This window comes from Streptomyces sp. NPDC050528, assembly GCF_044457795.1.
In the GTDB taxonomy this organism is placed as follows: Bacteria; Actinomycetota; Actinomycetes; order Streptomycetales; family Streptomycetaceae; genus Streptomyces.
Map to the genome: position 1 here is coordinate 1 of NZ_JBITHH010000020.1, position 111,802 is coordinate 111,802.

Consider the following 111,802-nt stretch of genomic DNA (forward strand, 5'->3'; position numbering starts at 1 on the left):
CGCATCAACGTCCTGTTCGCGATGCTCCGCGACGGCACCTTCTACGAACCCAGAACCCCACGCCTCGCTTGACGAAAGACATAGAGGCACCCCCCGCACCGACACCACACCCACCCACTCACCCACCCACCCTTACAAACGAAGGACCCGTCATGCCCGAGAACACCCCCACCCCCACCCCCACCGCGAACCTGACCCCCGCCGAGAAGCTCACCCTCCAGACCGCCGCCCACGGTGTCGTCGCCCTGATGGCGGTCGCGGACCCCGGCCCGATCTCCTCCACCCGTTCCGGAATGGCCGGCGGCAAGGCGCTGTCCACGGCGACCGGGCTGGTCGGTCACGTCCTCGCCGAGAAGGTCAAGGGCCTTGAGCTGGGCGGCAGTTCGACCGCCGACCTGGCCGACCACACCTTCGCCGCGCTGACCGCCTCGGTGACCCTCCTCAAGGCGAAGGCACCCGGCGAGGCCGAGAACTTCCGCGCGACCATCGCCACGATCGCGGACGCCGCCTCCCGCGCCCACAAGGGCGCCGCTGGCCCCGCCGAAACGGCCATGATCCAGAAGATCAACGCGGCCCTCGACGCCGCCTGATCACCCACTCGACGCTCGCCTCGAAGCCGTAGAAACGGTCCCGAACGTCGCACGACCACACCGCGAGCCCAACTCCCGCGCCGAGTACGGCTGTTATGCCGCCGGAGGTTCCAGGGCCTCCGGCAGACCGGTGTCAGGTCGTGAGGTCACGTCGTCGTAGACCCGTCAGGCCTACGGCGATCAGGGCGGCGGCGATCGCGGTGAGGGCGATCACCGGGCCCCAGGCCATGTCGCCGCCCGGGAGCTTCGGCAGGTGGCCGAAGGGGGAGATGTCGAGGACCGCTTGGGGGAGGTTCAGGGCGGGGCCGATCCAGCCGAGCGCGAGGGCGAGGCCGGCCGCTGCCCAGGATGCCGGGGACAGGCGCGGGGAGAGGCCGTGGAGGAGGACCGCGAGCGCGCCGAGCGTCCAGATCGCCGGGAGTTGGACCAGGGTGGCGGCGAGGATGGGGCCCAGGTCGGCGCCGTAGCCCAGCGCCAGGCCGAGGCCGCTGAGCAGCATGATCAGGGCCGCGCCGGCGAACGCGACGACCAGGTGGCCGGCCGCCCAGCGCAGCCGGCCCACCGCGTTCGCCAGGATCGGTTCGGCGCGGCCGCCGGTCTCCTCGCTGTGCAGGCGGAGGACCGACGAGACCGCGTACAGCGCGGCCAGCATGCCGAACATGCCGACCATCGTGGCCAGGAACGCGTTCTCGATGCCGGACTGGCCGCCCATCCGCTCGATGAGCTCGCGGGTCTTGGCGTTGTCCCCGACCAGGTCCGCCGCGCCCTTCGTGATCCCGCCGAAGGCGACCCCGGCCGCGAAGAACCCGAGACTCCAGCCCAGCACAGTGCCCCGCTGGAGCCGCCAGGCCAGCGCGCCCGCCGTACCGAGGCGACCGCGGGCCGGTCCGGGGCGGGCGGGGAAGAAGCTCATGCCGACGTCCCGGCGCCCCGCCAACTCATAGGCGACCAGGCCCTGTACGACGGTCGCGGCGGCGAACAGGGCCAGTACCCACCACCGTTCGGAGGCGAAGGGGCGCAGGTTCTCCAGCCAGCCGATCGGGGAGATCCAAGTCACGGGCGAGGAACCGTCGTTGGTGGTCGAGTCTCCGACGGCACGGAGGACGAAGGCCGCGCCGACGAGTCCCCCCGTCAGGCCCTTCGCCAGTCGGCCGCTGTCCGTGAACTGCGCGACGATCGCCGCGAGGGTCGCGAACACCATGCCGACTCCGCCGATGCCGAGCCCGAGGGCCAGAGCTCCCGCCGATCCCTGACCGGCCATACCGGCCGTAATCAGCAGCGCCAGCGCGGAGTTGGCGACCAGCGCCGTCAACAGGGCTGCCGTCAGCGGTGCCCGACGGCCCACCATCGCCGAGGAGATGAGTTCCTGGCGGCCGCTCTCCTCCTCGTCGCGGGTGTGCCGTACGACGACGATCAGGCTCATGATCCCGGCGAGGATCGCCGCGTAGCCGCCGATGCGCCAGGCGGTGAGACCGCCGAGCGAGTCGCTGAACACCGGGCCGTAGGTGGCGCGCAGCGAGCTGTTGGTGAGCATCTGGCGGGCGATGTCGGCGCGTTCGGCGGGGGTGGAGTAGACGCTCTTGAGGGACCCGGGGAGCGAGAGGACCAGCAGGCCCGTCACCGCGACCCAGGCCGGGACCACCACGCGGTCGCGGCGCAGGTTGAACCTCAACAGGGCGCCGGTGCCCGCGAGTTGGCGCGATCCGCTGATGCCGGTGCGTGCGGGGAACGCTGCGGCCGTCATGCCGACTCCTGGTAGTGACGGAGGAACAGCTCCTCCAGCGTCGGCGGCTTCGAGGTCAGCGAGCGCACGCCGGACTCGCTCAAGGACCGCAATACGGCGTTGAGTTGGTCGGCTTCTACCTGGAGGTGGACGCGATGACCTTGTACGTCGAGGTCATGGACCCCTGGCAGGGACGCCAACCCGTTGGGAGCGCCGGTGAGTTCGGCGGTGACGCTGGTGCGGGTGAGGTGGCGCAGGTCGGCCAGTGAACCGCTCTCCACCGTGCGGCCCTTGCGGATGATGCTCACCCGGTCGCACAACTCCTCGACCTCGCTGAGGATGTGGGAGGAGAGGAGGATCGTGCGGCCCCGGTCGCGTTCCTCCTCGACGCAGCGCTGGAAGACCTCCTCCATCAACGGGTCGAGGCCGGACGTCGGTTCGTCCAGGATCAGCAGGTCGACGTCCGAGGCGAACGCGGCGACGAGGGCGACCTTCTGGCGGTTGCCCTTGGAGTACGTGCGGCCCTTTTTGGTGGGGTCGAGTTCGAAGCGGTCGATCAGGTCGGCGCGGCGGGACGTGTCGAGGCCGCCGCGCAACTTGCCGTAGAGATCGATGACTTCGCCTCCGGAGAGGTTGCGCCACAGCGTGACGTCACCGGGGACGTAGGCGACCCGGCGGTGCAGTTCGACGGCGTCGGTCCAGGGGTCGCGGCCCAGGAGTTGGGCCGCGCCGGAGTCCGCGTGGAGGAGGCCGAGCAGGACGCGGATCGTCGTGGACTTGCCGGAGCCGTTGGGGCCGAGGAAGCCGTGCACTTCGCCGGCCGCGACGTCCAGGTCGAGACCGGCGAGGGCCTGTGTCTTGCCGAACGCCTTGTGCAGTCCGGAGACGGTGATTGCCTTCGTCATGGAGCTGAACGTACGCTTCTTTCAGAAATTTGTGAAGTTAAGGAAGTCTGTGAAGTGGGGGTTAGGGTGGGTCCATGAGTGAATCAACGGAGGCGGGGCGGGACGCGGAGTCCGTGTCGAAGTTCGTCGAGTCCTTCGCGGCGCAGCTCGTCGAGGCGGGGATGCAGCGGATGCCGGCGCGGATCTTCGCTGCGCTGCTGTCCTCCGACGAGGGGGCGATGACCTCCGTCGAGCTGGGGGAGCAGCTGCGGATCAGTCCGGCGGCGGTGTCGGGTGGGGTTCGTTATCTGGCGCAGCAGCACATGGTGTCGCGGGAGCGGGAGCCGGGTTCGCGGCGCGAGCGGTATCGAGTGCAGGGCAACCAGTGGTACGAGGCGCTGACGAATCGCGAGGCTGCGTTGAAGCGGTGGGAGGCGGCTCTGAGCGAGGGGGTTGCGAGTCTCGGTGCGGATACGCCTGCGGGGCGCCGCATGGCCGAGACCTTGGCGTTCTTTGAGTTCGTCGACGGGGAGATCGCGGCGATGATGGAGCGGTGGCGGGTCCACAGGGAGACCCGGTTCGGTGGAGCCACCTAAGGGGCGCGGGGAACTGCGCGATCAGCCACAACGCTCCCGCAGATTCGTACTCGTCTGCGGCCCGGTGGTGGGCTGGTCGCGCAGTTCCCCGCGCCCCTAAAAAGATCCTCAGCGCTCCTTGGTTTCTTCGAGGACCGTGCGGCCCAGCAGCGCATAACGCTCAGGTGCCCGGCGCTTCAGATACTGGGCGTAGCCCACGCCCGTCGCCGCGACCAGGAGTACCAGCCACGGGGTTGCCTTCAGCACTGGGGAGTTGGACTCCGAGCCCGCCGCGACGCTCATGTTGGAGACCAGGAGCAGTACCACCGCCAGCATCGCGATCCCCCCGACCAGCGGAGCGGTGAACGTCTTGAACCAGTGCCGGCTCTCGGGGTGGTTCTTGCGGAAGTACGCCAGCACCGCGAACGAGCACACGGCCTGCACGACCAGGATCGCCATCGTGCCGAGGATGGCCAGCAGGACGTACAGCGCGTTGGCCGGGTCCTTGCTCGTGGCCCAGAAGCCGAGGATCAGCACCGCGCTGACCACCGTCTGCACCAGGCCGGCGATGTGCGGGGAACCGTGCTTGGCGTGGGTGCGGCCGATGGTGTTCTTCAGCGAGGGGAGGACACCCTCGCGGCCCAGGGCGTACATGTAGCGGGACGCGCAGTTGTGGAAGGCCATGCCGCAGGCGAGTGAGCCGGTGATCATCAGCCACTGCATGAGGTCGACCGCCCAGTGGCCGACGTAGTGCTCGGTGGGGTTGAAGAAGAGGGCGAGCGGGTTCGCGGAGGACGCGGCCTTCACGGCCTCTGTCTCGCCGTTGCCGATGATGGCCATCCAGGAGACGAAGACGTAGAAGACGCCGACGCCCAGGACGGAGATCATCGTGGCCTTGGGGATGATCTTCTTCGGGTCGCGGGACTCCTCGCCGTACATCGCCGTCGACTCGAAGCCGACCCACGACCAGAAGGCGAAGAAGAGACCGAGCCCGGCGGACGTCCCCTTGAACGCGTTGACCGGGTTGACCGGGCCGAAGGTGAAGCCGTGCGGGCCGCCGCCGTGCAGGGCGACCGAGATCGCCATCGCCGCGAGGACGGTCACCTCCGTGCCGAGCAGGACGACCAGGAGCTTCTCCGCGACCGAGACGCCGAACCACGTGCCCGTCGCGTTGACGGCGAGCATCACCAGCGCGAAGACCCACCACGGGATGTCAAGTCCCGTCTGGTCCTTGAAGGTTCCGGTGGCGAAGGTCGAGAAGATGCCGATGAGGGCCGGTTCGAACACCGCGTAGGCGAAGGTGGCGAGCAGGCCCGACGCCAGGCCCGCCGTGCGGCCGAGGCCGTAGGAGATGAAGCCGTAGAAGGCGCCCGTCGACGTGATGTGCTTCGCCATCGAGGTGAAGCCGACGGAAAAGATTGCCAGGACGACCATTGCGACGAGGTAGCTCGCCGGGGCGCCGATGCCGTTGCCGGACGAGACCATGAAGGGCACGTTGCCGGTCATCGCGGTGATCGGGGCGGCCGTCGCGACGGCCATGAAGACCACGCCCAGCAGGCCGATGGCGTTGGGCTTGAGCCGGTGAACGGCGCCGTCCTCGCTTGTGTTCGCCGCGGGGGCGACTCCTTCGTCCACTGCCATCGGATGGCCCCTCTCCTGCTGCTCTCGCTGCCGCTCGACCGGTGTCCCGGCTGGTGTGTCGAACCGGAACTCTGTAGGCCGAATGAGTCCGGCAAGGGTTGCGGCGCGTTAAATGTTTGTCAACCAGACCTTTAGAAATCTGAGGAAATCTGGGGGCAACACGCGCCTCGTACGGTCGCCGACATGAGTACGTACACCTCCACGCTCGGCGGCCACAGCTACCGCTTCGGCTCCCTCGCGCGCCTGCTCGCCGCCGCGAGCCCCGAGCGCTCCGGCGACCGGCTGGCGGGGCTGGCGGCAGCGTCCGCGCAGGAGCGGGTCGCGGCGCGCTGGGCCCTGGCGGACGTACCGCTGACCGCGTTCCTCGCCGAACCGGTCATCCCCTACGACACCGATGACGTGACCCGGCTGATCCTCGACACGCATGACACGGGGGCGTTCGCGGCGGTGTCCGGACTGTCGGTGGGCGGGTTCCGGGAGTGGCTGCTGGCGGCGGATGCGGTCGAACTGGCCGCCGTGGCGCCCGGGTTGACGCCGGAGATGGTCGCGGCGGTGTCGAAGTTGATGGGCAACGCGGACCTCGTCGCGGTCGCGCGGAAGGTACGGGTGGTGACCGCCTTCCGCTCGACGATCGGCCTCCCGGGCCGCCTGGCCACCCGCCTCCAGCCGAACCACCCGACCGACGACCCGGCGGGCGTAGCTGCGGCCCTCTTGGACGGCCTCCTCCTCGGCTCGGGCGACGCGGTGATCGGCATCAACCCGGCGACGGACAGCCCGAAGGCGGTACGGGACCTGCTGGAACTGCTGGACGGAGTGATCCAGCGGTACGCGATCCCCACCCAGTCCTGTGTCCTCTCCCATGTCACGACGAGCATGGATCTGATGGAACGTGGGGCGCCGGTGGACCTGGTCTTCCAGTCCATCGCGGGTACGGAGGCGGCGAACGCGTCCTTCGGCGTGACGCTGGGGCTGCTGGACGAGGCGTACGAGGCGGCGAAGGGACTGGGCCGCGGCACGGTCGGTTCGAACGTCATGTACTTCGAGACGGGCCAGGGCAGCGCACTGTCGGCGGACGCGCACCACGGCGTGGACCAGCAGACGGTGGAGGCACGGGCGTACGCGGTGGCCCGCCGCTACGACCCCCTCCTCGTGAACACGGTGGTGGGCTTCATCGGCCCGGAGTACCTGTACGACGGCCGCCAGATCCTCCGCGCGGCCCTGGAGGACCACTTCTGCGGCAAGGTGCTGGGCCTCCCGATGGGCCTGGACATCTGCTACACCAACCACGCCGACGCGGACGACGACGACATCGCCACGATGCTCACCATGCTCGGCGTGGCCGGCGCGTCCTTCGTGATCTGCACGCCGGGCGGCGACGACATCATGCTGAATTACCAATCCGCCTCGTACCACGACGCGTTGTACCTCCGCGAAGTCCTCGGGCTGCGCCCGGCACCGGAGTTCGAGGCGTGGCTCGCTTCGATCGGGCTGTTGGGCGAGAGCGGCGAGATCAGGGACGTGTCCGGTACGGCCCACCCGTTGACGGCGATCGGAAGGGAACTGGTGGCATGACGATCAGTCAAGTAGCCGCTGTGGAACGTGACTTGTGGTTGCCGCTGCGCCAACACACGCAAGCTCGGATCGGCCTGGGCCGGGCGGGCTCGGGCCTACCGACCCACCACCGGCTGGAGTTGCAGGCGGCGCACGCGGCAGCGCGGGACGCGGTCCACTCCCCGTTCGAGCCGGAGGTGGTGGCGGAGGCGCTGAGGGGGGAACCGACGATACGCGTCCGCAGCGCGGCCCCCGACCGCCTCACCTACCTCCAACGCCCGGACCTGGGCCGCCGGTTGGACCCCGCGGACCGCGCACACCTCCCGGTGGGGGAGTGGGACGTGGTGTTCGTGGTCGCGGACGGCCTGTCCAGCCGGGCGGTGCATGAACACGGCGCGGCGATGGTGCGGGCGACGACGGCGTTGTTGCCGACGGCCTGGCAGGTGGCCCCGGTGGTGCTGGCCGAACAGGCGCGAGTGGCCCTCGGCGACGACGTCGCCTCGGCGATGGGCGCGGCGATGGTCGTCGTCTTCGTCGGCGAGCGGCCCGGGATGTCGGCGGCGGATTCCCTGGGCGCGTACCTCACATACCGCCCCAAGCCGGGCGTCACGACCGACGCCGACCGCAACTGCCTCTCCAACATCCGCCCGCCGCTTGGGCTGACCTATGAGACGGCGGCGGGGAAACTGGCCGGGTTGATGGGCAGGGCAAGGGAGTTGGGGGCGACGGGGGTGGCGTTGAAGGACGACTCGGACGCGCAGATGCTGGCATCGGACCCGGCCTGACAGTCCAACTCGTCCGGCAAATCCGGCTCCCCCGCCAATCCAACGCCTCCGGTAAATCCAGCCCCTCCGGCGTTTGAGGAGCGGGGGTTCGGGGGCTGGCCCCCGTGGCGGGGTCGAAGGGGCGGAGCCCCTGGAGGATGGGACGGGTAGGGGCGGCGGGGGCGAAAGAAACCCCACGTCACCCACTCCCGCACGCTTCACCCCACCACCGGCAACGTAAGCCCCCAAGCCCCCTCCCGCACCACCCACGTCCGCGTCCGCACCGGCCCCGCCACCACCGCATCCGCCCGGTACCGAAAATCCGCCCCGGACACGGTGACCGACCGCCCCCGCGCGCACAGCGGAGAAGCCTCCGCCCCCACCGACACCGGCCGTACGACCACCTCGGCCAGCCCCGACGCCCCCGGCGTCACGGACACCCCCTCCACCGGCTGATCCAGGTCGATCAGCGTCACCCCGTCCACCTCGACCCGAAGCCGCGCGGGCCCGAGCCGGTTCACACGGGCAAGCGGCTCACGGGACGGCCGCACCGGCACCAGCGTCCGTACCAACGACTGACACGTCCGCAACCACGACGCATGCGCGGAACCGGAACCGGAACCGAAACCGGACGAGGTCGAGGTCGAGGACGTGGTCGAGGTCGACCCGGTCACCGCCTCCTCCTGATCCACCGGCGGAGCCTCCCGCATCGGCGGAAGCGAAGGAATCCGCAAAGCCCCCAGCACCACCCCGTCGCTGTCGTCCACCAGCAGATCCATCCGCCGTACGACCCCGTCGAGCACCGCGCGCGCGGCCGCCACCGCCCCCGTGGGGACGCCCAGCGCCCCCGCCAGGGACAGCCCACCCCCCACCGGCACCATCGACAGCGCACATCCGGCCAGCTCCCGCTGCCGGTGCAACAGGGACACCGCCCGCATCAGCGCCCGGTCGTCGCCCACCAGGACCGGCCGGCGGGAGCCCCGCCGCGCCAGGACCCGGGCGAATTCCTCGGGCCCTTCCGGCAGGCACACCTTCGTCGCCGCACCCGCGCTGAGCACGTCTTTCGCGATACGGACGGACTCCGCGTCGGTGCGCCGGGCGGCCGGATCGATGACGATCAGCAGCTGATCGGAAGTCGCGAAAGTCGCCACCTCGGCCATGCCTCGCTTCCTCGGGTAGCATCTTTGTGCAAGAGCCCCTTGCGCTATTGCGCCAGGGGCTTCGTCTATTCCGGGGCATCCGGTCCGACGGGTTGCGGCCGACGAGGGTCGCGGGCGTACGAGGCACACGCTGTGCCGCGTACGTCTCTGACCTTGGACATGCCCCGCCCGGAAGGGGTGTACGCGCGTGCCCGCACTTGTGCTGCTCGGTGCTCAGTGGGGTGACGAAGGCAAGGGAAAGGCGACGGACCTGCTAGGTGGGTCCGTCGACTATGTGGTGCGCTACCAGGGCGGCAACAACGCCGGCCACACGGTAGTCGTGGGCGATCAGAAGTACGCCCTTCACCTGCTCCCTTCCGGGATCCTCACACCGGAGTGCACTCCGGTCATCGGCAACGGTGTCGTCGTCGACCCGTCGGTCCTGTTCTCCGAGCTGAACGGGCTGAACGAGCGCGGCGTCGACACGTCCAAGCTCCTGATCAGCGGTAACGCTCACATCATCACGCCCTACAACGTGACGGTGGACAAGGTGACCGAGCGCTTCCTCGGGAAGCGGAAGATCGGGACGACCGGCCGAGGCATCGGCCCGACCTACGCGGACAAGATCAACCGCGTCGGCATCCGGGTCCAGGACCTGTACGACGAGTCGATCCTGACGCAGAAGGTCGAGGCGTCCCTCGACATCAAGAACCAGATGCTCACCAAGCTCTACAACCGGCGCGCGATCGCCATCGAGCAGGTCGTCGAGGAGCTGCTGTCCTACGCGGACCGCCTCAAGCCGTACGTCGCCGATACGGTGCTGGTCCTCAACAAGGCGCTGGAGGACGACAAGGTGGTCCTCTTCGAGGGCGGCCAGGGCACCCTCCTGGACATCGACCACGGCACGTATCCCTTCGTGACGTCGTCGAACCCGACCGCCGGTGGCGCGTGCACCGGCGCCGGTGTCGGCCCGACGAAGATCAGCCGGGTCATCGGCATCCTGAAGGCGTACACGACCCGGGTCGGCTCGGGCCCGTTCCCGACCGAACTCTTCGACGCGGACGGCGACGCGCTGCGCCGTATCGGCGGCGAGCGGGGTGTCACCACCGGCCGTGACCGGCGCTGCGGCTGGTTCGACGCGGTCATCGCCCGCTACGCGACCCGCGTGAACGGCCTGACCGACTTCTTCCTCACCAAGCTGGACGTCCTGACCGGCTGGGAGGAGATCCCGGTCTGCGTGGCGTACGAGATCGACGGCAAGCGCGTCGAGGAACTCCCGTACTCGCAGAGCGACTTCCACCACGCGAAGCCGATCTACGAGACCCTGCCCGGCTGGAGCGAGGACATCACGAAGGCCAAGACCTTCGCGGACCTCCCCAAGAACGCGCAGGCGTACGTCAAGGCACTGGAGGAGATGTCCGGCGCCCCGATCTCCGCGATCGGCGTCGGCCCGGGCCGTACGGAGACGATCGAGATCAACTCGTTCATCTAGAGCGGCGGTTGGAGCTGAGTCGAAGCGGCTGTCGTAGCTGCGGTTGACGGTGGTCCTTGGGCCGGTCTTGGGAAACCTTGACCGGCCCTTGGGCTGTCCGTGGTTACGCCGGTAACAGGCGGAGGCCAGCATCTACGCGGGTAGCCCGCCGCGCCCCGTACGCAACACCCGCTCTCTCCGCCCTTCCAGGAGTCCTGAATGCCCGTCAATCCCATGAATCGCCGTGAGTTCGTGCAGAAGTCAGCCGTCACCGGCGCGGTCGTGGCCGTCGCGGGAACGGCGGCGGTGACCCCGGCCGAGGCCGCCGACCGGCACCCGAAGCCCACGCCCAAGCCGAAGACCTGGTCGTTCTCCATCCTGGGCACGACCGACCTGCACAGCCACGTCTTCAACTGGGACTACTACACCAACGCGGCCCCGGTGGACTCCAAGGGCAACACGTACGGCATCGCCCGCATCGCCACCCTCGTCAAGAACATCCGCGCGGAGAAGGGCGAGGGCCGGGTGCTCCTCGTCGACGCGGGCGACATCATCCAGGGCACGTCCCTCGCGTCGTACTACGCGAGCGTCGACCCGATCACCGGCAAGAACGGCAAGCGCGGCCCCAAGCACCCCATGGCCATCGCCATGAACGAGATGCGCTACGACGCCGCCGCCCTCGGCAACCACGAGTTCAACTACGGCATCGAGGTCGTCCGCACCTTCGAGAAGCAGTGCCACTTCCCGCTGCTGGGCGCCAACGCCCTGGACGCGAAGACCCTGAAGCCGGCCTTCGAGCCGTACACGGTCAAGCACATCAAGGTCCCCGGGGCGCCCGACATCAAGGTCGGCATCCTCGGCCTCACCAACCCGGGCATCGCCCTGTGGGACAAGGACAACGTCTCCGGGAAGATGACCTTCACCGGCCTCGTCGAGCAGGCGAAGAAGTACGTGCCCCGGCTGCGCGCGCTGGGCTGTGACGTCGTCTTCCTCACCGACCACTCGGGCCTGGACGGTTCGACCTCGTGGGGCGACGAACTCCCGTACGTGGAGAACGCGTCGAACCTGGTCGCCCAGCAGGTCCCCGGCATCGACGCGATCCTGGTCGGCCACACGCACGTCGACGTCCCCACCTACACGGTGACGAACGAGGAGACCGGCGAGGACGTCGTCCTCTCCGAGCCGTACTGCTACGGCTACCGCCTCTCCGTCTTCGACTTCGAACTGGAACTGGAGCGCGGCTGCTGGAAGATCACCAGCAAGACGGCGACCACGCTCAACAGCAACACGGTCGCGGAGGACAAGCGGATCACCGAACTCCTCACCGCCGACCACGAGTTGGTCGTCAAGTACGTCAACACCGCGATCGGCACCTGTACGGCGGCCATGTCGACGGCGGAGGCCTGCTGGAAGGACGTCCCCGCCATCGACTTCATCCACCAGGTCCAGATGGACGCGGTGAAGTCGGGCCTGTCCACGGCGGACGCCGCGCTCCCGCTGATCTCGGTGGCCGCGTGCTTCAGCCGCACGGCGACCATCCCGGCGGGCGACGTGACGATCCGCGACGTGGCCGGTCTCTACATCTACGAGAACACCCTGTACGGCAAGAAGCTCACCGGCGCCCAGCTCAAGGACTACCTGGAGTTCGCGGCGAAGTACTACCACCAGGTGCCGGCCGGCACGAAGGTCGACACCGCGACCCTCACCAACGCCAACAGCTTCTGGGACTACATGTACGACACGGCGGCCGGCGTCGACTACGAGATCGACATCGCGGCGGCCGAGGGCTCCCGCATCAAGAACCTGACCTACAACGGCACCGCGGTCGCCGACGACCAGGTCTTCGTCGTCGCGGTCAACAACTACCGCGCCAACGGCGGCAGCGGCTACCCGCACATCGCCGCCGCGGAGACCGCGTACAGCTCCACCAACCAGGTCCGCGACCTGATGATCGCTTACGCCACGGCGAAGGGCACGATCGACCCGACGACGTTCGCGGCAACCAACTGGAAGCTGACGCAGGCCGGGACGGCGGTCTTCTAGACTCCGGACACCTTTGCACCGCTGCCCGGAGCCTCCTGGCTCCGGGCAGCGGTATATCCATACGAGTGGGGGAGCCCGGATGACGACGACACAAGCCGCGCTGGAACCGGGCGAGGCCCGCACGGCCCTGGTGCTGGAGTCCGTGCTCACCACGGCGGCCGCGGTGTGGTGGGCGTACCTGCTGTGGCCCTGGCGGAACGACCCCTACGCCCGGCCGGAGTCGGTGGTGTTCCTCGTGGTCGCGGCGACCCTGGTCGTCACGTGGACGTGGTTGCTCCGGGGCCGGCGCCCGGTCACCACCGCGAGGCTGGCACTGATCGCCGTGCGCGGGGTCGCCGTGCTGACGGCGTCGCTGTGGCTCCTTCAGGAGCTCTAGTCCGCCGCCCGTATCGAACATCAATCGCATATCAGGCATATCCTGACGTTGTCCACCCCGCGCACGCCGACCAGGAGAAGGTGACTGCGATGCGCATGATGCTGAAGGCGTCCATGGACACCGAAAAGGGGAACGAGGCCATCCGTAACGGGACTCTCGGGAAGCTCATGGAGGAGTCCCTGGAGCAGATCAAGCCGGAGGCGGCCTACTTCACCGCGGACGGCGGCAAGCGGACCGCCTACCTGTTCTTCGATCTGGCGGACCCCTCCGACATTCCGTCGATCAGTGAGCCGTTCTTCCTGAACCTGGGTGCCGAGCTGACCTACACCCCGGTGATGAACGCCGAGGACGTCGCGACCGGCCTCGCCAAGATCCGCTAGGCGCTCATTCCTGCGGTGTCCCCTGGATCTTGGCGAGGGTCAGGACGCCGCCGCCGATGCCCCAGCCCGCGTCGGCGACCTCTTCGACCAGGACGAGGGTGGTGGCGCGGGCGCCGTCGCCGAAGATCTCGGCGTACAGGTCCGTGGTGCGCGTGATGATCTGCTCCTTCTGCTCGGCGGTGAGGGCGCCGGCGGGGACCTTGAAGTTCGCGAAAGGCATGGTGTTCTCATTCCTCGTGGTGCTGTGTGGGTATGGGGCAACCATCCGTCCCCGGCGGCCGCCCGGCCAGGGCTGAGCCCACCCAGGGGTTGACAGCCCCTGGCTCGGACGCCTTCGAAAGGCGACGATGAGACGGTGAACCTTTCCGAGCTCGCGGCGTTCCTCAAGTCCCGGCGTGACCGGGTCCGGCCGGCCGATGTCGGGCTGCCCGTCGGGCCCCGGCGCCGGGTGCCCGGGCTGCGGCGCGAGGAGGTCGCGCAGCTGGCGGGGCTGTCCGCCGACTACTACACCGAGCTGGAGCGCGGGCGCGGCGCCCAGCCCTCCGCCCAGACCCTGTCCGCCCTCGCCCGCGCGCTGCGCCTCGGCGGTGACCAGCGCGACCACCTGTTCCACCTCGCCGACCGGCCGCTGCCCGAGTCGGCGCACGGCGTGGGCGCCCGGCACGTCCAGCCCGCCCTGCTCGGGCTGCTGGACCGGCTGGCCACCACCCCGGCCCAGGTCATCACCGACCTGCACGAGACCCTCGTACAGAACGAGCTGGCTGCGGCCCTGCTGGGGCGGGCGCCGGAAGCGCGGGGACCGGCGACCGGGTTCGCGTACCGGTGGTTCACCGATCCGGCGTCCCGCGCGGTGTATCCGGCCGAGGACCACGCGCACCACTCACGGGTCTTCGTCGCCGACCTCCAGGCCGTGGCCGCCCGGCGGAGCCGGGACAGCGAGGTCGCCGGGATGACGGCCGCGCTGCGGCGGCGCAGTGAGGAGTTCGCGGCGCTGTGGGACACCCATGACGTGGGGCTGCGCCGCACCGATCACAAGCGGATCGTGCACCCCACGCTGGGCGTCATCGAGCTGGACTGCCACAGCCTGTTCAGCGAGGACGGCCGGCAGCGCCTGCTCTGGTTCACCGCCCCGCCCGGCACCGAGGGCGCCGCGCAGCTCGAACTGCTCGGCGTCATCGGCACACAGGACATGGCGGCGAGCGAGGACTCCTCCCGGATCGCCGACCGGAACCGTTAGCTGAACACGATCATCGAACCCTGCGCCAGGCTGCGCGTCGCCGCCGCGTGCAGGCCCAGCCAGACGTGCCGCTCGCGGGCGAACGGGCTGGGGTCGTACGGCGCGGGGACGGCCGGTTCCTCCAACTCCGTGGGCGCGGCGGGGGGTTCGGGTGTCGCGGGCGGGTTCGCCGGGTCGATGCCGATCGTCGGGGCCACGAACTCCAGCTCGCGGAGCAGGGTTTGGGACGAGCCCAACGGGCCGCCGCCGGCGAGGAGTTCGTCGTTCGAGAGCGGGTGCGGGAAGTCGACGGGGACGTAGGCGCCCGCGTGGTCGTAGTGCCAGACCAGGTGGGACTGCTGGGCCGTCGTCTCGAACATCTCCAGGAGCTGTTCGTAGTCGCCGCCCAAGTCGTCGACCGGCGTCACCGGGAGACCGCAGACCTGGAGGAGGTAGGCCCGGCGCAGGAAGTGCAGCGCGTCGTAGTCGAAGCCCGCGACCGGGGCGACCTCGCCGGACAGGCCCGGCATGTACTGGTACACCGGCACCGGGGGGAGCCCGGCCTCGGCCAACAGGGAGTTGTAGAGCGCGAGTTCGTCGGCGAACGGATTGTCGGGGGTGTGGCACAACACGTCGACGAGCGGGACCAGCCACAGGTCACAGGCCAAAAGGGGGCTCCTCGGTTACTCGCTGCGCATCGTGGATCTCGCATGGTGGTCAGGCAAGAGTAGGGGGAAGAGTAGTCGGTGCGGCCCGGGTCAGCTCCCCTCGTGCAGGTCCCATACCCACACGCCGTCCACCCACTTACCGGGCCGCCCCACCAGCTTCTCCACCGCCGTGCGGAGCTTGTCGTCGTTGGGCTGCGGCGCGACCACCAGCGCCCCCGCGTGCCAGAACGCGAAGTCGGCCTTGGCCTGCGCCTGCCAGTTCTTGCCGATGGTGGGGATGACGCCGGTGTAGCGGACGTCACGCAGCATGTTGGAGGTGTAGCGGGGCGAGGCGCCGTAGATGCCGATGCGGTCGTCGCCGTAGGGACCGTTGAAGTAGCCGCCCGGCATCTTGAAGCCGAGGCCGGCGGCCGTCTGCCAGTGCAGGGGTTCCGCCGCGCCGGGGTCGGCGAGCGGGACCGGGACGATGGATTCGCCGGCGCGGACGTACGACTTGTAGGTGCCGTCCGTGAAGAAGGCGGGTACCGCCGCCCTGTCTACGGCCTTCAGCGGCGCCGGGATGATCGGGATCAGGGCCATGCACACGGCGAGCAGGCCGATGTACTGCGTGCCGATCTGGCGCGTCGCCGCCAGCTTCTCGACCGCGATCGCCAGCAGCATGCCCAGTGCCGGTGCGCAGATCATCGCGACCCGGCCCTCGATCACCGACTCGAAGAGCGGCTTGTGGGCGAGCAGGGCCCAGGGGCCCGGGTAGATCGTGTCCGTGAGCGGGATGCGGATCTTGGGGCCCATCGACAGGATCGCCGCCGCGACCGCCGTGAACGCCAGCGCCTTGACGAGCGCGTGCTCCCACAGCCGTACGACGATGGCGAAGGCGAGGGCGACGAGCGGCCAGCCGTAGAAGGCGTTCTGCTCGGTGGGGTTGAGGGAGAGGGAGTTCGCGCGGACCTCGTTGCCCGCGATCAGGGAGCGTTCGGCGAAGGAGAGCAGGGCGAGCGGGCTGTTGCCGGCGTTGTCGCCGTGCAGGACGCTCTTGTAGCTCTGGGGACCGACGAACTGATACCAGAGCGGGATCAGGATGATCGGCGCGCAGACCCCGGCCGCGATGCCCAGGCCCTTCAGCAGGGGGCGCCAGGAGGCCCGGACGACCTCCCTGTTGAGGACGCCGTAGGACGCGGCGAACAGAACCATGCCGATCGACGCGAGGAGGAGCGGTTCCTCGCCGAGGAAGATCTGGTAGGCCGCCATCACGCCGAGCACGACGCCGTCGCGGACGACCCGGGTGCCCGCGCACAGGCGCAGGGCGCGGTCGATGATCAGCGGGATCATGAAGAGGATGACGAAGTTCGGGTGCGCGTTGGCGTGGCTGACCATCGGCGGCGCGAAGGCCGCGAGCGAGGCGCCGACGAAGGCCGCGGCCCGTTGCCGTACGACGCGCTTCACGATCAGCCAGTACCAGGCGGCGGCCGTGGCCGCGAGGCCGAGGGCCATGCAGACGCTGAGCGAGACCGCGGGCCCTGCCAGCAGGGTGAGGGGCGTGAAGGGGACCGACAGGCCCAGCATGACCGTGTTGGCCATGAGGTTCACGCCGTCGGGGAAGCCCTGGAGGTTCGAGAAGAACGGGTTGTGGAGGTGGGCCACGTTGTCGGCCGTGACCGCGAAGAACCACTCCCACTGGTTCTGGTCCTGGAGCGAGTCCTCCAGGTAGCGGTGGTTGGGGTCGAAGAGGCGGCCCGAGTAGAGGGCGACCGACATGAGGAGGAAGAGGACGACGACCAGGATGTCGACCGGGCGCAGGGAGCGGGCGCGGAGGCGGCCGAGTTCGGCGAGGACCTTGGCGTAGTCGAGGGGCCGTACCTTCGAGCCGGACTGGTGGGCCCAGCGCACCGGGACCTCGGCGACCTCCCAGTCGGCGCGGCGGAAGTGCTGGAGGACTTCTACGTCGATGCCCCAGCCGTTGATCCGGGAGGCGGCGAAGGCCTCGCGGGCGCGGTCGCCCTCGAAGAGCTTGAAGCCGCACTGGGTGTCGCGTATGCCGGGCACCGCGGCCTGGCGTATGAGGAAGTTGCCCGCACGGCCCAGGAGTTCGCGTATCGGATGCTGGTGGCTCTCTATCGTCGCGCCCGGTGCGGCCCGGGAGCCGATCGCGGCCGCGCGGCCCTCGCTCAGCTCCTTGTCGAGCTTCTCCAACTCCTCGATGGGAGCGGCCAGATCGGCGTCGGTGACCAGCACGCGGTGGCCGCGCGAGGCGGCGACGCCGAGGCGCAGGGCGTGGCCCTTGCCGCGGTTGCGGGGGCTGGTGACCACCTGCACGCGAGGATCGGCGCGGGAGGTGACGACCTCGCGGGTGCCGTCGGTGGAGCCGTCGTCGGCGACGATGATCTCCCAGTCACCGAAGCGGCCCTCGTTGTCGCCGAGATACGTGGTGATCGCGTCGAGCGTGGGCCCGAGCCGTTGTTCCTCGTTGTAGGCGGGCACGACGACACTGAGGTCCACGACGACGGCACTGGGGTCCACGGAGGAACTGGTGGGGTCCACGGGGGCACTGTCCACGGCCGGAGCGGCCCTTTCCGGTCCGGTCACCGGGCGGCCAGCCGCTCGATGAGGTCGAGGGAGTGCGTGTTGTACGCCAGGACGATCGAGCGCGCGGCCGGGGTGTCCCGGCGCGCCAGGGCATCGACCAGTTCGGTGTGCTCGGACCACAGCCGGCCGCGCAGATCGCTCACCCGGCGCAGGTGCTGCACCGTGCACACCCAGGACTGGACACGCAGCCGGTGCAGGAAGTCGCCGAGGTAGGGGTTGCCGAACATGGCGCTCAACTCGCGCCAGTAGCGCAGGTCGTAGCCGATCAGCACGGTGAGGTCACCCGCGTCGGCGGCGCGCTGCGCCTCCTCGCCGCGGCGGCGGACCCCGGCGAGCGCGGCGACCGTACGGGGGTCCTCGGTGCGGTCGAAGACGGGGTGGCCGCCGGCCAGGGCCAGGAACATGCCCTCGGTGACCAGGGCGCGGGCCTCGATCATCCCGCGGTGGTCGGCCACCGAGTACTCGTGGACGCGGAAGCCGCGGTGCTGGTCGGCTTCCAGGAGTCCCTGCGCGGAGAGATCGACGAGCGCTTCCCGGACCGGAGTCGCGGAGACGCCGTACTGCTCGGCGATCTCCTTCACCGTGAACTCCTGACCGGGCTGGAGCCGGCCCGCCAGGACCTCGTCGCGCAACGCGTCGGCGATCTGCTGCCGCAGGGTGCTGCGGGTCACGGCGCCGCTGCCGCTGCTTCCTCCGGGCATCGTCGGGGCGTCTCCCTCGTCGCGTTCGATGGCGTACTCGTATATGTCTACGAGCACGCCACCTTACGCGTTCGGGTTCCCGTCCTGCCCGGATGCGGGCACCGGTTGAACGGACCCGCCCATTCCGGGTGCTAAGAGGTGTATTCGGCGCGGTATTGCACGCGGTTGTACAAGGTTCGGTGAGGTTCTACGCGGTGAACTCGTCCGCGACGGAGAGCGCCGCGTCGAGAGCCGCGAGCCCTTCCTTCAGCTCGGCCTCGCTCACATTGAGCGGCGGGACGACATGCGTCCGGTTCATGTTGATGAACGGCCACAGCCCCTGCTGCTTGGCGGCGGCACCGAAGGCGGCCATCGCCGCGTTCGCCTCACCGGCCGCGTTGTACGGCACCAGCGGCTCGCGCGTCTCGCGGTCCTTCACCAGCTCCAGCGCCCAGAACATCCCGACGCCACGCACCTCGCCGATGCTCGGGTGCCGCTCGGCCAGCGCACGGAGGGCGGGCTCGACGACACTCGTACCAAGGGCCTTGGCGTTCTCTACGACGCCCTCCTCGGCCATGACGTTGATCGTCGCGACGGCCGCGGCACAGGCCAACGGGTGCCCGGAGTACGTCAGTCCGCCCGGGTAGGGCCGCTTGCCGAAGGTGTCCGCGATCGCGCCGGAGATGGCGACACCGCCGAGCGGCACGTACCCGGAGTTCACGCCCTTCGCGAAGGTCATCAGGTCCGGTACGACGTCGAACAGATCCGCCGCGAACCACTCACCGGTGCGCCCGAACCCGGCCATCACCTCGTCCAGGATGAAGACGATCCCGTACTTGTCGCAGATCTCACGGACCCCGGCGAGATAACCGGGCGGCGGCACCATGATCCCGGCGGTGCCCGGAACGGTCTCCAGGACGATCGCGGCGATGGTCGCCGGGCCCTCGAAGGCGATCGTCGTCTCCAGGTGCTCCAGCGCGCGCTCGCACTCCTGCGCCTCGGTCTCGGCGTAGAAACGGGACCGGTACAGGAAGGGCGCCCAGAAGTGCACGACCCCGGCGGCGGCACTGTCGCTGGCCCAACGGCGGGGATCGCCGGTGAGGTTGATCGCCTGCTGGGTACCGCCGTGGTACGAGCGGTAGGCGGACATCACCTTCGGCCGCCCGGTGTGCAGCCGGGCCATGCGGGTCGCGTGCTCTACGGCATCGGCGCCACCGTTGGTGAAGAAGATCTTGTCCAGGTCGCCGGGGGTCCGCTCGGCGATGAGCCGGGCGGCCTCGGAGCGGGCCTCGATCGCGAACGCGGGCGCGAAGGTGGTGAGGGTCGCGGCCTGCTCCTGGATCGCGGCGACGACCTTCGGGTGCTGGTACCCGATGTTCGTGTAGACGAGCCCGCTGGTGAAGTCCAGGTAGCGCTTGCCGTCGTAGTCCCAGAAGTACGACCCCTCCGCGCCGGCCACGGCGAGCGGGTCGATGAGCTCCTGCGCGGACCAGGAGTGGAACACGTGCGCACGGTCCGCGGCCTTCACGGCGGCGCCGGCCTGGGGGTTGGGCTGAGGGGTCATGCGGGTGAGCGTAAATGTCCGCGATGCGGAAACGGAATCGGCGTCCTGTCTGTGGTCGGGGGGTTTCCGCGACAGGTTGTCCATCGAGTTGCCGTCGGATTGCCCGCCGGATTGTTTGTGAGGTGATTCGACAGTATGCTGTCAATAACGCAGTATCCTGTCATAGTGGCTGGAGGAGTCATGAGCAGCAGCGACACCCGCAAGCCCGTGCATCTCGCCGTGTACGACACCCTCGCCGACTGGGAGACGGGCCATACGACCGCGCACCTGGCCCGCGCCGGGTACGGGATCCGGACGGTCGGGCCGACCCGTGGGCCGGTGGTGAGCATCGGCGGTCTGCGCATCGCGCCGGACCTGGCGCTGGCGGACGTACGGCCGGAGGACAGCTCGCTGCTGATCCTCCCGGGCGCGGATCTGTGGGACACGGGGGACGATCTCGCTCCCTTCGCCCGTACGGCACGGGAGTTCCTCGACGCCGGTGTTCCCGTCGCCGCGATCTGCGGGGCGACCGCCGGGCTCGCGCGCGAGGGGCTGCTGGACGACCGGGACCACACCGGCGCGGTCTCCTTCTATCTGGCGGCGACCGGGTACGGCGGCGGCGAACGGTACGTCGACGCGGACGCGGTGACCGACGGGAATCTGGTCACCGCCGGTCCCACCGAGCCGGTCGCCTTCGCGCGGGAGGTGCTCCGGCTGCTCGGGGTGTACGAGGGTGAGGTGCTCGACGCGTGGTACCGCCTGTTCCACGACTCGGACGCGGAGGCGTACGGCGTCCTCCAGAAGGCCGGCGCGCTGTGAGCCGTGAACGCCGTGAACGCCAGGAACTGCTCAGCCGCAGCGCCCTCGGGGTCTTCCGGCTGAACGGCCAATTCCTCGCGGTGGCCGAGGAGTTGGCGCGCCCCGCCGGTCTCACGGCCGCCTGGTGGCAGGTACTGGGCGCGGTCCTCACCGAGCCGCTCCCGGTCTCCGGGATCGCCCGCGCGATGGGCATCACCCGTCAGAGCGTCCAGCGCATCGCCGACCTGCTGGTGGAACGGGGGCTGGCCGAGTACCGGGCGAACCCCGCCCACCGACGGGCGAAGCTGCTGGCGCCTACGGGGGAGGGGCGGGCGGCGATCGAGCGGGTGAGCCCGGGACACGCGATGTACGCGGACCGGTTGGTGGAGGCGTTCGGTGAGGCGCGGCTCGCGGAGGCGGTGGGGGTGCTGGAGGAGTTGTCGGCGGTACTGGACGAACTCGGTCCGCCCGGTGACCAGGACGGCTTGGCCGTTACGGAACCGTAGACACCTCACCATCCGTCCCGTCGATTCCCCGCACTATTCTCGGGCTGTTCCCGGTCTGTCGCGGAGCACCAGCGCGCGACTGGGGTGTGACCGGGGAATTCAGGGGAGGCGGCGCGGTCGTGGAGAAACTGGGGGCGGGCGATCCGCAGCGGATCGGGGCGTACCGGCTGTTGGCCCGGCTGGGTGCCGGTGGCATGGGGCATGTGTATCTGGCCCGGTCGGACCGGGGTCGTACCGTCGCCGTGAAACTCGTGCGCGAAGATCTCGCCGCGCAGGAGGAGTTCCGGGCCCGGTTCCGGCAGGAGGTGCGGGCCGCGCGTCGGGTCGGCGGGCACTGGACGGCACCCGTGCTGGACGCGGACACCGAGGCCGAGGTGCCGTGGGTGGCCACCGGGTACGTCGCCGGGCCCAGCCTGCAACAGGTCGTCGGGCGCGATCACGGCGCACTGCCCGAGCGCTCGGTACGGATCCTCGCGGCCGGGCTCGCGCACGCGCTCCAGGACATCCACGCCGCCGGCATCGTCCACCGCGACCTCAAGCCGTCCAACGTGCTGGTGACCATCGACGGCCCCCGCGTCATCGACTTCGGCATAGCGCGGGCCCTGGAGACCCAGGCCGGCGACGGACTCACCCGCACCGGTTCGCTGGTCGGCTCGCCCGGTTTCATGGCACCGGAACAGGTGCGGGGCGACCGCATCACCCCGGCCTGCGACGTCTTCTGCCTCGGTTCCGTCCTCGCCTACGCCGCGACCGGCACCCTCCCCTTCGGCACCGCCAACAGCGGCGTCCACGCCCTGATGTTCCGCATCGCCCAGGAGGAACCCGACCTGTCGGGCGTCCCCGAGGGCATCGCCGACCTCGTCCGCGACTGCCTCCGCAAGGACCCGGCCACCCGCCCCACCCTGAACCGCATCCTCGACCGCACGGGCGCCGAGGACACGGTCTCGGGGGGCCGGTCCCGGGACCCGTGGCTGCCGGGCGCGCTGGTCGCCCAACTCGGCCGCCACGCCGTGCAGTTGCTGGACACGGAGGACCCGGAGACGACGGATCTGGAACGGGTGGATCTGGAACGGGTGGATCTGGAGAAGGCCACGCTGGAGCAAGGTGGGCCGGAGACGAAGGGCCCTGACCCGGAACGAGGGGACCCGGAGGCGGGCGCCTCGGCGACGGAGGGTTCGACGGAGGGTTCCATTGAGGGCTTGGCATCCCAGGGCCGCCCGGACACGGTGACCCCGGAGACAGCTCAGGGGGCCGCGCCCGCTCCGGCCGCCAGTCCTACGCCCGCTGCTGCTCCCGGTTCTGCTGCCGACGCCGCCGCTCCCACCCCTCCCGCCGCCCCTCCCGTAGCCGTAGGAGAGCCGGACCTCTTGCGTAAGACTCCCGCCGCCTCCGAGGCCTCGCCCGAGCATGCCCCCGCCTCCGACGACTCCTCGCCGACACCACCCGCAGCGGCGCCCGGCGCGGCGCAGGGCGAGCACTCCCCGACCGTGGTCGCCGACCCGGCCGGGGCCACCCGGACACCGCCGCCCCCACAGCCCCCGCACCCGGCCTACGGCTACCCGCAGCAGCACCCCCAGCCCTCCGCCGCGTACGCCGACCCGCAGCAGCCCGCTCAGCATGCCCAGCCCGCCGACCCCTACGGGTACCCCCAGCCCCCGTCCCGCCAACTCCTCGGCTGGGGCGGCCAGGTGCCGTACAACCCGTACCCCCACAACGGCGGCCTCGGCGCGACCCCGCCCTACGGTCCGGGGCCGGTCGGGGCCGTTCCGATGTACGGGGAGCCCCAGCCGCCGCGCAGGAACGGCAGGTCGACCGCGCTGCTCGTCCTGGTCGCGCTGGTCGTCGCGCTGGGGGCGGGCGGCTCGGTGTACGCGTTGATGAAGGACGGGAGCAACAGCGGCCGTACGAAGGCGGGTTCGGGAGGTCAGGCCACCAGCGCCGCGCCCACGACCCCGGGGCCGACCGCGACCACAGGGAAACCGTCGCCGTCCGCCACACCGACCAGCGACGGTTCCGTACCCAGCGGATACCTCGGCACCTGGAACGCGTCCATCGACAACGCCACGGGCCACAACACCCGCCAACTCACCATCCGGCAGGGGAAGGTGGGGTCGCCCGTGCTGACCCTCGTAGCGAACGGCCCTGGCTACCACTGCGAGTTCACCGCCGACCTCGCCCAAGAGCCGGGTGGTGAGAGCCCGTTGGCGATCGGCGCGTCCACCGTCACCTCCGGGAAGCCGCTGTCGTCCTGCAACCCGGGTTCCGCCACCGAGATCACCCTGCTGTCGGACACCACGCTGGAGCGCGTGAACACCAGCAACGGGGAGAAGCTGACGTACACGAAGGCAGGCTGAACCCGCTTCCCGGTTCCCTCGCCAACTCCCCTCACGTCAAGGCCAGTTGAACGTCACCCGAACTTCGGCCAGGACCCCCTGCGTGTTTTCCGGTGCCGCTCGTACCGTGACCCCACGATCCGGCTGGGGAGCGGGGGCCCGCAGTGGAGTGGCTACAGCGAACTCACCCTCGCCTCCGGCCCCACCTTGGACCGGCTCACCTGGGCTCCGGTGGCCGCTGTCTCGGCATGTTCGGCCGGCTGCCGCCGCCACCAGGCCCGCCCGGTCCGCCCGGTCCCGGCGGCTGCGGGAACCTGCCCTGCACGACGGTTCCCTCCTGCCGGCTGCCGGGGACCACCGCGGACTGGATGCCCAGCGGCCCCGCCCCGGTCCGGAACTCCACCATCCAGTCGGCGGTCTCCACCCGGACCAGTTCCGTCACGTCCTCGGAGAAGCGCCGCAGCACCCCCAGACACCGGTCCGCGGCCTCGCTCGCGGTGCCCTCCGCGGGTCCCAGGAACTCCCGGACGCCCTCGGACGCCCAGTCGAACTGGAGTGCCTGGAGACGCCGCTGCACGGCCTGCGCCGTAGCGACGTCCCTCATCCAGCCGGAGGTCATCCCGAAGAACCGGTCCCCGGCCACGCACGCGGCCCCCAGCAACAGCGCCAGATAGCCCCAGGCGACCAGCCCGTCCGCCACCCCGGTGAGGTCCAGCAGGGGCAGCGCGGCGCCCGCCAGCGCGCCCAGCGCGGCGCCCGCGCGCAGCATCCGCGCCCCGCGCCGCTTCCACACCCGGCCGGTGAGATAGCCGTCCGCCGTCTCCAGCGCCTCGCGCTCGACCCACCGGTACAGCTCGTCCAGCCGGGCCGTCGGCTCGCCCCAGTCCCCGAGCGGAAACGTCCGCCCGGCCAGATCGCCACCTTCGGGCTGAATCTCGGGCTGACCCACCCGGCACTCCCTTACGTCGTGTGACACCTGATGCTGATGTGCCGGACCCTTCCTACCGCCCAATGGGTGGCGAAGGATCTGGTTTCACCTCTTTTCCGCCCGGAAGTGGGTCTTGATCAGGTATAGGACACGGTGAAGACTCACTCGAAAGAGTGCTGAAGCGATGACTGCCCGGACCACGTAGGCTCGTGCCGAGCGGGCGGAACCGCGCCCATACAGCCGTATCCAAGACCGACAGCCGTACGAAACCAGGAGCTGATCGTGATTCCCGGTGGTGGCCAGCCCAATATGCAGCAGCTGCTGCAGCAGGCCCAGAAGATGCAGCAGGACCTGGCGGCCGCGCAGGAGGAGCTGGCGCGGACCGAGGTCGACGGACAGGCGGGCGGCGGGCTGGTCAAGGCCACCGTCACCGGCGCCGGCGAGCTGCGCGCGCTGAAGATCGACCCGAAGGCCGTCGACCCCGAGGACACCGAGACCCTCGCGGACCTGATCGTCGCGGCGGTCCAGGCGGCCAACGAGAACGCGCAGACCCTCCAGCAGCAGAAGCTCGGCCCGCTCGCGCAAGGACTGGGCGGCGGCAGCGGTATCCCGGGTCTGCCTTTCTAAGACAGGCCGCGGCCAACTACGGTACGTACGTGTCACGCGTACCGCATGACTCCACGGAAGGGCAGGCAGTCCGTTGTACGAAGGCGTGGTCCAGGACCTCATCGACGAATTGGGGCGACTCCCCGGCGTCGGTCCCAAGAGCGCGCAGCGGATCGCCTTCCACATCCTCCAGGCGGAGCCGACGGACGTACGGCGGCTCGCGCAGTGCCTGATGGAGGTCAAGGCGAAGGTCCGCTTCTGCGCGACCTGCGGAAACGTCGCGCAGGAAGAACTGTGCGGCATCTGCCGCGACCCGCGCCGCGACCTCTCGGTGATCTGCGTTGTGGAGGAGCCGAAGGACGTAGTGGCGGTGGAACGCACCCGCGAGTTCCGGGGCAAGTACCACGTCCTCGGCGGAGCGATCAGCCCGATCGAAGGTGTCGGACCCGACGACCTGCGTATACGAGAACTTCTCGCGCGGTTGGCCGACGGTACGGTCACGGAACTGATCCTTGCCACGGACCCCAATCTGGAAGGCGAGGCCACGGCCACGTACCTCGCCCGCATGATCAAGCCCATGGGCCTCAAGGTCACCCGCCTGGCCAGCGGCCTCCCGGTGGGCGGCGACCTGGAATACGCGGACGAGGTGACCCTCGGCCGCGCCTTCGAGGGGAGACGACTCCTAGATGTCTGACGCCACGCTGCATGCCACTGCGCAGGACCCGGACGACTTCGCGGTCCAGATCGCGGACCAGGTCGAGAGCTTCCTGGTGGCCGTGTCGGAGGTAGCGAAGGGTGAGGACCCCGACTCGGCGGTCCCCTTCCTCCTCCTGGAGGTGTCCCAACTCCTCCTGGCGGGCGGCCGGTTGGGCGCGCACGAGGACATCGTCCCCGACGAGCGCTACGAGCCCGACCTGGGCCCGGAGCCGGACGTGGACGAGATCCGCGAGCGCCTCGCGGCGATGCTGGAGCCGATCGACGTGTACTCGGAGGTCTTCGACCCCTACGAGCCGCGCAAGGCCCCGGTACCGGCCCGCATCTCCGACGACCTCGCCGACGTCATCACCGACCTCCGCCACGGCATGGCCCACTACCGCGCCGGCCGCACCACGGAAGCCCTGTGGTGGTGGCAGTTCTCCTACTTCTCCAACTGGGGCTCCACCGCCTCGGCCTCCCTCCGCGCCCTCCAGTCCCTGGTCGCCCACGTCCGCCTCAACCAGCCCCTCCCGGAACTGGACGGCCTGGACACGGACGTGAGCATGGGCGACGAGACGCTGGAGTTCGAGGCGGGCGCGGTGATGGCGGAGGAGATCGCGGGTCCGCTGGGGATCAGGCCGGTGAAGTAGCCAATTACCGGTGAAGTAGTCAATTAGCGGTCTTTTCAAGCAGGTTGTGGGGCGCGGCGAGTACGCTGCGCCCCACATGCGTGCACGGGGATGTGCGGGTACGGGGACGAGGGGGACGCCCGATGGCCGATGAGGTGTGGATGGGGTTGGCCGAGGCGATCGGGGCGATCCGCGCGGAGCTTCAGCAGGCGGCGCGGGACGGAGCGGGGCAGGAGATCCAGTTCCGGACGGGGCCGGTGGAGGTCGAGTTCGCCGTGGACATGAAGATGGACGGGGAGGCCCGGGCGAAGGTCTTGGTGCTCCCGTTCAGCGCGGAGGCGAAGGCCTCACGGTCGAAGGGCACGACGAGCCGCGTGAAGCTCACGCTCCAGCCGGTCGATGCCGAGGGCGAGGACCGGCGTATCGCGGACGACTCCGGGGAACGCCCCAAGTAACGGGGAGCGCGGGGGTGTTGGCCTGTGGCTGTGGACGTGCGGCGGGTCGTGGAGATCTGGAATCCGGTCGGGAAGTGTTCGGGGACCGGGTATCTGGTCGGGGATCAGCTTGTTCTTACGGCGCTTCACAATGTGCTGGGCTGTGGGGACTTGGAGGTCAGGGATCTCGGCGACGACTCCAAATGGCTTGCGGCGGAAGTGTTGTGGCCGCAGGCGGAGCCACCCGATCTGGAGCGGGAGCCTCAGGCGGACGGGGCGTTGGTCAGGATCACGGATCCGGGGTGGGTGCGGCCGGCCGGTGTTGAACCTGTCCGCTGGGGGCGGATCGACGGCGGCCCGGTCGTAGCGGACGAGGGGCGGCTTGAGTGCGTCGCAGTGGGCTTCCCCCGGTCCGAGGTGCGGGACGGTATCCGGGACACGAAGGAGATCCGCGGCCACATCGAAAGGCTTACGGGGCTCAAGTCGGGTGGGCTGATCACGGCGTACGTCGACGGGGTCGCCGTTCCTGGCAAGAGGGACGAGAAGTCGGCGTGGGCGGGGGCTTCCGGGGCGGCGCTCTTCGTTAAGGGGCGGCTCGTCGGGGTTGTGACGACCGATCGGCGGCGGGATTACGACGGGGATCAGCTGACGGCGGTGTCGGTGGTGGGGTTGGCGGCGCGGCCCGGATTTGTGGCGGCGGTGGGGGAGTTGGTTCCGGAGGACGTTGCGGCTGCGGACCGGGAGGGGCCGTCGCGTAGGGCAACGGTGTACGACGTCGAAGTCCCGCCGGGATTGAACAACCTGCCGGAACTGCCGTCGCCGATTTTCGTCGGCAGGGTGGAGGCGATGGCCGAGCTGGAGCGGGCGCTTTCGGGGGAGTCGCAGACGATTACGCAGACGGTGCACGGGCTTGGGGGCGTCGGGAAGACGACTCTTGCTCTGCACTACGCGCATGATCATGCGGGGGCGTATCGGCTGGTGTGGTGGATCCGCTCGGACACCCCTGAGCTGATCGAGGCGGGTTTCGCGGCGCTGACCGTGCGGCTGCGGGGCGAGGAGGCGTCCGATCTCACCACTACGCAGGCCGCCGAGTGGGCTGTCGGGTGGTTGCAGACGCATCCCGGGTGGCTGCTGGTCTTCGACAACGCGGAGAAGCCGGGTGATGTGCATGCCTGGACGGGCCAACTACGGGCTTCCGGGCGTCATTTGATCACGAGCCGGTACAAGCGGGGGTGGGTGTGCGAGCCGATCTCGTTGCGTGTGCTGGATCAGGACGCTTCGCTGGCCCTGCTGTCAGGCCTCGTCGGGGGCGGTGAGGAAGACGAGGCCCGTGCGCTGGCGGAGGAACTTGGTCATCTGCCGCTCGCTCTGGAACAGGCCGGCGCCTTCATCGCGCAGAGGGAGGTCTCGATCGCGGCGTACCGGGCCATGCTGGAGCAGTATCCGGCGCGTGCGGCGGCTGCGGCACCGGGCGGCTTTGACCCTGCACGGACGGTCGCCCGGATCTGGCGCATCACGCTGGACGCGCTTGAGGAGCAGGATCCCAGGGCGGTGGAGATCTTGCGGATCGCGGCGTGGTACGCCCCGACCGGCATTCCGCGATCTCTGTTCCAGTCGCTCGCCGAGGATCCGATCGACCTCGCACAGCTCCTGGGTCTGTTGGCCGACTACAACATGATCACGCTCGACCGGGCAGGGGTCGGCATCCACCGCCTGGTCCGGATGGTGGCCCGCACACCGTCGGCGGACGATCTGCATCGTGATCAGGCGCGCATCCTGGCTGCGCGTGAACGGGCCACGGAGCTGATGCTTGACGAGCTTCCGCGCGACCCCCGTGCAAACGTTGCGGGCTGGCCGACGTGGAGAGCCCTGCTTCCCCATACCGAGGCCATCCTCGATGCAAGCGATCCGGGTGAGGACACGGCTGAGATTGCTGTGATCGTCATTCTGACGGGACAGTTCCTCCAGGAGCAAGGGCAGTTGAGCCAGGCAACCGACTGCTTTGTTCGCTCTCTGGCAGCGGCTACTCGGCTCTTCGGTGAGGATGATCCGAGCACGCTGGTTTCGCGGAACAACCTGGCTGGCGCATATGAGGCGTCGGGGGATGTGGTGCGGGCGGTTCCGTTGTATGAGCGGACGTTGAAGGATTGTGTGCGAGTGTTTGGTGAGGATCACCCGGACACGTTGGCTTCGCGGAACAACCTGGCTGGCGCATATGAGGCGTCGGGGGATGTGGTGCGGGCGGTTCCGTTGTTTGAGCGGACGTTGAAGGATTGTGTGCGGGTGTTTGGTGAGGATCACCCGGACACGTTGCTTTCGCGGAACAACCTGGCTTGCGCGTATCGGGCGCCGGGGGATGTGGCGCGGGCGGTTCCGTTGTTTGAGCGGACGTTGGAGGATCGTGTGCGGGTGTTGGGTGAGGATCACCCGGACACGTTGCTTTCGCGGAACAACCTGGCTGGCGCGTATCGGGTGTCGGGGGATCTGGTGCGGGCGGTTCCGTTGTTTGAGCGGACGTTGGAGGATTCTGTGCGGGTGTTGGGTGAGGATCACCCGAACACGCTGACGTCGCGGAACAACCTGGCTTACGCCTATCAGGTGTTGGGGGATATGGCGCGGGCGATCCCGCTCTACGAACAGGCACTTGCCGGCTGTCTTCGTGTACTGGGCGAGGACCACCCGACAACAAAGACCGTCCGCGCGAATCTCTCCACAGCGCGCGCCCAACAGCCCCGACCTACGCCCCCACCAGCTCCAGCACCGCCCCCAACCGCCCCGCCTCCACAAACGGCGCCGTAACCGTAGGCTCGCTGTACCACCGCAACGGCCACGTGTTCCCGTAGAGCGCCGGAATCCCGATGTACGTGACGGTACGAGCGCCCCGGCCGCCGAACTGCTGCACACCCAAAGGCCAGTTGTGCCGGCGCACTTCCCCCGGCGCCAGAAGGAAGTACATCCACCGGAACCCGGCGGCCTCGCAGACTACGGGCCCCGCATCCCCGTCGGCGGACTCGATGAGACGCGTGGCGACCCGTTCTCCCCGTACGCCTTCGATGCGTACGGCGTCGAAGTGGACGCCGGTGAGGCGGAGTTGGTGGCCGGACGCGGGGATCCAGTCCGGTAGGTGAATTGATTCGGTCATGGTCACACGGTGGCGTTTGCGAAGCTACGCTCGGTAGTGACTGAGGTGATACACGCCGGGGTGTATCGGTCGGAGGTGGGTGCTGTGTCGGGCCAGTCCAACGCCAACTCCCTGCCGCCGCCTGCGGCCTGGCGGTACAGCGGCAACCAGCTGAAGCGGTGGCGCACGAAGGCCAATGTGAGCCGGGAGCAGCTGGCCGCCGCCTCCAACTACTCTCCGGACACCATCAAGTCCATGGAGCAGGGCGTACGGATGCCGACGCCGCGCGTGCTCGATGTCGCCGACGGGATGTGCGGGGCCGACGGGATGCTCAGCGCGGCGACGGGCTACTTGCAGCGGGAGAAGTTTCCGGCGCGGTTGCAGGAGTACGTGGAGCGGGAGAAGGAAGCGATCAGTCGCTGGTCGTATGACGCCACGTACATCCCAGGGCTGTTGCAGACGAAGGAGTACACGCGGGCGCTGATCGAGAACAGATATCCACCTCTGGATGAGGAGACGGTCGAGGAGCGGATCACGGGCCGGATGGAGCGGCAGGCAATCCTCACCGAACGGAAGCCGCCGGTGGCTCTGAGCTTCACCATTTACGAGGCCGCGCTACGTAGTCCACTGGTGGACTCGGCTCAACTGCACCACCTGTTGCAGGTGTCCCGCCTGCGAAACGTCGTGATCCAGGTGCTCCCTTTCGGACAGGCCATCCCTGCGGCATTGTTGGGGCCCATGGTGCTGCTGGAGACCCACGACCACGAGCGATTCGCCTATGCGGAGGGCCAGTTGGGGAGTCAGTTGACGGCTGATCCGGACATTGTCAGCCGTACGACTGAGCGGCTTAGCATGATCAGGGCAGAGGCTCTCAGCCCCGCAGAGTCGGCCCGTTTCATCGAGCGGATGGTGGATCAGTAGTGAACGACCAGCTGATGTGGTTCAAGTCGAGCTACAGCGATGACGAAGGCGGCGAGTGCGTCGAAGTAGCGTTCGCCACAACGATCCAAGTTCGTGACTCCAAGGTCCCCTCGGGTCCCGAACTCGCCCTCCCCGCCCCCGCCTGGACGGCGTTCCTCTCCGGAGTCTCCGCAGCTCACCCCGGAGCTTGAGCCCCGGGATCCGAGCTCTTTTCTTGGGTTCTGGGCTGGGTAAAAACAACCCAACCAACCAGGCCCGTACGCGAGTTGAGGGGGGTTTAACCCGAACGGGTGACGTTCGGTGATCAGCTTGCGCTGCAACGTAAAGCCACTCTAGGTTCACGGCAAACAAGCAAATAGATCGGCCCCGGTAGGTGTTGGTAGCACCAGATCCGGGGCCTAGACCTACGAATCGAAGAGAGTCGATCGTGGCTTACGCCCAGCCTAGCCCTGCCCTGCCGTCCCCGTCGCACCCCATGGCCAATACGGGCTACGGAAAACACGCCACGGGTGACGAAGAACCGTACGCCGACCCGGACTTCGCACATCTGCTCCCGCGAGACGCCGAGATCGCCGTCTTCATCGACCACCTCGACAACGGCCACGCCATGGGCCACAAGGTGATCGCGGCCGAGCACCCCCGTTACGGCCAGCAGGCCTGCCGTACGTCTCTCAAGAGTCTCACCGAGGCCGGCCACCTGCGCTGGATCAAGGAACACATCACCGTCGAGGACAACTCGATGCGGTGGGTCACGCGGACGTACTGGTCGCGTACGCCCAGGTCGGCGCAGTGGTGGGCGGAGTTCGCGCGCGAGCGCCACGGCAGGGACGTAACGCGTGACTACCAGCCGGGCCTGGCACGGACGGAAGACCCGACCCCGACCTCGACCCCTGCGCCGGAGAGCCAGAGCGAGACCGAGACCGAGACCAAGACCGACGGGACACCGGCAACGGACCCGACCCCCGAGCCCAGCGCCGCGTACCGCGCACTCGCCCAACTCCGCGCCACAGCCCCCCGCATGTCCCTCTCCGAAGCCGAGTGCCGAGCCCTCGAACCCCTCGCCGCCGAGTGGCTGACGCGAGGCGCCACCCCGGCCGGCATGGCCCGCGCGCTGACCGACGGACTGCCACCCACCGTCACGAACCCGGGCGGACTCGCCCGCACCCGATTGGAGACGAAGATGCCCCCGAAGAAGAACGACGCCGCCGAGACCCGCCCCCTCCGCGCCCGTGTGACCCGCGTGCTCATGGCCTGCGCCACCTGCGACGCCGACGAGCGAACGGCGAAGATCATCAACGGCATCTGCGAGGAATGCCGCGCGGAGCCGGACCTGAGCGAGGAGGAGGTCAAGAAGGGCTTCGAGGAGATCGCCTACCTGGGAACCACGACGGCCCGCCTCCTGAAGCAGAAGCTGGAACGCCGTACGGGCGGACCCGTACCCGACACGTTCCGCCCCGTGCCGATCGAGGACCGCGTCCACTACCACTACCGCGACAACCGCGACCGCATCGCGAACGGCCTCCCGCCGAGGCGGTGGAACCCGTGACGGCCGAGAAGCGGCACGGAGGAGAGGGCGGCGTTGTATGAGCGTGCAGGACGTGCCGGTCGGGGCACTATGGAGTCGAGGAGGCGACGCCATGACCCCCAGGACCGAGCAGCAGCCCCAGATGTCCGTCGAGGAATTCGAGCAGCTGGAACGCCATGCCCCCGAGACCGTGCGGCTGGAGTTCATCAAGGGGAAGGTCCAGGTCAAGCCCGTGCCGGACGGCAACCACACGGAGATCTACATGTGGCTACTGGAGCGGTGCATGCAACTGCGTCCCGACCTCCGGCTCTATCCGGAGCGAGGCCTCAAGACCGAGGCCTACCGCAAGGGACGCGCTCGCGCGGACGCGATCCTGATGCCCAAGGGCGGCCTCAAGGGGCATGGGGAGTGGTCCGAGGCCGGGGGAGTGCTGATGGCCGTGGAGGTCACGTCGTACGACTCCGACACGAATCAGCGCGACCGGGTCGAGAAGCCCGACGGGTACGCGGCCGCAGGCATCCCCGTCTACCTCCTCATCGACCGTGACGACTGCTCGGTCGTCGTGTTCAACCAGCCGGAGGACGGCCGTTACCGACACGAGGAGAAGCTCCCCTTCGGCGCGACGATCAAGATCCCGGACCCCGTGAACATCACCCTGGACACCGAGCCCCTCAAGGAGTTCGCCGACTGATCACAACCCCCAAACCCCCTTCCCCACCGCCGTAACCCCACCCGCCAACGCCAACGACAACACCAGCACCCGCGCCCGGGGTTCAGCTATCCGCCCCGCCAACCCCCGCCCGATCACCCCGCCCACCACCATCGCGGCGACAACGGCGACCCACTGCGGTGTACGCAAGCTCGGCACTCCGTTCGCCGCGACCGAGAACGCGTTGACGACAACCCCGTAGAACTGCGCGTTGGGGACGAACTCCCGTACCGTCCACCCCGCGTTGACCGCATACAGGGAGATCGGCGGCCCGCCCACCCCCGCCGCCGCGTTCATGAAACCGCCCGCCGCGCCCGCCGCCACCGCCCCCTTCGTGCCGCGTAGCGCCGCGACCCGGGCGCCGCGCATCACCAGCAGCACGGCGACCGTCACCAAGCCGCCCATCACCAACAGGAGGACAGGCGGGGGGAGTTGGCGGGTCATCCAGGCGCCCGCCGGTACCGTGCACACCGCCGCCGCGCACAGCGGGACCATCGCGCGGGCCCGTACCTGGCGCCAGCCGCCCGCGAGGCCTACGACGCTGATCGCGCCGGCGGCGCAGTTGGCGAGGACGACGCCCTGGGCGGGGCCGAGGAGCAGGACCAGGGCCGGGACGGCGACCAGGGCGAAGCCCATGCCGGTGAGCCACTGCACGGAGGAGCCGAGCAGAACGATCGCGGCCAGCAGTATGTCCCCCGTCATGGAGCAACATCATTCCTGCCGAGGGTGTAGCCCGCTACACCCCCACTTCGGGACCGCACTCCCTCGTCCCGGACCTGCGGAAACGGGATCGTTGAACACGTCAGCCGGTGAACGAGCCATCGGCCCCGAGATCCCAAGGATGCCCGTCATGAAGAACCTCCTCTCCTCCAAGCCCGTCCTCTGGTTCCTCTTCCTCTTCAACCTCGCCGTCGCCGCCATCGCACCCTTCGTGGTCGACGGAACGCAGGGCGTGATGACCGCCGTCGGCATGGGCGTCGTATCGCTGGGCGCCGGGGTCAGCCTCGTCCGGGACCGTGGTCAGGCGGCCACAGCCCGTTAATTGGGCCAGCCCTTCCTCACCCCTGTACGTCCGCTGCACGGGCGCTAACCGGCCGAACGCGAGGCTGGAGTCATCCCAAAAGGCACCAGTACCAATGGAGTTGAGATGACCCGCAGATCCATCAGCACGCGTGCAGCAGTCGTCACCGTCACCACGGTCCTGGCCCTCGGCACCCTCGGTACCGTCGCCGCGACCGCCGGACCCCAGCACGAGACCAAGCCCACCAAGCACACCAACTCCACCAAGCCCAGCAAGAAGCAGATAGCCGCGCTCTTCGACGGCTGGAACGCCGCCCTGCAGACCGGCGACCCGAAGAAGGTCGCGGACCGGTACGCGCCGGACGCCGTGCTCCTGCCCACCGTCTCCAACGAGATCCGCACCGACCGCGCCGAGATCGTCGACTACTTCGAGCACTTCCTGCCGAACAAGCCGGTCGCGAAGAAGGTCGAGACGTACATCAACGTCCTCGACAGCAACTCGGCCATCGACGCCGGCGCCTACGACATCACGCTCACCGACCCCAAGACCGGCAACAAGCGTGTGGTGGAAGCCCGTTACACCTACGAGTACGAGAAGCGCGGCGGCAAGTGGCTGATCGTCAACCACCACTCCTCGGTGATGCCCGAAGGGTGATGGCGACCAGCAGCCCTCCTCCCGGTGCGTCCCTGAGAGCCACCGTTCCGCCGTCGTCCGTCACCAACTGGCGTACGACGGCCAGGCCCAGGCCCGAACCCGTCCGCCCGGTGAGGCCCTGACCGCGCCAAAAACGGTCGAAGGCGCGGGACTTGTCCGCGTCGGACATGCCGGGGCCCTCGTCCGTCACCGTCAACTCGACCTCGTCGCCCCGGAGTTCCGACCGCACGGTGATCGTCGCGCCGTCCGGTGACACCTCCAGGGCGTTGGAGAGGACGTTGTCCAGGACCTGTTCCAGATGACCGGGACTGGCCAGCACGAGCGGCCGGCCGTCGACGACACTCCCCCCTAGCGCGATCTCGACTCCGCGCTCGTCGGCGGCCGGTCTCCACACCGAGAGGCGTTCGGCCACGATCTCCCGCAGGGGGAGGGGTTCCGCCGCCGTCACCTTCGCCTCCGCCCGCGCCAGTACCAGCAGGCCGTTGACCAGGCGGCTCATCCGGACCACCTCCGCCGTCGCCTGCTCCACGTCCTCCTGGACGAACTCGTCGTCCACGCCGTCCGCGATGTTGTCCAGCGACAGCCTCAACGCGGTGAGCGGGGTGCGGAGTTGGTGGGAGGCGTCGGCCACGAAGATGCGCTGCGAGGCGATGAGGGTGTCGAGGCGTTCGGCGCCCTGGTTGAGGGTGCGGGCCAGGGTTTGCGTCTCGTGCGGGCCCGTCACGGGGGAGCGGGCCGTCAGGTCGCCGTCGCTGAACTTGCTTGCCATGTCGTTGAGTTGGCGGAGGGGGCGGGTCAGGCGGCGGGCCACCAGCGCGCCCAGGCCCGCCGCCACCGCCAGGACCGCGAGGGCGAGGATCGCGCGGAAACCCCAGATCTGAATCAGGCGGTGGGTCAGGTCGGAGGTGGGGTACGAGATGCGCACGGCGCCCACCGTCCGGCCGTCGCGCTTCGCCGGTTCGGTCACCTCCAGCGCCCCGTCGCCCCAGTGCGTCGCGGTCTTCGCGCGCGAGGCCGGCAGTACCTCCGCCGTGCCGGGGGTCTCCTGCGCGTACGCCACGATCATGCGGTCCAGCGCGGCGCGCGAGTCGGCGTCGCCGCTCAGCAGGAGGGCCATCGTCTTCGCCTCGCGCTCCACCGACTGCTCGGTGTCACCGCGGAGTTGGGCGGTCAGCGTGAAGGCGACGGGCACGGTGAACGCCGTCAGCGCCACGGCCACCAACAGGACGTAGCTGACGATCAGTTGCCGGATCATGACGTCGGCGATCCGTCGCCGGAGGAGATGATCTCCAGGCGGAAGCCCACGCCCCGTACCGCCTCGATCGTGATCGCGCCCGCCAACTTCCGCCGTAGCGCCGCCACATGGACGTCGAGCGTCTTCGTCGGGCCGAACCAGTTCGCGTCCCAGACCGCTTCCATGATCTGCTCGCGCGACATCAGGGCGCCGGGCTCCTCGGTGAGGAACGACAGCAGGTCGTACTCCTTGGGGGCGAGCGGGATCTCCTCGCCGTCCAGGCGTACCCGCGCGGCCTTGCGGTCGATGGTGAGGCGGGTGCCGTAGGCGTCGGGGCCCGCGGCACCGGCGGCGCGGGGCTGGGCTCGGCGCATCACCGCCCTTATGCGCGCGATGACCTCCCGTACCCCGAACGGTTTCGAGACGTAGTCGTCCGCGCCCAGCTCCAGGCCGACCACCCGGTCCGTCTCGTCGCTGCGCGCGCTGATCACGATGATCGGGATGTCGCCGCGGACGCGCAGCGCCTTGCATACGTCGAGGCCGTCGGTGTCGGGCAGGCCGAGGTCGAGGAGGACGACGTCGTAGGGGGCGGAGTGGGCCAGGGCGGCGGCGCCCGTGGTGACCCAGTCGACCTCGAAGCCGTAGCGGATCAGTCCGCGTCGCAGGGACTCGGCGACCGGCTCATCGTCTTCCACCAGAAGTACGCGCACACGGCGCACCTTAATGCTTGAAACTTAATTCACAGGTGTGTCCTGTGACCCTTGGCACTTTTCCGGCACCTCGTAAGTGGGCATGCGCTGACCTGGGCGTCCGAATCTCACCATGCGATACCTGGGAAGGGAATTTCGGGCGCTCGTTAAACTGAGCCGACACACCAGGACTGAGCGAGGAGCGCACGTGGGCCTTGTCGTGCAGAAGTACGGAGGCTCCTCCGTAGCCGATGCCGAGGGCATCAAGCGCGTCGCCAAGCGAATCGTCGAAGCGAAGAAGAACGGCCACCAAGTGGTCGTCGTCGTTTCCGCGATGGGCGACACGACGGACGAGCTGATCGATCTCGCCGAGCAGGTATCTCCGATGCCCGCCGGGCGTGAGTTCGACATGCTGCTGACCGCCGGAGAGCGGATCTCCATGGCACTGCTGGCCATGGCGATCAAAAACCTGGGCCACGAGGCCCAGTCGTTCACCGGCAGCCAGGCAGGCGTCATCACCGACTCGGTCCACAACAAAGCCCGGATCATCGATGTCACGCCGGGGCGCATCCGGACCGCGCTGGACGAGGGCAACATCGCCATCGTCGCCGGGTTCCAGGGTGTGAGCCAGGACAAGAAGGACATCACCACGCTGGGGCGGGGTGGCAGTGACACCACCGCCGTCGCGCTGGCCGCCGCTCTCGACGCCGAGGTGTGCGAGATCTACACGGACGTCGACGGTGTGTTCACCGCCGACCCGCGGGTGGTGCCGAAGGCGAAGAAGATCGACTGGATCTCCTTCGAGGACATGCTGGAGCTCGCCGCCTCCGGCTCCAAGGTGCTGCTCCACCGCTGTGTGGAGTACGCCCGCCGATACAACATCCCGATCCATGTGCGGTCCAGCTTCAGCGGACTTCAGGGCACGTGGGTCAGCAGTGAGCCGATTGGGGACCAGAAGGTGGAGCAGGCCATCATCTCCGGTGTCGCGCACGACACCTCCGAGGCCAAGATCACGGTCGTCGGCGTGCCCGACAAGCCGGGCGAGGCCGCGGTGATCTTCCGGACGATCTCCGACGCGCAGGTCAACATCGACATGATCGTGCAGAACGTGTCGGCCGCCTCGACGGGTCTGACCGACATCTCCTTCACCCTTCCCAAGGCCGAGGGCCGCAAGGCCATCGACGCCCTGGAGAAGAACAAGGGCGGCATCGGCTTCGAGTCGCTGCGCTACGACGACCAGATCGGGAAGATCTCGCTGGTGGGCGCCGGGATGAAGACGAACCCGGGCGTCACCGCCGACTTCTTCACCGCGCTGTCCGACGCGGGCGTCAACATCGAGCTGATCTCGACCTCCGAGATCCGTATCTCGGTGGTCACCCGCGCCGACGACGTCAACGAGGCCGTCCGCGCCGTGCACACGGCGTTCGGCCTGGACTCCGACAGCGACGAGGCCGTCGTCTACGGAGGCACCGGCCGCTGATGGCCAGCACCGGAGCGACCGTGCGTCCGACGCTCGCCGTGGTCGGAGCGACCGGGGCCGTCGGCACGGTCATGCTCCAGATCCTGTCCCAGCACGCGGACATCTGGGGCGAGATCCGCCTGATCGCCTCTCCGCGCTCGGCCGGCCGCAAGCTGGCCGTGCGCGGGGAGCAGGTCGAGGTGGTGGCCCTGACGGAGGAGGCCTTCGACGGGGTCGACGTCGCGATGTTCGACGTCCCCGACGAGGTCTCCGCCCAGTGGGCGCCGATCGCCGCCGCCAAGGGCGTGGTCGTCGTCGACAACTCGGGCGCCTTCCGGATGGACCCGGAGGTGCCCCTCGTGGTCCCCGAGGTCAACCCGCACAAGGTGCGCTGGCGTCCCCGCGGGATCATCGCCAACCCGAACTGCACGACCCTGTCGATGATCGTCGCCGTGGGCGCGCTGCACGCCGAGTTCGGGCTGCGCGAGCTGGTGGTGTCGTCGTACCAGGCGGTGAGCGGGGCCGGGCGGGCCGGCGTGGACACCCTGCGCCAGCAACTCGCCCTCGTCGCGGGCACCGACCTGGGCACCAAGCCCGGTGACGTGCGGCGGGCCGTGGGGGACAACACCGGGCCGTTCCCGGAGCCGGTCGCGCTGAACGTCGTACCGTGGGCCGGGTCGTTGCGTGAGGACGGCTGGTCCTCGGAGGAGATGAAGGTGCGGGACGAGTCCCGCAAGATCCTCGGACTGCCCGCGCTGCCGGTCGCCGTGACGTGTGTGCGTGTCCCTGTGGTCACCACGCATTCGCTCACGGTCCACGCGCGGTTCCAGGGCGAGGTCACCGTCGACGGGGCGCGCGAGATTCTCGCTACGGCCCCGGGGGTCGTCCTCTTCGACAATCCGGCCGCCGGGGAGTTCCCGACGCCCGCCGACGTGGTGGGCACCGACCCGACCTGGGTGGGGCGGCTGCGGCGGGCGCTGGACGATCCGACGGCGCTCGAACTGTTCGTCTGCGGCGACAACCTGCGCAAGGGAGCCGCCCTCAATACCGCGCAGATCGCCGAGCTGGTGGCGCGCGAACTGGCGTGAGTGCAGGCCCCACCTACCCTGCCCGGCCGTAAATTCCCTGGCCAGTGGCGCCCCGGTTTGTAGGATCGGGTGCGCGGTGTGGCCGGATTAATGGTTGGGACCACTTGAATCCGGCCACCTCCGCATCCGAAGATTTCACTCCCCGCTTCCCGCAACCGCGCGGCGAGCGGGGAGCGTCTTTGCGAACGCCCTTCAGGTGGGCGCGTGGTGATGCGGTAAGGGACGTGGGGACGTCCCGGACTTTTCGTGACACAGGGGAAGAGCGGGTAGGCATGAGGGTGTTCGACGCACTGCCGGTTGTGCTGCCTGACACCAGACGGGTGGGTGATCACGCGAGACAGGTGGGCGGTCACGTCAGACAGGTGGGTGGACTGTCTGTTTCGTCTGACGTAAATGTGACGGCCGACGCGTACAACCCCCAAGGGGGGAAGTGTGTCCAACTTGCGTGGCTCAGGTACTCGACTTCACTGCGGCACGCGGCACGGCCCTACGGCCTCCGCGTGGATCCCGTGCGCCCGGCGGCATGCCGGTGATCGCGCCGATGCCCGCAGCGCGGCCCGCCCGCATCCCGAACCAGCGCGACGGTGTCGACGACGCCGTCGCGGCCGGAACGACGGTCGACCATCTCACCGAGACCTACCGGGCGCACTACCGCTCGCTGCTCGGCCTGGCCGCACTCCTCCTCGACGACACCGCCTCCTGCGAGGACGTCGTCCAGGAGGCGTTCATCCGGGTCCACTCGGCGCGCAAACGTGTCCGTGACCCCGAGAAGACCCTGGCCTATCTGCGCCAGACGGTCGTCAACCTCTCCCGCTCGGCCCTGCGCCGCCGCATCCTCGGCCTCAAGCTCCTCTCGAAGCCGATGCCGGACATGGCCAGCGCGGAAGAGGGTGCCTACGACCTCCTGGAGCGCGACTCCCTCATCAAGGCCATGAAGGGACTCCAGCGCCGCCAGCGCGAGGTCCTGGTCCTGCGCTACTTCGCGGACATGACCGAGGCGCAGGTCGCCGAGTCGCTCGGCATATCGCTGGGCTCGGTGAAGGCGTACGGCTCGCGCGGGATCGCCGCCCTCCGGACAGCCATGGAGGCCACGGCATGAGCGACAGGCCCGAGGGAAACGGCGCGCGTGAACGGCGTGAGCCGGACGCCCGGCGCGGCCCGACCTGGGCGCGCAAGGAAGACCCGAACGAAACACATGCTGGGAACGGAACTGTGAACCACGGCCCCGACGAACAGAGCCCCACCGGGCCGAGCCTCGACGGGAACCTTGAGACCCCTGAGACCCCCGAGAACCCTGAGAACTCCGCGGACTCCGAGGACATCGAGGAACGGCACCCCGTAGGACCCGTAGACCCCCTGGGTGCCCTGGGAGCCCTGGGACTTGGAGCGCAGGGCACCGGCGACCACGCCCCCGACCTCCACGGCCCCGAAGGCTTCGACGCGGACGAGCTGGCGCTACGGCGGCTGCTGCACCGGGCGGTCCAGGAGGTGGAGCCGCGTGACGGCACGCTGGACCACCTGCGCAAGGCGGTACCGGCCCGCCGGGCCCGCAAGCGCCAGGCCCTCGTCGGCATCGCCGCCACCGTGCTCTTCTTCGGCACCGCGGTCCCGGCCCTCGTGCACGTCTCGAACTCCACGGGCTCGAACGCCGACCCGTCCATCGCGGGCAACAGCTCCCAGGCGCAGGGCGGGACCAGCCAGGGCAAGGACCCGGACGGCGGTTCCAGCACGGCCGGCGGTGCCTCGGGCCGGGCCTCGCAGAACCCCGGCGGCCCCAAGAACGACGGCACGGGCAAGACCCCGGGCCGCGGCACCGTGAGCGCGAACCCCACGGCCAGCACCGGGACGTCCGCGTCCGTCTGCACGGCCGAGCAGCTCGGGTCGTCCAACTCGACGGTGGACGCGGCCGATTCGGCGGGCATCGTCTACGGCACGTTCACCGTCACCAACACCTCCGGCACGAGCTGTACCGTCAGCGGCCCCGGCACGGTCGGCACCTACGCGATCGGCGCGGCCGACAGCACCAAGATCAACGTGGCGCAGCACAGCTCCGGGGACGTCGCGACCGGTCTGCCCGACCCGTCGACGGAGGTCTCCCAGCCGGTGCTCCAGGCGGGCTCCTCCTACGTGGTCAAGTTCGCCTGGGTGCCCTCCGAGACCTGCCCCACCACCGGAAGCAGCTCCGGCGGCACCAGCACCGGCGGCCCGACGACCAGCCCGTCGCCCACCGAGGACGCCAGCACCAGCAGCGGCTCCACGACCGGTGACACGGGCACGTCGACCCAGATGGTCCGCACGGACGGCACGCTCGACGGCAGCGTCCAGGTCTCCCACACGGCGGCGGCGGGCTCCCCGACGGTCACGGCCACGGTGCCGAACGCGTGCGCGGGCACGGTCTACCGGACGGGTCTGCTGGCGGGGTCGTAGACCGCACCGCAGGTGTCCGTGAGCAGTCGGGCGGTCAGCCGGGTCGGGGGACCCGGCTGTGCCTGTGTCAGGCCACGTCAGACGGTCGCGTGGGCCGCTTCCTTGTTCTCGTCCTCATCGTCCTCAGGGATGAGGCCCAGCTCCGCGTCGCGCGCGAACTCCACCTCGCGGCGCAGCAGCCGGAACCACATGAAGACGACGAAGCCCGCGAAGACGAACCACTCGCCGGTGTAGCCGAGGTTCTGGAACGCCTTCAGGTCGAGGCCGGTGTTCGCGGGCGCGGTCGCCGGTACGGCCTTCATCCCCGAGTCGCCCTTGTCGAGCGTGATCCACGCGTCGTACAGGTGGTAGGGCACGAGGTTCACGAGCGAGGCCGCGCTGATCGCCGCGGTCTGGCCGGACGGCAGGCCGCCCTGGGCACTCACCCCGTTGTCGCCGGGAGTCTCGGACGCCTGGAGTGAGCCGGTGACGGTGACTTCGCCGGTCGGCGCGGCCGGGGCCTTCGCGGCATCGGGCTTGCCGGGGATCCAGCCGCGGACGACGGGGAGGGCCTTGCCGTCGTCGGTGCGCAGCAGGGTCAGGACGTAGAAGCCGTTCTTCCCGTCCAACTGGCGGTCGGGGACGAGGAGTTGCTTGCCGTACCGGCCGCTCGCGGTGGTCTGCCGGCCCGAGGTGCTCTGGTCGACGGGGAGCAGTGAGGCGAGGGGGCGGGCGGCCTCCGTGCGGTCCGTCTCGACCTGCTTGGTGGCCTGATGGCTGCTGTCCACGCGCGCCTGGAACCGGCTCAGCTGCCACGACCCCATGAAGATGCAGAAGGGGATGGCGAGCAGTACGAAGACGTTGATGCCCCACCAGCGCGATGTCAGCAGAAACCGGTACACGCCTTCCACGGTACGGGGCTGTCGTGGGGCCCTTGGCCCGGGGGTCGGCCCGAAGGTTCACCGGGCGTCGGCAATGCTCCGGCCGGGACTTGGTCGAAGTTATCCACAGGCTGAGGATCCAGTCAGTGCAATGTCTGTGTGGGCGGGCAGTATGGGGCCATGACTGAGAGCAACGGGTCCGAGAACACACCGGACTGGGAGAAGCGCTTCCGGGCGCCCCGCGTGTCCCTGCCCGACTGGGCGGAGGACGCACCCGACCGTTCCCTGTTCGTGTCGAACGCGACAGGGACGTATGAGCTGTACGCCTGGGACCGGGCGACGGGCGAGCAACGCCAGGTCACGGACCGGCCGAACGGCACGACGGACGGTGTGCTCTCCCCGGACGGGGAGTGGATCTGGTGGTTCGACGACAAGGACGGCGACGAGTTCGGCGTCTGGCGCCGCCAGCCCTTCAAGGGAGGCCCGGACGAACCGGCGGTACCGGGACTGGAACCGTCCTATCCGGCGGGGCTCGCCCTCGCCCGCGACGGCCGGACGGCGGTGGTCGGCCGCTCCACGGACGAGGACGGTACGACGATCCACCTCGCCCGCACCGGTGACGAGACCACGCTGATCTACCGCCACCGAGAGTCGGCGGGCGTCGGCGACCTCTCGCACGACGGTTCGCTGATCGCGATCGAGCACACGGAGCACGGCGACGCGATGCACTCCGCGCTGCGCGTCCTGCGCCCCGACGGCACGGCGGTCGCCGACCTGGACGACACGAAGGGCGGCACCGAGGAGCTGGGTCTGGAGGTCCTCGGTTTCGCCCCGGTCGACGGCGACACGCGTCTCCTCATCGGTCATCAACGGCGGGGCCGTTGGGAGCCGTTGGTGTGGGACGTGGTGAAGGGCGGCGAGACGGACCTGTCCCTGGACCTGCCCGGCGACGTGAGCGCCGAGTGGTACCCGGACGGCTCGTCCCTCCTCATCGCGCACAGCTTCGAGGCCCGCAGCGAGGTCTTCCGCTACGACCTCGCGTCGGGCGAACTGGAGAAGGTGCCGACCCCGCCGGGCACGGTCTCGGGCGCGACGGCGAGGCCGGACGGCAGCGTCGAGTACCTGTGGTCGTCGGCGGCGGAACCCTCCGCCGTGCGCTCGACGACGGGCGAGGTCGTCCTGGACCCGCCCGGCCTGAAGTCACCGGGCTCGGTCCCGGTGGAGGACGTGTGGGTGGACGGTCCCGGCGGCCGCATCCACGCCCTGGTCCAGAAGCCGGCCGGCGCCACGGGCCCCCTCCCCACGGTCTTCGACATCCACGGCGGCCCGACCTGGCACGACTCCGACTCCTTCGCGGCGGGCCCGGCGGCCTGGGTCGACCACGGGTACGCGGTCGTCCGGGTCAACTACCGCGGCTCGACCGGCTACGGCCGCGCCTGGACCGACGCCCTGAAGTACCGGGTCGGCCTGATCGAGCTGGAGGACATCGCGGCGGTCCGGGAGTGGGCGATCACCTCCGGCCTCGCCGACCCCGCCCGCTTGGTCCTCACCGGCGGCTCCTGGGGCGGCTACCTCACCCTCCTCGGCATCGGCACCCAGCCCGACGCGTGGACCCTGGGCATCGCGGCGGTCCCGGTCGCCGACTACGTCACGGCGTACCACGACGAGATGGAAGCGCTGAAGGCCATGGACCGCACGCTGCTCGGCGGCACCCCGGAGGAGGTACCGGCCCGCTTCGAGGCGTCCTCACCGTTGACGTACGTCGACGCGGTCACGGCTCCGGTGTACATCTCGGCCGGGGTCAACGATCCGCGCTGTCCGATTCGGCAGATCGACAACTATGTGAAGCGGCTTGAGTCCCGGGGGGCCGTGCACGAGGTGTACCGGTATGACGCGGGGCACGGGTCGTTGGTGGTGGACGAGCGGATCAAGCAGGTGAAGTTGGAACTGGACTTCGCGGAGCGGCACTTGAGCCGTTGAGGGGGGCAACCTTCAGCCCGTCCGGCGTTTGAGGACGAGGCCCCTTCAGGGCCGAAGCGGGGGTCTGGGGGCGCAGCCCCCAGCAACGCCCGCTTCGGCACAGGGCACTTGTTCAAGCACCGTTCCAGCTCAGGGCACCGTCACGCACTCGCACGATCCCGAGGCCGCCGCCCCAGCAACTCCGCCAGCCCCCGCCGGGTCGCCGCCAGCACAACCCGGTCCGAGCCGGCCAGGACATACGAGTCGGGCAGGTCCCACACCAACCCCGACCGCCGTACGTCCTCGGAGGCGTCCCGCGTGGCCGTGTCCAACGCCAACACCCGCCAGGACCCCGCCCGAAACGCCTCGGCGACAGTCTTGCCCTCCAACTGCGGATGCCCACCCACAGTCATCGCCGCGAACAGCAACACCCGCCGCTCAACAGGAATCGCCCCCAGAATCTGCCGCCCCATCATCGCCCCGGCAAACGCGGGCGCGGCCAGATGAGACACACTCCGACTCCGGGTCAAGGCACCGGGGTGCGCGGCTCGCAGGGTCCGGTACACGGCGGTCGCGAAGTCGTCGTCGTACAGCCGCAGCACAACCCGTAGATCAGGCCGCACGGAACGGGCGTACAGCACCGCTTCGAGGTTCGTCGTGTCGGAGCTGGTGACCGCGAGGAGGGCGTGGGCGCGGTGGACCTTGGCGGATTCCAGGACGCCCTCCTGGGTGACGTCACCGAGGATCACCGGCACCCGCAACCGACGCGCGACCGCGAGCCCACGCGCCTCGGGATCGGCCTCGACGCACACCACGGGGATGTTGAGTTCGCGCAGCCGGGTCAGCACCCGGGTACCGATCTTGCCGAGCCCGAGCAGCACGACATGCCCGCCGAGCCCCCGCGGCGGCTTGCGCAACGCGGACGCCGTACGGAACGTACCCAGCGCTTCGAGGACCGCGGCCAGCAGCACCGGAAGCATCAGCAACCCGACGAGACCGGAGAGGAGTTGAAGGATTTGCCGGCCCAGGGACTCCCCGATCGCGGGGTTGTCGATCGCGAAGAGATCGAGCAGCGTCAAGTAGAACGCGGTCAGCGGATGAATCTTGGTGACCAGCCACAGCGAGATGGCGAGCGCGATCACACACACCACCATCCCCGCCAACGACCACCGCAGCCGCCGCGAGAAGAGGGAGGAGAACGCCGGGACACCGCTCCCGCGCCCACCCGGCAACTGCGGCCCGGCGTACGACACATGCTCCAGGACGACGGTCCCGCGTCCCGTGGCCGAGGCGACGGCGGCCGCGTCGGGCAGCAGGCGCGGGCCCTGTTCGCCCATGCCCTCGGAGCCGTCCGCGCCGGCCGGGTCGCTGCTGGTCGCCGAGAGCAGGGCGAGTGTGGCAAGCCCCGGATCGGCGACCTGCCCGGGTCCCGGCGGCGGCCGTTCCACCGCGCGCAGCAGCAGCCCGTCGGTCTGGACGACCTTGCTGGTCCCGGCGAGCGCGGTCGCGGCCAGCGCGGGTGCGGCCGTATCGGCGTCGGAGAGGACGGTCGTCGAGGCGTCGAATCCGACACCGGGCCCGCCCCCTGCCCCGCCGCCCGACCCGTCACCCGCACCGTCCCCGGTCGCCAACGCGGCCGCCTGGTCGAGGAGTTCCTCGATGTGCTGGCCGAGCCGCCGGTTGTAGAGACGCAGGACCAGGCGGATACGGGGGTTGAGGCGGCGGGCGGTGAGAGCCGCGCGGATGTTGGTCTCGTCGTCGTCATAGACGAGGGCCAGCGCGGCGGCCCGCTCCACACCCGCCTCGGCGAACACGGCCTCGGTCAGCTCGGCGACCTCCAACACCCGCTCCCCGCGCGGGGGTTCGGGGGCGACGGGGCCACCGTTGCCGCCGCCGTTGGCACCCGCCCGGCCCACCGCCGCGTTGACCCGGTCGAGCAGCGCGGCGGAGGCGGCACGCGCGCGGCCGACGACGGGTGGGCGGACGCTGGCATCGGAGAGCGGGACGACGAGGGTGATCTGTTCGCCGTAGACACTGCGGAGTTCGACGGCGAGCCGGTGCGCGAGTCCGTCGTCGCCGCACACCACCATGTGCGCTCGGGCACCGCCCGGCGGGGTCTGATTCGGAACGCTGCTCGCCACGAGGGGAAAGACTGCCCCAAGGAGGCGGGTGGTTCCAGTATTCCGCTGAACACCCGTGCCCCGGCTGCCGTATGCAGAGACAGGGAGCAAAACTCGCGAAATCAGGCGTCTGCCGGAGGTATCTCACCCGTGGCCATCACCACCGAACCAGCCGCGCCGACCACGGAGACGCCGCCGGAACCGCACGCGAAACGTGAGGCGCCCGCCAAGGAGTCACCGGCCGCGCCCGCCAAAGAGGCGAAAGAGCCGAAGGACGGCTGGCAGCTCAACTCGCCCCTCGTGCTGACCATGGTCCTGCTCCTGGTCGTGCTCGCACAGGGCCCGATCCGCCAGGCGCTCTCCGCCCCCGTGATGCAGAGCTGGATGACGGTCTTCGTGGCCGTGGTCGTGCAGGCGCTGCCCTTCCTGGTGCTGGGCGTGCTGCTGTCGGCCGGGATAGCGGTGTTCGTACCGGCGACCTTCTTCGCCCGCGCGCTCCCCAACAACCCCGTGCTGGCCGTGCCGATCGCCGGCATGGCGGGCGCGATCCTGCCCGGCTGCGAATGCGCGTCGGTGCCGGTGGCCGGGGCGCTGGTGCGGCGGGGCGTCACCCCGGCGGCGGCGATCGCGTTCCTGCTCTCCGCCCCGGCGATCAACCCGATCGTGTTGACGGCGACGGCAGTTGCCTTCCCGCGCAACCCCGAGATGGTGCTCGCCCGGTTCGCGGGCAGTCTGCTCGTGGCCTGCGTGATGGGCTGGCTGTGGACGCGGCTCGGCCGCACCGACTGGCTGCGCCTGCCCGCTCACGAGCCGCACGAGGGGGAGACCAAGGGGGCCGCGTTCTGGGGCTCGGTCCGGCACGACGTGATGCAGGCCGGTGGATTCCTGGTCCTGGGCGCGATGTCGGCGGCGACGCTCAAGGCGGTGGCACCGGCGAGCTGGCTGCGCACGGCGGCCGACAACCCGGTGGTGGCGATCCTCGCCCTCTCGATCCTCGCCGTACTCCTCTCGATCTGCTCGGAGGCGGACGCGTTCGTGGCCGCGTCACTCACCCAGTTCTCGCTCACGGCCAAGCTCGCGTTCCTGGTGGTGGGCCCGATGATCGACCTGAAACTGTTCGCCATGCAGGCGGGCACCTTCGGCCGCGGCTTCGCGCTGCGCTTCGCACCGGCCACCTTCGTCCTCGCCATCGCGGGCGCGGTCGTCACCGGGGCGGTGCTCCTGTGAACCGGCAGGCACAGGCGGCGGTCCTGTTCCTCATCGGCGCGGCCCTCCTGCACGCGGGCTTCACCAACCTCTACCTGCGCTACGTCAAGGCAGGCCTCCAACCGCTCCTCCTGCTCTCCGGCGCGGTCCTCATCGTGACGGCACTGGCGACGGCCTGGTACGAGTGGCGCCGGACGCGGGCGGAGAAGGCCCGAGCGGAAGCCCCCGCAGAAGCGCACCCGGAGGCCCACACCGAGGACGACGCTCACGAGGGCCACGCACCCGGGGGCCACGTCCACCGCGAACCCCGTATCTCCTGGTTCCTGATCCTCCCCCTCTTCGCCCTGATCCTGGTCGCCCCACCCGCCCTCGGCTCCTACAGCGCGGTCCGCACCGGCACAGCCATCCAGCAGCCGTACGGTCTCCTCAAGCTCCCCGACAGCAACCCGCTCACCATCGGCCTGGTCGACTACGCGAGCCGCGCGGTCTACGACCACGGACGGTCCCTGGGCACACGGCAGTTGAAGGTCACCGGGTTCGTCGCGCTGGACAAGTCGGGGTCGCCGTTCCTCGTCCGCATGGCCCTCAACTGCTGTGCGGCGGACGCCCAGCCGGTGAAGATCGCCCTGACGGGCAAGATTCCGCCGGTACTTCAGCCCGACACGTGGTTGGAGATCACCGGCACCTACAGCCCCAAGCAGACCAAGGACCCCATCAACAACCGCCCGATCCCCTACTTCCAGGTCACCCAGGCCAAACCGGTCCCGACGCCGAAGGACCCGTACGACGAGAGCTGGAACCAGTAACGGCCGGAAGCAGTAAGTGGCCCGGTTTCAGGCGAGGTTGGCGACCGCGGCGGCCATGATCGGCTCGGCCGCCGCCTCCGTCAGTTCCGGCGGGACGACCAGCAGGTCCCAGCGCCCGCGCCCCGGCGCCAGCAGCACGACGGTGTTCGGGGCGTGCACGGCGGTGGTCCGGTGCAGCCGTACGACCTGGTTGGCGACCAGCATCCGGCCCGGGGCGGCCGACCAGACCCGCCCGTTCACCATCACGCTGACGATGTGCCCCCAGGTCCGGGGCAGCCCGGTCAGGAGGCGCGGAACCTCGGTGAGCACGTCGTAGGAGTGCGGCCACCAGGCCCCGTCGAGGAGTCGCGGTACGGCGGTGTGGGCGGCGAGGCGCAGCCGGAGGGGCGGGGCGGTCGGCTCCGCGCCGGTCGGGGTGTGGGTGTCCGAGGCGGGCGAACCGTGGGTGTCCGTGGGCGCGTTCATGTCGCGGTCCCTGTCCCCGGCCGTCCGTCGTGCGGCGGTCCGGTGCCGTGGTGCACTGGGAACGACGCCGGCGCCAGAGCCGAGGTACGGAGAACTCCCGGTACCGCTCACCGTACCCCCGCCCCGCGCGGGCCGGTCGGGGCGCGCGGCACTCCGACGCCCTCCGCGGTCCGCGGGCGTACCGTGAAGAGACCGGGAATTTCTCGTGTACCGGATCGCACCGGTGCCGTTCCCGGCGAACCACGACGCCGGGGCGGACGAATCCGCACCCCGGGGCAGGGCTCAGCCCATGACCGTGAATGTGCCCGGTCGGCCGGTGACCACGGACGCGCCCGCGGCCCCCGCCGGACACGGCGGTGCCGGTACGGAACGCCGGCAGCGGACCTGGCCCGCGTCCGGCGGTGAGCCCGACGCGTCCCCGTCCGAAGCGGGCCATGAGCCCGACGCGTCCCCGTCCGGATCCGGCCATGAGCCCAACGTGTCCAACCGCGAGCGCGGCCCGTCCCCCTGGGAGGGCGACCGCGTCCGCCCGCTCAGCCGCCGCCAGATCGAGGACCGCTTCCAGGACCTGGGCGAGCTGTACGAGGCGACCTCCGGCGGCAGCCGCACGAACGGCAACGGCAATCGCGACGCCTTCCTCCACCGCCTGGCCGGCGAGGTCCGGCGCCCCGGCTTCGCCCTGCTGATCGCCGAGAACACGACCCTCACGGCCTGCGCCTACGGCTTCCCCGTCCGCGCCGCCGACCCCTGGTGGCAGGGCCACGACACCCTGCTGCCCCGGCTGCTGCACGGCCTCGCGGTCACCGGCGGACTCTTCGCGGTCTCCGGGATCGTCGTCCCGCCCCGCGTGCGCACCCACTACCAGGACCGGGACTGGAACCTCGCCCGCCGCCTCCAGCGCCGGCTGCTCGCCGATCATGCGCCGGCCCTCGGCGTCACCCTGGTGCCCCGCACCGACACCGAGACCCTGACGGCCTACCGCGCCTGGGGCTGGCAGGACGTCGTGGCGGACCCGGACGGCCTTGATCCACGGCTTCCGGGCTCCTGCCGGGTGCTGGTTCTGCGCCCCTGACCCCGTCAACCGGCGTCAGGACATCTGTGCTCGCCGCGACAGAGATTCCCCGGGTGCGACTAGAGTTCCCGTACGGGGGAACCAGCTCCCCCGGCGGCACGCCGTCCCTCCCCGGTGGCCGCAGGAAAGGTGTACATGCCCGCAGAAAGCCAGCAGCCCGCGGCCGACCGGCTCGACGACGACGACTACCCCGCCTACACCATGGGCCGGGCCGCCGAGCTGATCGCCTCCACCCCCGGTTTCCTCCGGTCACTGGGCGAGGCAGGGCTGATCACCCCGAAGCGGTCGGACGGCGGTCACCGCCGCTACTCGCGCCGTCAGCTCCGTACGGCCTCCCGCGCCCGCGAGCTGGTCGACCAGGGGACGCCCATCGAGGCCGCGTGCCGCATCATCAGCCTGGAGGACCGGCTGGACGAGGCGCTGCGCGTCAACGAGGAGTTGCGTTCCCACGAGGTGCGGCGCGTGCACGAGGCTCGGCGCGGCTCCTCCCATGGTGAGAAAATCTGATGTCCCCGAAACAGAAATTCACCGTTTCGGGCGGCCCTTTTCCGGCCCAATTCCCCCGCCCCGTAAATGGGTTCCGTGCTAGGCTGACTTCAGTTGCAGTTGTGGTTGCCAATTTTGAACCGGACATCCGGTGCAGGTGATCATCACGGCGATGGAGGAGATTCGTAAAGTGCGGATCTCGTGCACTGCCTAGGAGTTAAGACATGGCCACCGGTACCGTGAAGTGGTTCAACGCGGAAAAGGGCTTCGGCTTCATCGAGCAGGACGGCGGCGGCGCTGACGTCTTCGCCCACTACTCGAACATCGCCACCCAGGGCTTCCGCGAGCTGCAGGAAGGTCAGAAGGTGACCTTCGACATCACGCAGGGCCAGAAGGGCCCGCAGGCGGAGAACATCGTTCCCGCCTAAGCACGCGAGACTGCGAAACAGGGGCCCGCACCTTGGGTGCGGGCCCCTTTTCGTATCTGCTCATTTAGCCGCCGTTCTTCGGTCACCCACCGTTCTTCGGCCGTTCTTCCGCATTCCCCGCGGAGAAATCCTCCCCTCTCCGCCCGCTCGAACCCCTAGGTGAGGCACCATGCGCTGCGTGATCGCCCGTTACCCCTTCGATCTGACGAAGAGCGAGGTGGAGGAGATGCTCAAGGGCATCCGCCCGGAGCAGCCCGTCACCGGCCCCTGCGCCGTCATCAGTCGCAAGCTGTACCCGGTCAAGCAGGTCGGCGAGGTCATCACCAAGCAGGACCGCCGTGACTTCACCGCCTTCGAGGTGACCAGGGCCCTCACCCGGCTCGGCTTCACCTGCCACGAGACGCCGCCCGCGGCCGCCACCCCCGCGCCCGCCCCGGCCCCCGCCGCGGAGAACCCCACGGACTCCGGCCCGGAATCGACGTCGTACATCGGCACCACCCTGGGCTGACGCCGCCGCCCGTACGTCCCCGCACACCCCGAGCGACCACGCCGCCGTAGCACCATCCGGGCGCGAGGTCGCTCTTTGCGTGCCCGCTTCTCACAGCTCCTTGTCGGGCCAGTCCAGCAGGCGGGCCCCGATGACCGCCGTCTGTAGCGTGTAGCGCTGGCCGGGGTCCGCCGGGTCGGCCCCGGTGAGCTGGTGGATGCGTTCGAGGCGGTACGTCAGCGCGCGCACGCTCAATGAGAGCCGGCGCGCGGACTCCGCCGCCACACAGCCGCTGTCGAAGTATGTCGAGAGGGTGTCCAGCAGCGGGCGCGCACCGCCGCGTGCCCTGGTCAGCGGGCCCAGCGCGTCGAGCACCAGGTCCGCCATCGCCTGCCGGTCGCGGGTGAGCACCGGGTAGACCAGCAGGTCGGCGGCGCGCAGGAGAGGGCCCTCCAGGTTGAGCCGCTCGGCCAGTTCGAGGGTGTTCAGGGCCTCTTCGTAGGACTGGACGATCCCGCCCGCGCCCGGCTGCGGCCGCCCGATCGCCGCGCGGGCACCCTCCGCGGCGGCGTACGCCTGCTTGGCGAAGTGGGCGAGGACCTCGTCCTGGTCGCCGGGCGCGACGCACAGCATCCGGCCGGCCTTCGTGGTGAGCAGGATGCTGCGGTCACCGAAACGGCTGATCATCGCGCGCTCCACCTGACGCGGCACCGGCGCGCTCTCGTCGTACGGCGTCGGGCCCTGGACCACGGCGACCGCGTGCGTGTGGGAGAGGCGCAGGCCGAAGCGCTCGGCGCGTTCCGCGAGCCGGCCCAGATCGCTGCGGCCGTAGAGGAGGTCGTCGATGAACTCCCGCCTGGCCGCCTCCTCTTGGCGTACGGCGAGTCGCTGCGCGCGTTCGTAGCCCTCGGCGAAGGCGTCGACGACCTGTTGGACCGCGGCGAGGGTGCAGTCGGCGGCGCCGGGGGTCTGGGGCCAGGCGGCGCGGGTGGCGGCGAGATGGGCGTTGACCAGGGCGCGCAATTCGTGGCCGGCCTCGGCCGCCTGCTCGCCCAGGGTGCGGCGGGCCGCCAACTCGGCCCGGGTCAGGCGGCGTCCGGTGCCGGCGACCTCCGCCAGGAGCCGCGCATACCCCGCCAGATACTGCTCAGGTATTCCGCGCTCCGACAACTCCGCCCCCGTTTTCCTTGACGCCCTGGTGACGCTTTCTTAGCGCGTCACCGGCATCAAGACCCTAATGAACACTGCCGGGTTCCGGCAATGCGCGGGCGCGCACCCCGCGTGCACCATGGCGCCAGGGGAGCACCGCGGAAGGTTCCGGTGCCGGACACCGGCAGGTGTCCTGCACCGGGGCCGCGATCCGCGCATCCCCCAAGTCTTGACGCGTCGTGTATGCGGATACAGCGGACAGGGAACGGGGGGCCGGGATCATGGGGGCGTTCTTCGCTGCCGCGACCGGTTTTCCCACCGTCGTCTTCACCGCCGCGCTCACCGTGGTCGTCCTGTTCTGGCTGCTCGTCGCGCTGGGCGCGGCCGACGCCCACGGACACGCCCACATGCACCTCAACTCCCGTACACACGGCAACGGTTGGGGGCTCGGCGGGGTCCCGGTGACCCTCGCCTTCTCGCTGTTCACCGCAGTCGGCTGGCTGATCAGCTACTGCGCGAGCGTGCTGTTCGTCCCGTCCGGCCCGGTCGGGGTCCTGGTCGGGGCTCTCGTGCTGATCGCCACGGTGTACGTCTCCTGGCGCGCGACCAAGCTGCTCGTACGACCCCTGCACCGCCTGTTCCCCGACGAACACGGGCCGTCCCGGCTGGACTTCGTCGGGCTGACCTGCACGATCCGCACCGGGCGGGTGGACGCGGGGTTCGGGCAGGCCGAGGTCAGGTCGGCGGACGGCTCGGCCGCGGTGGTCCAAGTCCGGCAGCCGCACGGCGACCTGGCGGCGGGCGCCCTCGGCAGCGGCAGCACCGGACTGCTCTACGCCTACGACGAGACCGGCGAGTTCTTCTGGGTCGCGCCCTACGACAGCGCGCTGGACCCGAGGACCGGACCGGGCCGGCCGGGATAGACCGCCAACTCGCCCTGTCCGTGCGCTCGTTGATCTCCCCGGGCTGATTCCCGCCCGCTCACCACCCTTCGTCGTCTTCGTCGCCCTTCTTATCCCTTGAGGACCCATGTCATGAACGCCATCACCGTGGGCATCGGTGTGTTCGTCGCCGTCGTCCTGCTCATCGCCCTCACCCTGCTTCTGGTGGTCGGCCGGCTCTTCCGGAAGGTGGAGCAGGGGCGGGCGCTGATCGTCTCCAAGACGAAGAAGGTCGACGTCACCTTCACCGGGGCGGTCGTGCTGCCGGTGCTGCACAAGGCCGAGTTCATGGACATCTCGGTGAAGACGATCGAGATCCGGCGCACCGGGCGCGAGGGCCTGATCTGCCAGGACAACATCCGCGCCGACATCCACATCAGCTTCTTCGTGCGGGTCAACAAGACCGTCGAGGACGTCATCAAGGTCGCGCAGGCCATCGGCACCCAGACGGCGAGCGACCCGGCGGCGATCCAGGACTTCTTCGCGGCGAAGTTCTCCGAGGCGCTCAAGACCGTGGGAAAGCAGCTGGACTTCGTCGATCTCTACACCAAGCGTGAGGAGTTCCGGGACCGGATCATCCAGGTCATCGGCACCGACCTCAACGGCTACCACCTCGACGACGCGGCCATCGACTTCCTCGAACAGACGCCGATGACCCAGCTCGACAACCAGAACATCCTGGACGCGCAGGGCATCCGGAAGATCACCGAGCTGACGACGATCGAGCACGTCCGCACCAACGAGTTCCAGCGCACCGAGCAGAAGGAGATCACCCGGCAGAACGTCGACGCCCGGGAGACCATCCTGGAGCTGGAGCGCCGGCAGGCCGAGGCGGAGATCAAGCAGCGCCGTGAGGTGGAGGTCCTGCGGGCGCGCGAGGAGGCCGCCACCGCGAAGGTGCAGGAGGAGGAACGGCTGGGCGCCCAGGCCGCGTTCCTCCGTACCGAGGAGCAACTCGGCGTCCAGCGCGAGAACCAGGCCCGCGAGATCGCCGTCGCGCAGAAGAACCGCGAGCGGGTCATCGCCGTCGAGAACGAGCGCATCGAGAAGGACCGCCTCCTCGAAGTCATCGCCAGGGAACGGGAGACGAGCCTGTCCGGGATCTCCCGCGACAAGGAGGTCGAGGCGGAGCGGCGCGAGGTCGCGGACGTGGTCCGGGAACGGATCGCCGTGGACCGTACGGTCGCCGAGCAGGAGGAGGCCATCAAGAAGCTGCGGGTGGTCGAGGAGGCCGAGCGCACCCGCCAGGCCGTGATCATCGCCGCCGAGGCGGAGGCGCAGGAGAAGCTGGTCAAGGACATCAAGGGCGCCGAGGCCGCGGAGGCAGCCGCCAAGCACCGGGCCGGTGAGCAACTCACCCTCGCCGAGGCCCGGTTGAAGTCCGCCGACCTCGACGCCCGCGCCAAGTTGCGCCTCGCGGAAGGCATCCAGGCGGAGGCGGCGGCTGCCGGACTCGCCGAGGTCCAGGTCCGCGACAAGGAGGCCGAGGTCACCGTGAAGGCCGGCCACGCCGAGGCCGAGGCCACGGGGGCACGGCTGCGCGCGGAGGCGGAAGGCACCGAGGCCCGGCTGCGGGCGGAGGCAGAAGGCACCCGGGCCAAGGCCCTCGCGGAGGCCGAAGGTGCGCAGGCGAAGGTGCTCGCGCAGGCCGAAGGCGTACGGGCCAACGCGCTCGCCGAGGCCACCGGCATCGGCGAGAAGCTCAAGGCCGAGGCGGAGGGCCTCACCGAGAAGGCCGCCGCGATGGCCGCCCTCGACGACGCCTCACGCGGGCACGAGGAGTACCGGCTGCGGTTGCAGGCCGAGAAGGAGATCCGGCTGGCCGGGCTCGACGTACAGCGGCAGGTCGCGGAGGCGCAGGCCACGGTCCTGGCGACCGGGCTGGAGAACGCCGACATCGACATCGTCGGCGGCGACTCGGTCTTCTTCGACCGGCTGATCTCGTCGATCTCCTTCGGCCGGAGCGTCGACGGTTTCGTCTCCAACTCCCAGACGGCACAGGCCTTGGCGCGTCCCTGGCTGGACGGCACGTCGAACATCGCCGACGACCTCGGCCGCGTCCTCGGCTCCGTCTCCACCGCCGACGTCCAGAACCTCACCGTCTCGGCCCTGCTGATGAAGCTGATGACCTCGGACACGGCGAACGCCGGTCGGCTACGGCAACTGCTCGACAAGGCAGGCGAGTTGGGCCTGGCGGACACTCCGCTGGCCGCGCTCAACGGGCACGCGGCGAAGGCCTGACCCCACATACGGTCCGGAACTGCCGCACAGGGGACGGCAGTTCCGGACTCACACCCGACCTTCTTGGCTCCAACTTCCTTACTGATCGCGCCTTCTTGAGAGGGACCCCATGACCACCGGCCTGGACACCGGCACCTACGAGGTCCTGCGCGACCGCCTCGCCGCACAGGCCGCCGAATTCGCCCGCCGCGCGGAGGCGCTCAACGCCCGCCGCACCGAGGAGTTCGGCTCCACCCGCCTGGAACTCACCGGCACGGAACGCCTCGACACCGAGCACCCGGCCACACCGCGCGACCTCGTCGCCGTAGGAGACACCCTCCTCTTCGGCCGCCAGGTCTCTCACGGCGTCACCCGCGAGACGACGGTGGCCGACGTCCTTGCCCTGCACGACCGCCACGACCTGCGCCGACTGCCCGAGGGCGCCGTACCCGGACTCCTCGACGACCTGGACTTCGTGCGGGAGTTCACTGCCCTGCACCGGTACTTCCGCCAGGCCAGCCTCCTCCAACTCCGTTGTCTCGACGGCAAGTTGCTCGCCGTCTTCCGCACCGGCGAGAAGGCCGACGACATCCGGGTCCTGCGCTGGGCACTCGCGGACGACGGCCGCTCGGCGACCTTCCTGGACGCGCACGGCGAACGCGACCACGTCTTCCCGCCGCCGTACGACTTCGTCTGGACGGCGACGACCCGCGAGGACCTCGTCCCCGGCCGGCACCCGCATGTGCGGATCCAGGACGGGCTGTACGTCGACACGGTGGGCGGGACGCTCACGGTCAAGGTGGAGGACAACACCGAGACGGGGGAGGGGATTTACTCCGAGCCGGTGGACGAGCCGTTGCAGTCGGCGGCCGACGCGGAGATCGGGTATGCGCGGGTGGGGGCGCTGGTTCTGCTGTGTGTCCGGCCCTACAAGGAGGAGAACCGCCGGTACCTGGTCTTCAACACGCTCACGAAGTCCGTCGTACGGCTCGACGGGATCGGGCTGTCGTGTCAGCGGCTGCCCGAGGAGCAGGGGATCGTGTTCCCGGGCGGGTACTGCCTGGCCACGGGGGTGTGGAAGACCTTCGAAGCGGACACCAGCAGGCTGGAGTTGGAGCGGGTGGTGCGTTCGCCCAACGGTGAGGACGTGCTGTTCGCGTACCGGGCGCGGGTTCCGGGGCGGAGCCTGCTGCTGCCGTACAACATGATCCGCAAGGAGGTCGCCAACCCGCTGTCCTGTCAGGGGTGGGGGCTTTTCGGGGATGGCACCCTGATGGTGCTGCGTGCTGGTGTTGAGGGGGAGGCGGCTCGCGTTCATCCCTTGCGGGTGTGGCGTACCCCGTACGTCTCGGACACGTATGCCGCCGCTCAACTCGTCGGGTCCGGGCCGCTGTTCAGGGTGGGGAACGCCGATCTCGTGCGGGGGATCTCCGACTGTCTGTCCCTCGCGGGTGCGGTGGCCGGGATGGAACCCACGGCGGAGGTGTACGAGGCGTTGGTCTCCGCGTGTGTCCGGGCGGAGGACTCGTACCACTGGCTCGGGGACGCCGAACTCGGTGATCTGGCCAGCTCGTTGGAGGACGTTCGCGTCACGGCGGAGCAGGTCCTGGCCGAGTTCGAGACGGTCCGGACGCTCACCGGGCAAGCCGCTGATGCCCTCAGCGAAGCCGCCGACCGGCTCACCGGGCTTGTGCGGCGGTTGCGGGGGGAGGTGCCTCGGGACGCGGCCGGGTGGGTCGATGGGTTGAGTGAACTCCGGCGTGCGCAGGGGCACTTGTTGACCTTGAAGGAGATGCGGTACGCGGACACCGCGCGGATTGAGGCGCTGGCGGGGGAGGCGGAGGCGGAGCTCGGGGCGTTCGGGCAGCGGGCGGTCGCGTTTCTGGGGCGGGAGGACGCGTTCGCCGGGCACCACGAGGTGATCGGCGGGCTGGTCGCGGAGGCGGGGGAGCTGGCCACGGTCGCGCAGGCGGCACCGGTGAGCGCCCGGCTCGACGAACTCACCGACGGGCTGCGGACGGTGACCGAGGTCATCGCCGGGCTGGACATCGGTGACGCCACGGTTCGTACGTCGATTTTGGAGCGGATCGGCGAGGTGCTGGGCGGGGTCAACCGGGCCAGGGCCACGCTGGAAGCCCGGCGCCGGGAACTCCAAGACCGGGAGGGCCGGGCGGAGTTCGCGGCCGAGTTCGCGCTGCTGGGCCAGGCGGTGACCGGCGCGCTCGCGGACGCGGCGACACCGGAAGCGTGTGACACCCAACTCGCCCGGTTGCTGGTGCAGTTGGAGAACCTGGAAGCGCGCTTCACGGACTTCGACGACTTCCTTGCCGAACTGACCGGCAAACGCACCGAGATCTACGAGACCTTCGCCGCCCGCAGGCAGACACTGGCCGACGAACGGGCGCGCAGGGCCGAGCAGTTGGCGGTCTCGGCGGTCCGGGTCCTGGAGACGGTGGTGCGGCGGGCGGCCACGCTCGCCGACGGTGACGCGGTCAGTGCGTACTTCGCCTCCGACCCGATGGTGACGAAGATCCGCCGCACGATCGGCCAACTCCGGGACCTGGGCGACCAGGTGAGGGCGGAGGAGCTGACCGGCAGGCTGGCGGCGGCCCGTGAGGAGGCGGTCCGTGCCCTGCGCGACCGCACCGACCTCTACATGGACGGCGGCCGGACCCTGCGCCTGGGCCGCCACCGCTTCGCCGTGAACACGGAGCCTCTTGATCTCACCCTGGTCCCGTCGGGCGACGGCCTCGCCTTCGCGCTCACCGGCACGGACTACCGAATCCCCGTCAGGGACCCGGAGTTCGCGGCCACCCGCGCGTTCTGGGACCGCCCGCTGTCCTCCGAATCACCGTGGGTCTACCGCGCCGAACACCTCGCAGCCCGCCTACTCGACGAGCACGGCGCCCAGGCCCTCGCCCAGGAGACCGACCTCGCCGCCCTGGTCACCCGGGCCGCGCAGGAGTCGTACGACGAAGGCTACGAACGTGGCGTGCACGACCACGACGCGACCGCGATTCTCGCCGCCGTGCTCCGCCGGTACGAGGGCGCGGGTCTGCTGCGGCACGAACCGGGCGCCCGGGCAAGGGCGTTGCTGTTCTGGACGCACAGCACGAGCCCGGAGGAGCGGGCCGGCTGGACCCGCCGGGCGCGGTCGCTCGCGCGGGCCCGTGACACCTTCGGACCGACCCCGGCCGTCGCCGACTTCCTCGCGGAGCTGGCGGAGAAGACGGGCGAGTCCGCCGCCGCGTACCTCTTCGACGAACTGACCACCGGTCCCGAAGGCTTCGTGATCAGCGCAGCCGTCCGCACACTCCTCGACAAGTTCCGCCGCGCGGTGGGGAGTTCGGCCTACGACGACGATGTGCTCGCCGTCGGTGATCTGGTCGCCCGCCGTCAGCTGGTGGAGGCGTGGCTGACCGCGTACACGACGGCGTCCGGCACCGAGGTCGACCCGGGGGACCTCGCGGAAGCGGTGGCCGCCGAACTCTGCCCGGACGCACCGCGGTACGAGTCGGACGCGCGGCTGGAGGAGACGGTCGGGGGACTGCTGGGCACGCATCCGCGGATCGAAGCGGGGTCGTTGTCGCTCCGGGTCGATGAATTCCTCGCCAGGACAAGGGAGTTCAGGGCGACGGACGTGCCCGGCCATCGCGCGTACCAGCGTCGCCGTACGGCCTTGGTCGCGGCGGAGCGGGCCCGGTTGCGGCTCGACGAGTACCGGCCGCGCGTGTTGTCGTCCTTCGTGCGGGGGCGGCTCGTCGACGAGGTGTATCTCCCGTTGGTCGGCGACAACTTGGCGCGGCAGATCGGTACGGCGGGGGAGGGGCGGCGGGCCGATGCGGGGGGCTTGCTGCTGCTCATCTCGCCGCCGGGGTACGGCAAGACGACGCTCATGGAATACGTCGCCGAGCGGCTCGGGCTGGTGCTGGTCAAGGTCAGCGGGCCCGCGCTCGGGCACGGGGTCACCTCTCTCGACCCGGCCGAGGCGCCGAACGCGACCGCCCGGCAGGAGGTGGAGAAGGTCAACTTCGCGCTCGCGGCCGGCAACAACGTGCTGCTCCACCTCGACGACATCCAGCACGCCTCGCCCGAACTCCTGGAGAAATTCATCCCGTTGTGCGATGCGACGCGGCGGGTGGAGGGCGTGTGGGAGGGCGTACCGCGTACATACGACCTACGGGGGAAACGGTTCGCCGTCTGCATGACCGGTAACCCCTACACCGAGTCGGGCGGGCGGTTCCGGGTGCCCGACATGCTGGCCAACCGTGCCGACGTCTGGAACCTCGGCGATGTCCTGACCGGCAAGGAGGCGGTGTTCGCGCTGAGCTTCCTGGAGAACGCGCTGACCTCCAACCCGGTGCTCGCCCCGCTGGCCGGCCGCGACCGCGACGACCTGGACCTGCTGATCCGGCTGGCGAAGGGCGACGCGACCGCTCACGCCGACCGGCTGTCCTACGCCTGCGAACCCGCCGAACTCGGCCGTGTCGTCGCGGTGTTGGGGCATCTCATCACCGCCCGCGACACCGTGCTCGCGGTCAACTCCGCGTACATGGCGTCGGCGGCGACGGCGGACGCGGCCCGCACGGAACCGGCGTTCCGGCTTCAGGGGTCGTACCGCACCATGAACCGCATCGCCCAGCGCATCGAGCCGGTGATGAACTCCCTTGAGCTGGCTGCCGTGTTGGACGACCACTACACCGCCGAGGCGCAGACGCTGGGGGCGGGGGCCGAGGCGAACCTGCTGAAGCTGGGAGAGCTGCGGGGCACGTTGACGGGCGAACAGGTGCTGCGCTGGGGGGAGTTGAAGGCGGCGTACGTACGGACGCGAGGCATGGATGAGGGTGACCCCTTGAGCCACGCGGTGGCGGCTCTCGGGGTGCTGGCCGAGCGGGTCCGAGCGGTGGAGTCGGCGATCACACGGGCGTCGGCTACAACTGAAGGAGCCGTTGGGTGAGTTCGCGGTACTGCCGCAGTGCGTTGCGGAATTCCTCGGACTCGGACGGGGACTCGGGGTCCTGGTCCGCCCAGGCCGCGCGGAGGAGGTCCCGGCGGGCCGCGAGGGCGGTCACAAGCTGCGCGGTGGCCTCGTCGTAGGCGCCCTCCGCCTCCTCCAGGGCATCGCGCGGGGTGTCCGCGAAGGTGTTGAGCGCGTGCCGCAGCTTCTGCAGGACCTTGTCCCGTTCGCTCGACGGGAGCAGCGGCTCCGGGCCCGGGGTCCGGCGTTCGGAGGGGACCCGGTTCTGACCTGCGGGTTGTTGGGCGCGTGTCTGGTCGTACATCATCGGGAGTCGCTTCCGTCCCGCCCGAAGGCGTTTTTGGGATCGTCCGTGCACCGGCCACTGCCCTGCGCCGTGCTGCCAGTCAACGTGCGGCGACGGTTCGTGTCAACGCGGCGGTCACGCGCTCCGGGCCACCGCGTTCCGGCGCGGGCCGGAGTACCGTGGAAGGACCGAGGCCTTCGCGCGCCGATGTCCCGCTCCGGCGCCGTGTCCTCGCGTTTCCCTTCACAGGGGCAGCCCGTGACCCCGGCCGCGCCATCCGCAGCGAGGCCGAGGAGTCCCGGTATGTCGATCATCTCCACCCCGTCCACTCCATCCACGACGGGGATCCCGGCGGGCACCGACCCGCCACTCCCGCCGCCCCCCGCACCCCAGCCCTACGACGGCACCTCCCCCTTCCCGCCGGACGAGGGCCCGGCGCCCGTGCGCGGCAGCGGGGACCGGATCTACGTCGGGGTCACGGCGGCGATCGTCGTCCTGCCGTTCGTGGGGCTCGGCCTGGCCGGCTGGCTGCTGTGGGGGCGGCTGATCCACCCCGTCGACATCGTGCTCGCGGCCGTCCTCTACACGGTGACCGGCCTCGGCGTCACGGTCGGCTTCCACCGGGGGCTCACGCACGGCTCGTACCGTGCGATCCGGCCCGTGCGCATCGCGCTCGCGGTGGCCGGTTCGATGAGTTTCCAGGGCGATGTCATCGGCTGGGTCGCCACCCACCGCCGCCACCACGCCTTCACCGACCGCCCGGGCGACCCGCACTCGCCGTACCGCTACGGCACGCATCTGCGCGGCCAGTTGCACGGGTTGTTCGACGCGCACGTCGGCTGGCTGTTCCGCAACGAGCAGTCGCCGCCCGAGCGTTACGCCCCCGACCTCGTCGCCGACCCCGACATCCGGGCCGTCTCCCGCGCCTTCCCGTGGCTGTGCCTGGTCACCCTCGCGCTGCCGTTCGGGCTCGGCTGGGCGATCGGCGGCAGCTGGCTGTACGGCGTAACGGGCTTGCTGTGGGCGGGACTTGTGCGCATCGCGCTGCTCCACCACGTCACCTGGAGCGTCAACTCGCTCTGCCACATGATCGGTGACCGCCCCTTCCGCACCCGGCGCCACGACCGCGCCACCAACCTCTGGCCGCTGGCCCTGCTCTCCTTCGGCGAGAGCTGGCACAACCTCCACCACGCCGACCCCACCAGCGCCCGGCACGGCGTCGACCGCGGCCAGATCGACCCGTCGGCCGCCGTCATCCGCCTGATGGAGCGCGCCGGTTGGGTCCACGACGTGCGCTGGCCGTCCGTGGACCGGGTCGCCGCCCGTCGCGCGTGACGCGGGCTACGAGGGCTGCGGCGGCGGGATGATCCGGGTGTCGAAGTCGCCCTCGATGATCTGCGCCGCGAGGTCCGACAGGCGCAGATGGCGGGAGCGGGCGTAGGACCGGAAGGCGGTGAAGGCGTCGTCGACGGACGTGTTCCAGCGCTCCGCCAGCACGCCCTTGACCTGCTCGACGAGGATGCGGCTGGTCAGCGCGGTCTGCAACTGGCTGTTCTCGACGTGCGACTGCTCCAGCGTGCGCTGCTGGAGTACGGCGATGGTGGCCACGTCGGCGAGGGCCTGGGCGAGCGCGATGTCGTCGTCGCCCAGGCGGTGCGGGGTGGTCTGGAAGAGGTTGAGCGCGCCGACGACCCGGTTGCGCAGCCGGAGCGGTATGGCGTGCGTGGTCACGTACCCGGTCTCGCGGGCCTGCGCCGCGAAGCGCGGCCAGGCCGCCGTCGCCTCGGCCCGGGTCAGGTCGATGTTGGTGCGGGGGGCACCGGTGCGGTAGCACTCGACGCACGGGCCCTGGTCGTGCTGGAGCGCGAGGAGTTCCAGCAGCCGGGTGTGCTCGTCCGAGGCGGCGATGATCTGCAGTTCGCCGTGCGCGTCCGCGAGGAGGATGCCGGCCGCCGACACGTCGAGCAGCTCGACGCAGCGGGCCGACAGCCGGTGCAGCAGGTCGATGACGTCGAAGTCCTCGACCAGGGAGTCCGCGACCTCCACGAAGATCTCGGCCAGACGTCGTTCGCGGGCCATGGCGATCATCCCTTTCCAGTGTCGGGCGAATACGGCCCGCTCTTATCGTCGTCCCATTCGTCGTCCCCATCGCCCCCGAAACGGAGCCGACGGGCGACCACGTCCTCCGCGACCTCGCCGAGGGGGCGTTCACTGCCGTAGGCGTGGGCCCGCAGGCGCAGCAGCGCCTCCTGGATGGGCACGCCCAGCTGGACACTGATCATCCCGGTGGCCTGGTGCACGACGGGGCGGTTGAGCCCGGTCGGCCAGTCCGGCATCGCGTCCGGGCCGGGGGTGATGCCGTTCACCTGCCCGTTCCCGTTCAGGAACGCGCCGGTCAGCGCGGCCGTGAGGGCGGTGGCGTCGGCGTACTGCTGCTCGCTGATCCGTCTGTCCCCGGCGCACAGCACGGTCAGGACGCCGACCCGGATCGCGCCGATGCCCAGCGGGAACCCGCACACGCCTTGGACGCCGAGGTCACGCGCGGCCGGCAGCAGCACGGGCCAGCGCTCGGGTCGCACCCGGTCCAGGTCCGGCTCCAGCACCGGCGCACCGGTGCTGACCGCCTCCGGGCCCGGGCCCTCGCCCAGCGTGAACTGGAGCTCCTCGAAACGGGCGCTCAGCTCGGGATGGCACCACAACGGCTCGGCCGTACGGTCGGCGCCGACCAGCAGCGACAGGGCGACGCCCTCGGCACCCAGCGCCCGGGCGCAGGCCTGAGCGGGATCACCGCCCTCACCGAGGCGCAGCGACCGCAGAACTTCGGCCATGCCGTCGCTGATCACCGTGCTCCGTTCCGCGGCCGCCGGGACACTTCGAGACGAAGGGCCGACCGGCGTCTGCCGTACCTTACGTGGCCCGGCGCGCCGGCGCGCGGTCGGCGGGCACACCGTCGCAGGCGTCCCGCACACTCGCGTACCGCGGAAACCGCCCCACCAGACCGGCGGCCCGGAACACGAGCAACGGTCCCGGCCGGGAGTGCACGACGCGCAGCCACCCGAGCCGCTCACGACACTCCTCCCAGGCCGCGTTCAACGGGTCCAGAACACGGCCGTCCATGAAGGTCACGTCGAGCAGATCGACGACGACGAAGAGCCGCCCCGAGCCGTGCCGGGCTTCCTTGAGCTCCTGCGCGAAGGCGGGCACGGTCGTCAGATCGAGCTCACCGCGGGCCCGGACCACGCGCGGTTCGTCTGGTCGCTCGTCTGGTTCGTCGAACGGATCAGGATGCGGACCCATGTGCCCCATCTCCCCTGTAAGAGACTGGCTTTCGCCGTCGTGCGCAGGGCCTCTGTTGCGCGGAACGAGACTGCACGGACTGCACGGAGAGGGCCGGGGTCCTGGGCTGCCGTAGGACGAGCGTACTGCCGGGAAGGGATATGCCGGGAGCCGTTTCCAGCTAATGAGTGCCGATTTCGGCCTGGTGGTTGTGTCAGTCGCCCTGATGCGGTACCCACTCGCTGTCGTCCAGCGAATACCCGTACTTCGGACGCCCGCTCATCCCGCTGGTCCGGAACGGCTTCCCCTGGTCGTCGATCCGCAGCACCCCGTGCCGGGTGCCGCTGGTCCACGCCAGCTCCAGATACCAGCGCACATCGTGGGAGGCCGCGGCGGCCGTGATGTACAGGACTTCCGGATCGCTCTCACTCACCTTGTACGGCAACCCGGTCTGCCCGGCCTTCGGCGTGGCCACCGGCCGCGTCGCGTCCAGCCCGACGTCGAAGGAGTGCGTGGGCACCCCGCCGCCGCAACCGACCCCGATATACCCCATGGCATACGCGTTCCAGGCGACCGGCGACCCGCTCTGCACGACCCGCACGTTCAGCGACTGGAGTACGACGGTCTCCTGCCCGGTGCCCTGAACAGTGAGCTCAAGGTACTGACTGTCCGCGGAGACCGCCCCCAGCGCGCTCACCCAGCTCGGGGCGTCCTGCTCGGTGGGCGGCGGGGGAACCTTCGCCGCGTCCTCGTCGACCAGGTAGGTCTGACTGCAGGGGCTTTCCCAGGCGTACGGGCGTGAGGTGACGGTCAGCGGCACGGCGGCCGAGGCCGCGCCGGCGCCGCCGGACTTGTCACTCGGGGTGGCGGACGCGCCGGTCTTCGCGGCGGCGGACGTGGAGGGGTTCGCGCTGGTGGAGGGCGAGGTGGAGGAAGAGGGGGAGGAGGTCGCCTTCGACTTCGCCGACGGGGAGGGGGAGGAGCCGCCGTTTCCGGTGGAGGTCACGGAGCCGGCTTCTTGTTTCCGGTCGCCGTTGTCGTCGCCGCCGGACACGAGCCGGGGGACGAGCGCGGTGGCGGCGACGACCACGGCTACGGCGGCGGCGGTGAGGAGGGTGGTGCGGCGACGGGGGCGATTGCCGTTGCGGGGGCGGGGGGTGGGGGTGGGGTGGCTTGTTTCTGGGTGGGGCTCCGGCTCCGGCTCCGACTCCGGGTGCGGGGCTTGCAGTTGTGCGGGGGTGCTCGTGCCCGGCTCCGGGGTTGCCGCAGTCGATGAGGTCGCCGCCGGGGTTGGCGGAGTTGCCGTAGCGGCCGGGATTGCCGCTGTGGCTGCCCCTGCCCCTGCGGCGGCCTTCCGCTCCCGTTGGCGTGCCCCGTCGGCCAGGATCCATCGGCGGTGGGCTTCGACGAGCTCGTCCGGGGTCGCCTTGCAGAGGCGGGCGAAGCGCTCCACGGGGGCGTACTCCGTGGGTACGGCATCGCCGTTGCAGTAGCGGTGCAACGTCGACGTACTCATGTGCAGCCGCTTCGCGAGCACGCCGTAGCTCAGCCCCGAACGGTCCTTGAGCTCCCGTATCAGCGCCGCGAAATCGGCGGTCTCCTCAGGCCCTGCCACCCTGCCCCCATTCCAGTCGAGCGTTCCAGGGGGTCACTGTTCCCCCAGGTAAGAGCCGGTGCGAACGTTCCAGGTTCCCGTAGATCCCGGCTGTCGTAGCGGGTGGGACGGAAAGCGGCACAAGCTGCGGTCATCAAAGCACGCCGCCCGCCGACCGGTTGGGCGCCGGCGACTTCCCTCCTTCCGAAAGGCACAACAGCCATGTCCGCGTTCACGGCCCGTCCCCGTACCCGCCTCTTCGCCGCCGCGACCGTCGCACTCGCCGCGCTCTCACTCACCGCCTGCAACGACAAGCTGGGAGTACAAGACGAGGGCGCAGCCACACCGACCTCTTCCACGGTGGGGACGTCGGCGCCGACGGGGACGAAGGGGGGCGGCTCCACCGGTTCCAACGGCTCGACGGGGTCCACCGGTTCCAGCGGGTCTACGTCGGGCGGCTCGTCGTCGGGCAACTCCTCGACCGGGGGCAGCGCGGGTTCGGGCGGCGGCAAGACGAGCGGGGGCTCGGGTTCGGGCTCCGCGGGTTCGAGTTCGGGTTCGGGCTCGGACACCTCCACCAGCAGGGTCCCGTGCAACGGCGCCAACACCAAGGTGACCGCCCAGACGGTGTCCCGCCCCATCAACCACATGCTGCTCACCGTCACCAACACAGGTTCCAAGACCTGCGACCTCTACTACTACCCGGCCGTCAACTTCGACGACGCCCAGTCCGTACCGCCGGTCATGAAGGACTCCCAGCCCCAGGCGGTGACCACCCTCGCCCCGGGCGAATCCGGCTACGCCGGCGTGGCCCTCTCCGGCGGCGACAACGGCACCGGCACCAACGGCCGCACCGCCAAGTCCCTCTCCGTCTACTTCTTCGACCGCAACAACAACAGCATCAGCCCGGCGGCAACTCCGGCTCTGCCGGCGAAGGGGGTCTACGTGGACGACTCGCTGAAGGTGACGTACTGGGTTTCGGATGCGCAGGATGCGTTGACTTACTGAGGGGGGCGGGGCGGGGGACGCCGAGGGGCGGTACTGGGATCAACACCGCCCCTCCCTGGGTCGCCGGCGACGCAGGCGAGAGGTTGCGTCCCTCCGTTGTCAGTGCCGACTTCTAAAGTCCCGGTATGGCGACATTCCGGTCCAGCTTCTCGCTCAGGCTCATGGTCGAAGAAGCGCGAAAACTCACCGAGCACGTCGGCGTGCACGAACGGATCGACACGGTGCTGCACATCATGGGCGACGGCTTCGGCGGGACGTACGGCAAGGGAAGACCACTGGTGGACGCCCTGGAGGACGTGGCCCAACAGTGCCTGCTCCACGAGGAGTTCGAGCTGGCCCAGCGCTTCCAGAGGTTCGCCGGCTACGCGGACGGCAGACTCTTCCTCGACACCATCGAGAACTACTACGACGCTGAGGCGCGCCGGCGGAGCGAGAAGTTCATGCGGCGCATGGCCGCGCTGGGCGCCGATCGAGCAGTGGACACCCTGGAGGCACTGCGCGCCGAGAACCCCGACGCGAGCGTCACCGACTGCCTTGCTCTCTTCCGCGGTATAGCCCGGTCCACCGACCATCTGGGCATCGGAGACGGCGAGGGCGGAATCCGACTGTCCGTCAAATATCTCAAGCGCCTCCAGGAGTTTGGGCACATGGAGCTGGTCTTGCGGGATCTGCCCCGGCCGGCCTCCGTCGAGACGGCTCGGATGATGAGCGAGTTCCTGGAGGACGCGGACGCTGGAACGCTGGCCCAACTGCTGGAACTACGGGCCAGACGGGCGGGCCTCGCCTCCCTGCGCGTCGCGGTGGACAGTCCCGAGAGCTCCGAGGCCGCCCTCCACACGTGCCTGAAGAACCAGGAGTGGATTTTCGGTGGCGCCTTCGTGGCCGAGCTGGCTCGCCGCCAGTACGCCCCGGACACGATTCTCGACATCCCACTGCTGCGAGGGGACGGCTCCCTGCACGTGGTCGAACTCAAGCGCGCCAACATCGAGAAACTGGTGATCCGCCCCAGCGGCCAACTCATGCTGGGCGCCCCGGTTCACCGTGCGGTGTCGCAGACGCAGAACTACCTACGGACATTGGACGAGGGCCGTGAAACCATCCTCGCGCGATACGGGGTCGACACACGGAGAGCCTCCGCCACTGTCGTGATCGGGCATCCGCGGTACGTGAGCGACGGGGTCACACCCCAACAGGTCACGGACACGCTGCGGACCTACAACGCGCACATGGCACGCATAGAAGTGATCACCTACGAGACCCTGTTGGAGTCCGCGGAGCGGATGCTGGCACTCTCGTCGGCCGAACAGACCTCCGGCCAGGTTGAGGGGCCCACGGCATGAGCGACGACTCTCCCGCGATCGAGCAACTCCTGTCGAAGCTCTGCGGCGCGTCCATCACCGACAAGGACTACGTCGGCTACTTCATGAACGAGCACGGCGAGGAACTCGTCTTCGCCCAGCGCCGGGGTGACAGGACCGCTCGACTCTGGCACAGCGACATGGACTGGGAGATGGTCCGGGTCGGTGACCATTCGATACGGCTCGACGGAGCCGTGGAGGGCATGATCACCGTGGCCGACCTGATCATCGACCGCCCCGAGGCGACCTGGCTGTCCTCTTGCCTGGCAGCGTCCCGTCATCTACGGCCGGGACGACCCTGAGGGGTTGACCGGTCCGGGTTCGCAGCAGACCAGCCCGGGCAGAGGATCCCGACGCGACCGGCCCCTGGTTCAGAAACCAACTGCCGCAACAACTCCTCTGCCTCGGCCATGGCGCTGGCGAGGTAGAGGACGACTCCGCCCCTGACGCCGGTGAGGAGTGCGAGCTGCCGGTCATTCAAGGGAGACCATCGGTGTATGTCGCTGGTCGTACCGTCTGTAATCAATAGCTCTGGCGCACCGGGCAGCATGACGGCGGGCTGACGTTAAGCGACGTTTTCCTCTTGCACTACGTCAGCGATCTGCTGCGCGATCTCCTCGATGGAGTAGTCGCTGGTACTCATCGCCACTTTGTCGGCCAGGGAGGGGCTGTAGTGCCGGACGTCTTCGGCACTCAGGTTGTGCCAGATCGGCAGGAGCGACTGCTCTCCGGCCACGTTGCGAGTGACGAGTCCGTCGAGTTCGTGGTTGGTCCAACCCTTGGCGAAGAAGGGAGCTGAGAGCACGACGATGCCGAACCGGCTCGCCCTGATGCCTTCATCGATCTTGCGCCGTAGGCTGTGGCCGATCCGCATCTGGGCTTCGTCGAGCCAGACAGTCACGCCCAGCGTGGTGAGTGCGTCTCGAAGGGGGCGGGCAACAGTTCCCTTGTCCTCGGACGCGTGGGAGATGAAGACGTCCCAGGTCTGGCCGCCAAGCACGTCGCCGGCAGGTTCCTCCGGTTCATGGACCGCGACGGAGCGGGCCGGACTGCCCTGCTGGTCGCGGGCCGGAGGCAAGAAACCTCGCGGAGGCGGCTGGACTTGAACAGACGCAGTGATACGGCCGGCATGGCCGCCGAGATCGATGGCCACGACCCACTGTCCGTTACTGGGGATGGTGATCTGGTGAGGCGAGCGAGTGACGCGACCGCCCAGGTACCGGTAGCTCTTCCCCGACTTGTATTTGCTGTACTCGCTGCGCGTCATCACCTGGACGTTGGCCTGGTTGCGCAGGGTGACGGTGACTGTGGAACCTCTCTTGAGGTTGCCGAGGTCCTTGTACAGGTAGTCCACGGGTGCTCCTGGAGATGTGCGGCCAAGCACCTCTCAGAGCAAGGACTGCCACTGACAATCGGAGGGCGACGATGCCTGAAGCGAGGTGGGAGCACACGTCGGCTGGACGCTCACTCTGCCCTGGCACCAGTCCTTCTTGGAGGTACTGGTGAGAGCCGTGTGGGAGCCGATCCCCGAGTCCGGCTCCCACACTGAGCCCGCAAAGCAAATCAGGCCCGGAGCTGATCTCTCAGCTCCGGGCCTAACCTGGTGTCTAGCTGTCGGGGTGGCGGGATTTGAACCCACGACCTCTTCGTCCCGAACGAAGCGCGCTGCCAAGCTGCGCTACACCCCGATGTCGCCACTCATCTTGCCAGTGTTGCTGCTCATCGCGGCGACGTCGTTTACTTTAGCCCACCGGTGGCTGGAGACGAAATCCGGTTTTGGCGCGGTGGCGGATCGGGTTGGGGCGGGCGTGGTCGAGGGCCACGAGGAGGACGGAAAGGGCGTAGAAGGCGAGGCCGAGGAGGAGGGCGTTGCCCAGGACGCTCTTGTAGCCGTGGTGCTCGACGTCCAGGAAGGAGTAGAGGTAGCGGCCCGGTGTGCCGGGGAGGATCAACTCGCCCCGGCCCAGTGAGACCGCCAGGTACGTCATCGGGTACAGCAGCCACGTCGCCGCCATCCGCAGATGCAGCCGGCCGGGGGCGGTCAGGAACAGCCAGTCGATCACCGCCGCGATGGGCATCACCGTGTGGAGGACCTGGTTCGTCACCGCCTGCCAGCCGCTGACGGTTCCGCCCGTCATCGCGAACGGGCTCGACGCGTGCGCCAGGATCAGGTGGTACACCAGGCCGGTGATCGTGATGTAGAGGAGTGCCGCGCCCGTGACCAAGGGGGAGAGGGGGCGGCGGGCCGTCCAGGCTCGGCGGGCCGTGGCGATCATGACCAGGGCCAGCAGGATGTTGCTCTGGATCGTGAAGTAGGTCAGCACCCTGATCGGGCTGCCGAGGAACAGGTCGACGGTCACCGCCGCTGCCGCCACCAACGCGACCAGCAGTCGGTACACCGCCGTGAGCGGGCGACGGTACGGGGCCACCACCGCGGTGGCGGGAACGGGTGAGGCGAACAGCGCGGGCATGCCGGGTACCGCGGGGAGGTCCGGGATGTCCCTGGGTATCGGGGCGGTCATGCCCTCACGCTAGGCAGCGGGGACGAATCGGGCGATACGGGTGGGCTGGATGAGCTACCCCGGCCGTACCGGGCACCGGGCAGCCCTACCCCCTACCCCCAGCCCCCGGCACTTCCCAGCCCCAGCCTCCCGGGCACCCCGGCAGCCCCATTCCCGCCCACCGCCCCGGCAGCCCCACTCCCGCCCCTGCGCCCGTCCCCGCCGGAACCCTCAACTTCCCCCCCCCGCTACTCCTGCGCCCCCACCTACCCCCGACTACCTACTCCCGCCCCACCAACGTCAACAACGTCGCCTCCGGCGGACAAGCAAACCGCACCGGCGTATACCGATTGGTCCCGCACCCCGCCGACACATGCAGATACGACGTCCGCCCCTCCGCTGTATGCCGGGACAGCCCCTTCACCCGGTCCGTGTCCAGGTCGCAGTTCGTGACCAGCGCGCCGTAGAACGGAATGCACAGCTGGCCACCATGCGTGTGGCCGCCCAGGATCAGGGGATAGCCGTCCGCCGTGAACGAGTCCAGGACCCGGAGGTACGGCGCGTGGACCACGCCCATCGAGAAGTCGGCGTCGTCCGACGGGCCGCCGGCCACGCGTGCGTAGCGGTCGCGTTTGATGTGGGGGTCGTCCAGGCCGGTCAACTCCACCGACACGCCCTCGAACTTGAGCGTCCCCCGCGTGTTCGTCAGGTTCAGCCAGCCCGCCGCGTCGAAACCGTCCCGCAGGTCCTCCCACGGATTGTGGATCGCGCCGGTGGCGGGCGGGTTGCCGTTCAGGCCGTGGCGGCCGGCGCTCTTCTCCAGCAAGTACCGGGCGGGGTTGCGGAGTTTGGGGCCGTAGTAGTCGTTCGAGCCGAAGACGTACGCCCCCGGGAAGTCCATCAGCGGGCCGAGCGCGTCCAGGACCTCCGGGACGCCCTCCGGGTCGGAGAGGTTGTCGCCGGTGTTGATCACGAAGTCGGGGCGCAGGCCCGCGAGCGAGCGCAGCCAGCGCTGCTTCTTGCGCTGGCCGCCGACCATGTGGATGTCGGAGACCTGGAGGACTCTCAGCGGGCGCATGCCGGCCGGCAGCACGGGGACCGTCACCCGGCGCAGCCGGAAGGAGCGGACCTCGAAGCCCGCCGCGTAGACCAGACCGGCGGCACCGGCCGCCGCAATTCCCAGAGGTACTCCGTATCGCGCGCGCATACAGCCATCGTGTCAGACCCCACTGACACCCCGTCCGCCACGGCCACTTAAGCGGCCACCGGGCGGCCCCTTAAAACCCGGCCCCTTAAATCCGCGGGCGGCCGGACTCGCGTACCTGCGAGAATCAAACCCATGACCACCACGCTCAAGTCGAAGCTGCAGGAAGACCTCAACGCCGCGATCAAGGCGCACGACAAGCTGCGCTCCTCGACGCTCCGGCTGACGCTCTCCGCGATCACCAATCAGGAGGTCGCCGGCAAGGAGAAGCGCGAGCTCTCCGACGACGAGGTCCTCAAGGTGATCACCAAGGAGGCGAAGAAGCGCCGCGAGGCCGCGGACGCCTTCGCGCAGGGCGGTCGTCCCGAGCAGGCCGCGCAGGAGAAGGCGGAGGGCGAGATCCTCGCCGAGTACCTGCCCAAGCAGCTCGGCGACGAGGAACTGACCGCGATCGTCGCCCAGGCCGTCGAGGAGGCCAAGGCGGCCGGTGCCGAGGGCCCGCGCGCGATGGGCGCCGTCATGAAGATCGTGAACCCGAAGGTCGCCGGCCTGGCCGACGGCGGCCGCGTCGCCGCCGCGGTGAAGAAGCTCCTCGCCGGCTGAACCGACCACCCGGAGCACCGCATTTCTCTACGACGACGGGGGCGCCCCTTTTTACAAGGGGCGCCCCCGTCGTCGTAGACGAAGAAGAAGCGGAAGAACCGCCTACAGCCGGGGAGTTATCCCCTGTTGCCGCCGTTCCCGTTGCCGTTGTTGCCGCCGTTGCCGGTGCCCTGGATGAAGCCGTCCGGGAGGGAGAACGTCGGGGTGGGGGTGGTGCCGCCGTCGGTCGTGCCGGTGGTGCCGCCGTCGGTGGTCAGGCCGCCGTTGTCGTTGCCGCCGTTGTTGTTCCCGCCGTTGTCACCGTTCTTGCCGCCGTCGTTGCCCTTGTCCTTCTTGACGGGGTCGGGGATGTTGACGAGCTGGAAGTTCTCGACCTGCTTGCCCTCCAGGGCGCCGGTCATGGCGTCCTTCCAGATCGGGCCGGGCGTGTCGGCGCCGTAGACCTCGTCGTGCCAGACGCCGCCGATGCGGATGCTGGTCATCTCGACGTTCTGCTTGGGGCTGCCGACCCAGACCGCGCCGGCCAGGTTCGGGGTGTAGCCGACGAACCAGGCGTTCTTGCGGGAGTCCGTCGTACCCGTCTTACCGGCGCTCTCGCGGTCGGTGAGGCCGGCCTCCTGGCCGGTGCCGGAGTCGACCACGCCGCGCAGCACGGTGTTGATGGTGTCGGCGGTCTTCTTGCTCATCGCGCGTGTGCAGGTCGACTTGGGGACGGCGAGTGACTTCTGCTCGTTGCCCACCTTCTGGGTGATGGACTCGATGGCGATCGGGGTGCAGTACGTGCCCTCGTTGGCGAAGGCCGCGTACGCGGTGGCCATCGTCAGCGGCGAGAGGCCCTTGGAACCGAGCGCGATGGCCGGGACCTCGGGGATCTTGTCGCCGTTGCCCTGCACGACCCCGAGCTTGTTGGTCATGCTCACCACGGGGCACAGACCGATGTCGGAGATCATCTGCACGAAGTAGGTGTTGACCGACTTGGCCATCGCCTCCTTCAGCGCGTACGGACCCTTCTCCGACTCGCTCTCGTTCTCCACCGTCGCGCCGCCCGTGTTGACCCAGTTCTTGCCGCTGCAGGTCGAGACGGGGCTCGGGTAGTCCATCGAGTACGGCGCCGGGTACTGCTGGGTGGCCGGCAGGCCCTGCTCCAGCGCGGCGGCGGCGACGAACGGCTTGAACGTCGAACCGGTCGGGAAGCCGAAGTTCGAGCCGCCCATGTCGGCGTTGACCGAGTAGTTGTACTCCGTCTCGTTCTTGCCGTAGCCGTACGGCCTCGACTGGCCCATGCCGAGGATCTTGCCGGTGCCGGGTTCGACGAGGGTGGCCGCGGCGGCGACCGAGTCCGACTTGTAGATGTGGTCCTTGAGCGAGGCCTGCACCGAGTCCTGCGCCTGCGGGTCCAGCGTCGTACGGATCGTCAGGCCGCCCTGGTTCCAGATCTTCGCCCGGGCTTCCTTGGTCTTGCCGAAGACCGGGTCGCTCAGGAAGACGTTCTCGACGTACTTGCAGAAGAAGCTGGCGCCCTTGACGGCGGTGATGCAGCCGTTCTTCGGCTGGCTGACCTTGAGGCCGAGGTCGGTCTGCTCGGCCTTGAGGGCGTCCGCCTTGGAGATGTCGCCGACCTCGGCCATGCGGGCCAGCACGGTGTTGCGCCGCTTCTTGGCCTCGGCCTCGTCGTTGATCGGGTCGTAGCGCGTGGGCGACTGGACGATGCCCGCGAGGAGTGCCGACTGCTGGAGGTTCAGGTCCTTGGCGTGCTTGGAGAAGTAGCGCTCGGACGCGGCCTCGACGCCGTAGGCCTGCTCTCCGAAGAAGGTGATGTTGAGGTAGTTCTCCAGGATCTTCTTCTTGCCGAGCTTCTCTTCGATCTGGATCGCGTACTTCAGCTCCTTGACCTTGCGGCCGAGGGTCTGCTGAGTGGCCTGGGCGACCTTCGTCGGGTCGTCACCGGCCTCCTCGACGAAGTAGTTCTTCACCAGCTGCTGGGTGAGGGTCGAGGCGCCCTGGGAGACCCCGCCGCTCTGCGCGTTCTTGTTGAGGGCGCGCAGGACGCCCTTCAGGTCGATCGCGCCGTGCTGGTAGAAGCGCGAGTCCTCGATCGCGACGATCGCCTTCTGCATGTACGGCGAGATGTCCTTGAGCTCCACCACCGTGCGGTCACGGGAGTAGACCGAGGCGATCTGGTTGCCCTTGCTGTCCAGGATCGTGGTGCGCTGGCTCAGCTGAGGGCTCTTCAGGCTGTCCGGGATGTCGTCGAATCCCTGGACCGAGCCCTTCGCCGCGAGTCCCAGCGCGCCGGCCGCGGGCATCGCGATTCCGGCCATGACGGCACCGGCGAGCACACTGACACCGAGGAACTTGGCGGCCTGCTGCATGGGAGACAGGCCACCACCCGAGCGCTTTTTTGGCATGGGGGCAGCCTACGTTCTCATTCGCCGGACACGTGTATAGGCCTTGGCCTAAGCTGCTCTCAACTGTCACAGCAGAGCGGTCACGTATCAATACGTCCGGCGACCCCGAATCGTTCCGGTCGTTCCCTGTTTTTTTGTCGGGGGCGTGTCCGAATCCGCCTCCTGTGTCACCTGGTGCCCCTTGTGGCGCATGTCAACTGTCCCGCTTTGCCGGGAAAGTCACGCATGTCGCCAGCTCACTCCCCCGGGTGATCTGCCGCTTACCCATAGTCCGTTCGGGCCATTCAAGATTGGGCCCGAAGGGGGTGTTGCGCTGTGCCCGCCTTCCGTAACGTCCTCAACTGGCGGCGGTGAATATGCCGCTGCCGCCGTGGGGGAGCCTCGATTCGGGAGAGGACGGCGCCGGTATGGGCTGGGTAACCGACTGGAGTGCGCAGGCGGCCTGCCGCACTACCGATCCGGATGAACTGTTCGTTCAAGGAGCAGCGCAGAACAGGGCGAAGGCAGTGTGCACCGGATGTCCGGTACGCACGGAGTGCCTCGCCGATGCGCTCGACAACCGCGTCGAATTCGGCGTGTGGGGAGGAATGACGGAGCGGGAGCGCCGCGCACTGCTGCGCAGGCGGCCCACTGTCACTTCATGGCGCCGGCTACTGGAGACCGCGCGTATCGAGTACGAACGAGGGGTCGGGATCATCCCCCTCGACGACGACGAGATCTACGAGAACTACGCGGCGGTGGGCTGACGCCGGTCCCGTAGGGGCCGATCGACCCCGGGCGATCCCCGGGGGTACCCGCCCGGGGAGTTGCGTCCCGGGGCGTGCGTCAGACCTTCGTCTCGGGCAGCTCCGGCCGACCGGCCGCGAGCCGGTTCCCGATGTCCCGCAGCCCCGCGAGGTCGTGCACATCGCCGGGCAACGCGGCCACTTCGGCGACGGCCACCTCCGGGTGGCGCGCGGTGAAGCGGTCACGTGTGCGCTGCTCACGGGAGAGCAGCCGCATCCGCTCGGCGTGCAACTTGAGCAGGCCTGCGGTGAGTTGGTCCACGGATCGCTCGTCGTCGGTCGGCTGATCGTCCGTGCCGTCTGCGTCTGTGTCGTCCGTGGCGGCGGACCGCTCCTGGTCCGTGTCGGCGGGGGAGCCTTCGTCAGGAGCTGCGGCGCGAACTGCTGCCTCGGTGGCGGAAGATGAAGCGGGAGATTCTGAACTGCCGTACGTGTCGGGAGAGTTACGAAGTCCAGCTTTCCCGCCCACCTGATCGACAATGCGGGGCTCCTCAAGATTTTCCGCGGCGGCGAGTGCCCGCTCGGCCGACAGCCGGGCGGCTCCGCTGCCGTGGACCCGGTTGAGGACCAGACCGGCCAGCGGCATCTCCTCGGCCGCCAGCCGCTCCACGAAGTACGCCGCCTCGCGCAGCGCGTCCCGCTCCGGGGCCGCGACCACCAGGAACGCCGTACCGGGCGCCTGGAGCAGCTTGTACGTCGCGTCCGCGCGGGTGCGGAAGCCGCCGAAGGTGGTGTCCATCGCGGCGATGAACGTCTGGATGTCCTTGAGGAGTTGACCGCCGAGCAGCTTGCCGAGCGTGCCGGTCATCATCGACATGCCGACGTTGAGGAACTTCATCCCGGCCCGCCCGCCGAGCTTCGCCGGAGCGGTCAGCAGCCGGATCAACTTGCCGTCCAGGAACGAGCCGAGACGTTTCGGCGCGTCCAGGAAGTCGAGCGCCGAGCGGGACGGCGGGGTGTCCACGACGATCAGGTCCCAGTCGTGCTGGGCGCGCAACTGGCCCAGCTTCTCCATCGCCATGTACTCCTGCGTGCCTGCGAAGCCCGCCGAAAGCGACTGGTAGAAGGGGTTGCCCAGGATCGCGGCCGCCCGCTCGCGGTCCGCGTGCGCCTCGACGATCTCGTCGAAGGTGCGCTTCATGTCGAGCATCATGGCGTGCAGTTCGCCGTCCCCGTCGACGCCCTTCACGCGCCTCGGGGTGTTGTCCAGCGAGTCGATCCCCATGGACTGGGCGAGCCGCCGGGCCGGGTCGATGGTGAGCACGACGACCCGGCGCCCACGCTCGGCGGCCCGCAGCCCGAGCGCCGCCGCGGTGGTCGTCTTGCCGACCCCGCCGGAGCCGCAGCACACGACGATGCGGGTCTCCGGGTCGTCGATCAGCGGGTCCACGTCGAGCACGCGCGCGTGGGAGATGTGATGGGAGCGGGAGCCGTGAGTGGTGTCCTGTGCGTGGGCGGGGTCCGTCGCGCGGGCCGGGTCCGGACTCATGACATCCCCTGCTTCCGCAGCTCGGTGGCGAGTTCGTACAGGCCCGCGAGGTCCATGCCCTCGGCGAGCAACGGCAGTTCGTGCAACGGCAGGCCCTGTTCGCCGAGTACGGCCCGCTGGTCGTGCTCCAGCGTGTACCGCGCGGCGTACTCCTCGGCCTGCGCGAGCAGCGGGTCCACCAGCTTCTCGGCGTTGCCGCCGCGCCGGGCCCCGCCGAGACCCGCGGACGACAGCGCCTGCGCCACGGCGGTGCGCGGGACGGCCCGTACGAGGTCGATGTCGGTCGCGTCGAGCACCTCGGGGCGGACCATGTTCACGATGATCCGGCCCACCGGCAGCTTGGCCGCCCGGAGTTCGGCGATGCCGTCCGCGGTCTCCTGGACAGGCATCTCCTCCAGGAGCGTCACCAGGTGCACGGCCGTCTCCGGGGACTTCAGGACCCGCATCACCGCCTGTGCCTGATTGTGTATCGGGCCGATCTTCGCGAGCCCGGCGACCTCGTCGTTGACGTTCAGGAAGCGGGTGATGCGGCCGGTCGGCGGCGCGTCCATCACGACGTAGTCGTAGGCGAACCGTCCGCTCTTCTCCTTGCGGCGTACGGCCTCGCAGGCCTTGCCGGTCAGGAGGACGTCCCGGAGGCCGGGGGCGACCGTGGTGGCGAAGTCGATCGCGCCGAGTTTCTTCAGGGCGCGGCCGGCTCCGCCCAGTTTGTAGAACATCTGGAGGTAGTCCAGAAGGGCCAGTTCGGGGTCGATGGCGAGGGCGTACACCTCCCCGCCCCCGGGAGCGACGGCGATTTTGCGCTCCTCATAGGGCAGCGTCTCCGTCTCGAAGAGCTGCGCGATGCCCTGGCGACCCTCGACCTCGACGAGAAGCGTCCGCTTCCCCTCGGTGGCCAGGGCCAGCGCTAGGGCTGCGGCCACCGTGGTCTTGCCGGTACCGCCCTTGCCACTGACGACCTGGAGCCTGCTCACGTCTTCGAGCCTAACCAGTCCGCGCCCGAACCAAGCCAGAGGCTGTGGACAACGCGACCGCGGGCGGCCGGTTCGCAGCGGCTAAAGTCGGCCGCATGACCAAGTGGGAATACTCGACTGTGCCGCTGCTCGTCCACGCCACGAAGCAGATTTTGGACACCTGGGGCGAGGACGGCTGGGAGCTCGTCCAGGTCGTGCCCGGGCCGAACAACCCCGAGCAACTGGTGGCCTACCTCAAGCGGGAGAAGGCATGAGCGCCGTCGACGCCCGGCTGGCCGAGCTCGGTCTGACCCTGCCGGCGGTCGTCCCGCCGCTCGCCGCGTACCAGCCGGCTGTGCAGAGCGGGGTCTACGTGTACACCTCGGGCCAACTGCCCATGGTGGACGGCAAGCTCCCCGTCACCGGCAAGGTGGGCGGTGAGGTCACCGCCGAGGAGGCGAAGGAACTGGCCCGCACCTGCGCGCTGAACGCCCTCGCGGCGGTCAAGTCCGTCGTCGGCGACCTTGACCGCATCGCCCGCGTGGTGAAGGTCGTCGGCTTCGTCGCCTCGGCCTCCGACTTCACCGGCCAGCCCGGTGTCATCAACGGTGCCAGCGAGCTGCTCGGCGAGGTCCTCGGCGACAAGGGCGTGCACGCGCGGAGCGCGGTCGGCGTGGCGGTGCTGCCGCTGGACTCGCCGGTCGAGGTCGAGATCCAGGTGGAGCTGACGGAGGCGTAATCGCCGTCCCGGGGTGGGCGACGATCCGGCTCGATCGCTGTCGCCGTCCCGGGTGGGTGATGGGCCGTAGTCGCTGTCCCGGGGTGCGCGATCGGGCGTAATCGCTGTCCAGGGGTACGTGTTGTTGCCTCTCGAACATCCGCGCACTACGGGATAGCCTCCGCCCATGGCGAACGGTCAGTGGTACCCGGCGGAGTGGCCTGAGCGCATCCGGGCGCTCGCGGAGGGCCGGCTCACGCCGGTGGAGCCCCGGCGGGCGGCCACCGTGATGCTCCTCAGGGACACCGACACCGGGCCCGCCGTCCACATGCTGCGCAGACGCGCCTCCATGGCCTTCGCCGGGGGCGCGTACGCGTATCCGGGTGGTGGTGTCGACCCGCGCGACGACGACCTTCACGTCCGCTGGGCGGGCCCCACGCGCGCGTGGTGGGCGGATCGGCTGGGCGTCGACGAGACGGCGGCCCAGGCGATCGTGTGCGCGGCCGTACGGGAGACGTACGAGGAGGCGGGCGTCCTGCTCGCCGGGCCCACCGCCGACTCCGTGGTCGGCGACACCACGGGCGCCGACTGGGAGACGGACCGTGCCGCCCTGGTCGCCCGTGACCTGTCCTTCGCGGAGTTCCTCGACCGCAGGGGCCTGGTCCTGCGCTCCGACCTGCTCGGCGCGTGGGCCCGCTGGATCACCCCGGAATTCGAGACCCGCCGCTACGACACCTGGTTCTTCGTCGCCGTCCTCCCGGAGGGGCAGCGCACCCGCAACGCCTCCACGGAGGCCGACCGCACGGTGTGGATCACCCCCGGCGAGGCGGCGACCGGGTACGACAAGGGCGACCTGACGATGATGCCGCCCACCATCGCGACCCTGCGCGGGCTGATCCCGTACGGCAGCGCGGCCGAGGCGCTCGCGGCAGCACCGGAACGCGATCTGACCCCCGTCCTCGCCCGGGCCCGCCTGGAGGCCGACGAGGTCGTCCTGTCCTGGCCGGGGCACGAGGAGTTCACGAAGCACATCCCGACCGACCTCTCGACCGGTGGAGCCCCCGCATGACCGACGCAGCCGCCCTCCCCGGCCAGCCACGCGGCGGGGTCCTCACCGGCCCCGCCACCGCCCGCGCCGTCAACGTGCTCGCGCCCAACGCGTCCGCGATGACCCTGGACGGCACGAACACCTGGATCGTCGCCGAGCCGGACTCCGAGCTGGCCGTGGTGATCGATCCGGGGCCGTTGGACGAGGGCCATCTGCGGAACGTCGTCGACGTCGCCGAGAAGGCGGGGAAACGGATCGCGCTGACCCTGCTGACCCACGGACACCCCGACCACGCGGAAGGCGCCGTCCGCTTCGCCGAGTTGACCGGCACCAAGGTGCGCGCGCTGGACCCGGCGCTGCGCCTCGGGGACGAGGGACTGGGCGCCGGGGAGATCGTCCGCGTCGGCGGCCTGGAACTGGTCGTGGTCTCGACGCCCGGGCACACCGGGGACTCCCTGTGCTTCCATCTCCCGGCCGATCAGGCCGTCCTGACCGGGGACACCGTCCTGGGGCGCGGTACGACCGTGGTGGCGCATCCTGACGGCCGCCTGGGCGACTACCTGGACTCGCTGCGGCGGCTGCGGTCCCTCACGGTCGACGACGGCGTCCACACCGTCCTGCCGGGCCACGGTCCGGTCCTCGACGACGCCCAGGGTGCCGTCGAGTTCTACCTCGCCCACCGCGCCCACCGGCTCGCCCAGATCGAGACGGCCGTCGAGAACGGTCACCGGAGCCCGGCCGAGGTCGTCGCCCACGTGTACGCGGACGTCGACCACTCCCTGTGGCCGGCGGCGGAACTGTCCGTACGGGCCCAACTCGACTACCTCAAGGAACACGGCCTGATCTAGTCCGTGCCCGCGTCCTCCGGGCGCGGTGCCTTCACGCCGTGCACGCGCGCGTACTCGTCGGCGAGCCACGGGCCCAGATCGTCGACGTAGGAACGCAGGACGTTCGCGTCACCCGTCGGTTCGTGGCCGAGCTCCGCCGCCCTGCGCAGGGCCTGTGCCCGTTCCGGGTAGTACGCGCCGAACGCCTCGGCCATCTCCCGCAGGTCGCTGGTCCAGCCGTTCCAGCGGGGCATGACGAGGGTGAAGCCGGTGCGGACGAGGTGGCGGGACATGTAGCGCACCAGGGGGCGCCGGGCCTCGTCCGTGTCCTCCGTGGTGGCGATGCGCTCGCGCCAGCGGGGGAGCAGCAGGGCGAGGTCGCCGTTCGTCTCGCGGGCGAGCTGTGAGTCGGGGCGGTAGCGGGGGAGGTCCTCGGCGAGGTCCTCCCCGAGGAGCGGGGTGCACAGGCACGCGACGAACCACCCCAGGTCGTACGTCTCCGGCTCGCTCAGCAGCCGTGCCCGGCCGTACACCAGCGTGCCGACCCCGTCGATCTCCGGGAACTCCTTGTCGAGCGCCTCACCGAGGCTCAGGGCCGCGTCCCGGTCCTCCTCGGTCGGCTGCTGCCGGGTCACCACGAGCAGGTCCAGATCGCTGCGCCCCACGCGCGCGGTGCCGCGCGGGATCGACCCGTAGAGGTACGCGCTGTTGAGGCGTCCCCCGTAGAGGTCGATCAGCCGGTCCCGCGCGGCGGCGACGAGCGGCCGGAAAGCGTGCGGAACGCGCCCCAAGGAGCCCTCGCGCTCGATGTATCCCTGGGCGTCGAGCCCTCTGTGGTGAACGGTTCCGGCCATGGGATCACTGTGCCGGGAGACGGGCCCTCGGGGAGTGCTTTTCCGGCCGCCGGACGGGGTCACCTCCAGCGGAACACCCGTAGCCCGTGGCTGTAGTCACCGGCTTCGCAGGCGACGGCCACCAGGTCGCCGGACGCGGCCACGAGCGATTCGAACGCGGTGCCGCGCAGCTTGCGCCGGGCCACCGTCCGGCCGTCGGCGGGGTCGAGCACGCTCAGGCGGCCGCCGTACTCGTGCACGACCAGCAGGCGGCCCTGATGAGCGAGATGAGTGTCCTGGTAGGTCTCCTCGCCGTGCCACTCCCACAGGAACGCGCCGGTGGAGAGGGAGTACGCCCCGAGCCGGTTGCCCCGGTCGAGTTCTGTCCTGTCGCGGGGGACCAGGCCCACCACCAGGACGTCACCGGTGACGGCGATCCGCTCGCCGAACCTCTCGTAGCCGTCCGGCGGGGCGAGCGTCACGCCGTCCGTGCCGTCGTCGTCCAGCACGAGGAGCCGGTGCTCGGCGCGTGTGCGGCGGGCGCGGGTGCGCAGGGTCGCCACGAAGGGCTGTGCGCTGATCACGGACACGCTCTCCAGGCCCGGGTCCGTGAGGTCGTGCTTCCAGCGGATCTCGCCGGTCCGGAGGTCGAGGGCGCGCATCACCGGCCGCGTCTCCCAGTCCTTCCAGGACTCGCCGGCCGTCGCGAGGAGACCCCCGCCGAGGGTGACCTTGGCCGGTATGTGCCCCAGGAGGGCCGCGTCCTGCTTCCGGCGCCGTACGACCTCGCCGGTGTCGACGGCCAGCCAGGTGAGGCCGACGCGCTTGGCGTCCCGGCGTCCGTCGTCGCAGTGCAGCACCACGACCGCGCCGTCGTCGAGGTCCGGGGACACCAGGGCGACGGTCTGCCGGCCCGGTGGGCGCCAGGTCCACAGTGGTTCGCCCGTGGTGGCCCGGAACGCCTGTAAGCGGTCGGCGTGGGCGATGACGACGGTGTCGGCCGTCAGCCACAGGCCCAGCGGCTTCAGGCCGCCGTCGGCGTGGTCGTCGGCGCTTCTCCACAGGGAGCGTGCCGATCTTCGCCACCAGGAGTGCCGCCAGGCCGACTCCGGTGTTCTGTCCTCGTCCATCCCCACCCCTGGCGATACGCGAAGGGCCCCGCCGTACGAGCAGGGCCCTTCGAAGTCGTACGAAATGCTGTGGTCAGGTCAACGCGAGCGCTTGGCCAGCCGCTCCACGTCCAGCAGGATCACCGCGCGTGCCTCCAGGCGCAGCCAGCCGCGGCCCGCGAAGTCCGCGAGGGCCTTGTTGACCGTCTCGCGGGACGCGCCGACCAGCTGGGCCAGCTCCTCCTGCGTGAGGTCGTGCACCACGTGGATGCCTTCCTCGGACTGCACGCCGAAGCGGCGGGAGAGGTCCAGCAGGGCGCGGGCCACGCGGCCGGGGACGTCCGAGAAGACCAGGTCGGACATCGCGTCGTTGGTCTTGCGCAGCCGGCGGGCGACCGCGCGCAGCAGCGCGGAGGCCACCTCGGGTCGGGCGCTCAGCCAGGGCTGGAGGTCGCCGTGGCCGAGGCCGAGCAGCTTGACCTCGGTCAGCGCGCTGGCGGTCGCCGTACGCGGGCCCGGGTCGAACAGCGACAGCTCGCCGATCAGCTCGCCGGGGCCGAGGACGGCCAGCATGTTCTCGCGGCCGTCCGGGGAGGTGCGGTGGAGCTTCACCTTGCCCTCGGTGACCACGTAGAGCCGGTCGCCGGGGTCGCCTTCGTGAAAGAGGGAGTCCCCGCGCGCGAGGGTCACCTCACTCATGGAGGCGCGCAGCTCCGCGGCCTGATCGTCATCGAGCGCCGCGAAGAGCGGGGCGCGCCGCAGAACGTCGTCCACGAGTTCTCTCCTTGTCGACCTGCTCAGGGGATGGTGCTCCCCCTTGGTACCAGGGGACCGTGCTCCCCATTTTGCCGGACCGTCCAAACAGTGTGATCTGTCACAAGGATGCCGCACAGGTGTCCCGAGGTAAGCGGCAGGGGTCCAATTGGGGGCTGATCTTCGGGGTCCGGGGCGGATGTCAGTGGCGGGCTCTAGGCTGGCCGGGTGTCCAAATCGCCGGTGAGAGCACAGGCCTAGGGGGCTGGGCGGATGGTGGTACCTCGTGATTCCGCTGTGGGCGAACAGGGCCCTGACGGCGGCAAGGATGGCGGCAAAAAAGTGACAAAGGCGGCAAAAGTGGCGTCCGGCGTGAAGAGCGAATCGCACACCGCTCTCGTTCGCCGTGCCCGCCGGATCAATCGCGAACTGGCCGAGATCTATCCGTACGCCCACCCGGAGCTCGACTTCGAGAACCCCTTCCAGCTCGTGGTCGCCACGGTCCTGTCGGCGCAGACCACCGACCTGAGGGTCAATCAGACGACCCCGGCGCTGTTCGCCAAGTACCCGACCCCCGAGGACCTGGCCGCCGCCGACCCGGAGACCGTCGAGGAGATCCTCCGCCCGACCGGGTTCTTCCGGGCCAAGACCAAGTCGGTGATAGGCCTCTCCAAGGCCCTCGTCGCGGACTTCGGTGGCGAGGTCCCGGGTCGGCTCGAAGATCTCGTCAAGCTGCCCGGTGTGGGCCGCAAGACCGCCTTCGTGGTGCTCGGCAACGCCTTCGGGCGGCCCGGCATCACCGTGGACACGCATTTCCAGCGGCTCGTACGGCGCTGGAAGTGGACCGAGGCGACCGAGCCCGACAAGATCGAGGCCGCCGTGGGAGCGCTCTTCCCGAAGAGCGACTGGACGATGCTCTCGCACCACGTGATCTTCCACGGCCGCCGCATCTGCCACGCCCGCAAGCCCGCCTGCGGCGCCTGCCCCATCGCCCCGCTCTGCCCGGCGTACGGCGAGGGCGAGACCGACCCGGAGAAGGCGAAGAAGCTGCTCAAGTACGAGAAGGGCGGCTATCCGGGCCAGCGCTTGAACCCGCCGCAGGCCTATCTCGACGCGGGCGGCAAACCGGCGCCGCCGCTGGGCTCGGCGTGACGGGGACCGGCAGGACATCGGGGGCCGGATGACGGAACGATCTCGGAGGCATCGGGCGTTGATCAGTGGGAACGGGGGTGGGGGATGACGCACGCGAGCAATACCCAGGGTGTGGGGCTCAGCAAGGACGGGCTGCCGGGCTGGCTGGATCCGGTGGTGCACGCCGTGGAGACGGTGGAGCCGCTGCAGTTGAGCCGGTTCCTGCCGCCGGAGGACGGCGCGGGGCGGCAGTCGGCGGTGCTGATCCTCTTCGGAGCGGGCGACGGGGAGCACGGACCCGAGCTGCTGCTCATGGAGCGGTCGAGTTCGCTCCGGTCCCATGCCGGTCAGCCGTCCTTCCCGGGCGGTGCCCTCGACCCCGAGGACGGTGACCCGACCGGTGACGGACCGCTGCGGGCCGCTCTCCGCGAGGCCGAGGAGGAGACCGGGCTCGATCCGGCCGGAGTGCAGCTCTTCGGGGTGCTGCCCAAGCTGTACATCCCGGTGAGCGGCTTCGTGGTGACACCGGTGCTGGGCTGGTGGCGGGAGCCGACTCCGGTCGGCGTGGTCGATCCGAACGAGACGGCGCGCGTGTTCACGGTTCCCGTGGCGGATCTCACGGATCCGGCGAACCGGGTCACCGTCACGCACTCCAGCGGCTTCCTGGGTCCGGCATTTCTGGTCGAATCGACCCTTGTGTGGGGTTTCACGGCCGGAGTCATCGACCGCCTGCTGCACTACTCCGGTTGGGAGCGCCCCTGGGACCGCGAGAAGCAGGTCCCCCTCGACTGGCGGTCATGACAGGGTGTCGCTCGTGAATGTGCTGGACATCCTGTTGCTGGTCGCCGCCGTGTGGTTCGCGATCGTGGGCTATCGCCAGGGGTTCGTCGTCGGCATCCTGTCGGTGATCGGGTTCCTGGGCGGCGGTCTCGTCGCCGTCTACACGCTGCCCGTGATCTGGGACGCGCTGACCGAGAAGGCGGAGGTCAGCACCACCGCGGCCGTCGTCGCGGTCATCGTCGTCATCGTCTGCGCCTCCGTCGGCCAGGCCCTGACCACCCACCTGGGCAACAAGCTGCGCCGGTACATCACCTGGTCCCCGGCCCGCGCCCTGGACGCGACCGGCGGCGCCCTCGTCAACGTCCTGGCGATGCTCCTGGTCGCCTGGCTGATCGGCTCCGCGCTGGCCGGCACCACCCTGCCGACGCTCGGCAAGGAGGTGCGCAGCTCCAAGGTGCTGCTGGGGGTCTCCCGGGCGCTGCCCGCGCAGGCGGACACCTGGTTCGCGGACTTCTCCTCGGTCCTCGCGCAGAACGGTTTCCCGCAGGTCTTCAGCCCGTTCGCGAACGAGCCGATCAACGACGTCCAGCCGCCCGACCCGGCCCTCGCCTCCAGCGCGGTCGCCACCCGCGCCCAGCAGTCCATCGTCAAGGTCATGGGCACCGCCCAGAGCTGCGGCAAGGTCCTGGAGGGCAGCGGCTTCGTCTTCGGCGACCGCCGCGTCATGACCAACGCGCACGTCGTCGGCGGCGTCGACGAGCCCACCGTCCAGATAGGCGGCCAGGGCCGCAAGTACGACGCCAAGGTCGTCCTCTACGACTGGCACCGCGACATCGCCGTACTCGACGTACCGGACCTGAAGGCGCGCTCCCTGCAGTTCGCCACCAAGGACGCGACGAGCGGCAACAGCGCGATCGTCGCCGGCTTCCCGGAGAACGGCTCGTACGACGTCCGTGCCGCACGCGTGCGTGGCCGCATCACGGCCAACGGCCCGGACATCTACCACCGCGGCACGGTCCGCCGCGATGTGTACTCCCTCTACGCGACCGTCCGCCAGGGCAACTCCGGCGGCCCGCTGCTCACGCCCGAGGGCAAGGTCTACGGCGTGGTCTTCGCGAAGTCCCTCGACGACCCCGACACCGGGTACGCGCTCACCGCCGACGAGATCCAGCCGGACATCCTCAAGGGGCGCACCGCCAACCAGCAGGTGGACAGCGACAGTTGCGCACTGTGAGAGGTGTGCGCACCGAAAGGCGTGCCCTGTAGGAGGTGGGTGCGTCAGCCTCGGGGATGACGCAGCCGTACCGAGACCCAGCGGGCCCGGCGGCGCAGAATGCGCGGGATCCCCACCCTGAGGTCGGTGCCCTGGAGTTGCGGGGCGCCCCGTTGGTGGGAGCTCAGACCGTGGTCCGAGCGGCGATTGCGTGCTGCGTCACTGTAGTCGTGCGTCCAGCCCATACCCCGACGTCTGCCCCTGCCCCAAGGTCGATAACCACCCCTTGGGGCCCCAATTGGCGTATGCGCGAGGCAAGTGGCCGTTCGTAGTACAGGTGTTCAGATCCGGATACCGGGCGCAGCGGACCGGTCACGCACGGGTCACAGGTCGGTCATCCACCGGTCAACGATCGGGCTCGGGATCCTTGAGCCAGTTGACCAGTTCGGTCGAGAAGACGACCGGGTCCTCCTCGTGCGGGAAGTGCCCGAGACCGTCGAACAGCCGCCAGCGGTACGGCGCTTCGACGTACTCCCCGGACCCCGCAGCGCTGCGGGTGCGCAGCACCGGGTCGAGCGAGCCGTGCAGATGCAGCGTCGGCACCCGCACCGGCCGCTTCATGCGCCGGTTGAACTGGATGCCGTCCGGGCGCGCGATCGACCGCACCATCCAGCGGTACGGCTCGATCGAGCAGTGCGCGGTCGACGGGATCAGCATGGCCCGCCGGTACGCCTCGACCGCTTCGTCGTCGGGCAGGCTCGCGCCGGACCAGTCCCGGATCAGCTTGCCCACCAACTCGGCGTCCTCCGCGAGCAGTTGCCGTTCGGGGATCCAGGGGCGCTGGAAGCCCCAGATGTAGGAACTCGCCGCCGACTGCCTGACGTCGGACAGCATGGCGTTGCGCCAGCGCCGGGGGTGCGGCATCGAGGAGACGGCGAGCCGGCGCACCAGCTTGGGGCGCATCGCCGCCGCCGTCCACGCCAGATAGCCGCCCAGGTCGTGCCCGACCAGCGCGGCGTCCGGCTCGCCGAGCGAGCGGATCACGCCGGTGATGTCGAGGGCGAGGTTGGCGGGGTCGTAGCCGCGCGGGGTGCGGTCGCTGCCGCCGACGCCCCGCAGGTCCATGGCGACGGCCCGGAACCCGGCGTCGGCCAGCGCGCCGAGCTGGTGCCGCCAGGTCCACCAGAACTGGGGGAAGCCGTGCAGCAGCAGCACCAGCGGCCCGTCGCCGACCTCCGCGATGTGGAAGCGGGCTCCGTTGGCCGCGACATCCCGGTGGGTCACCTCGCGCCCGCCGGGGATGTCGAGCCGTACGACCGAAGCAGGTTGCGCCCAAGGATTGGCGGGGTCCGTCATGAGGACGAGCGTGCCACAGCCTCGATGGCTTCGGGGACACGGTCTTCGATCGCCGCGCGGGGATGCGGCTTGGCGTTGCCCAGGACGCCCGCGGTCTCCTTCACCGAAGCGGCCACCTTCTGCGGGCCCTTGCTCTTCGCGGCCTTCTTGAAGAAGAGCACGCCGATCAGCACGAGGACGATCGCCAGGAGCACGTTCACCCCGAAGGAGATCAGGAAGCACCACGCGAGGCCCAGGCCGGTCCAGGCCCGAAAGCCGTACGCCAGCGCGAAGTTGAGCATCGGCAGGGAGAACAGCAGGACCACCGCGGCGACCGCGAACGCGCCGCCGCCCGCGACACCGCGCTTGACGTCCTGCTTGAGCTGCGCCTTGGCCAGTGCGATCTCGTCGTGCACCAGCGCGGACATCTCGGTCGTCGCCGAGGCGAACAGCTGGCCGATGCTGCGTTCGGCGCCGACCGGGCTGCCGTCGGGTGCGCTCATCGCGTACTCCCTCATCTGCATGTGTTTGTACCGTCTGGTCAGATCATGCCGGACCGTCGTTGTCCTCGCCTGCCCCGCCCGCCACTTCGGCAAGCCCGCGTCGCTCGGCGGCCTTCACCTCGGCGATCCTGCGGTGCTCGGCCGCCTTGCGCTCGTGGATCTCCGCCATGCGCAGGTGGTACGACGGCTCGTCCTGCTCGTAGATGTCGGGGATGCCGTCGAGATCCTCGTCGCGCTCCTCGTCCTCGTACATCCTGCGGTACCTGGCGTTGCGCAGCTTGAGCAACACGGTCGCGCACAGGGCCGCGATGACGGAGCCGACGAGGACGGCCGCCTTGACCTCGTCGGTGAGCATCTGGTCGCCGTCGAACGCGAGTTCCCCGATGAGCAGCGACACGGTGAAGCCGATGCCGGCCAGCGAGGCGACCGCGAACACGTCCGGCCAGGCGAGGTCGTCGCTGAGCGAGGCCCGGGTGAAACGGGCCGTCAGCCAGGTCCCGCCGAAGATGCCGACCGCCTTGCCGACGACGAGCCCGAGGACCACGCCCAGGGTCTCCGGTTTCGTGAACACGTCCCCCAACGCGCCCCCGGATAGGGCCACTCCGGCGCTGAACAGCGCGAACAGCGGCACCGCGAGCCCCGCCGACAGCGGCCGTACGAGATGTTCGACGTGCTCGCCGGGGGAGTGCTTCTCGTCCTCGCGGGTGGTGCAGCGCAGCATCAGGCCCATCGCCACGCCCGCGATTGTGGCGTGGACGCCGCTGTTGTACATCAGCCCCCAGATCACCAGCGCGAGCGGGACGTAGACGTACCAGCCGCGCACACCCTTGCGCAGCAGCAGCCAGAAGACTGCGAGGCCGATGGCGGCCCCGCCGAGCGCCACGAAGTCGATCCGGGCGGTGAAGAAGATCGCGATGATCAGGATCGCGAACAGGTCGTCGACGACGGCGAGGGTGAGCAGGAAGGCGCGCAGGGCGCTCGGCAGGGAGGTGCCGATGACCGCGAGGACGGCGAGCGCGAAGGCGATGTCGGTGGCGGTCGGCACCGCCCAGCCCTGGAGGGAGCCGCCGCCGGTGAGGTTCGTCAGCGTGTACACGAGTGCCGGTACGGCCATCCCGCACAGGGCCGCTACGACGGGCAGAGCGGCGGCCTTGGGGTCGCGCAGGTCGCCGGCGACGAGTTCGCGCTTGAGCTCGATGCCGGCGACGAAGAAGAAGACGGCGAGGAGGCCGTCGGCGGCCCAGTGGGCGACCGACAGGTGCAGGCCGAGGGCGGCGGGGCCGAAGTGGAAGTGGCTGACGCTCTCGTAGCTGTCGTGCAGGGCGGGGACGTTGGCCCAGATCAGCGCGGTGACGGCGGCGATCAGGAGGAGGACACCGCCGACGGTCTCGGTGCGCAGCGCGTCCGCGACGAAGTTCCGCTCGGGCAGGGACAGTCGTCCGAGCACTTTGCGGGTGGCGGTGGGGCGGGGCGCGGTCACGGGGAGACCTCCGGGGTGGCGGGCAGCACAGAGCACTTGCCGACCAGACTTCCCGGCGCACCTTGTCGCGTCTTTGACGCTTTGCTTAGTTTACCTAAGGTGCGGCGGGATGGGTCCTGCGGATCTCACGTCTAGGGGTTCTACGGGTCGTACGGGCACGTCTACGGGTTCTACGGGTCTCACGTTATGCGCGAAAGGGGCGCCCGGCACGTTCGCCGCCGGGCGCCCCTTCTCGTCGTATCCGCAGGTCAGTCCCGCGTGCCGGTCAGTCCTCGCTGGGTGCGGCCGGGAGCTTGTCCTGAATGAGGGACATAACGGTCGAGTCGGTCAGCGTCGTGACGTCACCGAGCTCCCTGTTCTCCGCCACGTCCCGCAGCAGGCGGCGCATGATCTTGCCGGAGCGAGTCTTCGGCAGCTCGGCCACCGGGAGGATCCGCTTGGGCTTGGCGATCGGGCCCAGCACGCTGCCGACGTGGTTGCGCAGGTCGGCGACGAGGTTCTCGTCCTCGGCGTTCGCCGTGCCGCGCAGGATCACGAAGGCGACGATCGCCTGACCGGTCGTCTCGTCGGCGGCGCCCACCACGGCCGCCTCGGCGACGGCGGGGTGGGAGACGAGCGCCGACTCGACCTCGGTGGTGGAGATGTTGTGCCCGGACACGAGCATCACGTCGTCCACGCGGCCGAGCAGCCAGATGTCGCCGTCGTCGTCCTTCTTCGCGCCGTCACCGGCGAAGTACTTGCCTGGGAACCGCGACCAGTACGTGTCGAGGAACCGCTGGTCGTCGCCCCAGATCGTGCGGAGCATCGAGGGCCACGGCTCGGTCAGGACCAGGTAACCGCCGCCGCCGTTCGGGACCTCGTTGGCCTCGTCGTCGACGACTGTCGCGGAGATGCCGGGCAGCGGGGTCTGCGCGGAACCGGGCTTGGTCGCGGTCACGCCCGGCAGCGGCGAGATCATCATCGCGCCGGTCTCGGTCTGCCACCAGGTGTCCACGATCGGGGTCTTGTCGGCGCCGATGTGCTTGCGGTACCAGATCCACGCCTCGGGGTTGATCGGCTCGCCGACGGACCCCAGGATGCGGAGGGAGGACAGGTCGAACTTCGCGGGGATGTCGTCACCCCACTTCATGAACGTACGGATTGCGGTCGGCGCCGTGTACAGGATCGTCACCCCGTACTTCTGGACGATCTCCCAGAAGCGGCCCTGGTGCGGGGTGTCGGGGGTGCCCTCGTACATGACCTGGGTCGCGCCGTTCGCGAGCGGGCCGTAGACGATGTACGAGTGCCCGGTGACCCAGCCGACGTCGGCCGTGCACCAGTAGACGTCGGTCTCCGGCTTGAGGTCGAAGACGGCGTGGTGGGTGTACGCGGCCTGGGTGAGGTAGCCGCCGGAGGTGTGCAGGATGCCCTTGGGCTTACCCGTAGTACCCGAGGTGTACAGGATGAACAGCGGCTGCTCGGCCTCGAACGCCTCGGGCGTGTGCTCCGCCGACTGCCGGTCGACGATCTCGTGCCACCACACGTCCCGCTCGTCGTTCCACGCGACGTCCTGGCCCGTACGGCGGACCACGAGCACGTGCTCGACGCCGCTGTCCGCGCGGTCGACCGCGTCGTCCACGGCCGGCTTCAGCGCGGACGGCTTGCCGCGCCGCCAGCCGCCGTCCGTGGTGATGACGACCTTGGCGTCCGCGTCCTGGATGCGGGTCGCGAGCGCGTCCGCCGAGAAACCGCCGAACACCACCGAGTGCGCGGCGCCGATCCGCGCGCAGGCCAGCATCGCGACCGCGGTCTCCGGGATCATCGGCATGTAGACGGCGACCCGGTCGCCCTTCTGAACTCCCAGCTCCAGCAGGGCGTTCGCGGCCTTGGAGACCTCGTCCTGCAGCTCGGCGTAGGTGATCGCGCGGCTGTCGCCGGGCTCGCCCTCGAAGTGGATGGCGACGCGATCGCCGTTGCCCGCCTCGACGTGCCGGTCCACGCAGTTGTACGCCACGTTGAGCGTGCCGTCCTTGAACCACTTGGCGAACGGCGGGTTCGACCAGTCCAGCGTCTCGCTCGGCTCCTTCGCCCAGCTCAGTCGGCGGGCCTGCGCGGCCCAGAAGCCGAGCCGGTCAGCCTTGGCCTGCTCATACGCCTCCGCCGTGACATTGGCGTTCGCCGCCAGGTCGGCGGGGGGTGCGAACCTGCGCTCCTCGCGCAACAGGTTGGCCAGGCTTTCGTTGCTCACGGCATCTGCCTTTCCCAGGGTGTCCGTTGTGTCCCGGGCCAGCTCATCAGACCCGGGGGTCCGATGACAAGGGTCGTCGAAATATTGGTTTAGACCTGTCATCGGACCCGTGTGCGGACGCGTGTGGCGAGGGTCTTTCGTACCCACGGACGCCGGGTGAACAAGGTTCAGGCCGACATGTCCGCCACCCCCACGCGATCGAACAACCCGTCCCGGCTCTCCCCGTCCTCCTCGGTCAGCAAGTACGCCTGCGCCTCACCGACATGGAAGTACATCCCGTGCAGCTCCAACGCCCCTTCCCGCAAAGCCCGCTTCACGGACTCATGCCCCCGCAGATGCTCCAACTGCTGCACCACATTGGTCAGACACAACTGCTCTACGGCGTCGGCGGGCGCCCTTCCGGCCAACCGCGCCCAGGGCCGGCCGTCGTCGGCCATCCGCTCCAGGCTCGGCAGCCCGTGCCGCAGCCACCGCTTCAGCGGCGTCCGGGCGCCCCCGGGCTCGGAGTTGAGCAGCGCCTGCATGGCCCCGCACCCCGAGTGTCCGCACACCGTGATCGATCTCACGCGCAGCACGTCCACCGCGTACTCGATCGCCGCGGCCACCGAGTCGTCCCCGCTCTCCTCGCCGGGCGGCGGCACGAGGTTGCCCACGTTCCGCACGACGAACAGGTCGCCGGGACCACTGGAGGTGATCATCGACGTCACCAGCCGCGAGTCGGCACAGGTCAGGAAGAGCTGCGAGGGCCGCTGCCCTTCCTTGGCCAGCCGCGCCAGCTCGCCTCGCACGAGGGGTGCGGTGTCGCGCTGGAACGCGCTGATGCCACGGGCTAGTTGGTGGCCGCCGGGACCGGTGCCGGGGTTGGTGCCGGTGCCGGGGTGGGTGTCCGGACCGGTGCCTGTGCCTGCGCCGAGGTGGGGTCCGGTGCCAGGGTGGGTTCCGGGTCCGGGGTCGGTCGGCTCGGCGGTGCCGGGTGTGGGACGGCCCGTCGGCTGGTCCGTATGCTCGGCCGCCTGTCCGCCGGCCGGGGTGGAACGCCGGTGGTCGCACTGGTGGTTGCGCCAGGGCGTCCAGGGGTGGCAGCGGCAGGCGGTCGACGTTGTCGACGTCTTCGGCTCGCCGGTCGGAGCGTCGGCCGCGGTGCGGGCCGGAGCCTCGGTCGTCGTGCCGATCGTCGCGCCGGTCGCGGTGCCGGCCGGTGTCGCGTCACTTCCGGTGCGGCCCTGCTCGGTGTCGCGAACTCCCGTACGCCGCCCGGTGAGTTCGGCGGAGCCCCCGCGCGCGGTGTGCGCGTTCTGCCAGTCCTGCAGTGACTCGTACGCCGCGTGGTCCATGAACGAGCCGTCCAACTCCACGACGACGTGGGCGCCTTGGGGTACGAGATGCAGGATGCGGCTGAGCCGCGGCACCGCGAGGAACGTCAGCTGCCCTCGGACGTGTACGTGATGGACTCCTTCCTTCTCGTCGTGCTCGTGCGTGATGCGGGTGTGGGCAAGGCGGTTGAGGGCTACGGCCACGGCGACGGTGACCCCGAGGAGCACGCCCTCGAGGACGCCGAGGAAGACCACGCCGAGGGTGGTGACGGCGTAGACCAGCACTTCGCGGTGGCGGGTCACCGTGCGGATGTGGTGCAGGGACACCATCTGGATGCCGACGGCCATCACGAGTGCGGCGAGCGAAGCGAGCGGGATCAGCTCCAGCACCGGGACCATCAGCAGCGCGGCTACCACTACGAGAACGCCGTGCAGCATCGTGGAGTTCCGGCTCACGGCACCGGCTTGCACATTTGCCGAACTCCGTACGGCGACGCCCGCGACCGGCAGTCCGCCGAGGGCGCCGGAGACGATGTTGGCGGCGCCCTGGCCCAGCAGTTCGCGGTTGAGGTCGGAGCGGCCGACGCGGGCGGAGAGCCCGGGCTGCCCGGCGACCAGCTTGTCCACGGCGACGGCCCCGAGCAGCGACTGGACGCTGCACACCAGCGTGGTGGTGAGTACGGCGGCGGCGATGCCGAGCACCGGTCCCTCGGGAAGCCCGGCCAGCGCGTGGCTGCTCCACGACGGCAGGTCGACCTTGGCGAGGCTCAGCCCGGTGAGGGAGGCGGTGACGGTGGCCCCGGCGACGGCGATGAGCGCGGCCGGGATCTTGCGCATCAGATGCCCGAGCCGGCCGGGGACGCGCGGCCACAGCAGCAGAAGGGCCAGCGTCAGCACGCTCATCGCCACGTCGGCCGGGTGCAGGTCCGCCAACTGGGCAGGCAGGGCACGGAGGTTGGCGAGAACCGAACTCTGCGGGGTGCCGCCGAGCACGATGTGCAGCTGGGCGACGGCGATGGTGACGCCGATGCCGGCGAGCATGCCGTGCACGATCGCGGGGCTGACGGCGAGCGCGGTGCGGGCCACGCGCACGCAGCCCAGGGCGAGTTGGGCGAGACCGGCGAGGACGGTGATCCCGCAGGTCGTCCGCCAGCCGTAACGGTGGATCAGGTCGGCGGTGACCACGGTGAGTCCGGCGGCCGGGCCGCTGACCTGGAGGGGACAGCCGCCGAGCAGACCGGCGACGAGCCCGCCCGCGGCGGCGGCGACCAGGCCGGCCTGGAGAGGGGCGCCGGTGGCGAGGGCGATGCCGAGGGACAGGGGCAGGGCGATCAGGAAGACCGCGATGGAGGCCGACACATCGGCGCCCGCGATACGGAAGCGGCGGGGCGCGGGCGGCGGTGGGCTGTGGGGTGGGTGGACGCGCTTCGTCCGATTCGCGTTCGGATTCGAGTCGGTGGCGCGGGTGGGTACGCAGGCTGACATGTCTTCCCGTCTCCTCCGGGGCAGCGCGGTCGCGGAACTGGTGGTCCCCGTCGATGGCGGGGGTCGGTCGCGGCCGTGGGTCACGGCGTGCAGCGGCGGGATATCTCAACGCTCGGTAAATGGATCGTAATGCAGAGTAAAGGTCAAGCATAGACTTTGCGGGCAAATGGGCTAATAAGTCACCTCGTTGAGTGAAGTGTAAATTTCATCGGCTTGTCGTACTAATCCCACCTTCGGCCCCGTGCCACCTTGGCGCCGCTGCCGGGATTCCCGGCACATCGCCAGAGAACGCCCTGATCGGCGTCGGTCCGAACGAAGGAAGAAGGTGGGCGGACATGGCCGCCACCCAGAGGATCACCGCGGGCGCCGTGATCGCCGCGGCCTGTGCCGCGTCGCTCGCCGGTTGCGCGATCGGTGACAACGGTTCCCCGCAGGGAGCGCACGGTCCGCACAAGGCGGCGCCCGCCCCGGCACCCAAGAGCGGAGTCCGCCTGATCGGGGACGGCTCCACGTCGTACACCGGGGCGCAGCCGCATCTGCCCAGACCCGAGCGGCTCAAGCCCGGCCAGAAGCCCCCGCAGTTCGTGGTCTTCTCCTTCGACGGCGCCGGCGAGGACAGCCAGAAGCTGTTCTCCCACTTCCGCAAGGTCTCCAAGGCCAACCACGCGAACATGACGTACTTCCTCAGCGGCGTGTACATGCTGCCGGAGGACAAGCGCGACCTCTACAAGCCCCCGGAGCACTCGCCGGGCAGCTCGGACATCGGCTTCAACGACGAGCAGGGCATCGCCGACACCGTGAAGCAGCTGCGCCTGGCGTGGCTGGAGGGCAACGAGATCGGCACCCACTTCAACGGTCACTTCTGCGGCAAGAACGGCGGGGTCGGCGAGTGGTCGGTCGCCGAGTGGAAGAGCGAGATCGCCCAGGCGAAGCAGTTCGTGAAGACCTGGAAGACCAACTCCGGGATGAAGAAGGCGTCTTCGCTGCCCTTCGACTACGACAAGGAACTCGTCGGCGCCCGCACGCCCTGCCTGGAGGGCCAGGCCAACTTCATGAAGGCGGCGAGCCAGTTGGGCTTCCGCTACGACACCAGCGGGGTCAACGACCAGATCTGGCCCAAGAAGAAGGAAGGGCTGTGGGACCTGTCCATGCAGCTCGTCCCCTTCCCCGGCCACACCTACGAGCAGCTGACCATGGACTACAACTTCATGGTCAACCAGTCCGGCACGCAGACCCAGGGCGACCCCGACAAGTACGAGCAGTGGGGCGACGAGATGCGTGACGGCCTGCTCAAGGGCTTCGACCGCGCCTACGACGGCAACCGCGCGCCCCTGGTCATCGGCAACCACTTCGAGTCCTGGAACGGCGGCACCTACATGCGTGCCCTCGACGAGGTCATCGAGAAGGTCTGCAACAAGTCCGAGGTGCGCTGCGTGTCCTTCCGGGAACTGGCCGACTGGCTGGACGCCCAGGACCCGCAGACCCTGGCCAAGCTGCGCGGCCTGAACGTCGGCGAGGCACCGAAGGCGGGCTGGACGTCCTTCCTGACCGGCCGCCCCGCCCCGGCCCCGAAGGGCGTCCCCGGGGCGCCGGCGGTCAAGCAGTAGGCGCTGCCGGTCATGCGGTGAGCGGCAGTTGGGAGAGGGCGCGCCTCACGCATCGCTTCACACGGCGGCGGTGACGTTCTCGTCGAGCACGAACCCGGGGTCGACCTGCGCGGCCAGGTCGGCCCCGGTGCGCTCATTGCCCCAACTCTGCGCGTTCTTCAGGTGGAAGTGCACCGTCTGACGCGTGTAGCGCTCCCAGTCACGCAGTTCGTATGTCGCGTCGGCGGCGATCTCCAGCAGGCGCAGGGCGCGGCGGTTGGCGTCCTCCAGGAGCTCGAACCGGGGCGGCCGGCCCTTCTCCATGGCACGCACCCAGTCCGAGTGCCCCACCGTCACGAGCAGGTCGTCCCCGACTTCGGCGCGGAGGAAGTCGAGGTCGTCCTGGCCCTGCACCTTGTTGCCGACGACCTTCAGGGCGACTCCGAAGTCGCGGGCGTACTCCTTGTACTGGCGATAGACGGAGACCCCCTTCCGGGTCGGCTCGGCCACCAGGAACGTGATGTCGAAGCGGGTGAACATGCCGGAGGCGAAGGAGTCCGAGCCCGCCGTCATGTCCACCACGACGAACTCGTCGCGCCCGTCCACCAGGTGGTTCAGGCACAGCTCCACCGCTCCCGTCTTGGAGTGGTAGCAGGAGACCCCCAGGTCGGCGTCGGTGAAGGGGCCCGTGACCATCAAACGGACGGCGCCGCCGTCGAGTTCCACCGGTCGCGCGCAGGCGTCGTAGACCGGATTGTTCTCGCGCACCCGCAGCAGCCGGGAGCCCGCGCCGGGCGGGGTGGTCTTGATCATCGTGTCGGCGGAGGCGATGCGCGGGTTGGTGCCGCGCAAGTAGTCCTTGATCAGGGGGAGGTGCTCGCCGAGTGCGGGCAGTGCGGCGGCCTCGGACTCGTCCAGGCCGAGCGCGGGGCCCAGGTGCTGGTTGATGTCGGCGTCGACGGCGACGACCGGTTGGCCGGTGGCCGCGAGGTGGCGGACGAACAGGGAGGACAGGGTGGTCTTCCCGCTGCCGCCCTTCCCGACGAAAGCAATTTTCATGTTCGCGAAGCGTAGTCGTGACGTAGCTGTACGTGGCAGGTGTGCGTGAAGAAGACCACTCAATCGTGGGGCGGACGCCGGGGATGGCTACTGTCGCACTCATGAGTACGACAGGTGCGACCGCCGATCCGCTCGCGGCCCTGGGCACACTGCCCGGAGTGGCCGAGTCCGTCGAGTCCATGCGCAAGGCCGTGGACCGGGTCTACGGGCACCGCGTCATGCGGCGCCGCAGCAACGAGCTCACCGCCGAGGCGGCCCTGCGGGGTGCGCGTGGCTCGGCGGCGCTGTCCGGGGCCGACTGGGCACTCGAAGAGGTGCGTCGGCGTACCGACTTCAGCGGCGACACGGAGGCGCGCACCATGGGCGCGGCCCTCCGGTTGTCCTCCGAGGCGGGCCAACTCCTGTCCATCTGGCGGCAGTCGCCCCTACGGGTACTCGCCCGGTTGCACCTGGTGGCCGCCGCGAGTGACGACGACACGGTCGGCCGGCCGCGCCAGCAGGGGGAGCCGGTCGACGAGCCGCTCGTCGAACTGCCGTTGCCGAGCGCGGCCGAGCTGTCCGGTCGGCTGGACGGGCTCGCTGACCTGATCATCGCGGGCGGCTCGGCACCGGCGCTGGTGACGGCCGCCGTCGTGCACGGCGAACTGCTCGCCCTGCGCCCCTTCACCTCCCGCAACGGCCTGGTCGCGCGCACGGCCGAGCGGATCGTCCTCATCGGCAGCGGCCTCGACCCGAAGTCCGTCTGCCCGGCGGAGGTCGGCCACGCCGAACTGGGGCGCGCGGCCTACTTGGCGGCCCTGGACGGTTACGTGTCCGGCACCCCGGAGGGCATGGCCGCGTGGATCGCGCACTGTGGCAGGGCGGTCGAGTTGGGCGCTCGCGAGTCGACGGCGGTCTGCGAGGCCCTGCAGCGCGGCGCCGCCTAGAAGTGGACCTTGATATGAAAAAAGGCCCCCTACTGGGGGGCCGTTACAGGGTTGCGGCGGTACGAGGATTCGTACCGCCGCTGGCATGTTCCACCGGGTTACCAAGCGTCCTCGAAATATTGCCCATCAGGTCGGGAACATTGCCCGTCGCCTGGTGCGGCTGGCCCGTAATCGACGGGTCGACGTCGCGTGGGTGCTCGGTGTTCATGCGCGGTCCGTGGGGCCAAATGCGTTATTAAGGTGATCCTTTCGGATGTCCTTGGTCTCGCGGGCCGTTAAACCCTTTGTACTCCAGCCCTGGAGGAAGCGGAACCCCTGGCCGCGCTTCTTTACTTTTACGTTCAAAGGGTCACTAACCGGCGTAAACGGTCGCCGCCTTGCGCCGGCTCGCGTACCAGACGAGCCCCGCCGTGGCCGCCGCCGCACCCACGGCCGCCGCCACGACCAGCGCCGGGCGGGGCGGTACGGAGAGCGCGGGCAGCCGCTGCTTGAGCCGGACCGGGCGATTGAAGTCCAGAATCGGCCACCCGCGCGCGAGTGCCTCGCGGCGCAGCGTGCGGTCCGGGTTCACGGCGTAGGGGTGGCCCACGGACTCCAGCATCGGCACATCGGTCGCCGAGTCGCTGTAGGCGTAGCAGCGGTCGAGGTCGTACCCCTCGGACTGCGCCAGCTCCCTGATCGCCTCGGCCTTCGTCGGGCCGTACGCGTAGTACTCCACCTCGCCCGTGAAGCAGCCGTCGTCGCCCACGACCATGCGGGTCGCCACCACCCGGTCCGCGCCCAGGAGTTCACCGATCGGCTCGACCACCTCGGCGCCCGACGTGGACACGATCACCACGTCGCGGCCGGCCGTGTGGTGCTCCTCGATGAGGGAGGCCGCCTCGTCGTAGATGATCGGGTCGATCAGGTCGTGCAGCGTCTCGGCGACGATCTCCTTGACCTGTTGGACGTTCCAGCCGCGGCAGAGTGCGGACAGGTACTTGCGCATCCGCTCCATCTGGTCGTGGTCGGCGCCGCCGGTGAGGAAGACGAACTGCGCATAGGCGGTCCGCAGTGCGGCCCTGCGGTTGATCAGTCCGCCTTGGTAGAAGGACTTGCCGAAGGTGAGCGTGCTCGACTTCGCAATGACCGTCTTGTCCAGGTCAAAGAAGGCTGCTGTGCGGGGCAAGGAGTGGCTTTCCACAACCCAGAGCATAGGCGCAGCCCATTCGGCGTAAGGTGAGGCGCGTGGGTTTGCCTGAGAGGCCTCTCGGGTACACCATGGAAGTCACGGATCGTTCGCGACCGTGCTAACGCGGTCCGGCTCCTCCCCCCCCCCGAGTCGGCCGTGAAGGCGACCCCCACTCTCCCCCCCGGTGGGGGTCGTCGCATGTCCGGACACGTTTTCCTCCCTGCGCGTGGTCGTGGGGCCAGACCGAGGCGGCTGGTGCCGCCTTTTTTCATGCCCAGAACCCGTCACTGTGCGTAGTTGGCGGACTGCGCTGCGGAACTCGCACAGAGGGCAGTACAGGGGTCACCGGTATGGGTGAAGGCGATATTCACAGGCCCTGAGTTGTCCACAGTTTTCGACCAAGATCCACATGATTTCCGCGATGCCCGCACCGTGATTCCAACGCGTCCTCGCTCGCGGCGAGTTCATGACCCGTTCCGTTTGCCGGACGCGTTTGGCCGGTTTCTGTCGGCCGTGCATAAGGAGGGCCGGTCACCGGTTCTCCGCACGTTTGGGAATCGCGGGGCCGCAGGGGCGACGCGAGAGACACACAGCGATGGGGGATGGAAAACATGGCCGGAACTGTCACACACGATCCGCCGCACGCCGCCGGCGGTCGACAGGGCGGACCGCTGATCGTCACCGAGGACGTCGAGCTCCTCGACGACCTGCTGCGCCTGTGCGCGGCGGCCGGCGCGACACCCGAGGTCCATCACGGGGTGCCGGAGCGCCAGGGCGGCTGGGAGACGGCACCGCTCGTCCTGGTCGGCGACGACGCGGCCCGCCGGGTGCGCGGGGCGGCCCGACGGCGCGGGGTGGTGCTGGTCGGCCGGGACCAGGACGACTCCGGGGTCTGGCGGCGAGCCGTCGAGATCGGCGCCGACCACGTCCTGATGCTGCCCGACGGCGAACAGTGGCTCGTCGACCGCATCGCCGACGTGGCCGAGGGGGTCGGCCGCCCCGCGCTCACCGTGGGCGTCATCGGCGGCCGCGGCGGGGCCGGAGCGTCCACGCTCGCGTGCGCCCTCGCCGTCACCTCCGCGCGTGAGGGGCTGCGCACGCTCCTGGTGGACGCGGATCCGCTGGGCGGCGGACTCGACGTACTCCTCGGCGGCGAGACGGCGGAGGGCCTGCGCTGGCCCGCGTTCGCCGCCTCGCGCGGCCGGGTCGGCGGCGGCGCCCTGGAGGAGTCCCTCCCGGAACTCCACTCGCTCCGGGTCCTCAGCTGGGACCGCGGGGACTGCGTCGCGATCCCGCCCCAAGCGGTACGGGCGGTGCTCGCCGCGGCCCGACGACGCGGCGGCACGGTCGTGGTCGACCTGCCCCGCCGCATCGACGACGGGGTCGCCGAGGCCCTCGCCCAACTCGACGTCGGCCTCCTGGTGGTCCCCGCCGAACTCCGCGCCGTAGCGGCGGCCGGCCGCGTCGCGTCCGCCGTCGGCATGATCCTGCGCGACCTCCGCGTGGCCGTACGCGGCCCGTACGCCCCCGGCCTCGACGACCGGGAGGTGGCCCGCCTCCTGGGCCTGTCCCTGGCAGGTGAAGTACCGGTCGAATCAGGGCTGTTGCGACCACACGAGGGCAAGGCGCCGCCGGGGACGGCGGGGAGGGGGCCGTTGGCGCGGTTCTGCCGGGAGTTCTTGGAGCGGGCGTTGGTCGAGGTGGGTGGCGTATGAGGCGGGTGGTGTGGGCTTCGGGTGAGGTCGAGGTGAGTGGGGTCGTCAGGGTCGAGCGGGTGCGGGGTTCAGCGAGGGGTTCGGGTGAGGCCGGGGTGAGTGGGGCGATCGGGCGGGAGCGGGTGGGGGCTGTGGGTGGGGTCGGGGTGAGTGGGGCGGCCGGGGTTGAGCGGGTGCGGGATTCCGTGGGGGCTTCGGGGCGGTGGGCTTCGAGTGAGGGTGGGGTCAGTGGCGAGGCGGCGGTGCCTGTCGGACTGCTCGACGGTGTGCGGCGGTGGTTGGCCGAGAGTGGGGGTGAGCCGACGCCTGCGCGGGTGGCGCAGGCGTTGCGGGAGCAGGGGCGGGTGCTGGGGGACGCCGAAGTCCTGGGCGCGGCTGAGCAGTTGAGGTCCGAGCTGGTGGGCAGTGGCCCGCTGGAGTCCCTGCTCGCCGATCCCTCCGTGACCGACGTCCTCGTGTCGGCCCCGGACCGGGTGTGGGTCGACCGGGGCGGCGGCCTGGAGCTGACCACGGTCTCCTTCCCGGACGCGGCAGCCGTACGACGTCTCGCGCAGCGCCTGGCCGCGGTGGCCGGACGCCGACTGGACGACGCCCGTCCCTGGGCCGACGCGCGGTTGCCCGACGGGACCCGTCTGCACGCGGTGCTGCCCCCGGTCGCCGTCGGTTGTACCTGTCTGTCGCTGCGTGTCGTACGGCCGCGCGCGTTCACGCTCGACGAACTGGTCACGGCGGGCACGGTGCCGCCGGGCGGGGACCGCATCTTGCGGGCGCTCATCGAGGCACGGCTGTCGTTCCTGATCAGCGGTGGCACGGGCAGCGGCAAGACGACGTTGCTGAGCGCGCTGTTGGGGCTCGTCGGACCGGGTGAGCGGATCGTGCTGGCCGAGGACTCGGCGGAGTTGAAGCCGGACCACCCGCACGTCGTACGGCTGGAGAGCAGACCCGCCAACCAGGAGGGCGCCGGGCTCGTCACGCTCCAGGACCTCGTCCGCCAGGCACTCCGGATGCGACCGGACCGGCTGGTCGTCGGTGAGGTGCGAGGGCCTGAGGTTGTCCACCTCCTCGCTGCCCTCAACACGGGCCATGAGGGCGGCTGCGGGACCGTCCATGCCAATGCGGCGGCCGATGTCCCGGCCCGCCTGGAGGCCCTGGGTACGGCCGCGGGCCTTGATCGGGCCGCGCTGCACAGCCAGTTGGCGGCCGCGTTGTCGGTGGTCCTGCATCTCGTACGGGATCGGGCCGGGCGGCGACGGATCGCCGAGGTGCATGTCCTGGAGCGGGATGCGTCGGGGTTGGTGCGGACGGTGCCGGCGTTGCGGTGGGGGGTGGAGGCGTTCGCGTACGAGCGGGGGTGGGAGCGGTTGCGGGCGTTGATTCGGGGTGGGGGTGACGGGGGTTAGGGGCGGGAGTGGTCGCGGGGCTGGGTGTTGTGCGGGGTTCGGCGGCGGGTGAGTTCGGAGGAGTGGCGGACGTGAGTGCGGGACGGGTGGCAGTGGCGGCGAGTGGGAGTGGTGATCGGTGTGGCGATGAGTGAGGTGTCGGTCGGGGTGGCCGCGGTGTGTGTCGGGGGGCTGGTCTGGTTGATGGGCGGGCGGCAATCCGGGGCTCGGCGGGCGGAGTTGTTGTTCGCGGGTGGTGGGGGCGTGGGGGTTGGGCCGCCGTCTTGGGGGCGGGTCTTGGACGAACTGCGGCGGATTCGGGGGCGGTTGCGGGGCGAGTGGTGGGCGCTGGGTGTCGGGGTGGTGCTGGCGGTGTTGGGGGCCTCGGTCATTCCGGTTGTCGCGGGGGCGGTCGGGGTGCCGTTGCTGCGGCGGGTGCGGATCGCCGGGGAGGCGCGGCGGGTGCGGGAGTTGCGCGGGGACGCGGTGATCGGGCTGTGCTCGGTGCTCGCCGGTGAGGTGCGGGCCGGGCGGCAGCCGGGGGAGGCGTTGCTGCGGGCGGCGCTCGACTCGGGTGGGCTCGGTGAGGCGCAGGCCGGGGTGTTGGCGGCGGCGCGGTTCGGCGGGGATGTGCCGGGGGCGCTCGCCTCGGCGGCACGGCAGCCGGGTGCGGAGGGGTTGTTGGGGCTGGCCGCGTGTTGGCGGGTTGCCGTGGATCAGGGGGCCGGGCTTGCGGCGGGGCTGGATCGGCTCGAAGGGGCGTTGCGGGCGGACCGGGATCAACGGGCCGATCTTCGGGCGCAGTTGGCGGGGGCGCGGGCTACTGCGGTGATGCTCGCCGGGTTGCCGGTGCTCGGGTTGTTGTTGGGGGCGGCGATGGGGGCCGATCCGTTGCGGGTGCTGTTGCACAGCGGGGCGGGGGTGGGGTGCCTGGTGGTTGGGGGGTTGTTGGAGGGGCTGGGGTTGTGGTGGGCGATGCGGATTGTGCGGGGGGTGGAGGCGGGGTGAGTGCGGGAGTGGTCGTTGTCGGGAGGAGGGGTGCGGGTGGGGGTGGGGCCGGGTTGGGGGTGGGTGGTTTCGGTTGTGGGCGGGGTGCGGGTGGGTGGGGGCTTGTCGCGCAGTTCCCCGCGCCCCTTAGGGCATCGGGGTGGGCGGGGTGTCGGGGATCGCCCAGTCGTCGCGGGGCCTGAGGGGATCCGGTGCTCGGTGAGAGTCCGGAGCGGTGTGGGTGTGGAAGTTGGGCGGAGTCGGCGGGAGGAGGCGGCGTGAGTGGGGAAGTTGTCCACAGGCTGGGGGTTGTTTTGGGGGCGGTGTTGGTCGTGGGGTGGGTGGTGCGGTGGCTGGACGGGGTGCGGTGTGAGCGGCGGGCGCGGCGGCGACTGGCCGGGCTGCTGCTTCGGGAGCCCCGGGAAGTCCGAGGAGTTCGGGAAGTCCGTGAAGGGGTGGCTGCCGGGCGGCGGTTCGAGGGTCGGGACGTTGCGCGGCGGTGGTTGCCCGGCGTGGGTGTGGTGGGCGCCGGGTGGGTGTTGGTCGGTGGGGTCGGCGGGGTTGTCGTGGGTGCTGTCGTCGCCGTCGGGCTGTGGCAGTGGCGGCGTCGGCAGGTGGCCGATGACTCCGTCGCCGAGCGCGATGCCGTGACCGCCGCCCGCCAACTCCCCCTCGCCGCCGATCTGCTGGCCGCGTGCATCGCCGCCGGAGCCTCACCGGTGATCGCCTCCCAGGCCGTCGGAGAGGCCCTCACAGGGCCCCTGGGGGAACGGCTGGCGCGTGCGGCGGCGGAGGTACGGCTCGGTGGTGAACCGGCCGATGCCTGGCGGAGGTTGGCCGCACTGCCGGGCGCCGGCCCGTTGGCCCGGCTGCTCGAACGGGCCGACGAGTCGGGGCTCCCCGCCGCCGGACCGGTCGCCCGGCTCGCGGCGGAGGCCCGCGCCGACTGGACCCGCACCGCGACGGCACGGGCTCGGCGGGCGGCCGTACTGATCACCGCGCCGGTGGGGCTGTGCTTCCTGCCCGCGTTCATCGCGGTCGGCGTGCTGCCCGTGGTGATCGGGCTCGCGGGCGGGGCGGCGGGAGGGGGTGGCGGCTGACGGGAGGAGCGAGCGGTGACGGACGTATGACGAAGAACGGCTGACGTATGACGGGCCATCGCTGAACCTCAGCGGTCGGCCGAGCGAGCAAGTGAACCGACAGGAACCTCACGGGGGTTGAGATGTACAAGGCAGTGCAGGCAATGCAGACGGCAGTGGTGTGGGTGGCGCGAGCGGTACGGGTCCGGCGGGGCGCGGTGGCTCGTGGGGACGCCGGGATGGCCACCGCCGAGTACGCGATGGGGCTGGTCGCGGCGGTGGCGTTCGCGGTGGTGCTCTACAAGGTGGTGACCAGTGGGGCGGTCAGCGCGGAGTTGCAGAGCATCGTGAAGCGGGCCCTCGATGCGAAGGTGTGAACGGCGGGGCGGGGACCGGGGGTTCGTGACGGCGGAGGCGGCCGTGGTCCTGCCCGTGCTGGTGATGTTCGCGATGGCGCTGGTGTGGGGGCTGTTGGTGGTGGCCGCGCAGATCCAGTGCGTGGACGCGGCTCGTTCGGGCGCCCGGGCGGCGGCTCGGCAGGACCCGGCCGACTCGGTTGTGCAGGTGGTTCGGGAGACGGCACCGCGTGGCGCGAAGGTCACCGTTGCCCGGGAGGGCGACCAGGTCCATGTGGTCGTGGTCGCGAAACCGCCGGTGCTGAGCGGGCTCCCCTTCGAAGTGCGGGAGGAGGCCGTGGCGTTGGCGGAGGAGACGGTGGGCGAGGGGAGGGCGGGACCGTGAGGTGTCGTAGCGGGGCTGTGCGACAGGTGATCCCGGCTCTGGGGCGTCTGATCGCGGCTCGGTGGTGCGGGAGGTCCCGTCACTCCGACCGTGGGTCCGCCACCGTGTGGAGCCTCGGGGCGATGGCCGTGATGTGTGTCGTGTTCGGGGTCGTGCTCGCCCTGGGGCAGGCCGTCGTGGCCCGGCACCGTGCGGCCGGGGGTGCGGATCTCGCGGCGCTCGCGGCGGCCGATCACTGGGCGGAGGGCAGTGCGGGGGCCTGCGCCCGGGCCGAGCGGGTGGCGCGGGCGCAGGGGACGCGGTTGGTGCGGTGCGGGATCGTGGGCGAGACGTCGGACGTGACGGCTTCGGCGGGCCGGGGGCCGTTCGCGGCGGAGGTCAGGTCACGGGCGGGGCCTGCGGGACCGGTACCGCCACCGGCGTCCGCACCGGCGACTGCACCACCGCCCCCTGCGGCACCGGTGCCTGCCCCTCCACCAGGCCCTGCACCACCGCCGCCCGCGTCCCCAGCGGAGCCGGCCCCACCGGCACCCTGAGCCGCAGCCGCAGCCGCAGCCGCAGCCGCAGCCGCAGCCGCAGCCGCAGCCGCAGCGACGCCGGAGCGCACCGACACCGCAGCGCACCGCCGCCGTAGCCGGTCCGCAGCCCGCCCGTTAAACCCCGCCCACCCTCTCCCCGGGCACCCCGCCCACATCCCCCGGCACCTCTTGCGCAACCCCCGGCACCCCTCGCCCATCCTCTGGAGCCCCTCGCCCGTCCCCCGGAGCCCCCCGCAACAGCTCCGTCAGCAACCGCACAGCCCCCCGCTTGTGCAACGGCTCGTTGCCGTTGCCGCACTTGGGGGACTGGATGCAGGACGGGCAGCCGGCGTCGCATTCGCAGGAGGCGATGGCCTGGAGGGTGGCGGTGAGCCAGGCGCTGGCGGTGTGGAAGGCGCGTTCCGCGAAGCCCGCGCCGCCCGGGTGGCCGTCGTAGACGAAGACCGTGGGGAGCAGGGTGTCGGGGTGCAGGGGGACGGACACGCCGCCGATGTCCCAGCGGTCGCAGGTGGCGAAGAGAGGGAGCATGCCGATCGAGGCGTGTTCGGCGGCGTGGAGGGCGCCGCCGAGGATTTCGGGGTTGATGCGGGCGGCGTCGAGTTGGTCCTCCGTGACCGTCCACCAGACGGCGCGGGTGCGCAGGGTGCGCGGGGGGAGGTCGAGTTTGGACTCGCCCAGGACCTCGCCGGTGATGACACGGCGGCGGAGGAAGGAGACGACCTGGTTGGTGACTTCGACGGAGCCGTAGCACAACCGGCCCTGGCCCCAAGGGAGTTCGATGTCCGTCTCCAGGACGGAGATCGCCGTGGTGTCGCGGGCGACCGTCGAGTAGGGCGGGTTGGCCTCCTCGACCAGGGCCACCGAGTCCTCCAGGTCCAGGGTGCGGACCAGGTACGTGTGGCCCTGGTGGAGGTGGACCGCGCCCTCGTGGACGGACGTGTGGGAGGCGGCCTCGTCGACCGTGCCCAGGAGGCGGCCCGTGCCGTTCTCGACGACCTGGACCGGGCGGCCGCCCCCGCCGCGAATGTCGGTGAGGTCGGCGGCCCGTTCGCGGCGGGTCCAGTGCCAGGCCTTCGCGCGGCGGCGGAGCAGTTTCGCCGACTCCAGCTGCGGGAGCAGGTCCGCTGTCGCCGGGCCGAAGAGGGTCAAGTCCTCTTCGGTGAGCGGGAGTTCGGCTGCCGCCGCGCACAAGTGGGGGGCCAGGACGTACGGGTTGTCCGGGTCCAGGACCGTGGATTCCACCGGTTGGTCGAAGAGGGCTTCCGGGTGGTGGACGAGGAACGTGTCCAGGGGGTCGTCTCGGGCCACCAGGATGGCCAGTGCTCCCCGGCCGGAGCGTCCGGCGCGGCCCGCCTGTTGCCAGAGGGAGGCTCGGGTGCCGGGGTAGCCGGCGATCAGGACGGCGTCCAACCCCGAGACGTCGATGCCGAGTTCGAGGGCGGTGGTGGCGGCGAGGCCGAGCAACTCGCCGGAGTGGAGGGCGCGTTCGAGGGCGCGGCGCTCCTCGGGGAGGTAGCCGCCGCGGTAGGCGGCGACCCTGCGGGCCAGGGAGCGGTCGACCTCGGCGAGGCGTTCCTGGGCGATCAGCGCGATCAGCTCGGCGCCGCGCCGGGACCGTACGAAGGCCACCGAGCGGACGCCCTGGACGGCGAGGTCGGTGAGGAGGTCGGCCGTCTCGGCGGTGGCCGTGCGGCGAACGGGTGCGCCCTTCTCGCCGTGGAGTTCGGTGAGCGGGGGTTCCCAGAGGGCGAACACCAGTTCACCGCGGGGTGAGGCGTCGTCGGCGACCTCGACGACCGGGAGGCCGGTGAGGCGGCGGGCGGCGACCGAGGGCTCGGCGGCGGTGGCGGAGGCGAGGAGGAAGACGGGGGAGGAGCCGTAGCGGGCGCAGAGGCGGCGCAGGCGGCGCAGGACCTGGGCGACGTGGGAGCCGAAGACGCCCCGGTAGGTGTGGCACTCGTCGATGACGACGTACTTCAGGGACTTCAGGAAGGAGGACCAGCGCGGGTGCGAGGGCAATATGCCGCGGTGGAGCATGTCGGGGTTGGTCAGGACGTAGTTGGCGTACTGGCGTACCCACTCGCGCTCTTCGAACGGAGTGTCGCCGTCGTACACGGCCGGGCGAACGGCATTGCCCAGCGGTTGTGAAAGTTCCTTCACGGAGCGGAGCTGGTCCGCTGCCAGGGCTTTTGTGGGGGCCAGGTAGAGCGCGGTGGTGCCGCGGCCGTTCGGTGCCTCGGAGCCGTCCAGGAGCGCCGAGAGGACCGGTACCAGATAAGCCAGCGACTTGCCCGAGGCGGTGCCTGTGGCAACGATCACTGAGTCGCCGTCCAGGGCGTGCTCGGCCGCCTGTGCCTGGTGGGCCCAGGGGTGTTCGACACCGGCTTCCTGGACGGTGGCGATCACCTCCGCGCGAATCCGGTCAGGCCAGACGGCATGGCGGCCCGCACGTGGGGGCAAGTGCTCCGTATGAGTGATGCGCGAAGCCCGGCTCGGTCCCGACGCGAGTCGGTCCAGAACCGTGCTCGGCGAGAGCCCGGAGACGGGGTTCGCCGAGGGTCGATCGGTTCGCTGATTCTTGGCCATCGGCACCGAGTGTGTCACTGGCGTGACGGACAATGGAGCCAAGGCGTCGTGCACGCCCTGCGGTAAGTGATTGAATGCCATCGCGGCTGGCGAACCGTCCTGGGGGCTCTGCCGAGGTGTCCCATGGGATGACCGCTCGATAGCAAGGTGCTGGAGGATCCGTGGACCTGTCCCTGTCGACCCGTACCGTCGGCGATCGTACGGTCGTCGAGGTCGGTGGCGAAATCGACGTATATACCGCGCCCAAGTTGCGCGAACAGCTGGTCGAGCTGGTGAACGACGGGAGTTTCCACCTCGTCGTGGACATGGAGGGAGTCGACTTCCTCGACTCCACCGGGCTCGGTGTGCTGGTCGGCGGCCTGAAGCGGGTGCGTGCCCACGAGGGCTCGCTGCGCCTGGTCTGCAACCAGGAGCGCATTCTGAAGATCTTCCGTATCACCGGCCTCACCAAGGTGTTCCCGATTCACACCTCGGTCGAGGAAGCGGTGGCGGCCACCGACTGACCGACCGTTCCGGGAGCGGCGTGTGACCGCTCCCCGATCGGCCGTATAGACGACCGGTGGACCGGGCTTTCGGCAGCCCGGCCCTCCGACAGCACGCCCGTAGTCCCGAGGGGGATGCATGGCCACCGTTGAACTCCGCTTCAGCGCGCTGCCCGAGCACGTCAGGACCGCCCGACTGGTGGCGGCAGCGGTGGCGCGCAGGGCCGGAGTGGACGAGGCCGTACTCGACGAGGTGAGACTCGCCGTCGGCGAGGCCTGCACCCGTGCCGTCGGGCTGCACCAGAGCAGTGGGATCACCGCCCCGGTGAAGGTGCTGCTGATCGAGGAGGAGAAGCAGTTCTCCATCGAGGTCGGCGACGAGGCACCGCGCTCGGCTCCCGGCGACAAGGCGCCCGGGTCCCTGGGTGACGATCCGGACGCGGAGACCGAGGAGGACGAGATGGGCCTCGCTGTCATCAGCGGGCTCGTCGATGACGTCGAGGTCACCGCGGGGGAGCACGGCGGATCGATCCGTATGACCTGGCCGACGACACCGCCGGCCACGATGCTTTCCTGAGACCCGCCGCACATCACAGCCGAAGGGCCCTGCTGAGCAGGGCCCTTCGGCATTTCCGGGAGAGGCCGGCCGGGGTGTGTTTCCGGGCGTATCCCGGGCGTATCCCCGCGCGACCGAATTCGTGAATGAATTCACGATCAATGCGGATCGACGTCCCGATCATCGATTTGATCGGCGCCCCGATAATTTGATCAAGCATCAATGCTTTTAAGGCATTACTATGCGAAGGCCAATTCCGTTTGCCGCGCACTGTTTTGATCAGGTTCCGGTACCTACAATCCGTCCACATCTTGAGCTCAGCACAGGCGTCAAGGAGGACGAATGGCGGGGCTTTCTACCCCTCAGCAGTTTGACCACCCCACAACCCTCGCAGCCGCGGTTCTGACCGACGACAACCGCATCCTCGTGATGGTGATCGGCCTCGTGGCGCTGGCAGCGCTCGTGGTCGCGGGCATCCTGGTCCGCGAGGTACTCGCGGCCGGCGAGGGCACCGACAGCATGAAGAAGATCGCGGCAGCGGTCCAGGAGGGCGCGAACGCCTATCTGGGACGGCAGTTGCGCACGGTCGGCGTATTCGCCGTGATCGTTTTCTTCCTGCTTCTGCTGCTGCCCGCGGACGACTGGAATCAGCGCGCCGGACGATCGATCTTCTTCCTGATCGGCGCGGTGTTCTCGGCGACCACCGGCTATATCGGCATGTGGCTCGCCGTACGCAGTAATGTCCGTGTCGCCGCGGCGGCCCGGGAAGCGACCCCGGCGGAAGGTGAGCCCGAAAAGGATCTCACCGCCGTCTCGCACAAAGCAATGAAGATCGCTTTCCGCACGGGCGGCGTCGTCGGCATGTTCACGGTGGGGCTCGGTCTGCTGGGCGCCTCGTGCGTGGTGCTGGTGTACGCGGCCGACGCGCCCAAGGTGCTGGAGGGATTCGGCCTCGGTGCCGCCCTCATCGCCATGTTCATGCGTGTCGGCGGCGGCATCTTCACCAAGGCCGCCGACGTCGGCGCCGACCTGGTCGGCAAGGTCGAGCAGGGCATCCCGGAGGACGACCCGCGCAACGCCGCGACCATCGCCGACAACGTGGGCGACAACGTCGGCGACTGCGCGGGCATGGCGGCCGACCTCTTCGAGTCGTACGCCGTGACGCTGGTCGCCGCGCTGATCCTCGGCAAGGCGGCCTTCGGCGACTCCGGGCTCGCCTTCCCACTGCTCGTGCCGGCGATCGGTGTGATCACCGCCATGATCGGCATCTTCGCGGTGGCGCCACGCCGGACCGACCGCAGCGGCATGTCCGCGATCAACCGGGGGTTCTTCATCTCCGCGGTGATCTCGCTCGTGCTGGTGGCGGTCGCGGTCTTCGTCTACCTGCCGTCGAAGTACTCCGACCTCGACGGCGTCACCGACGCGGCGATCAAGGCCAAGGACGGCGATCCGCGGATCCTCGCGCTCGTCGCCGTGGCCATCGGCATCGTGCTCGCCGCGCTGATCCAGCAGCTGACCGGCTACTTCACGGAGACCAACCGCCGTCCCGTGATGGACATCGGCAAGACCTCGCTCACCGGCCCGGCCACCGTCATCCTCGCCGGGATCTCGCTGGGCCTCGAATCGGCCGTCTACACCGCCCTGTTGATCGGTCTCGCGGTCTACGGCGCCTTCCTGCTCGGCGGTGCCTCGATCATGCTGGCGCTGTTCGCGGTGGCGCTGGCCGGTACCGGTCTGCTCACCACGGTCGGTGTGATCGTCGCCATGGACACCTTCGGGCCGGTCTCCGACAACGCGCAGGGCATCGCCGAGATGTCCGGTGACGTCGAGGGCGCGGGCGCGCAGGTGCTCACCAACCTGGACGCCGTGGGCAACACCACCAAGGCCATCACGAAGGGCATCGCCATCGCCACCGCCGTCCTGGCGGCGTCGGCGCTCTTCGGGTCGTACCGGGACGCGATCGTGACCGCCGCCAACGACGTCGGCGAGAAGGT

104 protein-coding genes and 1 tRNA gene (1 of these 105 cut by a window edge) are annotated in these 111,802 nt (G+C 70.0%); 62 read left to right on the top strand and 43 right to left on the bottom strand.

Annotated features, from left to right (window positions below; all coding sequences use genetic code 11):
• Window positions 1-152 precede the first annotated feature (152 nt).
• Complete coding sequence (locus tag ACIBK4_RS46060) at window positions 153-590, top strand: hypothetical protein (RefSeq protein ID WP_399005401.1); 438 nt, start codon at window positions 153-155, stop codon at window positions 588-590.
• A gap of 133 nt (window positions 591-723) precedes the next feature.
• On the opposite strand, the gene ACIBK4_RS46065 is transcribed toward ACIBK4_RS46060, so the two are convergent.
• Window positions 724-2,334 (bottom strand): ABC transporter permease, encoded by a 1,611-nt coding sequence (locus ACIBK4_RS46065; protein ID WP_399005403.1) that lies wholly within the window; start codon window positions 2,332-2,334, stop codon window positions 724-726.
• Complete coding sequence (locus tag ACIBK4_RS46070) at window positions 2,331-3,218, bottom strand: ATP-binding cassette domain-containing protein (RefSeq protein ID WP_399005405.1); 888 nt, start codon at window positions 3,216-3,218, stop codon at window positions 2,331-2,333. Before ACIBK4_RS46070 ends, ACIBK4_RS46065 begins: the two co-directional genes overlap by 4 nt.
• Before the next feature lie 74 nt (window positions 3,219-3,292).
• Here ACIBK4_RS46070 and ACIBK4_RS46075 point away from each other — a divergent pair, with 74 nt between their 5' ends.
• Window positions 3,293-3,793 carry a GbsR/MarR family transcriptional regulator gene (locus ACIBK4_RS46075; protein WP_399005407.1) on the top strand — a complete coding sequence of 167 codons (501 nt, stop codon included), beginning with the start codon at window positions 3,293-3,295 and terminating at the stop codon, window positions 3,791-3,793.
• Window positions 3,794-3,901: 108 nt separating this feature from the next.
• Here ACIBK4_RS46075 and ACIBK4_RS46080 read toward each other — a convergent pair whose 3' ends face one another.
• Entirely contained in the window at window positions 3,902-5,413 is a 1,512-nt protein-coding gene (locus ACIBK4_RS46080; protein WP_399005409.1) for an APC family permease, read from the bottom strand.
• A gap of 183 nt (window positions 5,414-5,596) precedes the next feature.
• Between ACIBK4_RS46080 and ACIBK4_RS46085 the strand changes: the two genes are divergently transcribed.
• A complete protein-coding gene (locus ACIBK4_RS46085) occupies window positions 5,597-6,985 on the top strand; it encodes an ethanolamine ammonia-lyase subunit EutB (protein WP_399005411.1) in 1,389 nt (462 codons plus the stop codon).
• Complete coding sequence (eutC, locus tag ACIBK4_RS46090) at window positions 6,982-7,749, top strand: ethanolamine ammonia-lyase subunit EutC (protein WP_399005413.1); 768 nt, start codon at window positions 6,982-6,984, stop codon at window positions 7,747-7,749. The genes ACIBK4_RS46085 and eutC overlap by 4 nt, the downstream gene beginning before the upstream one ends.
• Before the next feature lie 197 nt (window positions 7,750-7,946).
• Here eutC and ACIBK4_RS46095 read toward each other — a convergent pair whose 3' ends face one another.
• Window positions 7,947-8,888 carry a diacylglycerol kinase gene (locus ACIBK4_RS46095; RefSeq protein WP_399005415.1) on the bottom strand — a complete coding sequence of 314 codons (942 nt, stop codon included), beginning with the start codon at window positions 8,886-8,888 and terminating at the stop codon, window positions 7,947-7,949.
• A gap of 187 nt (window positions 8,889-9,075) precedes the next feature.
• Between ACIBK4_RS46095 and ACIBK4_RS46100 the strand changes: the two genes are divergently transcribed.
• From ACIBK4_RS46100 to ACIBK4_RS46115, 4 genes are all read left to right on the top strand, one after another.
• A complete protein-coding gene (locus ACIBK4_RS46100) occupies window positions 9,076-10,359 on the top strand; it encodes an adenylosuccinate synthase (protein ID WP_393751097.1) in 1,284 nt (427 codons plus the stop codon).
• Window positions 10,360-10,557: 198 nt separating this feature from the next.
• Complete coding sequence (locus ACIBK4_RS46105; RefSeq protein ID WP_399005418.1) at window positions 10,558-12,381, top strand: bifunctional metallophosphatase/5'-nucleotidase; 1,824 nt, start codon at window positions 10,558-10,560, stop codon at window positions 12,379-12,381.
• Window positions 12,382-12,460: 79 nt separating this feature from the next.
• Window positions 12,461-12,757: a hypothetical protein gene (locus tag ACIBK4_RS46110; protein ID WP_399005420.1), complete on the top strand. Its 297-nt coding sequence runs from the start codon at window positions 12,461-12,463 to the stop codon at window positions 12,755-12,757.
• A gap of 89 nt (window positions 12,758-12,846) precedes the next feature.
• On the top strand, window positions 12,847-13,137 hold the full coding sequence (locus tag ACIBK4_RS46115) for a hypothetical protein (protein WP_399005422.1): 291 nt from the start codon (window positions 12,847-12,849) through the stop codon (window positions 13,135-13,137).
• Window positions 13,138-13,141: 4 nt separating this feature from the next.
• Here ACIBK4_RS46115 and ACIBK4_RS46120 read toward each other — a convergent pair whose 3' ends face one another.
• The gene (locus tag ACIBK4_RS46120) at window positions 13,142-13,357 is read right to left on the bottom strand and encodes a 4-oxalocrotonate tautomerase family protein (RefSeq protein ID WP_019070350.1); all 216 of its coding nucleotides are present in this window, start codon (window positions 13,355-13,357) and stop codon (window positions 13,142-13,144) included.
• 135 nt (window positions 13,358-13,492) lie between these two features.
• On the opposite strand from ACIBK4_RS46120, the gene ACIBK4_RS46125 reads away from it, so the two are divergent.
• Complete coding sequence (locus ACIBK4_RS46125; RefSeq protein WP_399005425.1) at window positions 13,493-14,374, top strand: helix-turn-helix transcriptional regulator; 882 nt, start codon at window positions 13,493-13,495, stop codon at window positions 14,372-14,374.
• Here the strand turns inward: ACIBK4_RS46125 and ACIBK4_RS46130 are convergent.
• From ACIBK4_RS46130 to ACIBK4_RS46145, 4 genes are all read right to left on the bottom strand, one after another.
• A complete protein-coding gene (locus tag ACIBK4_RS46130; RefSeq protein ID WP_399005427.1) occupies window positions 14,371-15,021 on the bottom strand; it encodes a hypothetical protein in 651 nt (216 codons plus the stop codon). The genes ACIBK4_RS46125 and ACIBK4_RS46130 overlap by 4 nt on opposite strands.
• 90 nt (window positions 15,022-15,111) lie before the next feature.
• The gene (locus ACIBK4_RS46135; protein WP_399005429.1) at window positions 15,112-17,559 is read right to left on the bottom strand and encodes a dolichyl-phosphate beta-glucosyltransferase; all 2,448 of its coding nucleotides are present in this window, start codon (window positions 17,557-17,559) and stop codon (window positions 15,112-15,114) included.
• Window positions 17,560-17,600: 41 nt separating this feature from the next.
• Window positions 17,601-18,305: a GntR family transcriptional regulator gene (locus ACIBK4_RS46140; RefSeq protein ID WP_399005688.1), complete on the bottom strand. Its 705-nt coding sequence runs from the start codon at window positions 18,303-18,305 to the stop codon at window positions 17,601-17,603.
• A 187-nt stretch (window positions 18,306-18,492) separates the two neighbouring features.
• The gene (locus tag ACIBK4_RS46145; RefSeq protein ID WP_399005431.1) at window positions 18,493-19,848 is read right to left on the bottom strand and encodes an aspartate aminotransferase family protein; all 1,356 of its coding nucleotides are present in this window, start codon (window positions 19,846-19,848) and stop codon (window positions 18,493-18,495) included.
• Between the two features lie 180 nt (window positions 19,849-20,028).
• On the opposite strand from ACIBK4_RS46145, the gene ACIBK4_RS46150 reads away from it, so the two are divergent.
• From ACIBK4_RS46150 to ACIBK4_RS46160, 3 genes are all read left to right on the top strand, one after another.
• Complete coding sequence (locus tag ACIBK4_RS46150) at window positions 20,029-20,646, top strand: type 1 glutamine amidotransferase family protein (protein WP_399005433.1); 618 nt, start codon at window positions 20,029-20,031, stop codon at window positions 20,644-20,646.
• Window positions 20,643-21,131, top strand: coding sequence for a MarR family winged helix-turn-helix transcriptional regulator (locus ACIBK4_RS46155; protein ID WP_399005435.1), 489 nt, complete (start codon window positions 20,643-20,645; stop codon window positions 21,129-21,131). The genes ACIBK4_RS46150 and ACIBK4_RS46155 overlap by 4 nt, the downstream gene beginning before the upstream one ends.
• Before the next feature lie 119 nt (window positions 21,132-21,250).
• Entirely contained in the window at window positions 21,251-23,485 is a 2,235-nt protein-coding gene (locus tag ACIBK4_RS46160; protein ID WP_399005437.1) for a protein kinase, read from the top strand.
• Window positions 23,486-23,681: 196 nt separating this feature from the next.
• Here ACIBK4_RS46160 and ACIBK4_RS46165 read toward each other — a convergent pair whose 3' ends face one another.
• Window positions 23,682-24,413, bottom strand: coding sequence for an SLATT domain-containing protein (locus ACIBK4_RS46165; RefSeq protein WP_399005439.1), 732 nt, complete (start codon window positions 24,411-24,413; stop codon window positions 23,682-23,684).
• A 261-nt stretch (window positions 24,414-24,674) separates the two neighbouring features.
• Here ACIBK4_RS46165 and ACIBK4_RS46170 point away from each other — a divergent pair, with 261 nt between their 5' ends.
• The 5 genes from ACIBK4_RS46170 (at window position 24,675) to ACIBK4_RS46190 (ending at window position 29,556) form a co-directional block, all read left to right on the top strand.
• Entirely contained in the window at window positions 24,675-25,019 is a 345-nt protein-coding gene (locus ACIBK4_RS46170; protein WP_078652697.1) for a YbaB/EbfC family nucleoid-associated protein, read from the top strand.
• A 73-nt stretch (window positions 25,020-25,092) separates the two neighbouring features.
• Entirely contained in the window at window positions 25,093-25,692 is a 600-nt protein-coding gene (gene recR / locus ACIBK4_RS46175) for a recombination mediator RecR (protein ID WP_019070339.1), read from the top strand.
• Window positions 25,685-26,344: a DUF5063 domain-containing protein gene (locus ACIBK4_RS46180; protein WP_399005442.1), complete on the top strand. Its 660-nt coding sequence runs from the start codon at window positions 25,685-25,687 to the stop codon at window positions 26,342-26,344. The genes recR and ACIBK4_RS46180 overlap by 8 nt, the downstream gene beginning before the upstream one ends.
• Before the next feature lie 122 nt (window positions 26,345-26,466).
• Complete coding sequence (locus tag ACIBK4_RS46185) at window positions 26,467-26,778, top strand: trypco2 family protein (RefSeq protein WP_399005444.1); 312 nt, start codon at window positions 26,467-26,469, stop codon at window positions 26,776-26,778.
• A gap of 24 nt (window positions 26,779-26,802) precedes the next feature.
• Complete coding sequence (locus ACIBK4_RS46190; RefSeq protein WP_399005446.1) at window positions 26,803-29,556, top strand: tetratricopeptide repeat protein; 2,754 nt, start codon at window positions 26,803-26,805, stop codon at window positions 29,554-29,556.
• Here ACIBK4_RS46190 and ACIBK4_RS46195 read toward each other — a convergent pair.
• Window positions 29,495-29,905, bottom strand: coding sequence for a hypothetical protein (locus ACIBK4_RS46195; protein WP_399005448.1), 411 nt, complete (start codon window positions 29,903-29,905; stop codon window positions 29,495-29,497). The two genes, ACIBK4_RS46190 and ACIBK4_RS46195, sit on opposite strands and share 62 nt — an antisense overlap.
• Window positions 29,906-29,983: 78 nt before the next feature.
• Between ACIBK4_RS46195 and ACIBK4_RS46200 the strand changes: the two genes are divergently transcribed.
• From ACIBK4_RS46200 to ACIBK4_RS46215, 4 genes are all read left to right on the top strand, one after another.
• Window positions 29,984-30,799 (top strand): helix-turn-helix domain-containing protein, encoded by an 816-nt coding sequence (locus tag ACIBK4_RS46200; protein WP_399005450.1) that lies wholly within the window; start codon window positions 29,984-29,986, stop codon window positions 30,797-30,799.
• Window positions 30,799-30,990: a DUF397 domain-containing protein gene (locus tag ACIBK4_RS46205; RefSeq protein WP_399005452.1), complete on the top strand. Its 192-nt coding sequence runs from the start codon at window positions 30,799-30,801 to the stop codon at window positions 30,988-30,990. Before ACIBK4_RS46200 ends, ACIBK4_RS46205 begins: the two co-directional genes overlap by 1 nt.
• Window positions 30,991-31,274: 284 nt before the next feature.
• A complete protein-coding gene (locus tag ACIBK4_RS46210) occupies window positions 31,275-32,345 on the top strand; it encodes a hypothetical protein (protein ID WP_399005454.1) in 1,071 nt (356 codons plus the stop codon).
• Between the two features lie 91 nt (window positions 32,346-32,436).
• Window positions 32,437-33,015, top strand: coding sequence for a Uma2 family endonuclease (locus ACIBK4_RS46215; RefSeq protein ID WP_399005456.1), 579 nt, complete (start codon window positions 32,437-32,439; stop codon window positions 33,013-33,015).
• On the opposite strand, the gene ACIBK4_RS46220 is transcribed toward ACIBK4_RS46215, so the two are convergent.
• Window positions 33,016-33,735: a TSUP family transporter gene (locus ACIBK4_RS46220; protein WP_399005458.1), complete on the bottom strand. Its 720-nt coding sequence runs from the start codon at window positions 33,733-33,735 to the stop codon at window positions 33,016-33,018. It lies immediately after the preceding gene.
• Window positions 33,736-33,883: 148 nt separating this feature from the next.
• Here ACIBK4_RS46220 and ACIBK4_RS46225 point away from each other — a divergent pair, with 148 nt between their 5' ends.
• Window positions 33,884-34,075, top strand: a complete 192-nt coding sequence (locus ACIBK4_RS46225; RefSeq protein WP_366435604.1) for a hypothetical protein — start codon at window positions 33,884-33,886, stop codon at window positions 34,073-34,075.
• Window positions 34,076-34,180: 105 nt separating this feature from the next.
• Window positions 34,181-34,708 (top strand): SgcJ/EcaC family oxidoreductase, encoded by a 528-nt coding sequence (locus tag ACIBK4_RS46230; protein WP_399005460.1) that lies wholly within the window; start codon window positions 34,181-34,183, stop codon window positions 34,706-34,708.
• Here ACIBK4_RS46230 and ACIBK4_RS46235 read toward each other — a convergent pair.
• Window positions 34,674-35,963, bottom strand: coding sequence for an ATP-binding protein (locus tag ACIBK4_RS46235; RefSeq protein WP_399005462.1), 1,290 nt, complete (start codon window positions 35,961-35,963; stop codon window positions 34,674-34,676). The genes ACIBK4_RS46230 and ACIBK4_RS46235 overlap by 35 nt on opposite strands.
• Window positions 35,960-36,652, bottom strand: coding sequence for a response regulator transcription factor (locus ACIBK4_RS46240; protein ID WP_399005464.1), 693 nt, complete (start codon window positions 36,650-36,652; stop codon window positions 35,960-35,962). The genes ACIBK4_RS46235 and ACIBK4_RS46240 overlap by 4 nt, the downstream gene beginning before the upstream one ends.
• Window positions 36,653-36,839: 187 nt before the next feature.
• On the opposite strand from ACIBK4_RS46240, the gene ACIBK4_RS46245 reads away from it, so the two are divergent.
• The 4 genes from ACIBK4_RS46245 (at window position 36,840) to ACIBK4_RS46260 (ending at window position 41,605) form a co-directional block, all read left to right on the top strand.
• Window positions 36,840-38,111, top strand: coding sequence for an aspartate kinase (locus ACIBK4_RS46245; protein ID WP_366435608.1), 1,272 nt, complete (start codon window positions 36,840-36,842; stop codon window positions 38,109-38,111).
• Complete coding sequence (locus ACIBK4_RS46250) at window positions 38,111-39,178, top strand: aspartate-semialdehyde dehydrogenase (protein ID WP_399005467.1); 1,068 nt, start codon at window positions 38,111-38,113, stop codon at window positions 39,176-39,178. Before ACIBK4_RS46245 ends, ACIBK4_RS46250 begins: the two co-directional genes overlap by 1 nt.
• A 523-nt stretch (window positions 39,179-39,701) precedes the next feature.
• The gene (locus ACIBK4_RS46255; protein WP_399005690.1) at window positions 39,702-40,277 is read left to right on the top strand and encodes a SigE family RNA polymerase sigma factor; all 576 of its coding nucleotides are present in this window, start codon (window positions 39,702-39,704) and stop codon (window positions 40,275-40,277) included.
• Window positions 40,274-41,605: a hypothetical protein gene (locus ACIBK4_RS46260; protein ID WP_399005469.1), complete on the top strand. Its 1,332-nt coding sequence runs from the start codon at window positions 40,274-40,276 to the stop codon at window positions 41,603-41,605. The genes ACIBK4_RS46255 and ACIBK4_RS46260 overlap by 4 nt, the downstream gene beginning before the upstream one ends.
• Before the next feature lie 77 nt (window positions 41,606-41,682).
• Here the strand turns inward: ACIBK4_RS46260 and ACIBK4_RS46265 are convergent, their stop codons facing one another.
• Window positions 41,683-42,486 (bottom strand): SURF1 family protein, encoded by an 804-nt coding sequence (locus tag ACIBK4_RS46265; protein WP_399005471.1) that lies wholly within the window; start codon window positions 42,484-42,486, stop codon window positions 41,683-41,685.
• Window positions 42,487-42,645: 159 nt separating this feature from the next.
• On the opposite strand from ACIBK4_RS46265, the gene ACIBK4_RS46270 reads away from it, so the two are divergent.
• The gene (locus tag ACIBK4_RS46270; RefSeq protein WP_399005473.1) at window positions 42,646-44,445 is read left to right on the top strand and encodes a prolyl oligopeptidase family serine peptidase; all 1,800 of its coding nucleotides are present in this window, start codon (window positions 42,646-42,648) and stop codon (window positions 44,443-44,445) included.
• Window positions 44,446-44,585: 140 nt separating this feature from the next.
• Here ACIBK4_RS46270 and ACIBK4_RS46275 read toward each other — a convergent pair whose 3' ends face one another.
• Complete coding sequence (locus tag ACIBK4_RS46275; protein ID WP_399005693.1) at window positions 44,586-46,514, bottom strand: NAD-binding protein; 1,929 nt, start codon at window positions 46,512-46,514, stop codon at window positions 44,586-44,588.
• 180 nt (window positions 46,515-46,694) lie between these two features.
• On the opposite strand from ACIBK4_RS46275, the gene ACIBK4_RS46280 reads away from it, so the two are divergent.
• Both ACIBK4_RS46280 and ACIBK4_RS46285 read left to right on the top strand, forming a co-directional pair.
• Window positions 46,695-47,771 carry a permease gene (locus ACIBK4_RS46280; protein ID WP_399005475.1) on the top strand — a complete coding sequence of 359 codons (1,077 nt, stop codon included), beginning with the start codon at window positions 46,695-46,697 and terminating at the stop codon, window positions 47,769-47,771.
• Window positions 47,768-48,556: a TIGR03943 family putative permease subunit gene (locus ACIBK4_RS46285; protein ID WP_399005477.1), complete on the top strand. Its 789-nt coding sequence runs from the start codon at window positions 47,768-47,770 to the stop codon at window positions 48,554-48,556. The genes ACIBK4_RS46280 and ACIBK4_RS46285 overlap by 4 nt, the downstream gene beginning before the upstream one ends.
• A gap of 27 nt (window positions 48,557-48,583) precedes the next feature.
• On the opposite strand, the gene ACIBK4_RS46290 is transcribed toward ACIBK4_RS46285, so the two are convergent.
• Entirely contained in the window at window positions 48,584-49,021 is a 438-nt protein-coding gene (locus ACIBK4_RS46290; RefSeq protein WP_399005479.1) for a DUF5994 family protein, read from the bottom strand.
• A 289-nt stretch (window positions 49,022-49,310) separates the two neighbouring features.
• Here ACIBK4_RS46290 and ACIBK4_RS46295 point away from each other — a divergent pair, with 289 nt between their 5' ends.
• From ACIBK4_RS46295 to ACIBK4_RS46310, 4 genes are all read left to right on the top strand, one after another.
• Entirely contained in the window at window positions 49,311-50,093 is a 783-nt protein-coding gene (locus tag ACIBK4_RS46295) for a hypothetical protein (RefSeq protein WP_399005481.1), read from the top strand.
• A 135-nt stretch (window positions 50,094-50,228) separates the two neighbouring features.
• Window positions 50,229-50,600, top strand: coding sequence for a MerR family transcriptional regulator (locus ACIBK4_RS46300; RefSeq protein WP_399005483.1), 372 nt, complete (start codon window positions 50,229-50,231; stop codon window positions 50,598-50,600).
• A 203-nt stretch (window positions 50,601-50,803) separates the two neighbouring features.
• The gene (locus tag ACIBK4_RS46305) at window positions 50,804-51,007 is read left to right on the top strand and encodes a cold-shock protein (protein WP_019063123.1); all 204 of its coding nucleotides are present in this window, start codon (window positions 50,804-50,806) and stop codon (window positions 51,005-51,007) included.
• Window positions 51,008-51,176: 169 nt separating this feature from the next.
• Window positions 51,177-51,515 carry an SCO5918 family protein gene (locus ACIBK4_RS46310; RefSeq protein WP_366435618.1) on the top strand — a complete coding sequence of 113 codons (339 nt, stop codon included), beginning with the start codon at window positions 51,177-51,179 and terminating at the stop codon, window positions 51,513-51,515.
• Window positions 51,516-51,605: 90 nt separating this feature from the next.
• Here the strand turns inward: ACIBK4_RS46310 and ACIBK4_RS46315 are convergent, their stop codons facing one another.
• The gene (locus ACIBK4_RS46315) at window positions 51,606-52,664 is read right to left on the bottom strand and encodes a PucR family transcriptional regulator (protein ID WP_399005486.1); all 1,059 of its coding nucleotides are present in this window, start codon (window positions 52,662-52,664) and stop codon (window positions 51,606-51,608) included.
• 260 nt (window positions 52,665-52,924) lie between these two features.
• On the opposite strand from ACIBK4_RS46315, the gene ACIBK4_RS46320 reads away from it, so the two are divergent.
• The 3 genes from ACIBK4_RS46320 (at window position 52,925) to ACIBK4_RS46330 (ending at window position 60,761) form a co-directional block, all read left to right on the top strand.
• Window positions 52,925-53,566 carry a hypothetical protein gene (locus ACIBK4_RS46320; RefSeq protein WP_399005488.1) on the top strand — a complete coding sequence of 214 codons (642 nt, stop codon included), beginning with the start codon at window positions 52,925-52,927 and terminating at the stop codon, window positions 53,564-53,566.
• Window positions 53,567-53,677: 111 nt separating this feature from the next.
• Window positions 53,678-55,825: a flotillin family protein gene (locus ACIBK4_RS46325; RefSeq protein ID WP_399005490.1), complete on the top strand. Its 2,148-nt coding sequence runs from the start codon at window positions 53,678-53,680 to the stop codon at window positions 55,823-55,825.
• Window positions 55,826-55,934: 109 nt separating this feature from the next.
• On the top strand, window positions 55,935-60,761 hold the full coding sequence (locus ACIBK4_RS46330; RefSeq protein WP_399005492.1) for a DNA repair ATPase: 4,827 nt from the start codon (window positions 55,935-55,937) through the stop codon (window positions 60,759-60,761).
• On the opposite strand, the gene ACIBK4_RS46335 is transcribed toward ACIBK4_RS46330, so the two are convergent.
• Window positions 60,736-61,089, bottom strand: a complete 354-nt coding sequence (locus tag ACIBK4_RS46335) for a hypothetical protein (RefSeq protein WP_399005494.1) — start codon at window positions 61,087-61,089, stop codon at window positions 60,736-60,738. The two genes, ACIBK4_RS46330 and ACIBK4_RS46335, sit on opposite strands and share 26 nt — an antisense overlap.
• 291 nt (window positions 61,090-61,380) lie before the next feature.
• Here ACIBK4_RS46335 and ACIBK4_RS46340 point away from each other — a divergent pair, with 291 nt between their 5' ends.
• A complete protein-coding gene (locus tag ACIBK4_RS46340) occupies window positions 61,381-62,403 on the top strand; it encodes an acyl-CoA desaturase (protein ID WP_399005695.1) in 1,023 nt (340 codons plus the stop codon).
• Window positions 62,404-62,409: 6 nt separating this feature from the next.
• Here ACIBK4_RS46340 and ACIBK4_RS46345 read toward each other — a convergent pair whose 3' ends face one another.
• The 4 genes from ACIBK4_RS46345 to ACIBK4_RS46360 form a co-directional block, all read right to left on the bottom strand.
• Complete coding sequence (locus tag ACIBK4_RS46345) at window positions 62,410-63,156, bottom strand: GAF domain-containing protein (RefSeq protein ID WP_399005496.1); 747 nt, start codon at window positions 63,154-63,156, stop codon at window positions 62,410-62,412.
• Window positions 63,153-63,896 carry an ANTAR domain-containing protein gene (locus ACIBK4_RS46350; RefSeq protein WP_399005498.1) on the bottom strand — a complete coding sequence of 248 codons (744 nt, stop codon included), beginning with the start codon at window positions 63,894-63,896 and terminating at the stop codon, window positions 63,153-63,155. Before ACIBK4_RS46350 ends, ACIBK4_RS46345 begins: the two co-directional genes overlap by 4 nt.
• A 79-nt stretch (window positions 63,897-63,975) precedes the next feature.
• Entirely contained in the window at window positions 63,976-64,365 is a 390-nt protein-coding gene (locus tag ACIBK4_RS46355; protein ID WP_399005500.1) for an STAS domain-containing protein, read from the bottom strand.
• A 193-nt stretch (window positions 64,366-64,558) separates the two neighbouring features.
• Window positions 64,559-65,959: a helix-turn-helix domain-containing protein gene (locus ACIBK4_RS46360; protein ID WP_399005502.1), complete on the bottom strand. Its 1,401-nt coding sequence runs from the start codon at window positions 65,957-65,959 to the stop codon at window positions 64,559-64,561.
• 201 nt (window positions 65,960-66,160) lie between these two features.
• On the opposite strand from ACIBK4_RS46360, the gene ACIBK4_RS46365 reads away from it, so the two are divergent.
• The 3 genes from ACIBK4_RS46365 to ACIBK4_RS46375 all read left to right on the top strand — a co-directional run bounded on the left by ACIBK4_RS46365 (window position 66,161) and on the right by ACIBK4_RS46375 (window position 68,606).
• Window positions 66,161-66,946 (top strand): DUF4232 domain-containing protein, encoded by a 786-nt coding sequence (locus tag ACIBK4_RS46365; RefSeq protein WP_399005505.1) that lies wholly within the window; start codon window positions 66,161-66,163, stop codon window positions 66,944-66,946.
• Between the two features lie 125 nt (window positions 66,947-67,071).
• Window positions 67,072-68,286 carry a Shedu anti-phage system protein SduA domain-containing protein gene (locus tag ACIBK4_RS46370; protein ID WP_399005507.1) on the top strand — a complete coding sequence of 405 codons (1,215 nt, stop codon included), beginning with the start codon at window positions 67,072-67,074 and terminating at the stop codon, window positions 68,284-68,286.
• Window positions 68,283-68,606, top strand: a complete 324-nt coding sequence (locus ACIBK4_RS46375; protein WP_399005509.1) for a hypothetical protein — start codon at window positions 68,283-68,285, stop codon at window positions 68,604-68,606. Before ACIBK4_RS46370 ends, ACIBK4_RS46375 begins: the two co-directional genes overlap by 4 nt.
• A 263-nt stretch (window positions 68,607-68,869) precedes the next feature.
• On the opposite strand, the gene ACIBK4_RS46380 is transcribed toward ACIBK4_RS46375, so the two are convergent.
• The 4 genes from ACIBK4_RS46380 to ACIBK4_RS46395 form a co-directional block, all read right to left on the bottom strand.
• Window positions 68,870-69,658, bottom strand: a complete 789-nt coding sequence (locus ACIBK4_RS46380; RefSeq protein WP_399005511.1) for a DUF1883 domain-containing protein — start codon at window positions 69,656-69,658, stop codon at window positions 68,870-68,872.
• Window positions 69,659-69,918: 260 nt separating this feature from the next.
• Window positions 69,919-69,992 (bottom strand) — tRNA-Pro (locus ACIBK4_RS46385).
• 54 nt (window positions 69,993-70,046) lie between these two features.
• Complete coding sequence (locus ACIBK4_RS46390) at window positions 70,047-70,826, bottom strand: Pr6Pr family membrane protein (RefSeq protein WP_399005513.1); 780 nt, start codon at window positions 70,824-70,826, stop codon at window positions 70,047-70,049.
• A gap of 259 nt (window positions 70,827-71,085) precedes the next feature.
• The gene (locus tag ACIBK4_RS46395) at window positions 71,086-72,012 is read right to left on the bottom strand and encodes a metallophosphoesterase (RefSeq protein WP_399005515.1); all 927 of its coding nucleotides are present in this window, start codon (window positions 72,010-72,012) and stop codon (window positions 71,086-71,088) included.
• Window positions 72,013-72,144: 132 nt separating this feature from the next.
• Between ACIBK4_RS46395 and ACIBK4_RS46400 the strand changes: the two genes are divergently transcribed.
• The gene (locus tag ACIBK4_RS46400) at window positions 72,145-72,612 is read left to right on the top strand and encodes a GatB/YqeY domain-containing protein (RefSeq protein WP_399005517.1); all 468 of its coding nucleotides are present in this window, start codon (window positions 72,145-72,147) and stop codon (window positions 72,610-72,612) included.
• Window positions 72,613-72,728: 116 nt separating this feature from the next.
• Here the strand turns inward: ACIBK4_RS46400 and ACIBK4_RS46405 are convergent, their stop codons facing one another.
• A complete protein-coding gene (locus tag ACIBK4_RS46405; protein WP_399005519.1) occupies window positions 72,729-75,020 on the bottom strand; it encodes a transglycosylase domain-containing protein in 2,292 nt (763 codons plus the stop codon).
• A 407-nt stretch (window positions 75,021-75,427) separates the two neighbouring features.
• Between ACIBK4_RS46405 and wblA the strand changes: the two genes are divergently transcribed.
• A complete protein-coding gene (gene wblA / locus ACIBK4_RS46410; RefSeq protein ID WP_019063745.1) occupies window positions 75,428-75,766 on the top strand; it encodes a transcriptional regulator WblA in 339 nt (112 codons plus the stop codon).
• 79 nt (window positions 75,767-75,845) lie between these two features.
• On the opposite strand, the gene ACIBK4_RS46415 is transcribed toward wblA, so the two are convergent.
• Both ACIBK4_RS46415 and ACIBK4_RS46420 read right to left on the bottom strand, forming a co-directional pair.
• Window positions 75,846-77,294 carry an ArsA family ATPase gene (locus tag ACIBK4_RS46415; RefSeq protein WP_399005521.1) on the bottom strand — a complete coding sequence of 483 codons (1,449 nt, stop codon included), beginning with the start codon at window positions 77,292-77,294 and terminating at the stop codon, window positions 75,846-75,848.
• The gene (locus ACIBK4_RS46420; RefSeq protein ID WP_399005523.1) at window positions 77,291-78,268 is read right to left on the bottom strand and encodes an ArsA family ATPase; all 978 of its coding nucleotides are present in this window, start codon (window positions 78,266-78,268) and stop codon (window positions 77,291-77,293) included. Before ACIBK4_RS46420 ends, ACIBK4_RS46415 begins: the two co-directional genes overlap by 4 nt.
• Before the next feature lie 95 nt (window positions 78,269-78,363).
• Between ACIBK4_RS46420 and ACIBK4_RS46425 the strand changes: the two genes are divergently transcribed.
• The 4 genes from ACIBK4_RS46425 to ACIBK4_RS46440 all read left to right on the top strand — a co-directional run bounded on the left by ACIBK4_RS46425 (window position 78,364) and on the right by ACIBK4_RS46440 (window position 80,861).
• Entirely contained in the window at window positions 78,364-78,522 is a 159-nt protein-coding gene (locus tag ACIBK4_RS46425) for a DUF4177 domain-containing protein (RefSeq protein WP_019063748.1), read from the top strand.
• On the top strand, window positions 78,519-78,986 hold the full coding sequence (locus ACIBK4_RS46430) for a RidA family protein (RefSeq protein WP_399005525.1): 468 nt from the start codon (window positions 78,519-78,521) through the stop codon (window positions 78,984-78,986). Before ACIBK4_RS46425 ends, ACIBK4_RS46430 begins: the two co-directional genes overlap by 4 nt.
• A gap of 166 nt (window positions 78,987-79,152) precedes the next feature.
• On the top strand, window positions 79,153-80,034 hold the full coding sequence (locus tag ACIBK4_RS46435) for an NUDIX hydrolase (protein WP_399005527.1): 882 nt from the start codon (window positions 79,153-79,155) through the stop codon (window positions 80,032-80,034).
• The gene (locus tag ACIBK4_RS46440; RefSeq protein ID WP_399005529.1) at window positions 80,031-80,861 is read left to right on the top strand and encodes an MBL fold metallo-hydrolase; all 831 of its coding nucleotides are present in this window, start codon (window positions 80,031-80,033) and stop codon (window positions 80,859-80,861) included. The genes ACIBK4_RS46435 and ACIBK4_RS46440 overlap by 4 nt, the downstream gene beginning before the upstream one ends.
• Here the strand turns inward: ACIBK4_RS46440 and ACIBK4_RS46445 are convergent.
• The 3 genes from ACIBK4_RS46445 to ACIBK4_RS46455 all read right to left on the bottom strand — a co-directional run bounded on the left by ACIBK4_RS46445 (window position 80,858) and on the right by ACIBK4_RS46455 (window position 83,556).
• On the bottom strand, window positions 80,858-81,694 hold the full coding sequence (locus ACIBK4_RS46445) for a nucleotidyltransferase domain-containing protein (protein ID WP_399005531.1): 837 nt from the start codon (window positions 81,692-81,694) through the stop codon (window positions 80,858-80,860). The genes ACIBK4_RS46440 and ACIBK4_RS46445 overlap by 4 nt on opposite strands.
• A 59-nt stretch (window positions 81,695-81,753) precedes the next feature.
• A complete protein-coding gene (locus ACIBK4_RS46450; RefSeq protein ID WP_399005533.1) occupies window positions 81,754-82,803 on the bottom strand; it encodes a PQQ-binding-like beta-propeller repeat protein in 1,050 nt (349 codons plus the stop codon).
• A gap of 78 nt (window positions 82,804-82,881) precedes the next feature.
• Window positions 82,882-83,556 (bottom strand): Crp/Fnr family transcriptional regulator, encoded by a 675-nt coding sequence (locus ACIBK4_RS46455; protein ID WP_019063754.1) that lies wholly within the window; start codon window positions 83,554-83,556, stop codon window positions 82,882-82,884.
• 252 nt (window positions 83,557-83,808) lie between these two features.
• Here ACIBK4_RS46455 and nth point away from each other — a divergent pair, with 252 nt between their 5' ends.
• The 3 genes from nth to ACIBK4_RS46470 all read left to right on the top strand — a co-directional run bounded on the left by nth (window position 83,809) and on the right by ACIBK4_RS46470 (window position 86,680).
• Window positions 83,809-84,687: an endonuclease III gene (gene nth, locus ACIBK4_RS46460; protein WP_399005536.1), complete on the top strand. Its 879-nt coding sequence runs from the start codon at window positions 83,809-83,811 to the stop codon at window positions 84,685-84,687.
• An 84-nt stretch (window positions 84,688-84,771) separates the two neighbouring features.
• Entirely contained in the window at window positions 84,772-85,467 is a 696-nt protein-coding gene (locus ACIBK4_RS46465; protein WP_399005538.1) for an NUDIX hydrolase, read from the top strand.
• Window positions 85,468-85,480: 13 nt separating this feature from the next.
• Entirely contained in the window at window positions 85,481-86,680 is a 1,200-nt protein-coding gene (locus ACIBK4_RS46470) for a MarP family serine protease (RefSeq protein ID WP_399005540.1), read from the top strand.
• 44 nt (window positions 86,681-86,724) lie between these two features.
• Here ACIBK4_RS46470 and ACIBK4_RS46475 read toward each other — a convergent pair whose 3' ends face one another.
• From ACIBK4_RS46475 to ACIBK4_RS46500, 6 genes are all read right to left on the bottom strand, one after another.
• Window positions 86,725-86,904 carry a hypothetical protein gene (locus ACIBK4_RS46475; protein WP_078623198.1) on the bottom strand — a complete coding sequence of 60 codons (180 nt, stop codon included), beginning with the start codon at window positions 86,902-86,904 and terminating at the stop codon, window positions 86,725-86,727.
• 160 nt (window positions 86,905-87,064) lie between these two features.
• On the bottom strand, window positions 87,065-88,015 hold the full coding sequence (locus tag ACIBK4_RS46480; RefSeq protein ID WP_399005542.1) for an alpha/beta fold hydrolase: 951 nt from the start codon (window positions 88,013-88,015) through the stop codon (window positions 87,065-87,067).
• The gene (locus tag ACIBK4_RS46485) at window positions 88,012-88,497 is read right to left on the bottom strand and encodes a phage holin family protein (protein ID WP_399005544.1); all 486 of its coding nucleotides are present in this window, start codon (window positions 88,495-88,497) and stop codon (window positions 88,012-88,014) included. Before ACIBK4_RS46485 ends, ACIBK4_RS46480 begins: the two co-directional genes overlap by 4 nt.
• Window positions 88,498-88,540: 43 nt before the next feature.
• Window positions 88,541-89,977: a Na+/H+ antiporter NhaA gene (gene nhaA, locus ACIBK4_RS46490; RefSeq protein ID WP_399005546.1), complete on the bottom strand. Its 1,437-nt coding sequence runs from the start codon at window positions 89,975-89,977 to the stop codon at window positions 88,541-88,543.
• 265 nt (window positions 89,978-90,242) lie between these two features.
• Complete coding sequence (acs, locus tag ACIBK4_RS46495) at window positions 90,243-92,246, bottom strand: acetate--CoA ligase (RefSeq protein ID WP_399005697.1); 2,004 nt, start codon at window positions 92,244-92,246, stop codon at window positions 90,243-90,245.
• A gap of 125 nt (window positions 92,247-92,371) precedes the next feature.
• On the bottom strand, window positions 92,372-95,002 hold the full coding sequence (locus ACIBK4_RS46500) for a bifunctional SulP family inorganic anion transporter/carbonic anhydrase (protein WP_399005548.1): 2,631 nt from the start codon (window positions 95,000-95,002) through the stop codon (window positions 92,372-92,374).
• A gap of 335 nt (window positions 95,003-95,337) precedes the next feature.
• Here ACIBK4_RS46500 and ACIBK4_RS46505 point away from each other — a divergent pair, with 335 nt between their 5' ends.
• Window positions 95,338-96,609, top strand: coding sequence for a hypothetical protein (locus tag ACIBK4_RS46505; RefSeq protein ID WP_399005550.1), 1,272 nt, complete (start codon window positions 95,338-95,340; stop codon window positions 96,607-96,609).
• A gap of 57 nt (window positions 96,610-96,666) precedes the next feature.
• Here ACIBK4_RS46505 and ACIBK4_RS46510 read toward each other — a convergent pair whose 3' ends face one another.
• Window positions 96,667-97,647 carry an ATP-binding protein gene (locus tag ACIBK4_RS46510; protein ID WP_399005552.1) on the bottom strand — a complete coding sequence of 327 codons (981 nt, stop codon included), beginning with the start codon at window positions 97,645-97,647 and terminating at the stop codon, window positions 96,667-96,669.
• 101 nt (window positions 97,648-97,748) lie between these two features.
• Between ACIBK4_RS46510 and ACIBK4_RS46515 the strand changes: the two genes are divergently transcribed.
• Window positions 97,749-98,573, top strand: a complete 825-nt coding sequence (locus ACIBK4_RS46515; protein WP_399005554.1) for an oxidoreductase — start codon at window positions 97,749-97,751, stop codon at window positions 98,571-98,573.
• A gap of 43 nt (window positions 98,574-98,616) precedes the next feature.
• Here ACIBK4_RS46515 and ACIBK4_RS46520 read toward each other — a convergent pair whose 3' ends face one another.
• Together ACIBK4_RS46520 and ACIBK4_RS46525 are read right to left on the bottom strand one after the other, a co-directional pair.
• A complete protein-coding gene (locus ACIBK4_RS46520; RefSeq protein WP_399005556.1) occupies window positions 98,617-98,781 on the bottom strand; it encodes a hypothetical protein in 165 nt (54 codons plus the stop codon).
• Between the two features lie 144 nt (window positions 98,782-98,925).
• Window positions 98,926-99,768: an HAD family hydrolase gene (locus ACIBK4_RS46525; RefSeq protein WP_399005558.1), complete on the bottom strand. Its 843-nt coding sequence runs from the start codon at window positions 99,766-99,768 to the stop codon at window positions 98,926-98,928.
• A gap of 587 nt (window positions 99,769-100,355) precedes the next feature.
• Here ACIBK4_RS46525 and ssd point away from each other — a divergent pair.
• The 7 genes from ssd (at window position 100,356) to ACIBK4_RS46560 (ending at window position 106,181) form a co-directional block, all read left to right on the top strand.
• On the top strand, window positions 100,356-101,459 hold the full coding sequence (gene ssd, locus ACIBK4_RS46530) for a septum site-determining protein Ssd (RefSeq protein ID WP_399005560.1): 1,104 nt from the start codon (window positions 100,356-100,358) through the stop codon (window positions 101,457-101,459).
• Window positions 101,460-101,701: 242 nt separating this feature from the next.
• Window positions 101,702-102,859 carry a TadA family conjugal transfer-associated ATPase gene (locus ACIBK4_RS46535; protein ID WP_399005562.1) on the top strand — a complete coding sequence of 386 codons (1,158 nt, stop codon included), beginning with the start codon at window positions 101,702-101,704 and terminating at the stop codon, window positions 102,857-102,859.
• A 126-nt stretch (window positions 102,860-102,985) separates the two neighbouring features.
• Window positions 102,986-103,846 (top strand): type II secretion system F family protein, encoded by an 861-nt coding sequence (locus ACIBK4_RS46540; RefSeq protein ID WP_399005564.1) that lies wholly within the window; start codon window positions 102,986-102,988, stop codon window positions 103,844-103,846.
• A 257-nt stretch (window positions 103,847-104,103) separates the two neighbouring features.
• Entirely contained in the window at window positions 104,104-104,925 is an 822-nt protein-coding gene (locus ACIBK4_RS46545) for a type II secretion system F family protein (protein WP_399005566.1), read from the top strand.
• A gap of 122 nt (window positions 104,926-105,047) precedes the next feature.
• A complete protein-coding gene (locus ACIBK4_RS46550) occupies window positions 105,048-105,281 on the top strand; it encodes a DUF4244 domain-containing protein (RefSeq protein ID WP_399005568.1) in 234 nt (77 codons plus the stop codon).
• The gene (locus tag ACIBK4_RS46555) at window positions 105,268-105,645 is read left to right on the top strand and encodes a TadE family type IV pilus minor pilin (RefSeq protein WP_399005570.1); all 378 of its coding nucleotides are present in this window, start codon (window positions 105,268-105,270) and stop codon (window positions 105,643-105,645) included. Before ACIBK4_RS46550 ends, ACIBK4_RS46555 begins: the two co-directional genes overlap by 14 nt.
• Window positions 105,646-105,767: 122 nt before the next feature.
• Window positions 105,768-106,181 carry an Rv3654c family TadE-like protein gene (locus tag ACIBK4_RS46560; RefSeq protein ID WP_399005572.1) on the top strand — a complete coding sequence of 138 codons (414 nt, stop codon included), beginning with the start codon at window positions 105,768-105,770 and terminating at the stop codon, window positions 106,179-106,181.
• A gap of 117 nt (window positions 106,182-106,298) precedes the next feature.
• On the opposite strand, the gene ACIBK4_RS46565 is transcribed toward ACIBK4_RS46560, so the two are convergent.
• Window positions 106,299-108,851, bottom strand: coding sequence for a DEAD/DEAH box helicase (locus tag ACIBK4_RS46565; protein ID WP_399005574.1), 2,553 nt, complete (start codon window positions 108,849-108,851; stop codon window positions 106,299-106,301).
• Between the two features lie 80 nt (window positions 108,852-108,931).
• On the opposite strand from ACIBK4_RS46565, the gene bldG reads away from it, so the two are divergent.
• The 3 genes from bldG to ACIBK4_RS46580 all read left to right on the top strand — a co-directional run.
• Window positions 108,932-109,273 carry an anti-sigma factor antagonist BldG gene (bldG, locus tag ACIBK4_RS46570; RefSeq protein WP_003975386.1) on the top strand — a complete coding sequence of 114 codons (342 nt, stop codon included), beginning with the start codon at window positions 108,932-108,934 and terminating at the stop codon, window positions 109,271-109,273.
• A 118-nt stretch (window positions 109,274-109,391) separates the two neighbouring features.
• A complete protein-coding gene (locus ACIBK4_RS46575; RefSeq protein WP_399005576.1) occupies window positions 109,392-109,829 on the top strand; it encodes an ATP-binding protein in 438 nt (145 codons plus the stop codon).
• A gap of 321 nt (window positions 109,830-110,150) precedes the next feature.
• Window positions 110,151-111,802, top strand: partial view of a sodium-translocating pyrophosphatase gene (locus ACIBK4_RS46580; RefSeq protein WP_399005578.1) — the 5' portion only. The gene runs 757 nt beyond the window's last position; the window shows 1,652 of its 2,409 coding nt (coding positions 1-1,652); the start codon lies at window positions 110,151-110,153; its stop codon lies beyond the right edge, outside the window.

Excerpts from the sequence above, each read along its gene's own strand:
- ACIBK4_RS46480 (WP_399005542.1), bottom strand. The coding sequence starts at position 88,015 with ATGACGGACCCCGCCAATCCTTGGGCGCAACCTGCTTCGGTCGTACGG.
- ACIBK4_RS46555 (WP_399005570.1), top strand. The coding sequence starts at position 105,268 with ATGCGAAGGTGTGAACGGCGGGGCGGGGACCGGGGGTTCGTGACGGCG.
- ACIBK4_RS46115 (WP_399005422.1), top strand. The coding sequence starts at position 12,847 with ATGCGCATGATGCTGAAGGCGTCCATGGACACCGAAAAGGGGAACGAG.
- ACIBK4_RS46145 (WP_399005431.1), bottom strand. The coding sequence starts at position 19,848 with ATGACCCCTCAGCCCAACCCCCAGGCCGGCGCCGCCGTGAAGGCCGCG.
- ACIBK4_RS46465 (WP_399005538.1), top strand. The coding sequence starts at position 84,772 with ATGACGCACGCGAGCAATACCCAGGGTGTGGGGCTCAGCAAGGACGGG.
- ACIBK4_RS46475 (WP_078623198.1), bottom strand. The coding sequence starts at position 86,904 with ATGGGCTGGACGCACGACTACAGTGACGCAGCACGCAATCGCCGCTCG.
- ACIBK4_RS46560 (WP_399005572.1), top strand. The coding sequence starts at position 105,768 with ATGGCCGTGATGTGTGTCGTGTTCGGGGTCGTGCTCGCCCTGGGGCAG.
- ACIBK4_RS46095 (WP_399005415.1), bottom strand. The coding sequence starts at position 8,888 with ATGGCCGAGGTGGCGACTTTCGCGACTTCCGATCAGCTGCTGATCGTC.
- ACIBK4_RS46220 (WP_399005458.1), bottom strand. The coding sequence starts at position 33,735 with ATGACGGGGGACATACTGCTGGCCGCGATCGTTCTGCTCGGCTCCTCC.
- ACIBK4_RS46450 (WP_399005533.1), bottom strand. The coding sequence starts at position 82,803 with ATGGACGAGGACAGAACACCGGAGTCGGCCTGGCGGCACTCCTGGTGG.
- ACIBK4_RS46395 (WP_399005515.1), bottom strand. The coding sequence starts at position 72,012 with ATGCGCGCGCGATACGGAGTACCTCTGGGAATTGCGGCGGCCGGTGCC.
- ACIBK4_RS46305 (WP_019063123.1), top strand. The coding sequence starts at position 50,804 with ATGGCCACCGGTACCGTGAAGTGGTTCAACGCGGAAAAGGGCTTCGGC.
- ACIBK4_RS46065 (WP_399005403.1), bottom strand. The coding sequence starts at position 2,334 with ATGACGGCCGCAGCGTTCCCCGCACGCACCGGCATCAGCGGATCGCGC.
- ACIBK4_RS46550 (WP_399005568.1), top strand. The coding sequence starts at position 105,048 with ATGTACAAGGCAGTGCAGGCAATGCAGACGGCAGTGGTGTGGGTGGCG.
- ACIBK4_RS46150 (WP_399005433.1), top strand. The coding sequence starts at position 20,029 with ATGAGCAGCAGCGACACCCGCAAGCCCGTGCATCTCGCCGTGTACGAC.
- ACIBK4_RS46210 (WP_399005454.1), top strand. The coding sequence starts at position 31,275 with ATGGCCAATACGGGCTACGGAAAACACGCCACGGGTGACGAAGAACCG.
- ACIBK4_RS46515 (WP_399005554.1), top strand. The coding sequence starts at position 97,749 with ATGAGTACGACAGGTGCGACCGCCGATCCGCTCGCGGCCCTGGGCACA.
- ACIBK4_RS46110 (WP_399005420.1), top strand. The coding sequence starts at position 12,461 with ATGACGACGACACAAGCCGCGCTGGAACCGGGCGAGGCCCGCACGGCC.
- ACIBK4_RS46345 (WP_399005496.1), bottom strand. The coding sequence starts at position 63,156 with ATGATCGCCATGGCCCGCGAACGACGTCTGGCCGAGATCTTCGTGGAG.
- ACIBK4_RS46320 (WP_399005488.1), top strand. The coding sequence starts at position 52,925 with ATGGGGGCGTTCTTCGCTGCCGCGACCGGTTTTCCCACCGTCGTCTTC.
- ACIBK4_RS46300 (WP_399005483.1), top strand. The coding sequence starts at position 50,229 with ATGCCCGCAGAAAGCCAGCAGCCCGCGGCCGACCGGCTCGACGACGAC.
- ACIBK4_RS46445 (WP_399005531.1), bottom strand. The coding sequence starts at position 81,694 with ATGGCCGGAACCGTTCACCACAGAGGGCTCGACGCCCAGGGATACATC.
- ACIBK4_RS46185 (WP_399005444.1), top strand. The coding sequence starts at position 26,467 with ATGGCCGATGAGGTGTGGATGGGGTTGGCCGAGGCGATCGGGGCGATC.
- ACIBK4_RS46510 (WP_399005552.1), bottom strand. The coding sequence starts at position 97,647 with ATGAAAATTGCTTTCGTCGGGAAGGGCGGCAGCGGGAAGACCACCCTG.
- ACIBK4_RS46375 (WP_399005509.1), top strand. The coding sequence starts at position 68,283 with ATGAGCGACGACTCTCCCGCGATCGAGCAACTCCTGTCGAAGCTCTGC.
- nth (WP_399005536.1), top strand. The coding sequence starts at position 83,809 with ATGGTGGTACCTCGTGATTCCGCTGTGGGCGAACAGGGCCCTGACGGC.
- ACIBK4_RS46365 (WP_399005505.1), top strand. The coding sequence starts at position 66,161 with ATGTCCGCGTTCACGGCCCGTCCCCGTACCCGCCTCTTCGCCGCCGCG.
- ACIBK4_RS46500 (WP_399005548.1), bottom strand. The coding sequence starts at position 95,002 with ATGTCAGCCTGCGTACCCACCCGCGCCACCGACTCGAATCCGAACGCG.
- ACIBK4_RS46260 (WP_399005469.1), top strand. The coding sequence starts at position 40,274 with ATGAGCGACAGGCCCGAGGGAAACGGCGCGCGTGAACGGCGTGAGCCG.
- ACIBK4_RS46180 (WP_399005442.1), top strand. The coding sequence starts at position 25,685 with ATGTCTGACGCCACGCTGCATGCCACTGCGCAGGACCCGGACGACTTC.
- ACIBK4_RS46520 (WP_399005556.1), bottom strand. The coding sequence starts at position 98,781 with ATGAACACCGAGCACCCACGCGACGTCGACCCGTCGATTACGGGCCAG.
- ACIBK4_RS46350 (WP_399005498.1), bottom strand. The coding sequence starts at position 63,896 with ATGGCCGAAGTTCTGCGGTCGCTGCGCCTCGGTGAGGGCGGTGATCCC.
- ACIBK4_RS46425 (WP_019063748.1), top strand. The coding sequence starts at position 78,364 with ATGACCAAGTGGGAATACTCGACTGTGCCGCTGCTCGTCCACGCCACG.
- ACIBK4_RS46330 (WP_399005492.1), top strand. The coding sequence starts at position 55,935 with ATGACCACCGGCCTGGACACCGGCACCTACGAGGTCCTGCGCGACCGC.
- ACIBK4_RS46270 (WP_399005473.1), top strand. The coding sequence starts at position 42,646 with ATGACTGAGAGCAACGGGTCCGAGAACACACCGGACTGGGAGAAGCGC.
- wblA (WP_019063745.1), top strand. The coding sequence starts at position 75,428 with ATGGGCTGGGTAACCGACTGGAGTGCGCAGGCGGCCTGCCGCACTACC.
- ACIBK4_RS46215 (WP_399005456.1), top strand. The coding sequence starts at position 32,437 with ATGACCCCCAGGACCGAGCAGCAGCCCCAGATGTCCGTCGAGGAATTC.
- ACIBK4_RS46325 (WP_399005490.1), top strand. The coding sequence starts at position 53,678 with ATGAACGCCATCACCGTGGGCATCGGTGTGTTCGTCGCCGTCGTCCTG.
- ACIBK4_RS46070 (WP_399005405.1), bottom strand. The coding sequence starts at position 3,218 with ATGACGAAGGCAATCACCGTCTCCGGACTGCACAAGGCGTTCGGCAAG.
- ACIBK4_RS46085 (WP_399005411.1), top strand. The coding sequence starts at position 5,597 with ATGAGTACGTACACCTCCACGCTCGGCGGCCACAGCTACCGCTTCGGC.
- ACIBK4_RS46250 (WP_399005467.1), top strand. The coding sequence starts at position 38,111 with ATGGCCAGCACCGGAGCGACCGTGCGTCCGACGCTCGCCGTGGTCGGA.
- ACIBK4_RS46525 (WP_399005558.1), bottom strand. The coding sequence starts at position 99,768 with ATGCTCTGGGTTGTGGAAAGCCACTCCTTGCCCCGCACAGCAGCCTTC.
- ACIBK4_RS46565 (WP_399005574.1), bottom strand. The coding sequence starts at position 108,851 with ATGGCATTCAATCACTTACCGCAGGGCGTGCACGACGCCTTGGCTCCA.
- ACIBK4_RS46075 (WP_399005407.1), top strand. The coding sequence starts at position 3,293 with ATGAGTGAATCAACGGAGGCGGGGCGGGACGCGGAGTCCGTGTCGAAG.
- ACIBK4_RS46290 (WP_399005479.1), bottom strand. The coding sequence starts at position 49,021 with ATGAACGCGCCCACGGACACCCACGGTTCGCCCGCCTCGGACACCCAC.
- ACIBK4_RS46310 (WP_366435618.1), top strand. The coding sequence starts at position 51,177 with ATGCGCTGCGTGATCGCCCGTTACCCCTTCGATCTGACGAAGAGCGAG.
- ACIBK4_RS46430 (WP_399005525.1), top strand. The coding sequence starts at position 78,519 with ATGAGCGCCGTCGACGCCCGGCTGGCCGAGCTCGGTCTGACCCTGCCG.
- ACIBK4_RS46370 (WP_399005507.1), top strand. The coding sequence starts at position 67,072 with ATGGCGACATTCCGGTCCAGCTTCTCGCTCAGGCTCATGGTCGAAGAA.
- ACIBK4_RS46295 (WP_399005481.1), top strand. The coding sequence starts at position 49,311 with ATGACCGTGAATGTGCCCGGTCGGCCGGTGACCACGGACGCGCCCGCG.
- ACIBK4_RS46415 (WP_399005521.1), bottom strand. The coding sequence starts at position 77,294 with ATGAGTCCGGACCCGGCCCGCGCGACGGACCCCGCCCACGCACAGGAC.
- ACIBK4_RS46105 (WP_399005418.1), top strand. The coding sequence starts at position 10,558 with ATGCCCGTCAATCCCATGAATCGCCGTGAGTTCGTGCAGAAGTCAGCC.
- ACIBK4_RS46335 (WP_399005494.1), bottom strand. The coding sequence starts at position 61,089 with ATGATGTACGACCAGACACGCGCCCAACAACCCGCAGGTCAGAACCGG.
- ACIBK4_RS46225 (WP_366435604.1), top strand. The coding sequence starts at position 33,884 with ATGAAGAACCTCCTCTCCTCCAAGCCCGTCCTCTGGTTCCTCTTCCTC.
- ACIBK4_RS46275 (WP_399005693.1), bottom strand. The coding sequence starts at position 46,514 with ATGGTGGTGTGCGGCGACGACGGACTCGCGCACCGGCTCGCCGTCGAA.
- eutC (WP_399005413.1), top strand. The coding sequence starts at position 6,982 with ATGACGATCAGTCAAGTAGCCGCTGTGGAACGTGACTTGTGGTTGCCG.
- ACIBK4_RS46435 (WP_399005527.1), top strand. The coding sequence starts at position 79,153 with ATGGCGAACGGTCAGTGGTACCCGGCGGAGTGGCCTGAGCGCATCCGG.
- ACIBK4_RS46120 (WP_019070350.1), bottom strand. The coding sequence starts at position 13,357 with ATGCCTTTCGCGAACTTCAAGGTCCCCGCCGGCGCCCTCACCGCCGAG.
- ACIBK4_RS46140 (WP_399005688.1), bottom strand. The coding sequence starts at position 18,305 with ATGCCCGGAGGAAGCAGCGGCAGCGGCGCCGTGACCCGCAGCACCCTG.
- ACIBK4_RS46575 (WP_399005576.1), top strand. The coding sequence starts at position 109,392 with ATGGCCACCGTTGAACTCCGCTTCAGCGCGCTGCCCGAGCACGTCAGG.
- ACIBK4_RS46505 (WP_399005550.1), top strand. The coding sequence starts at position 95,338 with ATGGCCGCCACCCAGAGGATCACCGCGGGCGCCGTGATCGCCGCGGCC.
- ACIBK4_RS46540 (WP_399005564.1), top strand. The coding sequence starts at position 102,986 with ATGAGTGAGGTGTCGGTCGGGGTGGCCGCGGTGTGTGTCGGGGGGCTG.
- ACIBK4_RS46235 (WP_399005462.1), bottom strand. The coding sequence starts at position 35,963 with ATGATCCGGCAACTGATCGTCAGCTACGTCCTGTTGGTGGCCGTGGCG.
- ACIBK4_RS46060 (WP_399005401.1), top strand. The coding sequence starts at position 153 with ATGCCCGAGAACACCCCCACCCCCACCCCCACCGCGAACCTGACCCCC.
- ACIBK4_RS46390 (WP_399005513.1), bottom strand. The coding sequence starts at position 70,826 with ATGACCGCCCCGATACCCAGGGACATCCCGGACCTCCCCGCGGTACCC.
- ACIBK4_RS46355 (WP_399005500.1), bottom strand. The coding sequence starts at position 64,365 with ATGGGTCCGCATCCTGATCCGTTCGACGAACCAGACGAGCGACCAGAC.
- ACIBK4_RS46405 (WP_399005519.1), bottom strand. The coding sequence starts at position 75,020 with ATGCCAAAAAAGCGCTCGGGTGGTGGCCTGTCTCCCATGCAGCAGGCC.
- ssd (WP_399005560.1), top strand. The coding sequence starts at position 100,356 with ATGGCCGGAACTGTCACACACGATCCGCCGCACGCCGCCGGCGGTCGA.
- ACIBK4_RS46080 (WP_399005409.1), bottom strand. The coding sequence starts at position 5,413 with ATGGCAGTGGACGAAGGAGTCGCCCCCGCGGCGAACACAAGCGAGGAC.
- ACIBK4_RS46440 (WP_399005529.1), top strand. The coding sequence starts at position 80,031 with ATGACCGACGCAGCCGCCCTCCCCGGCCAGCCACGCGGCGGGGTCCTC.
- ACIBK4_RS46255 (WP_399005690.1), top strand. The coding sequence starts at position 39,702 with ATGCCGGTGATCGCGCCGATGCCCGCAGCGCGGCCCGCCCGCATCCCG.
- ACIBK4_RS46400 (WP_399005517.1), top strand. The coding sequence starts at position 72,145 with ATGACCACCACGCTCAAGTCGAAGCTGCAGGAAGACCTCAACGCCGCG.
- ACIBK4_RS46230 (WP_399005460.1), top strand. The coding sequence starts at position 34,181 with ATGACCCGCAGATCCATCAGCACGCGTGCAGCAGTCGTCACCGTCACC.
- ACIBK4_RS46485 (WP_399005544.1), bottom strand. The coding sequence starts at position 88,497 with ATGAGCGCACCCGACGGCAGCCCGGTCGGCGCCGAACGCAGCATCGGC.